General features: G+C 45.9%; 111 protein-coding genes (1 of these 111 running past the window's edge). 105 read left to right on the top strand and 6 right to left on the bottom strand.

Annotated features, from left to right (window positions below):
• The 5 genes from FS818_RS03400 to FS818_RS03420 form a co-directional block, all read left to right on the top strand.
• On the top strand, positions 1-499 hold the 3' portion of the coding sequence (locus FS818_RS03400; protein WP_186331572.1) for an ABC transporter substrate-binding protein. The gene continues 800 nt to the left of window position 1, outside the view; the window shows 499 of its 1,299 coding nt (coding positions 801-1,299); its start codon lies beyond the left edge, outside the window; it ends in the stop codon at positions 497-499.
• Between the two features lie 130 nt (positions 500-629).
• Complete coding sequence (locus FS818_RS03405; RefSeq protein ID WP_090923919.1) at positions 630-1,529, top strand: carbohydrate ABC transporter permease; 900 nt, start codon at positions 630-632, stop codon at positions 1,527-1,529.
• Entirely contained in the window at positions 1,522-2,352 is an 831-nt protein-coding gene (locus tag FS818_RS03410; RefSeq protein WP_145329682.1) for a carbohydrate ABC transporter permease, read from the top strand. Before FS818_RS03405 ends, FS818_RS03410 begins: the two co-directional genes overlap by 8 nt.
• A gap of 177 nt (positions 2,353-2,529) precedes the next feature.
• Entirely contained in the window at positions 2,530-5,580 is a 3,051-nt protein-coding gene (lacZ, locus tag FS818_RS03415) for a beta-galactosidase, LacZ type (RefSeq protein WP_145329684.1), read from the top strand.
• 204 nt (positions 5,581-5,784) lie between these two features.
• Positions 5,785-6,090 carry a hypothetical protein gene (locus FS818_RS03420; RefSeq protein WP_090923916.1) on the top strand — a complete coding sequence of 102 codons (306 nt, stop codon included), beginning with the start codon at positions 5,785-5,787 and terminating at the stop codon, positions 6,088-6,090.
• 593 nt (positions 6,091-6,683) lie between these two features.
• On the opposite strand, the gene FS818_RS03425 is transcribed toward FS818_RS03420, so the two are convergent.
• A complete protein-coding gene (locus FS818_RS03425) occupies positions 6,684-7,502 on the bottom strand; it encodes a hypothetical protein (RefSeq protein ID WP_145329686.1) in 819 nt (272 codons plus the stop codon).
• A 112-nt stretch (positions 7,503-7,614) separates the two neighbouring features.
• On the opposite strand from FS818_RS03425, the gene FS818_RS03430 reads away from it, so the two are divergent.
• The 3 genes from FS818_RS03430 to coaD all read left to right on the top strand — a co-directional run bounded on the left by FS818_RS03430 (position 7,615) and on the right by coaD (position 9,558).
• On the top strand, positions 7,615-7,959 hold the full coding sequence (locus FS818_RS03430) for a hypothetical protein (protein ID WP_145329688.1): 345 nt from the start codon (positions 7,615-7,617) through the stop codon (positions 7,957-7,959).
• Positions 7,960-8,441: 482 nt separating this feature from the next.
• A complete protein-coding gene (rsmD, locus tag FS818_RS03435) occupies positions 8,442-9,050 on the top strand; it encodes a 16S rRNA (guanine(966)-N(2))-methyltransferase RsmD (protein ID WP_145329690.1) in 609 nt (202 codons plus the stop codon).
• A 1-nt stretch (position 9,051) separates the two neighbouring features.
• On the top strand, positions 9,052-9,558 hold the full coding sequence (gene coaD / locus FS818_RS03440; RefSeq protein ID WP_145332739.1) for a pantetheine-phosphate adenylyltransferase: 507 nt from the start codon (positions 9,052-9,054) through the stop codon (positions 9,556-9,558).
• Here coaD and FS818_RS03445 read toward each other — a convergent pair.
• On the bottom strand, positions 9,536-10,870 hold the full coding sequence (locus FS818_RS03445) for a nucleoside recognition domain-containing protein (RefSeq protein ID WP_145329692.1): 1,335 nt from the start codon (positions 10,868-10,870) through the stop codon (positions 9,536-9,538). The two genes, coaD and FS818_RS03445, sit on opposite strands and share 23 nt — an antisense overlap.
• Before the next feature lie 328 nt (positions 10,871-11,198).
• Between FS818_RS03445 and FS818_RS03450 the strand changes: the two genes are divergently transcribed.
• Positions 11,199-12,239, top strand: a complete 1,041-nt coding sequence (locus tag FS818_RS03450) for a SepM family pheromone-processing serine protease (RefSeq protein ID WP_145329694.1) — start codon at positions 11,199-11,201, stop codon at positions 12,237-12,239.
• Between the two features lie 338 nt (positions 12,240-12,577).
• On the opposite strand, the gene FS818_RS03455 is transcribed toward FS818_RS03450, so the two are convergent.
• Complete coding sequence (locus FS818_RS03455; protein ID WP_145329696.1) at positions 12,578-13,822, bottom strand: nucleotidyltransferase; 1,245 nt, start codon at positions 13,820-13,822, stop codon at positions 12,578-12,580.
• A 375-nt stretch (positions 13,823-14,197) separates the two neighbouring features.
• Entirely contained in the window at positions 14,198-15,433 is a 1,236-nt protein-coding gene (gene hmpA, locus FS818_RS03460; RefSeq protein WP_145329699.1) for an NO-inducible flavohemoprotein, read from the bottom strand.
• 512 nt (positions 15,434-15,945) lie between these two features.
• Between hmpA and FS818_RS03465 the strand changes: the two genes are divergently transcribed.
• The 19 genes from FS818_RS03465 to trmD all read left to right on the top strand — a co-directional run bounded on the left by FS818_RS03465 (position 15,946) and on the right by trmD (position 33,994).
• Complete coding sequence (locus tag FS818_RS03465; RefSeq protein WP_090923907.1) at positions 15,946-16,452, top strand: YceD family protein; 507 nt, start codon at positions 15,946-15,948, stop codon at positions 16,450-16,452.
• Positions 16,453-16,517: 65 nt separating this feature from the next.
• On the top strand, positions 16,518-16,691 hold the full coding sequence (gene rpmF, locus FS818_RS03470; RefSeq protein WP_090923906.1) for a 50S ribosomal protein L32: 174 nt from the start codon (positions 16,518-16,520) through the stop codon (positions 16,689-16,691).
• Between the two features lie 398 nt (positions 16,692-17,089).
• Positions 17,090-17,638, top strand: a complete 549-nt coding sequence (fapR, locus tag FS818_RS03475; RefSeq protein WP_240036837.1) for a transcription factor FapR — start codon at positions 17,090-17,092, stop codon at positions 17,636-17,638.
• Positions 17,635-18,630, top strand: a complete 996-nt coding sequence (plsX, locus tag FS818_RS03480) for a phosphate acyltransferase PlsX (RefSeq protein ID WP_145329703.1) — start codon at positions 17,635-17,637, stop codon at positions 18,628-18,630. The genes fapR and plsX overlap by 4 nt, the downstream gene beginning before the upstream one ends.
• 8 nt (positions 18,631-18,638) lie before the next feature.
• The gene (locus FS818_RS03485; RefSeq protein WP_090923953.1) at positions 18,639-19,628 is read left to right on the top strand and encodes a beta-ketoacyl-ACP synthase III; all 990 of its coding nucleotides are present in this window, start codon (positions 18,639-18,641) and stop codon (positions 19,626-19,628) included.
• Positions 19,629-19,653: 25 nt separating this feature from the next.
• Complete coding sequence (fabD, locus tag FS818_RS03490; RefSeq protein ID WP_145329705.1) at positions 19,654-20,595, top strand: ACP S-malonyltransferase; 942 nt, start codon at positions 19,654-19,656, stop codon at positions 20,593-20,595.
• A gap of 258 nt (positions 20,596-20,853) precedes the next feature.
• Positions 20,854-21,603: a 3-oxoacyl-[acyl-carrier-protein] reductase gene (gene fabG, locus FS818_RS03495; protein ID WP_145329707.1), complete on the top strand. Its 750-nt coding sequence runs from the start codon at positions 20,854-20,856 to the stop codon at positions 21,601-21,603.
• 151 nt (positions 21,604-21,754) lie between these two features.
• A complete protein-coding gene (acpP, locus tag FS818_RS03500; RefSeq protein WP_024630176.1) occupies positions 21,755-21,988 on the top strand; it encodes an acyl carrier protein in 234 nt (77 codons plus the stop codon).
• Positions 21,989-22,162: 174 nt separating this feature from the next.
• Positions 22,163-23,401, top strand: a complete 1,239-nt coding sequence (fabF, locus tag FS818_RS03505) for a beta-ketoacyl-ACP synthase II (protein WP_145329709.1) — start codon at positions 22,163-22,165, stop codon at positions 23,399-23,401.
• A 13-nt stretch (positions 23,402-23,414) separates the two neighbouring features.
• Positions 23,415-24,113 (top strand): ribonuclease III, encoded by a 699-nt coding sequence (gene rnc / locus FS818_RS03510; protein ID WP_090923901.1) that lies wholly within the window; start codon positions 23,415-23,417, stop codon positions 24,111-24,113.
• 188 nt (positions 24,114-24,301) lie between these two features.
• A complete protein-coding gene (gene smc / locus FS818_RS03515; RefSeq protein WP_145329711.1) occupies positions 24,302-27,871 on the top strand; it encodes a chromosome segregation protein SMC in 3,570 nt (1,189 codons plus the stop codon).
• Between the two features lie 98 nt (positions 27,872-27,969).
• Positions 27,970-28,983 carry a signal recognition particle-docking protein FtsY gene (gene ftsY, locus FS818_RS03520; RefSeq protein ID WP_145329713.1) on the top strand — a complete coding sequence of 338 codons (1,014 nt, stop codon included), beginning with the start codon at positions 27,970-27,972 and terminating at the stop codon, positions 28,981-28,983.
• Positions 28,984-29,129: 146 nt separating this feature from the next.
• Positions 29,130-29,777 carry a PAQR family membrane homeostasis protein TrhA gene (gene trhA, locus FS818_RS03525; protein WP_145329715.1) on the top strand — a complete coding sequence of 216 codons (648 nt, stop codon included), beginning with the start codon at positions 29,130-29,132 and terminating at the stop codon, positions 29,775-29,777.
• A 273-nt stretch (positions 29,778-30,050) separates the two neighbouring features.
• On the top strand, positions 30,051-30,401 hold the full coding sequence (locus tag FS818_RS03530; protein WP_123064424.1) for a putative DNA-binding protein: 351 nt from the start codon (positions 30,051-30,053) through the stop codon (positions 30,399-30,401).
• Positions 30,402-30,469: 68 nt separating this feature from the next.
• Positions 30,470-31,846, top strand: coding sequence for a signal recognition particle protein (gene ffh, locus FS818_RS03535; protein WP_145329717.1), 1,377 nt, complete (start codon positions 30,470-30,472; stop codon positions 31,844-31,846).
• A gap of 54 nt (positions 31,847-31,900) precedes the next feature.
• Positions 31,901-32,173 (top strand): 30S ribosomal protein S16, encoded by a 273-nt coding sequence (gene rpsP, locus FS818_RS03540; RefSeq protein ID WP_056700527.1) that lies wholly within the window; start codon positions 31,901-31,903, stop codon positions 32,171-32,173.
• A gap of 23 nt (positions 32,174-32,196) precedes the next feature.
• Positions 32,197-32,427 (top strand): KH domain-containing protein, encoded by a 231-nt coding sequence (locus tag FS818_RS03545; protein WP_145329719.1) that lies wholly within the window; start codon positions 32,197-32,199, stop codon positions 32,425-32,427.
• 291 nt (positions 32,428-32,718) lie between these two features.
• Complete coding sequence (rimM, locus tag FS818_RS03550; protein WP_145329721.1) at positions 32,719-33,231, top strand: ribosome maturation factor RimM; 513 nt, start codon at positions 32,719-32,721, stop codon at positions 33,229-33,231.
• A 1-nt stretch (position 33,232) separates the two neighbouring features.
• On the top strand, positions 33,233-33,994 hold the full coding sequence (trmD, locus tag FS818_RS03555; protein WP_145329723.1) for a tRNA (guanosine(37)-N1)-methyltransferase TrmD: 762 nt from the start codon (positions 33,233-33,235) through the stop codon (positions 33,992-33,994).
• A gap of 98 nt (positions 33,995-34,092) precedes the next feature.
• On the opposite strand, the gene FS818_RS03560 is transcribed toward trmD, so the two are convergent.
• Entirely contained in the window at positions 34,093-35,040 is a 948-nt protein-coding gene (locus FS818_RS03560; RefSeq protein WP_186331574.1) for a polysaccharide deacetylase family protein, read from the bottom strand.
• A 402-nt stretch (positions 35,041-35,442) separates the two neighbouring features.
• Here FS818_RS03560 and rplS point away from each other — a divergent pair, with 402 nt between their 5' ends.
• The 8 genes from rplS to FS818_RS03600 all read left to right on the top strand — a co-directional run bounded on the left by rplS (position 35,443) and on the right by FS818_RS03600 (position 42,297).
• Positions 35,443-35,784, top strand: coding sequence for a 50S ribosomal protein L19 (gene rplS / locus FS818_RS03565; RefSeq protein ID WP_024630190.1), 342 nt, complete (start codon positions 35,443-35,445; stop codon positions 35,782-35,784).
• A gap of 304 nt (positions 35,785-36,088) precedes the next feature.
• Positions 36,089-36,709 (top strand): signal peptidase I, encoded by a 621-nt coding sequence (lepB, locus tag FS818_RS03570; protein WP_145329725.1) that lies wholly within the window; start codon positions 36,089-36,091, stop codon positions 36,707-36,709.
• 37 nt (positions 36,710-36,746) lie between these two features.
• Complete coding sequence (gene ylqF / locus FS818_RS03575; protein WP_110893198.1) at positions 36,747-37,610, top strand: ribosome biogenesis GTPase YlqF; 864 nt, start codon at positions 36,747-36,749, stop codon at positions 37,608-37,610.
• A 413-nt stretch (positions 37,611-38,023) separates the two neighbouring features.
• Complete coding sequence (locus FS818_RS03580) at positions 38,024-38,728, top strand: ribonuclease HII (protein WP_260984506.1); 705 nt, start codon at positions 38,024-38,026, stop codon at positions 38,726-38,728.
• Between the two features lie 31 nt (positions 38,729-38,759).
• The gene (locus tag FS818_RS03585; protein ID WP_145329727.1) at positions 38,760-40,868 is read left to right on the top strand and encodes a DNA ligase; all 2,109 of its coding nucleotides are present in this window, start codon (positions 38,760-38,762) and stop codon (positions 40,866-40,868) included.
• Positions 40,865-41,176: an EscU/YscU/HrcU family type III secretion system export apparatus switch protein gene (locus FS818_RS03590; protein ID WP_145329729.1), complete on the top strand. Its 312-nt coding sequence runs from the start codon at positions 40,865-40,867 to the stop codon at positions 41,174-41,176. Before FS818_RS03585 ends, FS818_RS03590 begins: the two co-directional genes overlap by 4 nt.
• On the top strand, positions 41,170-41,568 hold the full coding sequence (locus FS818_RS03595; protein WP_145329731.1) for a YraN family protein: 399 nt from the start codon (positions 41,170-41,172) through the stop codon (positions 41,566-41,568). The genes FS818_RS03590 and FS818_RS03595 overlap by 7 nt, the downstream gene beginning before the upstream one ends.
• 177 nt (positions 41,569-41,745) lie before the next feature.
• Positions 41,746-42,297, top strand: coding sequence for a nitroreductase family protein (locus FS818_RS03600; protein ID WP_145329733.1), 552 nt, complete (start codon positions 41,746-41,748; stop codon positions 42,295-42,297).
• 325 nt (positions 42,298-42,622) lie between these two features.
• Here FS818_RS03600 and FS818_RS03605 read toward each other — a convergent pair whose 3' ends face one another.
• On the bottom strand, positions 42,623-44,233 hold the full coding sequence (locus tag FS818_RS03605; protein WP_145329735.1) for a YifB family Mg chelatase-like AAA ATPase: 1,611 nt from the start codon (positions 44,231-44,233) through the stop codon (positions 42,623-42,625).
• Between the two features lie 427 nt (positions 44,234-44,660).
• On the opposite strand from FS818_RS03605, the gene FS818_RS03610 reads away from it, so the two are divergent.
• The 69 genes from FS818_RS03610 (at position 44,661) to dut (ending at position 115,253) form a co-directional block, all read left to right on the top strand.
• Entirely contained in the window at positions 44,661-45,116 is a 456-nt protein-coding gene (locus FS818_RS03610; RefSeq protein WP_145329737.1) for a MarR family winged helix-turn-helix transcriptional regulator, read from the top strand.
• A 250-nt stretch (positions 45,117-45,366) separates the two neighbouring features.
• The gene (sucC, locus tag FS818_RS03615; RefSeq protein WP_145329739.1) at positions 45,367-46,527 is read left to right on the top strand and encodes an ADP-forming succinate--CoA ligase subunit beta; all 1,161 of its coding nucleotides are present in this window, start codon (positions 45,367-45,369) and stop codon (positions 46,525-46,527) included.
• Positions 46,528-46,590: 63 nt separating this feature from the next.
• Positions 46,591-47,520 (top strand): succinate--CoA ligase subunit alpha, encoded by a 930-nt coding sequence (gene sucD / locus FS818_RS03620; protein ID WP_090923883.1) that lies wholly within the window; start codon positions 46,591-46,593, stop codon positions 47,518-47,520.
• 240 nt (positions 47,521-47,760) lie between these two features.
• A complete protein-coding gene (gene dprA, locus FS818_RS03625; protein WP_145329741.1) occupies positions 47,761-48,891 on the top strand; it encodes a DNA-processing protein DprA in 1,131 nt (376 codons plus the stop codon).
• Between the two features lie 330 nt (positions 48,892-49,221).
• Positions 49,222-51,321 carry a type I DNA topoisomerase gene (gene topA / locus FS818_RS03630; RefSeq protein ID WP_145329743.1) on the top strand — a complete coding sequence of 700 codons (2,100 nt, stop codon included), beginning with the start codon at positions 49,222-49,224 and terminating at the stop codon, positions 51,319-51,321.
• 16 nt (positions 51,322-51,337) lie between these two features.
• The gene (gene trmFO, locus FS818_RS03635; RefSeq protein ID WP_397351708.1) at positions 51,338-52,681 is read left to right on the top strand and encodes an FADH(2)-oxidizing methylenetetrahydrofolate--tRNA-(uracil(54)-C(5))-methyltransferase TrmFO; all 1,344 of its coding nucleotides are present in this window, start codon (positions 51,338-51,340) and stop codon (positions 52,679-52,681) included.
• 24 nt (positions 52,682-52,705) lie between these two features.
• Entirely contained in the window at positions 52,706-53,248 is a 543-nt protein-coding gene (gene hslV / locus FS818_RS03640) for an ATP-dependent protease subunit HslV (RefSeq protein ID WP_090923879.1), read from the top strand.
• A 117-nt stretch (positions 53,249-53,365) separates the two neighbouring features.
• Positions 53,366-54,772, top strand: coding sequence for an ATP-dependent protease ATPase subunit HslU (gene hslU, locus FS818_RS03645; RefSeq protein WP_145329747.1), 1,407 nt, complete (start codon positions 53,366-53,368; stop codon positions 54,770-54,772).
• A gap of 1,005 nt (positions 54,773-55,777) precedes the next feature.
• Positions 55,778-56,185, top strand: a complete 408-nt coding sequence (gene flgB / locus FS818_RS03650; RefSeq protein WP_090923877.1) for a flagellar basal body rod protein FlgB — start codon at positions 55,778-55,780, stop codon at positions 56,183-56,185.
• 5 nt (positions 56,186-56,190) lie between these two features.
• Entirely contained in the window at positions 56,191-56,643 is a 453-nt protein-coding gene (flgC, locus tag FS818_RS03655; RefSeq protein ID WP_090923876.1) for a flagellar basal body rod protein FlgC, read from the top strand.
• Between the two features lie 54 nt (positions 56,644-56,697).
• Positions 56,698-57,012 carry a flagellar hook-basal body complex protein FliE gene (gene fliE, locus FS818_RS03660; RefSeq protein WP_145329749.1) on the top strand — a complete coding sequence of 105 codons (315 nt, stop codon included), beginning with the start codon at positions 56,698-56,700 and terminating at the stop codon, positions 57,010-57,012.
• A 131-nt stretch (positions 57,013-57,143) separates the two neighbouring features.
• Positions 57,144-58,730, top strand: a complete 1,587-nt coding sequence (gene fliF, locus FS818_RS03665) for a flagellar basal-body MS-ring/collar protein FliF (RefSeq protein ID WP_145329751.1) — start codon at positions 57,144-57,146, stop codon at positions 58,728-58,730.
• An 11-nt stretch (positions 58,731-58,741) separates the two neighbouring features.
• Positions 58,742-59,758, top strand: a complete 1,017-nt coding sequence (fliG, locus tag FS818_RS03670) for a flagellar motor switch protein FliG (protein ID WP_090923874.1) — start codon at positions 58,742-58,744, stop codon at positions 59,756-59,758.
• The gene (locus FS818_RS03675; protein WP_145329753.1) at positions 59,751-60,608 is read left to right on the top strand and encodes a FliH/SctL family protein; all 858 of its coding nucleotides are present in this window, start codon (positions 59,751-59,753) and stop codon (positions 60,606-60,608) included. The genes fliG and FS818_RS03675 overlap by 8 nt, the downstream gene beginning before the upstream one ends.
• Positions 60,595-61,914 carry a flagellar protein export ATPase FliI gene (fliI, locus tag FS818_RS03680; RefSeq protein ID WP_145329755.1) on the top strand — a complete coding sequence of 440 codons (1,320 nt, stop codon included), beginning with the start codon at positions 60,595-60,597 and terminating at the stop codon, positions 61,912-61,914. Before FS818_RS03675 ends, fliI begins: the two co-directional genes overlap by 14 nt.
• Before the next feature lie 10 nt (positions 61,915-61,924).
• The gene (fliJ, locus tag FS818_RS03685) at positions 61,925-62,374 is read left to right on the top strand and encodes a flagellar export protein FliJ (RefSeq protein ID WP_123064449.1); all 450 of its coding nucleotides are present in this window, start codon (positions 61,925-61,927) and stop codon (positions 62,372-62,374) included.
• A 43-nt stretch (positions 62,375-62,417) separates the two neighbouring features.
• Positions 62,418-63,356, top strand: coding sequence for a MotE family protein (locus FS818_RS03690; protein WP_145329757.1), 939 nt, complete (start codon positions 62,418-62,420; stop codon positions 63,354-63,356).
• A 37-nt stretch (positions 63,357-63,393) separates the two neighbouring features.
• Complete coding sequence (locus FS818_RS03695; protein WP_145329759.1) at positions 63,394-64,857, top strand: flagellar hook-length control protein FliK; 1,464 nt, start codon at positions 63,394-63,396, stop codon at positions 64,855-64,857.
• A gap of 19 nt (positions 64,858-64,876) precedes the next feature.
• Positions 64,877-65,434, top strand: a complete 558-nt coding sequence (locus FS818_RS03700; protein WP_145329761.1) for a flagellar hook capping FlgD N-terminal domain-containing protein — start codon at positions 64,877-64,879, stop codon at positions 65,432-65,434.
• A 50-nt stretch (positions 65,435-65,484) separates the two neighbouring features.
• A complete protein-coding gene (locus tag FS818_RS03705) occupies positions 65,485-65,814 on the top strand; it encodes a TIGR02530 family flagellar biosynthesis protein (RefSeq protein WP_397351757.1) in 330 nt (109 codons plus the stop codon).
• Between the two features lie 81 nt (positions 65,815-65,895).
• Positions 65,896-66,711, top strand: a complete 816-nt coding sequence (gene flgG, locus FS818_RS03710; protein WP_145329763.1) for a flagellar basal body rod protein FlgG — start codon at positions 65,896-65,898, stop codon at positions 66,709-66,711.
• Positions 66,712-66,777: 66 nt separating this feature from the next.
• Positions 66,778-66,999: a flagellar FlbD family protein gene (locus tag FS818_RS03715; protein ID WP_056700597.1), complete on the top strand. Its 222-nt coding sequence runs from the start codon at positions 66,778-66,780 to the stop codon at positions 66,997-66,999.
• Entirely contained in the window at positions 66,999-67,457 is a 459-nt protein-coding gene (locus FS818_RS03720) for a flagellar basal body-associated FliL family protein (protein WP_145329765.1), read from the top strand. Before FS818_RS03715 ends, FS818_RS03720 begins: the two co-directional genes overlap by 1 nt.
• Before the next feature lie 39 nt (positions 67,458-67,496).
• Entirely contained in the window at positions 67,497-68,495 is a 999-nt protein-coding gene (gene fliM / locus FS818_RS03725; protein ID WP_145329767.1) for a flagellar motor switch protein FliM, read from the top strand.
• On the top strand, positions 68,485-69,786 hold the full coding sequence (gene fliY, locus FS818_RS03730; RefSeq protein WP_145329769.1) for a flagellar motor switch phosphatase FliY: 1,302 nt from the start codon (positions 68,485-68,487) through the stop codon (positions 69,784-69,786). The genes fliM and fliY overlap by 11 nt, the downstream gene beginning before the upstream one ends.
• A 28-nt stretch (positions 69,787-69,814) precedes the next feature.
• Positions 69,815-70,180 (top strand): response regulator, encoded by a 366-nt coding sequence (locus FS818_RS03735; protein WP_090923862.1) that lies wholly within the window; start codon positions 69,815-69,817, stop codon positions 70,178-70,180.
• A gap of 11 nt (positions 70,181-70,191) precedes the next feature.
• Positions 70,192-70,728 (top strand): flagellar biosynthetic protein FliO, encoded by a 537-nt coding sequence (locus FS818_RS03740; RefSeq protein WP_145332742.1) that lies wholly within the window; start codon positions 70,192-70,194, stop codon positions 70,726-70,728.
• Positions 70,725-71,480 (top strand): flagellar type III secretion system pore protein FliP, encoded by a 756-nt coding sequence (fliP, locus tag FS818_RS03745; RefSeq protein WP_145329771.1) that lies wholly within the window; start codon positions 70,725-70,727, stop codon positions 71,478-71,480. Before FS818_RS03740 ends, fliP begins: the two co-directional genes overlap by 4 nt.
• Before the next feature lie 25 nt (positions 71,481-71,505).
• Positions 71,506-71,775 carry a flagellar biosynthesis protein FliQ gene (fliQ, locus tag FS818_RS03750; RefSeq protein ID WP_123064460.1) on the top strand — a complete coding sequence of 90 codons (270 nt, stop codon included), beginning with the start codon at positions 71,506-71,508 and terminating at the stop codon, positions 71,773-71,775.
• 10 nt (positions 71,776-71,785) lie between these two features.
• A complete protein-coding gene (fliR, locus tag FS818_RS03755) occupies positions 71,786-72,574 on the top strand; it encodes a flagellar biosynthetic protein FliR (RefSeq protein WP_145329773.1) in 789 nt (262 codons plus the stop codon).
• A complete protein-coding gene (gene flhB / locus FS818_RS03760; protein ID WP_145329775.1) occupies positions 72,571-73,680 on the top strand; it encodes a flagellar biosynthesis protein FlhB in 1,110 nt (369 codons plus the stop codon). The genes fliR and flhB overlap by 4 nt, the downstream gene beginning before the upstream one ends.
• Before the next feature lie 24 nt (positions 73,681-73,704).
• Complete coding sequence (flhA, locus tag FS818_RS03765; protein ID WP_145329777.1) at positions 73,705-75,738, top strand: flagellar biosynthesis protein FlhA; 2,034 nt, start codon at positions 73,705-73,707, stop codon at positions 75,736-75,738.
• Positions 75,735-77,099, top strand: coding sequence for a flagellar biosynthesis GTPase FlhF (flhF, locus tag FS818_RS03770; protein ID WP_145329779.1), 1,365 nt, complete (start codon positions 75,735-75,737; stop codon positions 77,097-77,099). The genes flhA and flhF overlap by 4 nt, the downstream gene beginning before the upstream one ends.
• Positions 77,096-77,983, top strand: a complete 888-nt coding sequence (locus FS818_RS03775; protein WP_145329781.1) for a MinD/ParA family protein — start codon at positions 77,096-77,098, stop codon at positions 77,981-77,983. The genes flhF and FS818_RS03775 overlap by 4 nt, the downstream gene beginning before the upstream one ends.
• 32 nt (positions 77,984-78,015) lie before the next feature.
• A complete protein-coding gene (locus tag FS818_RS03780; protein ID WP_145329783.1) occupies positions 78,016-79,464 on the top strand; it encodes a protein-glutamate methylesterase/protein-glutamine glutaminase in 1,449 nt (482 codons plus the stop codon).
• A gap of 32 nt (positions 79,465-79,496) precedes the next feature.
• The gene (locus FS818_RS03785) at positions 79,497-81,575 is read left to right on the top strand and encodes a chemotaxis protein CheA (protein ID WP_145329785.1); all 2,079 of its coding nucleotides are present in this window, start codon (positions 79,497-79,499) and stop codon (positions 81,573-81,575) included.
• 42 nt (positions 81,576-81,617) lie between these two features.
• Positions 81,618-82,079: a chemotaxis protein CheW gene (locus FS818_RS03790; RefSeq protein ID WP_123064468.1), complete on the top strand. Its 462-nt coding sequence runs from the start codon at positions 81,618-81,620 to the stop codon at positions 82,077-82,079.
• A 9-nt stretch (positions 82,080-82,088) separates the two neighbouring features.
• Positions 82,089-82,709 carry a chemotaxis protein CheC gene (locus tag FS818_RS03795; RefSeq protein WP_145329787.1) on the top strand — a complete coding sequence of 207 codons (621 nt, stop codon included), beginning with the start codon at positions 82,089-82,091 and terminating at the stop codon, positions 82,707-82,709.
• Positions 82,702-83,199, top strand: a complete 498-nt coding sequence (locus FS818_RS03800; RefSeq protein WP_090923851.1) for a chemotaxis protein CheD — start codon at positions 82,702-82,704, stop codon at positions 83,197-83,199. The genes FS818_RS03795 and FS818_RS03800 overlap by 8 nt, the downstream gene beginning before the upstream one ends.
• A 3-nt stretch (positions 83,200-83,202) precedes the next feature.
• The gene (locus FS818_RS03805) at positions 83,203-83,643 is read left to right on the top strand and encodes a hypothetical protein (RefSeq protein ID WP_145329789.1); all 441 of its coding nucleotides are present in this window, start codon (positions 83,203-83,205) and stop codon (positions 83,641-83,643) included.
• A gap of 15 nt (positions 83,644-83,658) precedes the next feature.
• On the top strand, positions 83,659-84,447 hold the full coding sequence (locus FS818_RS03810; RefSeq protein WP_090923849.1) for a FliA/WhiG family RNA polymerase sigma factor: 789 nt from the start codon (positions 83,659-83,661) through the stop codon (positions 84,445-84,447).
• 59 nt (positions 84,448-84,506) lie between these two features.
• The gene (locus FS818_RS03815) at positions 84,507-85,916 is read left to right on the top strand and encodes a DUF342 domain-containing protein (RefSeq protein WP_145329791.1); all 1,410 of its coding nucleotides are present in this window, start codon (positions 84,507-84,509) and stop codon (positions 85,914-85,916) included.
• A 51-nt stretch (positions 85,917-85,967) separates the two neighbouring features.
• The gene (locus FS818_RS03820; protein WP_145329792.1) at positions 85,968-86,282 is read left to right on the top strand and encodes a hypothetical protein; all 315 of its coding nucleotides are present in this window, start codon (positions 85,968-85,970) and stop codon (positions 86,280-86,282) included.
• Positions 86,283-86,345: 63 nt separating this feature from the next.
• A complete protein-coding gene (locus tag FS818_RS03825) occupies positions 86,346-86,927 on the top strand; it encodes a DUF6115 domain-containing protein (protein ID WP_145329794.1) in 582 nt (193 codons plus the stop codon).
• Between the two features lie 2 nt (positions 86,928-86,929).
• Positions 86,930-87,520 (top strand): endolytic transglycosylase MltG, encoded by a 591-nt coding sequence (locus tag FS818_RS03830; protein ID WP_145329796.1) that lies wholly within the window; start codon positions 86,930-86,932, stop codon positions 87,518-87,520.
• A gap of 243 nt (positions 87,521-87,763) precedes the next feature.
• Positions 87,764-88,462, top strand: a complete 699-nt coding sequence (gene rpsB / locus FS818_RS03835) for a 30S ribosomal protein S2 (protein ID WP_024630243.1) — start codon at positions 87,764-87,766, stop codon at positions 88,460-88,462.
• Positions 88,463-88,585: 123 nt separating this feature from the next.
• Positions 88,586-89,236 carry a translation elongation factor Ts gene (gene tsf / locus FS818_RS03840; RefSeq protein ID WP_056700641.1) on the top strand — a complete coding sequence of 217 codons (651 nt, stop codon included), beginning with the start codon at positions 88,586-88,588 and terminating at the stop codon, positions 89,234-89,236.
• A 230-nt stretch (positions 89,237-89,466) separates the two neighbouring features.
• On the top strand, positions 89,467-90,195 hold the full coding sequence (gene pyrH, locus FS818_RS03845; protein WP_090923844.1) for a UMP kinase: 729 nt from the start codon (positions 89,467-89,469) through the stop codon (positions 90,193-90,195).
• Positions 90,195-90,749 (top strand): ribosome recycling factor, encoded by a 555-nt coding sequence (gene frr, locus FS818_RS03850; RefSeq protein ID WP_090923843.1) that lies wholly within the window; start codon positions 90,195-90,197, stop codon positions 90,747-90,749. The genes pyrH and frr overlap by 1 nt, the downstream gene beginning before the upstream one ends.
• Positions 90,750-90,838: 89 nt before the next feature.
• Complete coding sequence (locus tag FS818_RS03855) at positions 90,839-91,606, top strand: isoprenyl transferase (protein ID WP_145329798.1); 768 nt, start codon at positions 90,839-90,841, stop codon at positions 91,604-91,606.
• Positions 91,607-91,622: 16 nt separating this feature from the next.
• On the top strand, positions 91,623-92,417 hold the full coding sequence (locus tag FS818_RS03860; RefSeq protein ID WP_145329800.1) for a phosphatidate cytidylyltransferase: 795 nt from the start codon (positions 91,623-91,625) through the stop codon (positions 92,415-92,417).
• 72 nt (positions 92,418-92,489) lie between these two features.
• Positions 92,490-93,629: a 1-deoxy-D-xylulose-5-phosphate reductoisomerase gene (locus FS818_RS03865; RefSeq protein ID WP_145329802.1), complete on the top strand. Its 1,140-nt coding sequence runs from the start codon at positions 92,490-92,492 to the stop codon at positions 93,627-93,629.
• Positions 93,630-93,742: 113 nt separating this feature from the next.
• The gene (gene rseP / locus FS818_RS03870) at positions 93,743-95,014 is read left to right on the top strand and encodes an RIP metalloprotease RseP (protein WP_145329804.1); all 1,272 of its coding nucleotides are present in this window, start codon (positions 93,743-93,745) and stop codon (positions 95,012-95,014) included.
• Between the two features lie 62 nt (positions 95,015-95,076).
• Positions 95,077-96,531: a proline--tRNA ligase gene (gene proS, locus FS818_RS03875; RefSeq protein WP_123064482.1), complete on the top strand. Its 1,455-nt coding sequence runs from the start codon at positions 95,077-95,079 to the stop codon at positions 96,529-96,531.
• A gap of 148 nt (positions 96,532-96,679) precedes the next feature.
• Positions 96,680-101,002 (top strand): PolC-type DNA polymerase III, encoded by a 4,323-nt coding sequence (locus FS818_RS03880; protein ID WP_145329806.1) that lies wholly within the window; start codon positions 96,680-96,682, stop codon positions 101,000-101,002.
• 268 nt (positions 101,003-101,270) lie between these two features.
• A complete protein-coding gene (gene rimP, locus FS818_RS03885; RefSeq protein WP_145329808.1) occupies positions 101,271-101,732 on the top strand; it encodes a ribosome maturation factor RimP in 462 nt (153 codons plus the stop codon).
• A gap of 123 nt (positions 101,733-101,855) precedes the next feature.
• Positions 101,856-102,953 carry a transcription termination factor NusA gene (gene nusA, locus FS818_RS03890; RefSeq protein ID WP_090923835.1) on the top strand — a complete coding sequence of 366 codons (1,098 nt, stop codon included), beginning with the start codon at positions 101,856-101,858 and terminating at the stop codon, positions 102,951-102,953.
• Between the two features lie 27 nt (positions 102,954-102,980).
• Entirely contained in the window at positions 102,981-103,289 is a 309-nt protein-coding gene (gene rnpM / locus FS818_RS03895; RefSeq protein ID WP_090923834.1) for an RNase P modulator RnpM, read from the top strand.
• Entirely contained in the window at positions 103,282-103,611 is a 330-nt protein-coding gene (locus FS818_RS03900) for a L7Ae/L30e/S12e/Gadd45 family ribosomal protein (protein WP_123064487.1), read from the top strand. Before rnpM ends, FS818_RS03900 begins: the two co-directional genes overlap by 8 nt.
• Positions 103,604-106,183: a translation initiation factor IF-2 gene (infB, locus tag FS818_RS03905; protein ID WP_145329810.1), complete on the top strand. Its 2,580-nt coding sequence runs from the start codon at positions 103,604-103,606 to the stop codon at positions 106,181-106,183. Before FS818_RS03900 ends, infB begins: the two co-directional genes overlap by 8 nt.
• 25 nt (positions 106,184-106,208) lie before the next feature.
• Positions 106,209-106,574 (top strand): 30S ribosome-binding factor RbfA, encoded by a 366-nt coding sequence (rbfA, locus tag FS818_RS03910; protein WP_090923831.1) that lies wholly within the window; start codon positions 106,209-106,211, stop codon positions 106,572-106,574.
• A 19-nt stretch (positions 106,575-106,593) separates the two neighbouring features.
• Positions 106,594-107,571, top strand: a complete 978-nt coding sequence (locus FS818_RS03915; RefSeq protein WP_145329812.1) for a DHH family phosphoesterase — start codon at positions 106,594-106,596, stop codon at positions 107,569-107,571.
• Positions 107,565-108,488 carry a tRNA pseudouridine(55) synthase TruB gene (gene truB / locus FS818_RS03920; RefSeq protein WP_145329814.1) on the top strand — a complete coding sequence of 308 codons (924 nt, stop codon included), beginning with the start codon at positions 107,565-107,567 and terminating at the stop codon, positions 108,486-108,488. Before FS818_RS03915 ends, truB begins: the two co-directional genes overlap by 7 nt.
• A gap of 69 nt (positions 108,489-108,557) precedes the next feature.
• Complete coding sequence (locus FS818_RS03925) at positions 108,558-109,496, top strand: bifunctional riboflavin kinase/FAD synthetase (protein ID WP_397351709.1); 939 nt, start codon at positions 108,558-108,560, stop codon at positions 109,494-109,496.
• A 158-nt stretch (positions 109,497-109,654) separates the two neighbouring features.
• Positions 109,655-109,924, top strand: coding sequence for a 30S ribosomal protein S15 (rpsO, locus tag FS818_RS03930; protein ID WP_056700672.1), 270 nt, complete (start codon positions 109,655-109,657; stop codon positions 109,922-109,924).
• Positions 109,925-110,183: 259 nt separating this feature from the next.
• Positions 110,184-112,286 (top strand): polyribonucleotide nucleotidyltransferase, encoded by a 2,103-nt coding sequence (gene pnp, locus FS818_RS03935; RefSeq protein WP_145329818.1) that lies wholly within the window; start codon positions 110,184-110,186, stop codon positions 112,284-112,286.
• A 179-nt stretch (positions 112,287-112,465) separates the two neighbouring features.
• Entirely contained in the window at positions 112,466-113,461 is a 996-nt protein-coding gene (locus FS818_RS03940) for a polysaccharide deacetylase family protein (protein WP_145329820.1), read from the top strand.
• A gap of 102 nt (positions 113,462-113,563) precedes the next feature.
• Positions 113,564-114,844, top strand: coding sequence for a M16 family metallopeptidase (locus tag FS818_RS03945; RefSeq protein ID WP_145329822.1), 1,281 nt, complete (start codon positions 113,564-113,566; stop codon positions 114,842-114,844).
• Positions 114,801-115,253 (top strand): dUTP diphosphatase, encoded by a 453-nt coding sequence (gene dut / locus FS818_RS03950; protein ID WP_186331575.1) that lies wholly within the window; start codon positions 114,801-114,803, stop codon positions 115,251-115,253. Before FS818_RS03945 ends, dut begins: the two co-directional genes overlap by 44 nt.
• Positions 115,254-115,343: the final 90 nt, after the last annotated feature.

A 115,343-nucleotide genomic window follows, 5' to 3' on the forward strand; every position in this document is an offset into this window, starting at 1 on the left:
AGCAACAATTCCTACAGGTAACTGGTTCTCACCATCCGTTCGTCAAGAAGCTTCCCAATCCGGTAAATGGGCTGTAGCTCCAATGCCGAAAATGGCTGGTCAAGCAAACTCTGTACACGCATCCAACTTGGGTGGTAGCTCCTGGTACATCATGAACGATGTTCCTGGTGCAGATCAAGCGGCTGACTTCATGGCTAAGACATTCGGTTCTAACAAAGAATTATATCAAGACCTGTTGACTAAAATCGGTGCAATCGGTACGTACACACCGGCTGTTGACGGCGAAGCTTACAACAAACCAGATGAATTCTTCAGCGGTCAAAAAATCTTTGCTGATTTCGCTAACTGGACGAAAGAAATTCCAAAAGTAAACTATGGTAGCAACACTTATGCAATCGAAGACATCCTGGTTGTTGAAATGCAAGCATACCTGAACGGTAAATCAATTGATGACGTTCTGAATGATGCACAAAAACAAGCTGAGGCACAATTAAACTAATATCCCAGGGTAACTTATAGAACCTAGGAAACAACGGAGCCATCTCCCTTGTCTGGCGCAAGTCGAGCTGGACAAGGAGAGAGGCTCTGTAGGTTCTACCCATGTTGCATGGAGAGAGAGGAGCCATACTGTGAAAGCCATAAATACAGGAGACAGTCTCCAAAAGAAAAATAATTTGACTGGATGGGCTTTTGTTTTGCTGGCGGTTGTCGGAATTGTAGCCTTCTACTTCTATCCGATGATTCAAGCGCTGCTCTTATCATTCAAGTCAGGCAAAGGTGCCAACCTTGAGTTTTCGGGCCTCGCGAACTACAAAAGATTGCTCGTGGATACCACGTTCCGTACGGCATTATCGAACACGTTTATTTACTTAATCATTCAAGTACCTCTAATGATCATTCTCGGATTGTTCATTTCCGTATTGCTGAATGACAGCACACTGCGTTTCCGCAGCTTTTTCCGTACTGCAATTTTCTTGCCTTGCGTAACTTCACTTGTTGCTTACTCGGTTGTATTCAAGTATTTGTTTGCACCGGATGGTATGGTGAACCAAGCTTTGCTGGGTTTACACATTATCGGCACACCAATTCAATGGATTACCGACCCTTTCTGGGCTAAAATTACGATCATAATCGCCGTTACTTGGCGTTGGACCGGATATAACATGATTTTCTATCTGTCATCCTTGCAAAACATTGATCAATCGATCTATGAAGCAGCGAAGATTGACGGAGCGAATGCGTTCACTCAATTTTTCAAAATTACTGTACCATTGCTTAAACCGATTATTCTCTTCACGTCCATTACATCAACGATTGGTACACTTCAAATCTTTGATGAAATTATGAATATTACCAAAGGTGGTCCAGGTAACGCGACCATGTCGATTTCTCAATATATCTACAACCTTTCGTTCAAATATTCACCGGACTTCGGGTATGCGGCAACCGTTTCGTATTCCATCGTAATCCTGATCATTATTTTGTCCATTATCCAGTTTAAAGTGGCAGGTGATAATAAAAATGGCTAAATCAAGAGCAAAACGCATTTTCACATATGTTTTCCTGTCCATCGTCGCTTTTATTTCCATTTTCCCATTTTTCTGGATGATCGTCAGCGCTACAAATAAATCGGTAGACGTAACTAGAGGCACTTTGCTACCGGGCTCTGCTTTGATTGAAAACATCAACAAATTGCTCGACACCACGAATCTGATTCAGGCACTGGGCAACTCAGCGATTATCTCCATCGTGTCTACCATTCTTGCTCTCTTGATTGGTTCCATGGCGGGTTACGGGTTTGAAGTATATCGTACAAAATCACGTGATGTCGTGTTTAACATCCTGCTCATGTCGATGATGATCCCGTTTGCAGCGATTATGATTCCGCTCTATCGGATGTTTGCAACTATTTCGAGTGCGGCACCGGCAATCGGTATTAACACGATGGCTTCGGTTATTATTCCGACCATTACAACAGCGTTCCTGATCTTCTTCTTCCGTCAGAACACCAAAATGTTCCCGAAAGATTTGCTGGAAGCTGGACGTATTGACGGTCTGAGCGAACTGGGGATTTTCTTGAAAATCTATATGCCTACGATGAAAACAACATACGCAGCAGCAGCGATCATTACATTCATGAGCAGCTGGAACAACTATCTGTGGCCGCTCATCGTATTGCAAACGCCAGATCAGCAAACCATTCCGCTCCTGATCTCCAACCTCGGCGCAGGTTATGCTCCGGATTACGGCGTTATCATGACCGCAGTTGTTATTGCAACACTTCCAACTGCACTGGTGTTCTTCATCATGCAAAAACACTTCGTTGCAGGTATGGTTGGTTCCGTAAAATAAGCATAAGTGCATATCACGTCCAACTGGACGAATGCAGGAAAGAAGGGAGGACGCCTGTACAGGCGTACCTCTATCTTTTTTGTATAGATGCGGCATATCAGAACTACAATGTAAGCTTCAAAGAACTCACAACGAAAACTCATAACGAAATTCGTACTATAGAGGGAGAGAGAGCCGATGAAAGCAACAAAGGCAGATATCAATTGGTTAGGTGACGTAAGTGTATTTGAGGTAAACCGTCTTCATGCCTATTCCGATCACCGCTATTATCAAACGATGGAAGAAGCTGTGGCTTCCGCTGAGATGGCACTTCGTTACGATCTGAATGGAACATGGAAATTCAACTATTCAATCCGTCCCGATTGCCGTCCTGAACTATTTTATACATCCGAGTACTCCAGCGAAGGCTGGGATGATATTGAAGTACCGGGACATATCCAGCTTCAAGGTTACGGACAGATTCAATATGTGAACACGCAATATCCGTGGGATGGATTGAATGAACTCCGTCCGCCAGCTCTGCCGCAGGATAAAAACGCTGTGGGCAGTTACATTCGCACATTCCATCTGCCAGCAGGCTGGGAAGCGAATCCGGTATACATTTCGTTCCAAGGTGTGGAATCCGCATTTTATGTATGGCTGAACGGACAGTTCGTAGGGTACGGAGAAGACAGTTTCACACCATCTGACTTTGACCTGACACCGTTCCTGCAAGATGGAGAGAACAAACTAGCGGTTGAAGTATATCAACGCAGCACAGGTAGCTGGTTAGAGGATCAGGACTTCTGGCGTTTCTCCGGTATCTTCAGAGATGTGTACCTGTATACTGTTCCGGTTGCACACGTTCGTGACGTTCATGTTCGTACCGATTTGGATGCTTCATATACAAACGGTACATTGGAACTGGATTTGAAACTGGAAGGAAAAGCAGCGGCAGGTGCACGGATTGAAGCTGAGCTTTTGGACAAAGAGGGCAATTCGGTTAAATGCCTTGACGCTAATGTCGTGGACAACGGTCTGGTACAGCTGCGTGAGGAAGTAGGCCAAGTTAATCTCTGGAGTGCAGAGATTCCGTATCTGTATCGTCTCTACATCCGTGTGTATGATGCAGCAGGCAACCTTGTGGAAGTTGTTCCTCAAGCTGTTGGTTTCCGTAAATTCGAAATGATCGACAAAGTGATGCACATTAATGGCAAGCGTATTGTGTTCAAAGGCGTAAACCGTCACGAGTTCAACCCGCGCCGTGGTCGTGCTGTAACGAAGGAAGACATGCTGTGGGACGTGCGTACGATCAAACAAAACAATATGAATGCTGTTCGTACATCACATTATCCGAACCAAAGCTTGTGGTATGAGCTCTGCGATGAGTACGGACTCTACGTGATTGATGAGATGAACCTGGAAACGCACGGTTCCTGGCAAAAGCTTGGCGCTGTTGAGCCTTCTTGGGTAATCCCTGGCGATAAGCCGGAATGGCATGATATTGTTATGGATCGTGCAATTTCGATGGTAGAACGTGACAAAAACCATCCGTCCATTCTGATCTGGTCTTGTGGTAACGAATCCCATGGTGGTGAAGTGATCTACAAAGTATCCCAATACTTCAAATCGGCAGACCCGACACGCATGGTTCATTACGAAGGTGTGTTCCACGACCGCCGTTTCAATGACACAAGTGATATGGAATCCCGTATGTATGCAAAACCGGCTGACATCGAGGAATTCCTGAACGATAACCCAACCAAACCATATATCAGCTGTGAATACATGCACGCGATGGGTAACTCCATCGGTGGTATGCATAAATACACGGAACTGGAAGACAAGTACCCGATGTATCAGGGTGGTTTCATCTGGGATTACATTGACCAATCGATCTACAAAAAAGACCGTTACGGTAAAGAGTACCTGGCGTATGGCGGGGATTTCGGGGATCGTCCATCAGACTATTCGTTCTGCGGCAACGGGATTGTACACGCGGATCGTAAAGTGACAGCTAAAATGCAGGAGGTTAAATTCCTGTATCAAAATATCAAGCTGTTCCCAAGCCGTGACGGCGTTAAAATTGTGAACCAGAATCTGTTCGCAGACACTTCCGCGTTTGAACTGGTGTACAGTTTGGAGCGTGAGGGACATGAAGTATTGCGTGGCACACTGGATGTAAATGTCGCTGCCGAAAGCGAATCCGTAGTAGAACTTCCGTTGAATGCAAAGGCTCTTGAAGGTGGCGAATATGCTGTTAACGTAGCATTTGTACTAAAAGAAGCAACGCTGTGGGCTGACAAAGGTGAAGAAGTAGCATTTGGCCAGTTTATTTTCACGCAAGAAAGTAGCCAAGCGGCTGTTGTAACAGATAAAAACGTTGTGAGCGATATTCAGGTGGTCGAAGGTGACGTAAACATCGGCGTTCGCGTTGGTCAAACGCATGCGTTGTTCTCCAAGCAGTTTGGAACACTGGTATCCCTGAAATTCTCCGGACGTGAAACCATTGCGATCCCGCCTGCACCACTGTTCTGGCGTGCAACGACAGACAATGATAAGGGTACAGCAATGGGCTTCGAGCTTGGTGCATGGTATGCTGCCAGCCTGTTGCCACGTTCTGTAGAATGGAAACATGAACAAAAATCGGATCAATACCGGATTGAGTTCACCTATAAATTAAACATCTCGGCCGATGTAGTGGTGAAAGTGACCTATACAGTGCTGGCTGATGGAAGTGTACATGTGCATAACACGTACAAAGGTACTGAGGGATTGCCAAACCTGCCTATTCACGCACTGTCGTTCAGAACATCTCCGGATTATGAGAACGTGGAATGGCTGGCCATGGGACCGGAGGAAAACTATTCGGATCGCGCATTTGGCGCTCGTCTGGGTATCCATGGCAGCAAGGTTGCAGATACGATGGCTCCATATCTCGTACCGCAAGAGTCGGGTAACCGCACAGGGGTACGCTGGGCTAAGCTGACGGACAATGCAGGACGTGGTTTCAAAATCGAAGCTTCCGGTACACCGGTTGAATTGAATGTGTCACCTTATACAGCGTTTGAACTGGAGAATGCGCAGCATGTGTATGAGTTGCCGCCCGTGCATTACACTGTCGTTACGGTAGCCGGTAAACAAATGGGTGTTGGCGGTGACGATAGCTGGGGCGCTCCGGTACATCCGGAATATCAAATTCCTTCCAATGGTGAGCTGAGCTTTGAATTTGTTATCCGTTCACTGTAAAAAGGGAAGTATACGGCAAGAAGTGGCAAGAACAATAAGTGCTGTTGCCGTTAGTGTCAATGTAGCGGTACTTGACTTGAAACATAATTAGTACAGGCAGAGGTTCCCCTGGATGGGGCCTCTGTTTTTTTGCTTTCCTTTATTGAAACCGTTCTCGTTCCATTCTCGTAGAGTACTGGACAAAGAGACCGAGGAGGGGACAAAATGAGCAGAAAAGCAAAAACAGGGGTATGGGTGACGGTGATCGCCGTTCTGGGCATCATTGTTGGATCATTTATATGGTATTTCAATACGGCTTCCGGTGAACGTGCGCTCAAAACGATGAGATCGAATAATGCGGGCGGGTTGGAACGTGTAGTGAAGGTGTATAGTAATTCGGGTGAACTGATTCAGACGTACGAAGGCAAGATTGATGTACAGGATACGGAGTATGGCAACAAAGTGTTGTTTGACCTGAACGGCAAACGGGTTGTGATCTACAATGCTACGATTGTGACCGAGGAGAAATAAAGTAAAGTAAAGTGACAAGTACTCTGGTGATCCTGATTACATAGACAGATCAGGAGACATAATTCTACTTCTGTAGTAAAATTAAGGAAAAGCATGAGAGTTGAGTGATTCAAAATGATGATAATAATAGTTGCTCTTTCCTTGCTGGGTATGTTAGCGTTCTATAGCTTAATTGCTTACGTCTTGATTCGCTTCATTTCAAAAAAGGCTTTTAAAGTGACGTTAACGAAGTTGGAGATAATTGAAATCATAACGTGGGTTGCACTGATTTTTGTTGCTTTTTATACGATCAGATCAGGATCATCTTCTATGTTCTTACCATCTGTACTACTTTTTATAACATTAATGAATATGCGAATCTCGAATCGAAAACAAAGAGAACGTGTCAAACAAGAATGTACTTGAATTGTCGAGACAAGAAGGTTGTACTTTGATTCTGGAGCAAACATTAAGAACGTCAAAAAAGAAGTAAACGCAGTGCTAAAAAAGACTTGTAATCTTTATGAGAAAGAGTGAGATAAGTTATAAAGATGTATATTAAATAGTAGGGCCAACCAAGATTCAAATCATCTTGGTTGGCTTTTTAGTATTTGTTAAATAGGACTCTGACCTCTAAGCTTTAATTCCCATCCATAATTGAAGAATTTAGCTGTTGACTGATTTATAAAATTTGTATTAACTTTAATTCCAACTTCAGTTCCTAGCCCGCCATCAAGAACATCAATCCAACTTGAAGGTGCTACCGCAAGAAAGGTTTTGCCAAAATCTATAGATCCAGGAATTTGAGAGCAATCAGATATTTGTTTTTTTGCCTTTGTATCAATTCCTGGACCGATTTGAGATAACTGACAAGAGTTTGTGCCATAAGGTAAAGCGTTATTGATGTTCCAATTTGCACCTTTATCGTATCGGTAATATGCTTTATCTATACCATTATATATAAAACGATCTTTAGTTTGTGAATGGTAATATAAAGTAATTGTTAGTTTAACAGTATTTGCATCATTTTTGTTGGTGCCTGTCCAAGTAAAGGGGTCAGCATTCACGACCATATTTGTCTTGAACTGCGTTACTTTTTCGCCTGTTTCAATGTTTTCTAAATCTCTATATTTATATGTTTCATTCGTTAATATTTCATAATTAACTTCCTCCGATGGAATCTTAGATTGGGAGTTGTTCATAGAATTAATATTAATTCCATCGTCAGCTATGAGACTATTTCCTTCTACTTTTGTATCGACTTTATTGTTTTCGTTAGTTACGTCATACTCTTTGAGCACTTTAAATCCTTCTGGAACGTCTAAATCATTTGGGAAGTTCTCATTGTTTGGCGAAGCCGCAACAGGGGACAAGGAACATAATAAAAGGATTGCTGTTAACCATGCACTAAATAAGCCATTTCTAAATCTCATATAATTCCTCCTAAATTATGGATTTTACACTCGGTTTTTTAATTAACCAAGGAACCATATATTGAATCAGAATAGATAATTTAGGTTATTATTAGATTAGGAGGGATGTATCGTGAGAAGGAAAATAATATTATTCATGTGTCTAACTTTTCTTTTAATTTTCATAAGTGCCTGTGGTAATGGTGATATTAAGCACACTAAAAGCGAGAATTGGGATGTTGCATTTCAAAGATCAACAGGAACATTTGGGATGACATATATTGGGGAAGAGAAACAAATAAAAGATTTGGTATATAGTGTGACTGGTACAAACATTGAACAAGAAGGTAGGGCTTACGAGGAACAGGATACGCCATTTAAGATTTCTGGGGTGGTGACCGATTCGGAGAAAACTGAAGGTCCAATTAAATTTGATATCCATTGGAATAATAAAAGCGAAAGTGTGACTTTCGAATGAACTAGATTGTAGAATCTTAAGTAAGTTGCTATCACCTGAATGTTTTATTTTATTGTAAGAATTAGATTGAGCAATTGAAATGGAAGTGATAATGAAACAGGAGACTTTTTAATATGTCAACAACTGGTCAACAATTATTATAAAATTATTTGAACTTGGATATATCTTTTGAATTTGAAACCTCAAATAAAAGTTCAAACAACAAAAAGAAGCCCTCTTTCGAGAGCTTCTTTTTCATGGGAGAGGAGAAACCGGACGAAGAGCTTATGGGGAAACGTAAGTCTTCTCCGCGGTTGTCTACGACACTTGTGATGTCGATAATTATAGAATGGCCCAAGGGTTTCCTTTTTATACATATCTGTCAACAATCCGTCAACAATTTTTTGTATAGGCAGAAGCAGTGTTTTTCAAACGGAACTGGAGTGTGGTACGATAGGTTAAAGAATAAATATATGTACATAGAGAGAAAAGGTGACGTATTCGTGAGAGTGGTATCTGGAAGTGCGAAGGGCAGGCCGCTGAAGGCTGTTCCCGGCACAGGTACGCGTCCAACCACTGATAAGGTGAAGGAAGCGTTGTTTAGCATGATTGGCCCTTATTTTGAGGGCGGCGCAGCATTGGATCTGTTTGCAGGCAGTGGAGGTCTCGGGATCGAGGCGCTGAGCCGCGGCATGGACAAGGCTGTTTTTGTTGATCTGGAAACGAAAAGTATTGAAGTGATCCGCGAAAATCTGAAGGCAACGAAGCTGGAGGGTCAGGCGGCTGTATATCGGAATGATGCAGGTCGTGCGCTCAAAGCGCTGGCTAAACGTAACACAACATTTGATCTGGTGTTTCTCGATCCGCCCTATCGCATGAAGAACGGACACGAGTTCATGTTAACGATGCACGAACTGGAATTGCTTGAAAAGGGTGCAACCATCGTGCTTGAGTATGAGTTCAAACATGAATACCCCGAGCAATTTGGCCCGTTTGAACAAACGCGTAAAGCGGTATACGGGGATACAGCTGTATCCATTTACGATTATGTACCCGGTGCGGCAGAGGATGAAGAAAACAGCATCACAGAAGAGGAGGCTCCTCATGACTGAAATGATTCATCGGCAGGAACGCATTGCTGTATATCCAGGAAGCTTTGATCCCGTAACGATGGGGCATCTTGATATTATTGCGAGAGCGTCGAAACAGTTTGACCGTGTCATCGTCGCTGTGTTGAACAATATGAGTAAAAATCCGATGTTCACCGTAGAAGAGCGTAAGGAATTGATTCGAACGGTAACCAGCGATCTGCCCAACGTTGAGGTGGACAGCTTCCGTGATCTGACGGCCAATTATGTGCGGCAAAAGGAAGCACAGGTCATCGTGCGAGGCATTCGCTCTGTGACTGATTTTGAGTATGAGCTTATGCTTGCATCCACTAACAGCAAGTTGAACCCGGATGCGGAAACGATTTTTATGATGACCAACCCGAAATACTCCTACCTCAGTTCCAGTATCGTTAAAGAAATCGCCCACTATCATGGGGATGTAACGGATCTGGTATCACCTGAAGTTGAAGCTGCGCTTCGCCAGAAGATCAGCGAGAAAAAAGGCGGTTAATCCATAAGGTAAGGCCGGAAAGACCGATCATCACCCCAAGAAGTAAAGCGAGACTTAGGGCTGCTGCAGGAAAGCTGTTCCAGATGAGTTGCCATGTACTTGTGGTGTCTGGAAATTGCAGAAACGGCCAGTAGAACAAAGAATTTGAGCGCTCTACCGCAGTGGTCTGCCACGTGGTCCATACTTCCGTGCTATACCGGCCGAAGGGTTCCCACAACCAGAGGGTAAGGCTAAAGGCGGTTAACCCATGTCCTAATCGAACGATAATAAAAAAGAGCACGGATTGCAGTCCGGGAATGGCTGTTCTTAGCATCGATGAGACTTGCAGATGCGAGCATACGCCTCCCCAGCCAAGCGCACCTGCCAGGAATGCCATCAGTAGGGCGGGTGCTATTGCTGTTTTGCTAATATGATATGTCCCCAGGTGAAGCTCCAGCACAGCAGGCCAAACTGCAGCTGAAATACCGGGAGTCAGGTAGAGGGAGAGCAACCGGATGAATACTGCAAAAACGATGATGTAACCTCCAGTTAACATTAGAACCTGTACGGCATGAGATACAGTGTCACCCAATAATTTTCCAAAACCTCGTGCATCCCGGCTATGTGCTTCTCTAGCGGCGAGCAACATACGCGAACCAATGCGAAGTCTCTGAGATTTCGGAGCTAAGGGATGCGGTTGCTTCTTATCGGTCTCTGCTTGATGTTGGACGGATGAGAGAGAACGGACGGCTTTGTTAGGTGATATGGATTCTGGTACAAGATTTTTTTGGCGGGATGCAGGGCTGAAACGAATGGCAACGGCGGCTGCAATCCAGCCACTGATCCAGTGTATGATGAGTAGAAAATATCCGGCGGCAGGATTTTGAAGAAAAGCACCTCCAACAACAAGCAGAATCATCATGGGGTTGGCAAAATGGGCTGCTGCCGTAATAATAACCGCCTGTCTGGCGGTCATTTGTTGATCCTTGAGTAATCGGGATACGGCATCTATGGCGGCTGGAAAACCTCCACACATGCCCACAGCGAGAGCGAAGCCGGTATGGCCTGGCAACTTGAACAAAAGTCTCATCAGAGGCTCTAGCAGAACCCCCAAGGCGTGGGTAAAGCCAAACGCGGTCAGCATCTGGGATAACATCAGGAACGGTAGCAGGGCGGGAAAGACAATTTTCCACCAGATGTCGAGTCCCTGAATGGAGGCGTCGAAGGCTTCTTTGGGAGATGCAACTATTGCAACAACCAGCATAAATGCACTGGCGCTCAGGAATACGGTTCGTACCAAACCCGGACTTCGAACCTCGCTGGATACGGTCATCGTTTCACCTCATATCAATTAACGCCTCTCGGGCATTGGGATTATAGTGGACGGCCGAATCACGTTCGTAAACGGTTCGGCCTTGACCGGATAGACGGCGAATCATCCTGCGGCCTATCCGGCCTGTACCATTGTATGCAGGAACAGCAAGGTGTTAGACTTGGATTGTAACCATATGGAATAAGGATGGGCTAAAAGTTTACATGAACGCATACCTTGTGGAGTTGATTTAGAGAGCCATTTTCTCATAATGGAATACTGCATAAGCGGCGTTTTAGTGTAGAGCTTGGGTTCAGCTTGAATAGGATAAAGAACGGAGGCTCATGAGATGAATCGGTTCCGGAAAACGGGTGGTTTCAGAGCTTCGATCTACGTGATCGCGGTGGCTCTGATCGTCTATCTTACGGTGTACATGCCAACGCCGTATATTATTTATACGCCTGGCAGTGCGGATGAAGTTAAACCGATGGTTACCGTGAAGGGCGGTGACAAAGATGAAAAAGGCGTATTCATGATGACCACCGTGTCGGCGACGTATGCCAATTTATTTTTGCTAGCTACTTCTTACTTTGATAAAAATGCGCAAGTGGATAAAAAGGAAGATCGTCTGCGTGGCAAAAGCGAGGCGGAATACTCCGCTGAACAGGTCTGGTTCATGAGTGATTCGCAATCCTCCGCCATGGAAGCAGCCTATGAGAAAGCGGGTATTGCATACTCCATTGTGCCTGAGAACATCTTTGTGTTTGGTCTTTCGGAAAATCCCAAACCGGATGGAGATATTGAACCCGGAGACATTATACTGGGTGTGAACGGTACAGCTACACCGGATAATACGGTGCTTGCCAAACAGCTGGAAGGAAAAAAAGCCGGGGATACGGTGGAGATGCAATTGGAGCGCGGCGGTGAGACGATTAGCCGGGATATCACGCTGGTTGAGGTGAAAGACAGCAAGACAGGCAAGATGCGTACTGGACTTGGGGTGATGATCGGTGCGGTGCAGAAGGTGAAGCCGGAAGACCCGAACAAACAAATCACGTTTTCAAGCACGCAGGTGGGAGGTCCTTCTGCCGGATTAATGTTCACGTTGGAAATTTACAATCAGTTGACTCCTGGTGATCTGACCAAGGGACATCGGATTGCTGGTACAGGTACGATTACGAAGGATGGTGTTGTAGGAGCCATTGGCGGTGTGCAACATAAAATAGTCGCTGCCGACCGTAAAAAGGCGGAAATCTTCTTTGTACCTAAAGATAATTATAAAGAAGCTGAGGCCAAAGCAAAAGAGATCAACACTCCAATGAAGCTTGTGCCCGTTAGCACACTCGATGATGCTTTGACCTACCTGAACACCATGTCCGTAAAGTCGTAAGTGGAATGAGATGCGTTTAGAAGAGCCTGGACAGTTGCTTTTTCTAAAAAGTGAAGGGCACGCTCGAAAAAACAGGTATAGGGCGATTCTTACAGAAGAACATAAAGCAGTGAATGGAACGATGTCACAGTAAGTATCAAGGTGAAGTTAAATATTACGATATGTATTCATAGGTATGATAACCATGTAAGACCTTGCTTTTAAAATAATGAAATGAAGAAATCCCTTGTGATGGCGGCCAAAGGCTGGACACAGGGGATTTTTTGCTGTTTTTTTTATAGTTTGAATCGTATTGGTATATATGCATTTTGTGGCTTTGAATCATTGGGCGAGATCAATTAGATTCTCACGGGTGATTCGTAGTAGTCGCTAAACATTATGCGTGATATGCTGCTTGAATCCTGCTGGTCATGGGCAAGAGCATAGGCGGCTTGCGCCTGGATATCCAATTCCAGTTGAGCATGTTCAAACGTTGAGGGTTTCATTACAACAGGCAGGGTGGCTGTTCTTTTCATCTGTTTGAGCAGACTCTGGCCTGTTGAAGTAAAGCCGAGGATTCGCAGATATCCGGGTCCGGTGGCTAACCGCTCTGGTGAGCATTCATCCTTCGTGTGGTTCAGAAGTATGTGGGCAAGCATGCGCTGCAGTTTGGTGCGCGTGTAACGCCGGGTTTTGAGCGCATTCAGGAGAGTTTCGACGGAAGGCTCGGGGAGCTGGGCGAGTGCACGTATAAGCCGATGCTCCAGTCCTTCCGTGACTTCGGCGATACGTTCCAGCTCGGAGGCACGGCGGGTGGCCGCGATGTGCAGCAGCGGCTGGGCAAAGCGCTCCCAGTGCATGGGAGCGCGTCCTTCTTGCCATTCGCGATGCAGAATGGCAAGTGTTGCCGCCGGCACGTATGGTGCCGCGGCATCGGGCCCGTCCGCCAGCAACAGGCGGCGGACAGCTGTGGCACTGGCGATCGCCCCCGGACCGGGCGTCGCCTGGTGATAGGCGGCACCGGTACGTGCCGCCGTCAAGGGCTGGATCGCGCTGCCAAGCCGTTGCAGCGCGATGAGGTAGTGCAGCCCAAGCGAATTGTTGGGCTGCTCCAGCAGTGCGGCGGCGTCGTGAGCATCGACGCCGCCGGGCGCCAGCGCTGCCGCCGCGCCTGCGTACGCGGCGGGGTAGCTGGCGCCCTCCCGCAGGCGGCGCGCGATATCCTCGCGCAGCCCTGCGGGCTCCACAGCCAGCACGCGCGCAATGCGCTGCAGGCTGTCGATGTCGCCGGACTCGCTGCCAAAGCAGAGCGAGTCCACAACCCCGGTGCGGTGAAGCAGCGATACCGCACCAAAGGCAAACCACTCCGCCGGTTGAACCGCATAGGCAACCGGCAATTCCATCACGAGATCGGCGCCAGCATGGAGCGCCATCTCGGTGCGTGCCCTTTTACCAACGATGGCGGGTTCGCCACGCTGGAGAAAAGGGCCGCTCATCACGGCAACAACGGCGTCTGCTCCGCTAAGCCGCCGCGATTCATTCAGATGATGCACATGTCCGTTGTGCAACGGGTTATATTCCACAATAACGCCTACAGCTTTCATGAGCGTTACTCCTTTCGTACTTTAACTATAGCAAACTTATTCTTAAAAATATTCAGGCAGTAACCTGCCTCTGCAGTTGTTCTGTCATCTTCGTATCTGCATACATAAGTAGTCATAAACAATCAGTTCACCGTCAAAGCTCATTTTACCTCTTTCATCATATTTCATCATAGAGTAGAGCCGGCATTAGAGCAAATGATGAAAAAAGGCACAGAACCAGCATCCGCAGATGCTGCCTGTACCTGAAATATAGTCCTGATTATTTTTCGGAAAATCTTTCATAAGAAAATACCTAAGAAGTAACCGCCACTTCCTCGGAATCCATTTTTGTACCTTTAAGATGAATTCTACACATTTTTCGACTATATTTTATGCTCAGACATTCTCCGTAGCAGGAGCAAGACTGGCTTTTGGCCCGAAAAATTCATAATGGATACGATCTTCTGCAACACCAATGGACAGAAGTTCTGCATATAACGAACGCATAAACGTGACAGAGCCGCACAGATAATAGTTCGCATCCGGTTCTTGAATCACTTGACGAAGCCATGCTGCATCCATGTATCCCTGTTTATAAGCCAGCTCATTTTCCAGATCGGAATCGGCAGGCGAAGTGTAACAATAGTGTGCGTTGAGATTAACATGCTCATGAGCCAGTTGACTTACGTGATCGCGGAACGCGTGCGATAATCCGTTCGGGCTAGCATGTAAAAAGGTAATGGAACGCTGATCATCCGACTCCAACATTGTATTCAGCATGCTGACCATAGGGGTTATCCCTGCACCTCCGCTTAACAGCACAACAGGACGCGGATCTTCCATATCCAATATGAAATCACCCGCAGGAGCGGAGAGTTCGACCAGGCTCCCCTCTGTAATATGATGGTGAAGATAATTGGAAATTACACCGTCAGGGCGATCCGATCCACCCGATTCACGTTTCACGGATATACGAAAATAGGGTTTGCCAGGTGCGTCGGAAAGGGAATACTGACGAATCTGGGTGAATTCCTGTCCGGCAGGCTGGATTTTAATGCTGATATATTGTCCTGCCTTGTATGAAGAGATAGACTTGCCATCCTCCGGTATCAAATAAAACGAAGTGATGAGTTCGCTTTCTTGTACTTTTTTCGCAACTTTGAAGGTTCTGAAACCGTCCCATCCACCCGTTTGATTTTCGGCTTCGCTATACATATCCTGCTCGATGCCTATAAAAGCATCTGCAATCATTTGATAAGCATCGTCCCAAGCGGCTAAAATTTCATCGGTTGCGACATCACCGAGTACATCTTTGATGGCTTGAAGCAGATAAGTGCCAACGATAGCGTATTGTTCAGGTACAATGCCGAGGCTACGGTGTTTGTGAGCAACCTGACGAACGGCTGGCAAAATAGCCGCGAGGTTATCGATGTGCATTGCCGCGGTGTAAACCATGTTGGCGAGTGCGGCTTGCTGGCGGCCTTGTTTTTGATTCGCGTGATTGAAAATGTTTAATAGCTCCGGATGAGCCGCAAACATCGTTTGATAAAAGTGGCGTGTAATGGCTTCTCCATGAATTTCAAGTACGGGTACAGTAGATTTGATTACGTTAATCGTTTGTTGGCTTAACATGTATTTTCCCTCCCGATTTTCTTTTGAAATATCAATAATAGATTGTTATAAAAATGGTTGTGAAAGTTACTTTGTGATTGAATCTACGAAAAGTATAGGCATCAGATTTAGCGACCTGTGTGACATAGATCACACCATTTGTTAACGATTGGTGACCGATGTAAGGAGCGGAGAGCAACAGAATATAAGCAGAGGGGATAGAAACATAAGTATAAGTGTAGGGATGACTTGTAGTTAAGATGGAGTAGGTCTATAATAGACCAGATGTGGCGGTTTAATCGAAGTGATCGTTTTCCGCAAAGGGTGTAAAGTTAAAAGTGTTGACAAACCTCTTGGAAAATCGGTATAATGATTTTTGTTTGTTAAGTCAGTTTCATAAATCTTTTGTGAGTGACAGACAGCATACATACAGTCAGGAATGAACGCACATATTAGGATCGTCTTGTACTGTAAACTGCCGCCATTCGTTAGACAACTATTTATGAAATTGGTTTCGTTTGGAGTGATAGAACATGATAATGCCATTTCGCAAAGTGGCAACCAGTGATCGCCCCCTGCGCTTTAACGAACAGTGGGATATCAAACATCTGGTTTCTAACCGACAAGATATCACAGCCGTTACTCCGCTGACTGCAGATTTATCTGCAGAGATCAGAGAGGAGAACGTTGTGGATGTTCATGGCAAGCTGACAGTAGGGGTGGACATGTTGTGCTCCCGTTGCCTCAAGCCGCTAAGTGAACATTTTCATATTGATTTTCATGAGCAATTCAAGCAGGGAAAACAGCCAGAGGAATTATCTGAAGACGACGATACTCTCTATGTGGATGAGGATAGCGTTGATCTGAAAGGTTATGCCGAGGAAGCTTTTCTGCTGGATCTTCCGTTTGTACCGCTCTGTAGCGAGACATGCAAAGGACTTTGTCCTAAGTGTGGCCATGAGCTGAACGAAGGTGACTGCGGTTGCGATAACCAGGTTATTGATCCGCGGCTTGCAGGACTCAAGGATTTTTTTAAATGAGCATGATTGAAAATCGAACGTAACAACTACCTGCAAAGGTTGATTTTGATAAGGAGGTGGGAATAATGGCAGTACCTCAACGGAGAACGTCCAAGACGCGTCGCGACAAACGTCGCACTCACTTTAAATTGGCTGTACCGGGCATGGTGAAATGTGAACAATGCGGCGAATTGAAGCTTGCTCACCACGTGTGCAAAGTGTGCGGAACGTACAAAGCAAGAGAGATCATCTCTCAATAATAGCTACACATCAAGCAACACTTCATTTCGATGAGGTGTTGCTTTTTTGTGTAAAAGAAAAGCGAACGCATAAGCTTGTTCAAGCGGGTATGTATGCTTGCTACACATGTTCATCAGTACTTTGATGAGGTGATGTGAATTTGTTATACTAGCCTTTCTTTTTGACACAGGATGAGATATACTATACTTTAGTACCAGGTTCTAAGATTTGACGTTACATACAGATCATCATACACTTTTATTTAGAAGCTCCCTGAATAAGCAGGGCTACAGCATATAAAGAAGTAAGGTTTGAAAGAACGAACTTGACCTAAAGGCAGGTTCTGGAAACGATACAGCGGGGGGTGTCAGGCATCGAGCGTTTACCGAAGAGACAGAGGCAACAGCAGTTAACCAAAATGATAGACGAGAATCCGTTTGTGACCGATCAGGAGCTTACACGTCAATTGAAGGTAAGTATCCAGACGATCCGTCTTGACAGGCTGGAACTTGGCATACCGGAGCTTCGGGAACGGATGAAACTGATGGCGGAGCGCTCGTATGATCAGGTGCGATCGCTGCCCCTGCATGAGATTATCGGTGATATTGTGGATTTACAGCTGGACAAGAGCGGGATATCCTTATTTGAGATCAAAGAGGAACATGTTTTTTCAAGAACAGGTATTGCCCGCGGGCACTATGTCTTTGCACAAGCGAATTCACTTGCTGTCGCTGTCATTAATGATGAGATTGCGTTAACTGCTTCGGCAGATATACGTTTTGTTCGCTCTGTTCGTTTAGGAGAAAAGTGTATTGCCAAAGCATATGTGAAATCCATTCCCGGTCAGAAGGGGAAAGCCAAAGTTGAAGTGTTCACTTATGTTGGTGAAGAAATGGTGTTCCAAGGAAATTTTGTGATCTATCATTCAGGTGGAGAAGACAGCAAAGAAGGAGGTCATTTGGAATGAAAATCGTCATTGATGCCATGGGAGGAGACCATGCTCCTGCGTCAACCGTAGAAGGGGCTATAGCCGCAGCTACGGAATGGGCGGATACACAGATCGTCCTGGTTGGCGATGAAGCCAAGATTGAACCTCTTTTAAGTCAGTCAGGAACAAGACCGGCCAACTTGAGCGTTCGGCACGCTTCCGAAGTAATTGGTTCAGATGATGAACCGGTAAAGGCAGTAAGGCGCAAAAAGGATTCTTCCATGGTTGTAGCCGGACGTATGGTCAAAGAGAAGGAAGCCGACGCCATGATCTCGGCAGGAAATACAGGGGCGTTAATGACGGCTGGTTTGCTTGTTGTAGGCCGGATGGACGGAATTGAACGCCCTGCACTTGCCCCCATGATTCCCACGATGGATGATGTAGGTGTGCTTGCGCTAGACCTCGGTGCGAATATGGATGCTAAACCGGAGCACTTGGCACAATACGCGCTGATGGGCAGTTTGTACCGACAAAAAGTACAAGGCATTGCATCCCCGAGAGTGGGGTTGCTCAATGTGGGGACAGAGCCTGGCAAAGGCAATGAGTTGACCAAACATGCATATCCGCTCTTAGAACAGCTTCCGATTCGTTTTGTCGGGAATGTAGAGGCACGTGATGTACTGACTGGCGCCTGTGATGTGCTGGTGTGTGACGGATTTGCCGGCAACATCCTGCTGAAATCACTGGAAGGCGCGGCAGGAGCGATTTTTGGCCTGCTCAAAGAAAAGTTTACTTCATCCTTCAAAAATAAATTGGCTGCGGCGGTACTCATGCCAGAATTGCGTGGGTTAAAAAGCAAACTGGATTATACGGAACACGGTGGTGCCCCGTTGCTAGGTTTGAGTGGCCTGGTCGTCAAAAGCCATGGTTCCGCTGACGGCAATGCGATCAAAAATGCCGTGCGTCAGGCACGGATTGCAGTACAAAACCAGTTGGTGGAGAGCATATCAAAGGAAATTAGTGGGAAGTGAGTGACGATATGAATAATTTGCGCCCGGTAGGGATTATTGGTACAGGTAAATATGTGCCGGAGAAAATTTTGACAAACAGTGATTTGGAGAAAATGGTCGATACGAATGACGAGTGGATTGTCAGTCGTACAGGAATTAAGGAGCGGCATATCGCTGCACCGGATCAAGCCACTTCTGATCTAGCCTATGAGGCAGCAATAAAAGCGCTTGAATCTGCTGGCATGACAGGCAGTGATCTGGATCTGATTATCGTTGCTACGATTACGCCGGATTCCTCTTTCCCGTCGACAGCTTGCATTCTGCAGGATAAACTGGGTGCCAAAGGCGCTGCTGCATTTGATTTGTCTGCTGCTTGTTCCGGGTTTGTATACGGCCTTGCAACGGCAACCAGTTTCATTCAAAGCGGCATGTACAACAACGCGCTTGTTATTGGTGCAGATTGTTTGTCGCGTATTACAGACTACACAGACCGCAACACTTGTGTTCTTTTCGGTGATGGAGCAGGAGCTGTTGTTGTTGGTGAAGTTCCAGAAGGCCGTGGTTTCAAAGCTTTTGATCTCGGTGCAGAAGGGGCAGGAGGTAGTCTTCTTAACATTGAAGGCGGTGGTTCACGTCTGCCAGCAAGTGCGGAAACGATTGAGAACAAAAAGCATTATATCTATATGAACGGCCGTGAAGTGTTTAAATTTGCTGTTCGTGTCATGGGTACAGCAACGATTGAAGTCCTTCGCAAAGCTGGCATGGATCGCACGGATGTTGATTTGTTCGTTCCACATCAGGCGAATGTTCGAATTATTCAATCAGCTATGCAACGACTGGAACTTCCAGAGGAGAAAGTGGTTGTCAATGTAGACAAGTATGCGAACACGTCGGCGGCATCCATTCCACTTGCACTGGTTGAAGCTGCAGAAGAAGGCCGTATGAAAGCAGGAGATACTGTTTTGATGGTTGGCTTTGGCGGCGGTTTGACTTGGGGCGCATCCGTACTCGTATGGTAAACTAGACAGCTGGAGGATGAATGAAATGGGTAAAATCGCTTTTGTATTCCCTGGACAGGGATCACAAAAAGTAGGTATGGCCAAAGATGTATATGAGTCTGTACCTGCAGCCACGGAAGTTTTTCGCACAGCAGATGAGGCACTGGGCTTCTCGCTGAGCAACCTGATCTTTGAAGGACCAGACACGGAGCTGAAACAGACATCCAATACCCAGCCGGCACTGCTCACCGCGAGTATTGCACTGCTGGAGGCTTTCAAAGAAAAAGGAATTGAGGCAGACTATGCTGCAGGTCATAGCTTGGGCGAATACAGTGCACTAGTGGCAGCGGGTGTTCTTTCCTTTGAGGATGCTGTGCAAATTGTCCGGGCACGTGGTCAGTATATGGAAGAAGCTATTCCAGGTGGACAGGGAGCAATGGCTGCTGTACTGGGTGCAGATCGGGAAGCGCTGGGGGTGCTTTGCCGTGAAGTGTCAGAAAGCGGAGATACAGTTGAACTTGCCAACATGAACTGTCCTGGACAAATCGTTATTTCGGGTGTAAAAGAGGGCGTTGCTGCCGTGTCAGAACGGGTGAAAGAGGCAGGTGGCAAGCGCGCAATTGCAATTGAAGTAAGTGGTCCGTTCCACTCTTCATTGATGAAAGGCGCTGCAGATAAGCTGGCCGATAAGCTGAGTACAACGACGTTCTCACCTGCGAAGGTTCCTGTGGTAGCTAACGTAACCGCAAGACCTGCTGAAGATGGACAATTTCAGAACTTGCTTACGACTCAGGTCTATTCTCCGGTTTTATGGGAAGACAGTGTGACATGGCTGATTGAACAAGGTGTGGATACGTTTATTGAGATTGGTTCAGGCAATGTATTAACCGGTTTGATTAAAAAAACAGATAAAACCGTAAAATTATACAATGTAAACAGTCTCGAAACATTGGAAGCAACTGCAACCGATCTTAAAAATAATAATTAAATCACACAAGCAAAACTATTTATTTACACTTTAACGGAGAGGACAGAAAAAACCCTAAAAAGCGAAGCTAAAAGTTTTTCGGAAAGAAAGCTGTATCGGAAGCAGATGCTTCGCCTTTATCACCAGATTTTTTCCTTTGGAAAAGGGAATCAAGAAAATCTGGGGATAACAGCGATTGAAAGGTTATTCTGTCATCGGAGTGGCTGTGTAAATAATCGAAGTTCAACTTGTGTAGATTCAGGGAGAGGAGGAATGGTTATGTCTAAACCGTTAGAAGGTAAAAATGCATTAGTAACCGGAGCGTCCCGCGGAATTGGCCGTAGTATTGCACTTGCCCTGGCTGAAGCCGGAGCGAATGTAGCTGTAAACTATGCGGGCAGTCAGGCTGCGGCAGAGGAAGTAGCCGAGGAGATTCGTGCAAAAGGTGTACAGGCGATTACGATTCAGGCGAATGTAGGTCAGATGGTTGAAGCGGAACAGATGGTGAAAACAACGCTTGAAGCATGGGGGAATGTCGATATTCTGGTGAATAATGCGGGGATTACACGGGACAACCTCATTATGCGAATGAAAGAAGAAGAGTTCGATCAAGTTATCGAAACGAATCTTAAAGGGGTGTTTAACTGTCTGAAGGCAGTAACACGTCCAATGATGAAACAACGTTCAGGAAGGATTATTAACATCTCTTCTGTTGTTGGTGTGCTGGGTAATCCGGGTCAAGCCAACTACGTGGCTGCCAAAGCGGGAGTGATCGGTTTAACGAAGGCTTCTGCTCGAGAGCTTGCTTCTCGCGGAATTACGGTGAACTGCATTGCACCAGGCTTCATTGAAACCGATATGACCAAGGAATTGTCTCAAGAGCTGGTCGATGGTATGCTTAGTGGCATTCCGTTGTCCCGTCTGGGACAGCCGGATGAAATTGCTGGTGTGGTTACATTCCTTGCATCAGAAGCTTCATCCTATATGACAGGTCAAACACTGCATGTTGATGGCGGCATGTACATGTAAATTTCCTGGACTTTGAATCAAAGTCGGGGAACAGGCGCTGGACGATCCGAAATGCCGGAAAAAGGCCGGGTTCCCCGGCCGGGAGCCGCATATGTCTTCTATGGCATTTTGCCTGCGATTCTCGTATAATACCAAGGAGGAGGTGAACCGGATGTCCGATGTATTGGAGCGTGTAAAACGCATCGTCGTCGACCGCTTGGGCGCAGACGAAGCTGAAGTTACACTTGAAGCATCTTTCAAAGAAGATTTGGGTGCTGATTCTTTGGATGTAGTGGAATTGGTCATGGAATTGGAAGATGAATTCGATTTGGAAATCTCTGATGAAGATGCAGAAAAAATTACGACCGTAGGTGAAGTTGTAAACTACATACAATCTCATACCTAAAGTCAATTCAGTCCCGCTCCTGTTTTCGAACAGGCGGGACTTCTCATCATTCATTGGTTTTTCACATCCCGCAGACAAGATGCTTGCTGATCTCTGGAGAGGCGTCGTGCATTCGAGTCTGCGGATATTCCCACAAAATACTTGCGTAATGCAGTCGATATAGAGGTGAGTCGGTTGAAACAAAGAGTTGTAATTACCGGAATGGGCGTAATGACATCGCTCGGAAAAGATTTAGAGACGTTCTGGGGCAGTTTAATGGCAGGAAAGTCCGGAATTTCTCAGATTGAGGCATTTGATGTTAGTGAATACACGACACAGATTGCAGCCGAGATCAAAGATTTCAACCCGGAAGAATATATGGATCGAAAAGATGCACGGAAGATGGATCGTTTTGTACAGTTCGCTGTGGCAGCTGGTTTCAAAGCAGTTGAAGATAGCGGCCTGAAAATCAATGAGAACATTGATGCAGAACGTTTTGGTGTATCGATTGGTTCTGGTATTGGTGGATTGGGAACTTGGGAAGATCAGCACAATGCGCTTTTGCAAAAAGGCCCTAAACGTGTGAGCCCGTTCTTTATTCCGATGATGATTTCGAATATGGCATCTGGACAGATGTCCATTTCACTTGGTGCCAAAGGACCGAACATCAACGTTGTTACCGCTTGTGCAACAGGAACACACTCCATTGGAGATTCGTTCAAGTTGATTGCAAATGGTGATGCAGATGCAATGATCTGCGGCGGTGCTGAGGCAACCATTAGGCCAACTGGACTTGCAGGCTTCTGCGCGATGCGTGCGATGTCTACACGTAATGACGATCCTGTGAAGGCAAGTCGTCCTTTTGATACGGGGCGTGACGGATTTGTTATGGGTGAGGGTGCCGGAATTCTGATTCTGGAATCTCTGGAACATGCTCAGGCTCGTGGCGCACGAATCTACGGTGAAGTCATCGGTTACGGTCTGACTGGTGACGCACACCATATGACAGAACCAGATCCAGACGGAGCAGCACGTTGTATGACGATGGCGCTACGCAATGCAGGCATTCAGCCGGAAGAAGTGGATTACATCAATGCACACGGAACTTCAACACCAGTAGGTGACCGTTCCGAAACGCTAGCGATCAAAAAGGCGTTTGGCGATCATGCGTACAAGCTAGCCGTAAGTTCCACCAAGTCCATGACAGGCCATATGCTTGGCGCTGCGGGCGGGGTTGAGGCTGTTATCTGCGGATTGTCCCTGACACATCAGACACTGGCTCCAACGATCAACCTGGAAGATCAGGACCCTGAATGTGATCTGGACTATGTACCTAACGTTCCGCGTCAAACCAAAGTGAACGTAGCAATGTCTAATTCATTTGGATTTGGCGGTCACAACGCCACCATTATTCTCAAAAAATTTGAAGCATAAGGGGCTAGTTCGTTTGAGTGAAGATCTGAAGCAGTTACAACAAAAACTTCAAATCAAATTTGACAACAGGCAGCTTCTAAAACAAGCGTTTACCCATGCTTCTTACGTAAACGAACACCGATTCAGTCAACATCAGGATAACGAACGTCTGGAGTTTCTGGGCGATGCCGTATTGGAGTTGACTGTATCGGAGTACTTGTATCATCTGTACCCTAACCGTCCGGAAGGAGAACTAACAAAGATGCGGGCATCCATTGTCTGTGAACCTTCCCTCGTCAAATTTGCTGAAGCGCTTAGTTTTGGACAATATGTACTTCTTGGAAAAGGTGAGGAATTAACTGGAGGACGTACACGTCCAGCTCTTCTGGCGGATGTGTTCGAGTCATTTATAGGTGCATTATACCTGGATCAGGGTCTTGAACCTGTGCGAGCATTTCTGGATCAGCATGTGTTTCCGTTAATCGTTGTTGGCAGCAAGCTGCAAATGAGTGATTACAAAACAGAATTGCAGGAACTCACACAGCATCACAATATGGGGGCTCTGGAGTACCGGATCGTCGAAGAACGGGGACCAGCCCATGAACGTGAGTTTGTCTCGGAGGTTCATATGGGCCAAGAACGACTTGGCCGAGGTACAGGACGCTCCAAAAAAGAGGCGGAACAACAGGCAGCATCTGCGGCGCTTGAACGATTGAAGCTTCCTGAGGCCTGAATTGTACCAGGCAGCGCTTAGACAAACGAAGAGCAAAGAGCAGCCCGCGGGCCCGCCCCGGCGGAAGTAATCGGCCGGACTGCTTTTTGCTCTTTTTTTTGTAAAGGGACTCGAGAGAGATTTCGGATCTTTAACTAGGTGCTAAAAGCATTATTTGAAATTTGCAAGAGGAGGTGACGAGAAGCCCTATGTTTCTGAAACGAATAGAATTGGGTGGATTCAAGTCATTCGCCGACAAAACGGAAATGGAATTTGTTCGAGGTATTACAGCAGTTGTAGGTCCGAACGGGAGCGGTAAAAGTAATATATCCGATGGTATCCGCTGGGTGCTAGGGGAGCAAAGTGCCAAGTCACTCCGTGGCGGTAAAATGGAAGATATTATTTTCGCAGGCAGTGATGCGCGTAAAGCTGTCAATTACGGAGAGGTTTCCCTTACACTGGACAATGAGGATCATGCACTCGCTCTGGATTTCGGTGAAGTAACCGTGACCCGTCGTGTTCATCGCAGCGGGGACAGTGAATATTTTATCAATAAACAATCCTGTCGCTTGAAAGATATTACAGAACTGTTCATGGATACGGGGATCGGCAAAGAGGCTTACTCGATTATTGGACAAGGACGTATTGAGGAGATCTTGAGCACTCGTTCAGAGGATCGCCGTGGAATCTTTGAAGAGGCTTCAGGAATCGTTAAATATAAATCCCGCAAACGGGATGCAACGCGAAAGCTGGATGAGACAGAGCAAAATCTGCTACGTATTCACGATCTTGTAACCGAGCTGGAGGATCAGATTGGCCCGCTTAAAGAACAATCCGAGAAAGCCATGCATTACAAGCAGCTTCGTACCGAACTCAAATCGAAGGAAATTTCGATGTATGTGTATCAGATTGAACAGATTCATGCGTCCTGGAGCAAAGCGAGCGAACGTCTGGAATCACTTAAACACGAAGAGGTTGGATTAGCGGCGATTGTATCCACACATGATGCGAAGCTGGAGAATGATCGGAATGCGCTACGTCTGCTGGAAACGGAGACGGAAGAACTTCAGGCTGCTTTGCTGCAATTTAGTGAGGCAACAGAGAAAAGCGAAGGGCATGGAGAACTTCTTCGGGAACGCTCGCGTAATCTGCAAGCGAATCAGGAGCAGCTGAGGGAAACACTGGCGGTGAGCGAGGAGAGGCATCGGGAGCGTGAAGCTGAACTGATTGCCTTGCGGGAGAAGTTTGGCAAGCTTGAACTGGAACTGGCTGACGTAAAAAATCGACTGTCGGAAGAAGAAGCCAAGCTAATCGGTGTTACAGGTGGAATAAGTCAGCAGCAGGAAGAGAGCCTCAAAGGCAACTTGCTGGAACTGATGAATCAGATGGCGCAGGCACGAAACGAAATACGGTATGTGGACCAGCAAAAAGAAGCGCTGGAGCGCAGAATGAACCGTGCATCAGAGGAATCCGGCAAGTGGGAAGAACAGAAAGAAACGTTAGAAGGCCGCAAAGCCGAAATTCAGAAAAAAGTGGTTCGGTTAGGTAAGGAAATCAGTGAACTGCGCGGGAGTTATATTTCGGAAAGTGAACGGCTGCAGTCTTTGCAAAAACTGTTGGAAGAGGGCCGTGGCACCGTACGTAAATGGGAACAAAAGCGTGAGGCACAAGTGTCCCGCCGGGATACGATGAAAGAAATGCAGGATGATTTTGACGGTTTCATGCTGGGCGTAAAAGAAGTGCTCAAAGCTTCTCGAAAAGGGACGCTAAACGGAGTACATGGTGCTGTGGCAGAACTCGTTAAAGTTCCCGAAAAGATCGAGCTTGCGGTAGAAACAGCGATGGGGGCTGCGTTACAGCATATCGTCATGGAGAACGAGGCCGTATCGAGACAGGCTATTGCTTTCTTGAAGCAACGTCAATTGGGACGTGCAACCTTTCTTCCGCTGGACGTTATTCGTCCTCGTTCAATTGGTGCAGGTGAGCGCTCGATGGTTGAGGGGATGGACGGTTTTGTTGGCATCGGTGCTGAGCTTGTACAGTATGATTCAAGATATGCCTCGATTATCGGTAGCTTGCTCGGAAATGTCATCATTGCAGAAACGTTGGAGTTCGCGAATAAAATTGCAGCACGTTGTCAGTATCGTTTCCGTGTCGTAACTCTCGAAGGGGATGTCGTCAACGCTGGCGGTTCCATGACTGGCGGCAGTCAGCACAAAAAAAATGGCAGTCTGCTCAGCCGCAAGCGGCAACTGGATCAGCTGGATCAAGATATTCTGGATACCGAGCAGCAGATTGTGAAGTTGCATCGCAGTGTGGAAGATGTCAAGGCTCAGCTGGAGCAGTGTCAGGACAAGCTGGATCAGCTACGTCAGTCTGGTGACGATACCCGAAATGCAGAGCAACAGGCTTCGATGGAGATGAAGCAAGTTGAGCATGAACTGCGCCATGTATTGGAACAGGTCGCTGTGGCAGGTCAGGAAAAGAACGGGTTTACGGAAGAAATTAAGGAACTGGACAAATCCCGGGTTGAAGCGGAGAAAAAACTCGAACAGCTTGAGGAAGAGGAGAAAGCAACCCATCGCGCTATTCATGCAGCAGAGTTTGCCCGGAAAGCCAATGAGTCTGCAAAAGAAGAGTTGCAAACGCAGCTGACCGAACTGAAAGTGCGGGAAGGTAAGCTGGATCAGGAACGCTTCTCAAATGAGGAGCAGTTGCGGAGGCTGGAGCGCGAGGTCGATTCACTTGTTAAAGATCTGCGCCAGAATCGCACACTGCTCGCTTCGATGGAAGCGGATTTCAAGAAAACACAGAGTGAAAGTGTAAAACAGATTGAAGATCTGAACGAGTATAAGCTAAAAAAGGCACAGGCATCTCAAGAATTGGACTTCAAACGTGCCGCGCGCAGTGAACTTTCGAAAAAGCTGGAACTGGCCGAAAGTGAAACGAAGGAGCAGCGTACACAGCTCAAAGCGGTGGAAGAGCAGATGCGTCAGACTGAAATTTCCGTGAACCGTCTGGATGTTGAGCTGGAAAACATTTTGCGTAAGCTGACAGATGAATATGAGTTAGGCTATGAGCTTGCCAAAGAACGTTATCCAGTGCCTGAAGATGTGGAGAGCACACAAGCTGAGGTACAGAAGCTAAAACGTGCAATATCGGCTCTTGGCGATGTGAACCTCGGTGCAATCGAAGAGTTCCAGCGGGTGAATGAGCGGTATGAGTTCCTGAATGAACAGAAAAATGATCTGGTGGAAGCCAAAACGACACTCTATCAGGTCATCAAGGAAATGGAAGATGAAATGGCGAAGCGATTCAAAATTACGTTTGATGCGATTCGCCGCGAATTCGGTACTGTTTTCACCAAGCTGTTTGGCGGTGGACGCGCTGATCTGGTTCTGATGGACCCTGAGCGACTCCTTGAAACAGGCATTGATATCGTAGCTCAGCCGCCAGGTAAGAAATTGCAAAATCTGCAACTGTTGTCTGGTGGAGAACGGGCCTTAACGGCGATGGCGCTGCTCTTTGCCATTCTGCACGTCAAACCTGTACCATTCTGCGTTTTGGACGAAGTTGAGGCTGCCTTGGATGAAGCGAACGTTGTTCGTTTTGCCCAGTATTTGCGTGAGTTTTCTGAACAAACCCAATTTATTGTGGTTACGCACCGGAAAGGCACGATGGAAGAGGCAGATGTCCTATACGGAGTTACGATGGAAGAGGGCGGAGTATCCAAACTCGTTTCGGTTAAACTGGATGATGAGGAAGCGGAAATCGCCTAATTGCATGGAGAGGGCAGTTCGCTTCAAAATAGGATTCATTTAATTTTACAAAATCATGACCATTTACGATTTAATTATCTACACGATGGAGGGGCTTTATGAGTTTCTTTAAAAAGCTACGGGACAGCATTGCAAGTAAAACGGAGTCGGTTACTAAACAGTTCAAGGATGGCCTGGAAAAGACACGCAAAGGGCTTGTGGAAAAAGTAACCGATCTGGTCATTCGCCGCAAAAAAATTGATGAGGAATTTTACGAGGAACTTGAAGAAATTCTGATCGGAGCGGACGTAGGCGTCAATACGGTCATGAATCTGATTGAAGACCTGCGCGCAGAGGTGAAGAAACGCAAAATTGAGGATGCGGCTGAGTTACAGCCTGTATTGTCGGAGAAACTGACAGATTTGCTTCGTGGGGAACAAAACAATGAACTGAAAATGAATCCGGATGGCATTACGGTTATTTTGTTTGTTGGTGTGAACGGTGTTGGTAAAACAACCACGATTGGCAAGCTGGCTCACCGTTTCAAGCAACAAGGGAAAAAAGTAATTATGGCAGCGGGCGATACGTTCCGAGCTGGAGCGATCGAGCAACTTGAAGTATGGGGCCAGCGTGCTGGCGTAGATGTGATTAAACAGCAATCCGGTTCTGATCCGGCTGCTGTTATGTACGATGCAGTGCAGGCAGCAAAACAGCGCGGAGCTGATGTGTTGTTATGCGATACGGCAGGCCGCCTGCAAAATAAAAGCAACCTGATGGACGAGCTGAACAAAATTTATCGTGTCATTCAGCGTGAGATTCCAAGTGCGCCGCATGAAGTGCTGATGGTGTTGGATGCGACGACGGGACAAAATGCGCTGAACCAGGCCAAACTTTTCGGAGAGAAAAGTGGAGTAACGGGTCTTGTGTTGACCAAGCTTGATGGAACAGCTAAAGGCGGTATTGTAGTGGCAATCCGTCAGGAGCTGGACCTGCCTGTGAAGCTCGTTGGTCTTGGGGAGAAGATTGATGATCTGCAGGAATTTGATTCTGAGCAGTTTGTTCACGCGTTGTTCGCGGGGTTAATTCAGGAGCAACCAGTAGAGAGTGCCGAAGACGAGAGTACACAATCCTAATCTTATCCTGATCTTGGGTCGTAAACGAATAATCATGTTCACCGTATTGCCGCTGCATCATGTGAGAGCTCACGTGTAATGTCATCGGCAATACGTGTATAATGAAAGGTAACTGATATTGTGATGGGTTAGAAAGGAAGGTTGATATGGCCAATACCTATACCTATTCCCGCCGTGAAGAGGTCGCTAATGCCGTGACACATGGAATTGGCGCTGCGCTTAGTGTAGCTGCGTTAGTATTGTTAATTGTTTTCTCCAGTATGAAAGGCACGGCCTGGCATGTTGTGAGTTTTACAATCTATGGCATTACCATGTTGATGCTCTACACGAATTCAACGTTGGTGCACGCGCTCAAAGAGGGAAAGGCAAAAGATTTGTTTGAGTTTTTTGACCACTCTTCCATATATCTGTTTATTGCAGGCACATATACGCCGTTTTTATTCGTCGCAGTTCGGGGAACACTTGGCTGGACGCTATTCGGTGTCATCTGGGGCATTGCACTGGCCGGAGTGATCTTCAAAGCCTTTTTCACTAAGAAATTTCTGTTTATGTCTACGATCTTCTATATCGCGATGGGGTGGCTAATCGTTATTGCTTGGCAACCGCTTGTGTCAGCGATTCCCACAGGCGGGATTGCACTATTGGTTGCAGGAGGCCTGATGTATACGCTGGGGACATTGTTCTATGTATGGAGAGGTTTCCCGTTTCATCATGCGATCTGGCATCTGTTTGTACTGGCAGGCAGTATTCTGCATTTCTTTGCGGTCTTAATCTATCTGACACCACTTCGTTAGAAGTACTAAACGAATCGTCTCTTCATAAAGGGGCGTTTCGTTTTTCTTCCTGGTTTTGGCCTGAAGGAGCTACTCGTATGTTATAGAGATATAGTAACAAAAATGAGGCTTCAGAGCGTTTAAAGATGGCATTTTTAAACGGTCCATGCCAAGCTTTACATCTCTTTTTATTGTGACAAGTATTTTTGCTTGACATCCTGATTTGTTTTAGGTATTATTAGGAACGTTGCAAGAGTGTAAAGTGTTTTTCCTTGACGAAGGGAGTGCCCTGATATGAGTCAAGAAAACCGGCTTGAGAAAACAAACCGGATTAACTTGCTGTTTGCCTTTTATGAATCACTGCTGACAGAGAAGCAGCAAACGTTTCTGAAATATTACTTTCATGATGATTTTTCACTTGGTGAAATTGCAGCCGAGTTTGAGATCAGCCGCCAGGCGGTATACGAACATATCAAGCGTGCTGAACAAGTGCTTGAAAACTATGAGAGCAAGCTTGGCTTGCTTGAGAAGTATGAAAGACGCAGCCGCTGCCTTGAAGATTTACAACAAGCACTGGAACGCGCTGGCGTTACCGTGGATAACAACAAACCAATACACGATCTCGTTGCTTTACTGGGAGAATAGCCATTGTCTGCAGTGAAGTGGGACGAATCGGTCTTAAAATGGAATTGAAGCATGAAGGAGGTGGGATCATGGCATTTGAAGGATTAACGACCCGATTGCAGAATGTGTTCAGCAAGTTGCGCGGCAAAGGCAAGGTGTCTGACGAAGACGTAGCCGAAGCGATGCGCGAAGTACGTCTGGCATTGCTTGAAGCGGATGTAAACTTCAAAGTGGTCAAGGAATTCATCGCCAAAGTGAAGGAGAAGGCTGTCGGTAAAGAAGTGATGGACAGCTTTACTCCCGGAATGGTCATCATCGACATTGTTAACAAAGAGTTAACAGAGTTAATGGGTGGAAGCCAAGCTAAACTCGCGAAGTCAAACAAACCACCTACAGTGATCATGATGGTTGGATTACAGGGTGCGGGTAAAACGACGACTTCCGGTAAACTGGCGAAAATGTTGCAAAAGCAAAACAGCAGACCCTTGCTGATTGCGGGTGACATTTATCGTCCGGCTGCGATCAAGCAGCTTCAAGTTCTCGGAGAACAGTTGAAGGCGCCAGTGTTCACCCTCGGTGATCAGACAAGCCCGGTGGAAATTGCTCGCCAAGGTTTGCAACATGCAAAAGATAACGGACATGATTATGTGATCGTGGATACAGCGGGACGTTTGCATGTGGATGAAGAACTGATGGAAGAACTTCGCCAGATTCACAGTGTAGTGAATCCGGATGAAGTACTGCTGGTTGTCGACAGTATGACAGGTCAGGATGCTGTAAATGTGGCGGAACACTTTAATCAGCAACTTGCTCTGACCGGGGTTGTACTGACCAAACTGGATGGCGATACACGTGGTGGCGCTGCACTGTCTGTTAAAGCAGTTACGGGTTGCCCGATCAAGTTTGCCTCTCTGGGGGAGAAGCTTGATGCACTGGAGCCGTTCCATCCGGAACGTATGGCTTCACGTATTCTTGGTATGGGTGACATGTTGTCCCTGATTGAAAAGGCACAGTCCAACATCGATACCGAGAAAGCGAAGGAAATGGAACGGAAGATGCGGAATGCAGAATTTACGTTCGAGGATTTCCTGGAGCAGATGGATCAGGTGAAAAAGCTGGGACCAATTGACCAGATCATGGATATGATTCCGGGTATGGGCAAGATGAAACAAGCGAAGGACCTGAAAGTCGATGATAAACAGATGGGCCGAATCGAAGCGATTGTCTATTCGATGACAACGGAAGAGAAGCGTAACCCGGATATGATTAACCACAGCCGCCGGAAGCGTATTGCTACCGGTAGTGGAACGTCGCTCGCAGAGGTGAATCGTCTGATCAAGCAGTTTGATGAGATGCGTCGCATGATGAAGCAGTTCTCGGATATGATGGGTCCTAAGGGTGGCAAGAACAAAGCAATGAAACAGTTGAAAGGTCTCGGTAAAGGAATGAAGTTTCCTTTCCGTTGATTGAACAGCCGTTCACATGAGAACCAGATTTCATTGAAGGAGGTGAATTTTCAAATGGCAGTTCGTATTCGTCTGAAACGTATGGGTGCTCACAAAGCTCCTTTCTACCGCGTAGTGGTATCGGATTCCCGTTCCCCACGTGACGGTCGTTTTATCGAGGAGATCGGTTACTACAACCCGGTTGAACAACCGGCTGTTGTTAAGATCGATGAAGATAAAGCATTGCAATGGCTTCAAAACGGTGCGCAAGCATCCGACACTGTCCGCAACTTGCTGAGCAAAGCGGGCGTGATGAAGAAATTCCACGAGTCCAAATTATCTAAATAAGGTGCTGATTCGGAGGGTCATCTATGGAAGAATTAGTAAGAATAATTGCTAAGGCTTTGGTCGATCATCCGGATGATGTGGCGGTTCGGACGATTGAGAAAGACCGGCTTGTCGTTTATGAGTTGACGGTGCATCCCGACGATGTCGGAAAGGTGATCGGAAAACAAGGACGAATCGCAAAATCTCTTCGTACGGTCGTCACATCAGCAGCAGTTAAGATGGATAAACGGGTTACCGTTGATATCATATCTTAAAGATATACGAAAGGGGGTTAGGATGCATGTCCTAGCCCCTTTTCGTGCATGCTGAACTTATCATTTAATTGTTTAATGGGAATTTAGGGTTAAAATTAATTTGGAGATTACACTTTAACGGAGCGGGCAGAAAAAATCTGAAGAAACGAAGTGTTCGCCTTTAGCACCGGATATCGACTTTTGATAATATGTTCAAGATATCCGGGGATAACAGCAATCGGAAGATGTTTCTGACCGTCGAGTGTGCGGGTAATCGGTTATCATTTTGATTGAATTTCGTAGGAGGATTGTATGGCAGAGTTTATGAATGTTGGTAAAGTTGTGAATACGCATGGGATTCGCGGCGAATTAAAGATTATGCCTTTGACTGATTTTCCAGAAGTACGTTTCGCCAAGAATGCTGAATTATTTTTGTTTACTCCGGATAATCGTCCGGTGCCGGTTACAGTGGAGTCTGCGCGTTTGCATAAAAATATGTATATCCTTCGTCTGAAAGAATACGGCAACATTAACGAAGTGGAGAAGTTCAAGGGAGGGATAGCCAAAGTATCCAAGGAAAACCTTGCTGAGCTTGAAGAAGGAGAATATTACTTCCACCAAATCGTAGGATGTGCTGTCATTACGGAAGAGGGAGAAACACTCGGAACGATTTCGGAGATTCTGACCCCGGGTGCGAATGATGTATGGGTAGTCAAAACACCAGCGGGAAAAGAAGTGCTGATTCCGGTGATTGACGATGTTGTTCTGGATGTGGACGTAGAGCAGAAGCAGGTCAAGATTCACCTGATGGAAGGATTGCTGTAACATGAAGGTGGATGTATTAACGTTATTCCCGGAAATGTTCGACGGTGTGTTTGGCACAAGCATTCTGGGTAAAGCGCAGGCCAAGGGGCTTGTATCGCTTGGGGCGACCAATTTCCGTAATTACGCAACCAATAAACATAACACTGTGGATGACGCACCATATGGCGGCGGTGGAGGTATGGTGCTCAAACCCGATCCGATTTTTGCTGCCGTAGAGGATGTTTTGCAGCAACGCGGAGAAGCTGCCACCACAATGAAAGCGCCCCGGATTATTCTAATGTGTCCGCAGGGGGAGACGTTTACACAGAAAAAGGCAGAAGAGCTGGTTCAAGAAGATCATCTGATCTTTATCTGCGGTCATTATGAGGGATATGATGAACGTATCCGCGAATTTCTGGTGACGGATGAACTATCGATCGGTGACTATGTTCTGACTGGCGGAGAACTACCTGCTATGGTGGCCATTGATAGCGTTGTAAGGCTGATTCCGGGAGTACTGGGCAACGAGACAAGTGCAGTGACGGATTCATTCAGTACGGGATTGCTTGAGTACCCTCATTATACTCGCCCGCCTGAATTTAGAGGCATGAAGGTGCCGGATATGCTCTTGTCTGGACACCATCTGAATATCGAGGCTTGGCGTAGAGAACAATCGCTAATTCGTACGTTGGAGCGCAGACCTGAACTGTTAGAGTCGGCAGATTTGACGGAGAAGGAACGGAGATGGCTTGAACAGTACCAGGCGGAACGAGATAAGAAATAGGTAAAGATAAAGCCGAGTGGACAGCTTAGACTGTATCCATCGGCTTTTTTGATTTAATCAGGACAGAATTGAATTATTATTTAGGAAGTATTACTAATCTAGAACCGCTCACTGAGTACATTGGAACCCGTTTGTAGCAGGGTAGGGAGATCGGTATCATTTGTAACGGTTAAGCGAGGTAAAACCATAGGTGAATCCCCAGGGTGAACGAATCCGGGTCTAACCGTGAATCCCATGCGATATCCATGCTGATGGAGTTTGTAAATCATTTGTTCACTGAAATATCCATAAGGGTAGGCGATATATGGCGTATCGATGCCGATATGTTTGATCTGTTCAATATCGTGATCCAGCAGGCTGGTATCCAGCGTAACGGGCAGATCGTCTCCACATACCATATATCCTTTGTGATGCAGGTTAAAGGTGTGGCTATTATACTCAAATACATCGCTTCCTGCGGCCATCTCTTGCTTGGAGATATCGCTTTTTTTACTAGGGTTAAAAGCAACTGGTGTGGACTGAATCCGGCTACCTATGACAAAAAGGGAAGCATGGAAATGATATTTTTTGAGTATGGGATAAGCTAGCGTATAATTGTTTTGATATCCGTCATCAAAGGTAATGACAAATGATTTCTCGGGTAGCGAGATTTCACCGTTAACGTATTGTTCAAGCTGAGCCAGAGTAATGGTTCGGTATCCATTTTCGTATAAATATTTCATATTCTGCTCGAACACATCCAGGTCAATGATGGATTTATTCTTTGGCTCGTGATTGTCTACTTTTGGCGTAACGTAATGATACATGAGAACAGGCACTTTTGTAGCGGTGCCTTGTTTGATAACAAAGTTAGAGCGATCCAGCTTGGAATGCAATGAAAAGTCCGAGTGAGTTAATGTGAAGAATTTACGTTGTACGACATTCCAAGACGAGCAGGCCTTGTGGGATAACGCGTTGGTGGGATGATTCACAGCATAAGCGTATAAGGTAACGGTACATGTGAGCAAGGCAAGTGAGGCTAACAATAATTTTCTGATGTGTTTCATGTCTCTCCTGGTTCTCCTTTAGCATTCATCTATTTCTTAAAATTCGCTACGCTGCCCGTTAAATGAGCTTTTAAGTATATGATAGACGATCTTCTATGTCGGAAAGTTACATTATTTTATCCACGAGAGTGGTTGACTTTTTTAAAGGGGATCAAAAATTTTTACCTATCTTTACAAGAAGGGAGGAAGTGGATACGAGAACTTGCGGACTATGGCTGAAAAAAACACTTATGCTTGTAAGGTGATCCATTATAAAGTTGTTTATTTCTGCTTGTGTTTTTATATGCTGCGTGATACAATAAGTCTGTTGTGTGGAATACGGCGGTCCTCTATGGATAATGAAAGAGACAAGGTGATCTCTGGAAGAAGTATGAACGCCTGTACGGAAGGAGGGAGTCATAGATGAATATCGTTCAAGCGATTACACAAGAACAACTTCGCAAAGATATTCCGAGTTTTCGTCCTGGTGACACTTTGAAAGTGCACGTTAAGGTAATCGAGGGAACTCGTGAGCGTATCCAATTGTTCGAAGGTGTTGTGATTAAACGCCGTGGTGGTGGAATCAGTGAGACTTTTACAGTTCGTAAAATTTCTTACGGTGTAGGTGTGGAAAGAGCTTTCCCGCTTCATTCCCCTAAAATCGATAGAATCGAAGTGGCTCGCCGTGGTAAAGTGCGTCGTGCGAAGCTTTATTATCTTCGTGAACTACGCGGTAAAGCAGCGAGAATTAAAGAAATTCGTTAATATAACGGATACCGGGAAGGGCTTGGAGACAAGCCCTTTTCGTTTTTGTCCGGGAAAAGTTGAACCGGAGGTACACTTCCGAGTAAAATGGTATGGCGGATATGCGGCGTAAAGTCCGGGAGGATTGTGACATCAGTTATCCAAGGCATTTGAATTGTGGTTCAATGTACGGTTGTAATGCTTGGCTTCAAGAATTACATAACTGAGTTGAATAATTTGTTTTCTCTAGTCTTATACAGGGAGGAAGCAAAAAGCTGAATGTATACTGCTATAATCATGTACTGTGAAGAGAGGAAGATCTTGAATGGAACAAGAAGTTCAACAGGACCAGAGCTTACCTGCGGAAGAAAAAAATAATCGATCCAAAAAAGCGAAAAATGAAATTGTCGAGTGGCTGAAGGCCATTGTCATTGCACTCGTGCTGGTTATTCTGATCCGCTGGTTACTTTTTAAACCATTTGTGGTGGACGGGCCATCCATGCAACCGAATTTCTCGACAGGAGAACGTGTCATTGTCAATGAGATACTGTATGATATCCGCGAGCCAAAACGTGGCGAAGTGATCGTCTTCCATGTACCTTCCGAAGGACGGGATTTCATTAAACGTGTTATCGCAGTAGCGGGAGATACGGTTCAAGTTCAGGGAGACACCGTAACGGTAAATGGACAAAAGGTGAATGAGACCTACATCCAGGGTGCTATTGATGCGGCTGAAGCGAGTGGTGGAACGTATAACGTGAAGGATTTCCCGAATGAACAATTCCCAGATGGTAAAGTGCCAGCGGGTCATGTGTTTGTTATGGGGGATAATCGACCTAACAGTACAGATAGCCGAATGATCGGTTATGTGTCCCTGAAAGAGATTATTGGCCGTGCTGATGTTATTTTCTGGCCTATTGGAGAAATTAAGTGGATTAACCACTAAAAAACTTAAAGTATGTACTAAATGAGGTGAAGACAAGGTGACGATACAATGGTTTCCAGGTCATATGACCCGAGCCAGACGCCAGATTCAGGACAAGTTGAAGCTCATTGACGTGGTCATCGAACTATTGGATGCCCGTCTGCCTGTCTCCAGCCGTAATCCGATGATTGACGAGATTTTGATGGATAAACCCCGCATGATTTTGCTCAATAAGTCGGATTTGGCGGATGCCAAAGTGACGCAAGAGTGGATTGAGTATTTTAAAAAAGAAGGCATTACAGCGTTCCCTGTGGATGCTTCAACAGGTACAAATGTCAAAGATATTCCTGCTCAGGCAAGACTCCTTCTAAAGGAGAAGATTGATCGTCAACTGGCAAAAGGCATTAATCCCCGAGCTGTTCGAGGCTTGATTGTCGGTATTCCTAACGTAGGTAAATCCACATTGATCAATCGTTTGGCTGGACGGAGCATTGCTGCAACTGGAGATCGTCCAGGTGTAACCAAAGGCCAGCAATGGATAAAAGTAGGCAAGGAAATGGAACTGCTGGACACCCCAGGTATTCTGTGGCCGAAATTTGAAGATCAAAATGTGGGTTACCGACTTGCTGTGACGGGTGCGATCAAAGAAGAAATCCTGAATGCAGAGGATATCGCATTTTTCGGAATCAGTTATCTAATGCGTTATTACTGGGACGCGCTGGAAGAGAGATATGGTCTTCAAGAGTTCTCCAGAGATGCGGACGATTCGGACAGTGTTATTGCCATTATGGAGCAGGTCGGCCGAATCCGCGGTTGTGTCATCAGTGGTGGACGGATTGATCTGGAGAAGGCATCACGAGCGTTTCTGAGGGAATTAAGAGCGGGCAAGATGGGGCGTTTCTCCATGGAAGCTCCTTACTAAACGAAAATATCCTTACAAGAGCCGAAAGAAGCGGCCGTTACCGGATTACCGGGAACGGCCTTTTTGTGTTTTAAGGCTACAGGGGATATAAAACTGGCATGAGTATGGTAAAAAAATGAAGTGAAGTGTGCTTAATGGAATTGTTTGTTCTGTATAGGAGGTGTCCTGAAATCATGCTATGATAAATGATGTTGAAAATTTGCAGAACATCAGTTTGTATGTATTCAATTTAACGTCATGACAACCGATAAATGAAGACATCAGGATATTTTTTTAAATCATACTTTTAACACGAAACATTGTGCAGGAATACGATTAATCAGAACAAATATGCGATAGCCTACGTCTAATTAATTATATACATTACATGGGATTACACAGTTACATGAAACATGGGTGAGGAGATGAACAGAATGACAGCAAACCATGAAATGCCGGAGCTTGCATTGCCAGAACTGCAACGCAAACCGAAGAAAAAGAAAAAAGAAACTAGCGAACCTCGGGATCTGTTGGTGTATGAGCGGGAGTATTGGGGGAGCGGCTTTGAATATATCGCAGGAATTGATGAAGTGGGACGAGGGTGTTTGTTTGGGGATGTGGTTGCGGCGGCCGTGATCTTGCCTCAAGGACTTATTTTGGAAGGGGTCAATGATTCTAAAAAGTTGTCAGAAAAGAAACGTGATACGTTATATGACATCATTATGGAGAACGCGCTGGCTGTAGGTGTAGGATATGCAGATGCGGAAACGATTGATCGTCTGAATATTAAACAAGCCGCCAGACTGGCGATGAAACGTGCGGTAGAGGCACTTGATCTAACACCTCATTACATGCTGGTGGACGCGGAAAAGGTGGATTTGAATATACCGCAGTTGTCTATTATTAAAGGGGATGCAAATAGCCAATCGATCGCAGCGGCTTCTATTGTGGCCAAGGTAACGAGAGATCGGCTGTGCAAGGAAGAATGGGATACGTTATACCCGGAATATGGTCTGCCCGTACATAAAGGCTATGCAACTCAATTTCATCGGGAACAGATTATGGCACTCGGCGCAACACCGATGCATCGGCGGAGCTTTCTCGGGAATTTATTAGGTGAGCAGCATACGTTGTTTTAATTGAAAGGGAACGGAAAGGAGGCAGAACGAGTTGAATATCAGCTCCATGATTCGTGGTTTAATGGGGGACAGTAAGCCCGGAAACGCCAAGCCGCTCGAATTAAAAGAAGGTCAGGTCGTTCGTGGATCTGTCGTCAGTGTATCGGATGATGGTGGAGAGGCTGTGCTCCAGATTCAAGGGGTGCAGGTGCGTGCTAAACTGGAGACACCGCTCCGTCCGGGTGAGACGACGCTTCTGCAGGTTCAACCTCCGGGTGAGAACGGTATAACGGTAATGAAACCTGTTGCTGGCTCGCTTGCAGAGCTACCGCAGGCTTCACTGAATAACTTGTTGCAAGAGGTAGGTTTGGGGGATACCAAAGAAAACCGGGAGTTGTTACTTGCTATGCAACGCAGTGGGTTGCCGCTGACCAAGGATAACGTAGCCATGGTGCAAAACATGATGGTAGCCAAACCTGCACTGGTACCTGTGGAGGAATGGGTACAGGCGGCGGGCATTGCTTTTCAGCGGGGCTTGCCTGTTACGGCAGAAACGGTGAAAGGTTTACATCAGACCGTATTTGGACCTCCTTTGCATCAGTTGTTAAGTGGTCTTGCGGATCAACTGGAGTCATTTTTGTCTCAAACGGTGGCAGGTAAGCCGTTCCCTGGCGGCGAAGTAGCAGGCTTGAAAGCGGTGGCGTCCACAGGACAGGCCGGAGCTTCTGGAGCCTTGACTAATGTTGCTGTTCAGCCAGAAGAGGGAGCACCCGTGGTAAATGTGAGCAGGCCAGGAGTTGGAATACCCGTAGCCTCTCCTGTAGCGTCACAGCCGAATCAGGTTCAGACCACTCCAGCGGTGGGTGCAGGATTGACTACAGATGTTGTTGAAAGTGCGGCATCAGACCAGGGGCAACAGGCTAAAGTTAACGTGCCGTCGAATGCAAGCCAGGCGAATGGTGGACAAACAGGAGCTGAGGCTGTTGCGAAGAGTGTTGCCAGCCAAGCGGAAACGGCTGGCAAAGGTAATGCAGGTATTCCGGCGGGCACCGGAATACCTGGGGAAGGCTCGCCGCGAGCTACGGAAGCGGGCCAAGTTGCGAGCCGCCCGGGTACACCTGGGGCGGCGGAAGCGGCGGCTGGCCGTGCAAGTGCGGGCCAGCCGGAAGTTGCGGCCGTGCGTGCAGACGGCCGCGCAGACACGCCTGCTGCTGCGGCGACACCGTCCGCAGCAGGGCAGGCCGCGCCAACAGCGCCTACGCCAGCACAGCTGGCGCCAAAGCTGCTGGCGCTGCTGGACGCGCTGCGCAACGCGTCCACTGCCGCACCGGCACAGCCGGGTGCGGCAGCACAAGCCGCCCCTGCTGCGCAACAGGGCGGCCAAGCGGCTGCGGCTGCCGCAGGCTCGCCGCAGCCCTTGCCAGCCGGCGCTGATGCGCAGCCGGCTGGCGGTGTTGCCGCCGCTCCCGCAGGTGCGGCGGCAGCGCACGCGCCCGTCACCCACGGGGGAGACCCGTGGGTGGGGCGCGTGCTGAAGCTGCTCGGTGCGGAGCACGAGCAGCAGGCCGTTCACGGCGCGGCGATGCAGCCGCGCGTGGGTGAGGCAGCGAGTCCGGCTAACACGGACTCGCTTAAGGGTCTGCTGCTGCAGTTAGCCAGCAGCGACAGTGCCCCGGCGGCGCTGAAAGATGCCGCCAATCAAGCCATACAATACCTGACGGGTCAGCAGCTATTGCTTACAACCGATCGCGGTGCAGCGTTTGCGCAAATGCACTGGTTTATCCCCATCACGGGTCCGGACGGTGAACAGACGGCCTCTGTGCAGATTCAATCACGCCGCGGTCCGCGCGGGGAATTGGATGCCTCGAATTGCCGTTTGCTGTTTGACTTGGATATGAGAAGTTTGGGGCATACCCTCGTTGATGTACATGTGGTCAATAACATTGTCAGTTTGCGTGTCCTTAATGACCGGGAAGAAATGGGAGCGCTTTTGGAGAGTGGACGTGAAGTGATCCATCAATCGCTGGACAAGCTTGGATATCAGCTGTTGACCTTCCGGGCAGAACCTTGGCCGGCAGGGCAGGAGCCGGGGATGGAGCGTAAGATAACTGCTGCAGATTATAGCCCTGAGCGATACAAAGGGGTGGATTTCAAGGTATGAAAGAGGAATCGGCACAGCCGGACCTGTTATCGAAAAAAGCAGTTGCACTAAAATATGTCCCGGGAGAAAGTGAAGCACCTGTTGTTGTAGCCAAAGGCCGTGGCAAAGTAGCGGAAGCCATTCTGGACAAAGCCAAGGAAAACGGCGTTCCCGTACAGGAGGACGCAGCTTTAGTTGAAGTGCTCTCCAAGCTTGATCTGGATGAACAGATTCCGACAGAATTGTATCAGTTGGTAGCAGAGGTGCTTACCTATGTTTATCGAGCCGATCGGCTTGCCTCGGGCCGAAGTGATAACGAATCATGGTAGAACAGGGATCTGGCCAGCAAGCTAGTGGCAAGTTGACCCGTCAGCAAAAGGGAAAGCTAGGCGAAGAGGAAGCTTGCCGCTGGTTAGTGAAACAGGGTTATTCTATCCTGCAGCGAAACTGGCGTTGTCGTAGCGGAGAAGTCGATATTATTGCAGCACGGGAAGAGTTGTTGATTTTTGTTGAGGTGCGAAGCCGAAGTTTCAATTCAGGATTCGGAACTCCACAAGAGTCTGTCGATCAGCGCAAAATGCAACAGGTTCGTTCGACGGCGGCGGTTTATCTGCAAATGAACGGAGAATATACTCGTCAGATTCGATTTGATGTCATAGCGGTGATGATGAACCATTTTGGGGACATCATGTCCATAAATCATATAGAAAATGCATTTTAAGCTTGAAGTTGGTTGATAAAATGGATGAACTTTTAGACAAGTATGCTGTCTATAGTTCATCTTTTTCTATTTGATCCGGAACTCTCATATCTGCCATCCTTTGAATCTGGCTAACATAGAGGTGTATAATAAAAATTGCAACCTGTTGTGTACCATTAGGAGAGGGGGGCATGACCCATGAGTAAAACGACGAAGACAATCAACGAAGTCCGCCATGCGATCGAGAATCGCCGCACCGTCAAAAAATTCAAGAAAGATCCTGTTCCAACGGAGCAAATCATCGATTTGCTGGATACAGCCGTTTGGGCACCTAACCATAAATTGCGTGAGCCGTGGAGATTTGTGTTGTTCAATGGCAAAGGACGCAAAAAGCTCGCAGAGGCCATTGAAGCCGAGATGGGTGAGGATAACAAGTTTTCGGGGAGTGTGCAACAGGTGCCTGCTATTTTGCTGGTTGTGCTGGAGGAAGACCCGAGACAAGCGATCTGGGATGAGGATTTTGCCGCAGTCAGCACCATGGTTCAGAACTTTATGCTTGCAGCATGGAGCGAAAATATAGGCACATTTTGGGTGACCAAACCATTTTTATATGCACCTAAATTTCGGAAGCCACTAGGTATCAAGGCGGGAGAAAAAATTATTGGAATGATCTATATGGGATACCCCGATGTCATCCCATCAGCGAAAGAGCGTACACCTGCCAAGGAGAAGCTAACGTTATTTGAATAAAAGAACTTCATTCGAGACCACATGCATGTGGTCTTTTTTTGCAATAGAGATCGGGATAACGTCTGAATGCCGGGCAATCAAGCGGATCAGTTATTTCGGAATAGTGTGACAAGTTCGCTTTTTTCATCATTGCTTCAAATCGATTTCCAAACTCTTTAATTGTTAACATTAAATCTACATCCGAGTAAGCGTCCGAGGGTTGTTCAACACGACTCCCGACTCCTTTTGAATGTGCTTATAATGCCAACCAGGCCGTATAGGTACTCTTCATTAACATGTAAGCAGAGTTCAAATACGGCCTTTGCTTAGCATCTGAATATTAGTATTAAAATAAACTCAAGTCTAATTGTCGATATTGTATCGCTTCCGCGACATGGGCTGTCACAATCTCACCTTCATGATCCAAGTCAGCAATAGTTTGTGCCATTTTCATAATTCGGTCATGGGCACGCATACTCAGATTCAGCGTCTGTATCGTTTGATCCAACAACTGCTCTGCTTCACGAGGTAGATGTATGGTCTTCCGTAAAAATGTGCCAGAGAGCTGACTGTTCCAGCGCACTGAACGGTTTAGGTAGCGTTTGGCCTGAATGGAATGGGCGACCATCACTTTTGCTTGCATCTCGACAGATGAAGGGGAAGTGCCAGCCATACGCCAATCTCCTGGTGGGGGAACTTCGACTTGCAGATCGATACGATCCAGCAGTGGGCCCGAAATTTTTGCCCTGTACGCTGCAACGCGAGCCGGACTGCAGATACAACGCTGTTCCTCCGCCTGAGCCGACAGATAACCGCAGGGACAAGGGTTCATTGAACAGGCCAGCATGAATTGTGCAGGAAAAGTGAACGCAGCTCTTGCCCTACTGATCGTAACGGTCTGATCTTCAAGCGGCTGTCTTAGTACTTCAAGAACCTGACGCTGGAACTCCGGTAGTTCATCCAGAAACAAAATTCCGCGATGAGCGAGACTGACCTCGCCTGGCTTTGGAATGCCGCCGCCCCCAATCAAGCCGGAGGTGGATATCGTATGATGAGGTGACCGAAAGGGTCTGTCTGCAATCAGTCCTTGAGGTGCTTCTTTTAGATGTCCTGCCGCACTTAACACCTTAGTTACTTCAAGTGCTTCTTCTTCCGATAAAGGGGGTAAAATCGTCGGTAATCGTTTAATCAGCATCGTTTTGCCTGTACCAGGTGGGCCAACCAGCATGATATTATGCATGCCCGCAGCGGCAATCATTAGTGCACGCTTGACATGATGCTGTCCAAGTACATCACTATAGTCTTCATGTGGGGAAGAGAAAATTTCTCTACCTTGACTGGAACGTGCACTGGAAGGTTCGGAGAAATGAAGGTGACTGTAGTCTTTTAAGATGATTGGCCCCGCACTCGCTGTTCCCCCGGATGTGTTGCCATTTAAACCTTGGGATGTAAAGGTATGATCACGAGCGAGGTCCTTCAGATGTTGAAGCCCATAAATCCCGATTCTACGAATCAAACGTGCCTCCTCCACGTTCTCATAAGGGAGCAGAACCGAAGTAAAGCCTTGTCTTTTGGCTAGATCAACCATCGACAATATCCCGGGTACGGGCCGGATTGAACCATCCAGTGCCAGTTCCCCGAGAACTAAAGTGCGTTCCTGCGGGGGAAGAACAAGCTGACCGCTGGTTGTAAGTAACGCAATGGCAATAGCAAGATCAAAGGAGGAGCCTTCCTTACGAAGATCTGCCGGGGCCAAATTAATCGTAATACGTTGCAAAGGATACTGATATCCACAGTTTTTAATCGCCGCCCGAACGCGTTCCACAGCTTCTCTGACCGCCGAATCCGGTAGTCCGATAATGGAGGTCAGAGGTAAACCATTAGATAAATCCGTTTCAACTTCAATTAATACACCGTCAATTCCATACAGACACGAGCTATATAGCTTTCCATACATAACAAAGAAACACCTCACTCGAATAGTAGGCTCCGCGCAGGGCGAGCCAGTCTCGAATTAAGGTGCTTCCTCAGCTTCTACTAGCATTTTATATAAAAGGAATCAGAGCGTCAACCCGGTGTGAATGGTTATGAGATAAGTTTGTCTGATCCTGAATTGTTCTGGTATTGTGGTTGTTCTGATGATCGCCCTAGCATAAGTGGGTTATTCACCCTTTGATCACCTGTAATTATATTTTATACAACTTAATTTAACATGATTAAATAAGAAAGTAAAATAATTTGTGCTCAATTATTCTTTTTTTAATCTATTTTGTGATAAGATAGTAATGGGGAAACTAAAATTCGCCGCTAATAAAGGCGAAGCAGGATGATTAACCCAATAAGATATGCAATTTAAAGTACATTAGGCAGGTGAGACAGACAACATGCAGACAGACCGTTTAAAGCTGGATAATCAATTATGCTTCGCCATATACGCTTGTTCACGTGAAATTACAAAATTGTACCAGCCCTATTTGGAAGTGCTTGGTGTAACGTACTCTCAATATCTGGTATTAATGGTATTGTGGGAGCGGCAGGAATGTACCGTTAAGGAAATCGGTGAAGCCCTGTACCTCGACTCAGGTACGCTGACGCCTCTTCTCAAACGGTTGCAATCAGCCGGGTTCATCCATCGTGAGCGCTCTGCACAAGACGAGCGTAAAGTGATGATTACACTAACCGATGCGGGACGTGAACTCAAGAATAAGGCATTATCCATACCTGAAGCCATTCAGGGAGATGCTTGCTTGAACAGCACAGAGTTTGAAACACTGCTTGGACAGTTTAAGGGTTTGCTTGAGAAAGTTCATGAAACGAATATCAATGTGGCTAAAAAATAATAATAAAAGTCTCCATGTGATGAAAAACCTTAGCCTACTCGGTTAAGGTTTTTTTCCATATATATCCAAGCATTCACAAAAAGGGATCATATCCATATCAAAATGCTGTCTATTAACCATTACTTTTTTAAGGAAAGCGTTTTAAAAACATGTTACAATGAATTGGGTTTAAGTGAAAATAGTCAACATATGTCTTTTGTTCGTCTACCAGCCCGCCTTGTTGCAGTCATGTTGATAGGAGGATTCGAGAATGAATATCCATGAATATCAAGGAAAAGAAGTACTGAAACAGTATGGAGTTACCGTTCCAAACGGAAAGGTTGCTTATACAGTCGATGAAGCGGTTGCGGCCGCAGAGGCACTGGGCAGTCCGGTGACTGTAGTTAAAGCGCAAATTCACGCAGGGGGTCGGGGTAAAGCCGGCGGCGTGAAAGTAGCAAAAAGCACAGAGGAAGTTCGTGCCTATGCATCCGAAATTTTGGGCAAAGTATTAGTAACCCATCAGACAGGACCAGAAGGTAAAGAAGTAAAACGTCTTTTGATTGAAGAAGGATGCGATATCCGCAAAGAATATTATGTGGGTGTTGTTGTCGATCGTGCTACAGGACGTGTAGTCATGATGGCTTCCGAAGAAGGCGGAACAGAGATCGAAGAAGTAGCTGAAGCTACACCTGAGAAAATTTTCAAAGAGGTTGTTGACCCTGCAATCGGATTGCAAGTGTTCCAGGCTCGCAAGCTGGCTTACAGCATCAAAATTCCGAATGAACTCGTGAATAAAGCTGTGAAGTTCATGCTCGCCTTGTACAAGGCATTTGTTGAAAAAGATTGCTCCATTGCCGAGATCAACCCGCTGGTTGTTACCGGAGATGGAAACGTTATCGCGCTGGATGCAAAGCTGAACTTTGACTCCAACGCTCTCTTCCGTCACAAAGATATTCAAGAACTTCGTGACTTGGATGAGGAAGACGAAAAAGAAATCGAAGCTTCCAAATACGACCTCAGCTACATAGCGCTTGACGGCAACATTGGCTGTATGGTTAACGGTGCGGGACTTGCGATGGCTACGATGGACATCATCAAATATTACGGTGGAGACCCGGCCAACTTCCTTGATGTTGGGGGCGGTGCAACAACAGAGAAAGTTACGGAAGCATTCAAGATCATTCTGTCCGATGCCAAAGTAGCCGGTATCTTTGTTAACATCTTCGGTGGTATTATGCGTTGTGATGTCATTGCCAACGGTGTTGTTGAAGCAGCGAAGCAGCTTGGCCTGACCAAACCGCTGGTTGTTCGTCTTGAAGGAACTAACGTGGAACTGGGCAAACGTATTTTGGGTGAATCCGGCCTGAATATCGTTCCTGCTGATTCCATGGCCGATGGAGCACAGAAAATTGTTGCCCTCGTAAAATAGGTTCATTCCTTCGTACCGGAGCTGTCCGGGAATTGAAAAATAACCGTAAGGATGTGAAGCAACGTGAGTATTTTGATCGATAAAAATACAAAAGTCATTACGCAAGGCATTACGGGTTCAACGGGAATGTTCCACACGAAGGGCGCATTGGACTACGGAACCCAAATGGTAGGCGGTGTTACGCCAGGCAAAGGCGGAACCAATGTTGACATCACGCTGGAAGACGGTTCAGTAGTCAGCTTGCCGGTATTCAACACGGTGCAGGAAGCGAAGGAGGCTACTGGCGCAACAGCGAGCGTCATCTATGTTCCTCCTGCATTTGCAGCGGATTCCATTATGGAAGCTGTTGATGCAGAACTGGATTTGGTCATTTGTATTACAGAAGGTATTCCGGTTCTGGATATGGTCAAAGTAGACCGTTTCATGGACGGAAAAAATACAGTATTGATTGGGCCTAACTGTCCAGGTGTTATTACACCGGGCGAGTGTAAGATCGGCATTATGCCTGGATACATTCATATGCCAGGGCATGTTGGTGTCGTTTCACGTAGTGGAACACTGACGTATGAGGCTGTTCATCAGCTCACAACTCGTGGTATTGGCCAATCTTCTGCGGTAGGTATCGGAGGAGACCCGGTTAAAGGCTCCGAGTTCATCGATATCTTGAAACGTTTCAATGAAGATCCACAGACACATGCTGTGATCATGATTGGTGAGATCGGCGGTACTGCGGAAGAGGATGCAGCAGAATGGGTGGCAGCTAACATGACTAAACCGGTGGTAGGATTCATCGGTGGTGTTACAGCGCCTCCAGGCAAACGTATGGGTCATGCGGGTGCGATTATCTCTGGCGGTAAGGGTACAGCCAAAGAGAAAATTGCGAAGCTGGAATCATGCGGTATTAAAGTTGCTCCGACACCAGCGGAAATGGGCTCCACTTTGGTAAGTGTGCTCGAAGAACGCGGTATTTTGAATTTGTGCACGACACATTAATCCTATTCCGTTATAATAGAAGAAACAGCACGGAAATGACTCATTTTCGGAGCCGTTGATTCAGGAGACGGTAAAGGTAAGCAACCTTTTGTCCTTTAAACAGGGCGAAGGGTTGCTTTTTTGCGTTTTTTTAGAAAAATGCGGGCGAGCTTTAGTGTGCAGAATATGTTAACGTTTGCAATTTATCGTTGTTTATCACACAATTAGAGGGCAATTTGCCCTCTCACAGGAGGCAGAAATATGGAAGAACGCTGGATTTTGCTTGGACTCTACGAAATGGAAGGCATCGGTAAGAAAAGTGTTGCAAAATTGATGACAGGTCAGCACTCGTTGCAGGAGTTGCTTTATTACGAGGAAGGAGACTGGATTGAAGCTGGACTGAGGAAGGATCAGGCGACTCGTTTGGCTAGAGAATTTAATGCCGGCTGGATTGAGAGCAGAAGAGAGCAGGTTTATAATTGCGGGATCGAGGTTATTACTTATCTGGATTCAAATTATCCTATATTAATGAAGGAAACCGCACAGCCTCCCTGGGTGATGTACACTCGAGGAGATACTCGGTTATTACATCAACCTTCGATTGCGATGGTAGGAACAAGGATGCCTACAGTTTACGGGCGTAAGGTTGGGGAAAAGCTTGCAGAGCAATTGTCTCTTGCGGGGTTAACCATTGTCAGTGGACTTGCCAGAGGTATTGATCGTGTGTGCCATGAAGCTGTTTTAAGAGTGGAAGGCAAAACCATTGCCGTTTTTGGTACGGGGGTAGACATGGTCTACCCACCAGAGAATACGAGCTTAGCGGAACAAATTGCTGAAACGGGCCTACTTTTGTCAGAGTACCCTCTGGGAACCAGGGCTCGTCAGGGTCTTTTTCCCGAGCGAAACCGGATTATCGCAGGATTAACATTGGGAACGCTCGTTGTAGAAGCGGATATACGAAGTGGTTCTCTCATCACCGCAGATGCAGCACTCGAGGCAGGCAGAGATGTATTTGCAGTTCCAGGGCCGATTACTTCGCCGAAGAGTCGAGGGGCACATAATTTAATACGGCAGGGGGCCAAATTGGTCACTTGTGCTGCTGATTTATTAGAAGAGTATCGTTTGGACTTGCCAAATGCAGAACAACTTCCTTACAATAGAGGACGTTCGGCAGAAATGTCAGGACATGCGGAACAAGGTTTATTTCCAAAGGCAGAACTTTCTACAGATGAACGACGTATCATCATTTTACTTGAGCAGGAAGAGCAGTCTTTAGATCAATTGATAGAGCGGTTGGGTTGGGATTTTGGACATTTACATTCAGTTCTGTTATCTTTAATCATAAAAAAGCAGATTAGCCAATTACCAGGAACCAAGTATGCGAGGGTATGACGATGCTGCAACCTGTGCAGTATGTGAAGTATATAATACGAAGTATGAAGTGAAGTATTCAACTATATAATTTGAACGCTTAATTTACACAACAACGGAGAGGACAGAAAAAACCTGAAGAAACGAAGTGTTCGCCTAAAAGCTTTCTGGAAGAAAGCTGCATCGGAAGCATACGCTTATCACCGGATTTTAACCTTGAATAAAGGAATAAAAAAATCTGGGGATAACAGCGATCGGAAGGTTATTCTGTCATCGAAGTGTTTAGTGTAAAATCTTAAATTCAACTTATATAGCAAGAAACAGTTTCATGACTGAGAGGAGGATGGGCCTATGGCGGATGCACTCGTAATCGTGGAGTCGCCCTCAAAGGCGAAGACGATCGGCAAATATTTAGGTAGCAAGTTCATCGTGAAAGCTTCGATGGGACATGTGCGCGATTTGCCAAAGAGTCAGATCGGCGTTGAGGTAGAGAATGATTTTAATCCGAAATATATTACGATCCGCGGCAAAGGTTCAGTATTGAAGGAACTTAAGGATGCGCGCAAGAAGGTAAAAAAAGTGTATCTCGCGGCCGACCCGGATCGTGAGGGTGAAGCCATTGCCTGGCATTTGGCACATGCACTTGAACTGGATGACACGGCTGATTGCCGAGTTGTATTTAATGAAATCACCAAACAAGCGGTTAAGGACGCATTCAAAACACCGCGTAAAATAAATATGGATTTGGTCAATGCACAGCAAGCCAGACGGATTCTGGATCGGCTCGTTGGATACAAGATTAGTCCACTATTATGGAAGAAAGTGAAAAAAGGGTTGTCAGCAGGACGAGTTCAGTCCGTTGCCGTCAAAATTATTTTGGATCGCGAGAATGAAATTGACGAATTCGAACCGGAAGAGTACTGGAGCATTACAGCCAAACTGAGTGCAGATGGCAATCCGTTTGAAGCAAAGTTTCATAAGTTGAACGGAACGAAAACAGAGCTTGGCAGTGAAGCGGAAGTACAAGCGATTTTGAAACAGATCGAAGGTGCTGATTTTACAATCAAGGAAGTGAAGGAGAAAGAGAGAACTCGAAATCCTTCGGCGCCATTTACGACAAGTTCACTGCAGCAGGAGGCGGCACGTAAACTTAATTTCAGGGCTTCCAAAACGATGTCGGTTGCACAGCAACTTTATGAAGGCGTGGACCTTGGAAAAGAAGGCACAGTCGGTCTCATTACGTATATGCGTACAGACTCGACTCGTATCGCTGTTTCCGCGCAGGAAGAAGCAAAAGAATACATCATTGGCAAGTATGGTGAGACGTTTGCACCAGAGAGCCCGCGGAATTATTCTAAAAAGGCTTCCAACGCTCAGGATGCGCACGAAGCAATTCGTCCGACTTCCATTTTGCGTGATCCGGATTCGATTAAATCGTTTATGAGCCGTGATCAGTTCCGTTTATACAAGTTGATATGGGAACGTTTTGTAGCAAGTCAGATGTCTTCGGCTATTCTGGATACACTTTCGGTTGACATCGCTGCAGGAGATACAATCTTCCGTGCCGCGGGTTCCAAGGTGCGCTTTCAGGGATTCATGAAAGTGTATGTAGAAGGCAATGACGATGGTACAACCGAGGAAGATCGTTTGTTGCCTCCTCTCAAGAGTGGAGATGTCTTGGAGAAGCAGGAGATTGAGCCTAAACAGCACTTTACGCAGCCGCCGCCACGTTATACCGAAGCACGGTTGGTTAAAACCCTGGAAGAACTCGGCATAGGTAGACCGAGTACATATGCGCCAACACTGGAGACCATTCAGAAACGCGGATATGTTGCGATCGAAGAGAAGAAATTTATGCCGACTGAGCTGGGAGAGCTGGTCATTGAGCAGATGGAAGAGTTTTTCCCGGAAATTCTGAATGTGGAGTTTACCGCGAATATGGAAGGCGATCTCGACCATGTAGAGGAAGGCTCTGAAGATTGGGTTAAAGTGTTGGCTGAATTCTATGAATCTTTCGAGAAACGGCTGGAGTTTGCTGAGGAAGAAATGAAAGAGATTGAGATCGAAGACGAGGTATCGGATGAGATCTGTGAAAAATGTGGCAAGCCGCTCGTGTATAAACTGGGACGTTTCGGAAAGTTCCTCGCATGCTCAGGATTCCCTGACTGCCGCAATACGAAACCGATTATTAAAGACATCGGTGTAACTTGTCCGAAGTGTAAAGAAGGGCATGTCGTGGAACGCCGCAGTAAAAAAGGACGTATATTCTATGGCTGTGACAAATATCCGGAATGTGATTTTGTATCTTGGGATAAACCTTCCGCCAAACCTTGTCCGAGCTGTGGATCGTTAATGATTGAGAAGCGAAACAAAAAGGGAACAAGATTGCAGTGTACTTCATGTGATCATCAGGAGCCGGTGGAAGAATCGGAAGATGAATCAACGGATTAGCATATGATGGGGGTAAATGATTTTGACAAGTGAACAACAAGTAACGGTAATTGGAGCGGGACTGGCTGGATCAGAAGCGGCATGGCAGATTGCCAGTCGCGGTGTACGAGTGAAGTTATATGAGATGAGACCGGTAGTCAAAACGCCGGCCCATCATACGGATAAATTTGCAGAACTCGTATGTAGTAACTCTCTGCGTGCCAATGGACTGGCGAATGCTGTTGGCGTTTTAAAAGAAGAGATGAGAATGTTGAATTCGCTCGTGCTCGGGGCGGCTGATCGACATGCTGTTCCGGCGGGAGGAGCATTGGCTGTTGACCGGGATGGCTTCTCGGGTGAGATTACTTCGACATTGCATCAGCATCCGCTGATTGAAGTGGTGAACGAAGAACTTACTTCTTTGCCAGAGGACGGAATTGTTGTTGTAGCGACTGGACCACTGACTTCGCCGGCATTGTCCGAGCAGATTAAAGCGTTGATGGGTGAGGAATACTTCTATTTTTACGATGCTGCAGCTCCGATTATTGAAAAAGATTCCATTGATATGAACAAGGTTTACCTTGCCTCTCGTTATGATAAAGGAGAAGCGGCTTATCTCAACTGTCCAATGACAGAAGAAGAGTTTGATGTCTTTTATGAGGCTCTTATTACTGCAGAGGTTGCTCAGTTAAAAGAATTCGAAAAAGAAATCTATTTCGAAGGTTGCATGCCGATTGAAGTCATGATGAAACGGGGTAAACAAACAGCATTGTTTGGACCGATGAAGCCGGTAGGTCTGGTTAACCCGCATACGGGTGAATTGCCTCATGCTGTAGTACAGCTTAGACAGGACAATGCAGCGGGAACGTTGTATAACCTGGTAGGTTTCCAAACGCACTTGAAGTGGGGAGAACAGAAACGTGTTTTCTCACTGATTCCGGGTCTTGAGAATGCTGAGTTTGTGCGCTACGGTGTCATGCACCGGAATACATTTATTAACTCACCGAAGCTGCTTCGTCCAACGTACCAATTCAAAGAGCGCCCTAATTTGTTCTTTGCTGGCCAAATGACAGGGGTAGAAGGCTATGTTGAATCTGCCGCATCGGGTCTTATTGCCGGTATGAATGCAGCTAAAGCGGCGTTAGGACAAGAACTTGTTGTACTGCCGGTAGAAACGACACTAGGTAGCATGGCCCAATATATTACAACAGCGGATTTCAAGCACTTCCAGCCAATGAATGCTAACTTCGGTTTGTTACCGAAATTGGAAACTAGAATCCGTAACAAAAAAGAAAAAAATGAAGCACTTGCTAATCGTGCCCTGGATGGTATCGCCAAGTTTATTGCTTCAGAAGGTCTAACCGTTCCGGAACGCGTATAAATTATTCGTGGGGGAGCTGATATCATGGATATGTCATTTCATGCGACAACGATCTGTGCTGTCCGTCATAATGGCAAGGCGGCGATTGCGGGCGATGGTCAGGTAACGATGGGCCAGAGCGTTGTTATGAAGAACACAGCCAAAAAAGTAAGACGCTTATATCGTGGACAAGTTGTTGCTGGCTTTGCCGGTTCTGTAGCTGATGCAATTACACTGTTTGAAAAATTCGAAGGTAAACTGGAAGAGCACCATGGCAATCTGCAACGGGCGGCGGTTGAACTTGCAAAGGATTGGCGGCAGGATCGCATACTGCGGAAGCTCGAAGCCTTGTTGATTGTGATGGACAAAACAGGAATGTTGCTTATTTCGGGTGGCGGGGAGATTATCGAACCGGATGATGATATCATTGCGATCGGTTCAGGTGGTAATTTTGCTTTATCCGCTGCGCGGGCGCTGAAACGTCACGCTGGACAGATGGAAGCGAAAGATATTGCGCGTGAGTCTCTTCAAGTGGCTTCCGAGCTGTGTGTGTACACGAATAGTAATATTATCGTCGAAGAATTGTAGGAACAAAGAAATCTCCCGTACAGGAACAAGATGCTACATCTGCTCCGGTTTACGCTAAGGAGATTCTTTGCTCTTGTGGCTGAATTGACGTCAACATACTTGTAGGAGGGAAGCATTATGAATTCTCAAGCTTTAACGCCAAGACAGATTGTTACCGAACTGGATAAATATATCGTAGGTCAAAAACAGGCGAAGAAATCAGTGGCAGTAGCCCTTCGTAATCGCTATCGACGTAGTCTTTTGCCAGAACATACACAGGATGATATTGTACCTAAAAATATACTGATGATTGGACCTACAGGCGTCGGTAAAACGGAAATTGCGCGTCGTCTTGCAAAACTGGTAGGGGCGCCTTTTGTCAAAGTTGAGGCAACCAAGTTTACCGAAGTGGGATATGTTGGACGTGATGTGGAATCAATGGTTCGTGATCTGATTGAAACATCCCTGCGTATGGTCAAGCTTGAACGAACTGAACAAGTGAAGGATAAAGCGGAAGAAGCTGCTAACGAGCGCATTGTACATATTTTGGCTCCTTCTCAGTCCAAGTCTAAAAATCAGCGTAATCCGTTTGAAATGATCTTTGGGAACAACGGGAATGGAAATGCCTCTCAGGATCAGGACGAACCTGAACCCGATGCAAACGTTGCTGAGCGTCGTCGTAAAATCAAATTCGATCTGTTGTCTGGTAAACTGGAAGATGACATCATTGAGATCGATGTAGAGGACAATACGCCGAACATGATGGATATGTTTGCTGGCCAGGGTAATGATCAGATGGGCATGAACATGCAGGAGATGTTTGGCAGTTTGTTGCCGCGGCGTACGAAGAAACGTAAATTGGCTATTAAGGAAGCACGTAAAGTGCTTATTCAAGAAGAAGCGGGCAAATTAATCGATATGGATGATGTGACTCAGGAGTCCATAAGACGTGCAGAGCAGACAGGCATTATTTTCATCGATGAGATTGATAAAGTAGCCAGTCAAGGTCGTGGAAGCGGACCGGATGTTTCCCGTGAGGGCGTTCAGCGTGACATTCTACCGATTGTTGAAGGATCAACGGTCATGACCAAATATGGGCCTGTCAAAACGGATTATATTCTGTTTATGGCGGCTGGCGCATTCCATGTGGCTAAACCTTCAGATCTGATTCCGGAGCTTCAGGGGCGCTTCCCCATTCGTGTAGAGTTAAACAGTCTTACCTTGGAGGAGTTTGTCTCCATTTTGACGGAACCTCAGAATGCGCTAACGAAGCAATATGTCGATTTATTGCGCACAGAGGATATTGAGATTGAGTTCTCGGAGGATGCAATACGCGAGATTGCCAAGCTCGCGGAATCCGTTAACCAAAACACAGAAAACATTGGGGCTCGCCGTCTGCATACTATATTGGAAAAACTTCTGGAAGACTTGTCCTTCGAGGCTCCCGAGCTTACGTTGGAACGTATGGTGATTACACCAGAGTATGTACGTGAAAAATTACATGATATTGCGACAGATCGAGATTTAAGTCAGTACATCCTTTAAGTAAGTGCAAAGGGTAATGAATATAGCTTGTAGTATCATATGAGATGATGGTTATATGGAGTAAAATCAGGGGTATGTACCATGAACAGTGAACATTTAATCAATATGTTCTGTGCTTTGTATGCAGAGGATACTGTGTTAGATGTCGTGTTTATGGATACGTACCCTTATTTTATATTATGGTCTAACCTTTTCTGATGATTGGACCGATAATAGAGAGGTGGCGATCATCTATGCTAGAAACTAGGACTTGGGCCGCATGGATAACAGTATAAAGGGTAGCGGATTAGTTGGTATTCCTATTTTTATGCAACCATGTATTTCCATTAAAAGAATTTTAATTATTTAAATGTGATCTTTTGTTAAGCGAATCCACTGGAAAAGTTTGCGCAAATGCGCAAAACGTCGTTTTGTGGAAAACCGAGAAGCCATCAATTGTTTCTAAATATAAAATAGTAGTGACTTATACAATTGTTAAGAAAGTGTTGTGTCAAAAATGATGAATCCAATGAATCTATAAATATATAATGAGCAATAAAACAGTGTCGAATTCATAAAAATACAGTATGCTGTAAGCTTAAAACCCTAATACGACGGTAATATATGCTAAACTTAACAAATAAAAATCCTATTGTGGAAATGAACACTTGGCTGTGTTCAGATTGAAATACTGTCTGGGAAATTGAGTTATATTTTAAGAATGTTTAAGGAGAAGCTGTCAGATTGTTAACACAATTTTGATTTGGGACTGAATATTTACGAAAAAAATCATATTTTGCAGAAAATACACAAAAAGCCCTCTCTTTCAGAAAAGATAGGGCTTTTTTCTTATTGTAATATATCCCAAACTCGAAGAAACTTATGTTATACGACAACATCAGAGTTAATTCTACTTAAGTCCTAGAAAACCGTGTAAACACGAATGTTTTTGTCGAAAAAACAACAGCCGTTTCGCGTGAAAAGATTCAATCTTTTTCCATATATACTAATGAGAGGAGGGATATTGTGAATCTTTTAAACGATATTAGCTTTAAAAGATTACAAGGTGCGCTCGATGCGTCGAACATGAGACAACGAACGATAGCTGATAACGTAGCGAACGCCGATACCCCGTATTTCAAGCGATCAGACGTTTCTTTCGAAGAAATGTTACAGGATCAGATGAGCGGTGATTTACCTGTTCTTAAAGGGAAAGTAACGGATCCAAGGCATTTTGTCATAGGTCCTTCCTCTTTAGTACCAACACCAGTAGTTAATATGGACCAGTCCACTTCCATGAATAACAACCAGAATAATGTGGACATTGATCGAGAGATGAGTCTTCTGGCGGATAATCAATTGCGTTACAACGCTTATATCCAGCAAGTGAACGAACAAATTAAAATGATGCGAGTAGGCGTAGAAGGGAGATAACCGCGTTGAACATTAGCAACAGTTTTGGAATCAGTGCTTCGGCTCTTACAGCTCAACGTTTGCGTATGGACGTCATTTCTTCCAATATTGCAAATGCGGAAACCACGCGCGCGAGCATGTCGAATGGGGTCGCAGTTCCCTATAAGCGGAAAATGGTAGTACTTGAACCGAATAAAACATCCTTCAGCACGATGCTACAAAACCAGATGCGTGGTGGAGGTTCAGGTGATGGTGTAAGAGTAACCGAGATTCGGGAAGATCAGTCACCATTCAAACCGGTTTATGACCCGACTCATCCAGATGCAAACGCAGAAGGGTATGTGTTCATGCCTAATGTGGATATTGCAAAAGAAATGGTCGATATGATCTCAGCTTCACGTTCTTATGAAGCTAACGTTACTGCACTGAATTCAACCAAAGCAATGATTTCCAAAGCGTTAGAAATTGGAAAAGGTTAACTGTTGCATTCTTCGACAACAAACTAAAAGAAGAGATAAAAGGGAGGGACATTCATGATTCAGAACAATATGTTTAGCACTCAGGGAGTTCAGCAGTTGCAGATGAAGAGTGCAGCAACTGAAAATAAACCTTCTACACCAGCCGAAAGCATTCAGAGCTTCGGTACATATTTACAAAATGCACTGGGGTCTGTCGCCGCACAGGAAACCCAGGCTCATGAAATGTCAAATCAATTTTTGGTAGGTAAAGCGAATGTAGATCAGGTGTTGATTGCTTCGGAACAAGCCCTGCTTAGTCTGCAACTTACCACTCAGGTACGTAATAAAGTGGTTGAGGCATATCAAGAGGTTATGCGCACACAACTATAAGAGTTCATTTGCGCAAACAGTAGCGCTGATCATTACGACAAGCAGCTGCGATGCTGCTCCTGATCAAAGCTAGGAGAACGCTCAAGCTTTTGTCAGGACAGACTAAGCAAAGTTTCGGATGGGGTGACAGAGTGAATGAGAGAATTGCCCAGTACAGGGACAAGGCATCACAGTACTGGAATAGCTTTAGCAAAAAGCAGAAAACATTATTTATTTCAACCTTCTTATTTCTGATTTTGGCAGCAGTGGTTCTCACGATGCAGTTATCCAAGACAGAATATGAAGTGGCGTTCACAGATTTAAATGCAAGTGATTCAGCTGGTGTCATCAATTATCTGAACTCATCAAATATCCCATATAAACTTAGCGCGGACGGAAAAAGTATTTCTGTACCCAGTACAGATGTAGCGCTGACCAAAGTGAATATCGGATCCCAAGGCATCATACAGAATGGTTCCCTTGGTTATAAAGCGTTTGAAAGCTCATCATCACCAATCGGCATGACAGATAAAGAATTTGATGTGAAATACAACAATGCATTAAACGGAGAAGTTGAAAAGCTACTCCAGCGAATGCAGGGGATTCAGGATGCCAAAGTCCTTGTTAACATGCCAAAAGATAATATCTTTGCAGGTTTGGAGGAACAGGACAAAGCTTCGGCTTCCGTAGCGTTGCAATTTAAACCGGGGTATCACCCGAATCAGGCAGCTGTCGATGGTTACTTTAATTTGGTTAAAACAGCTGTTCCGAACCTGCCGATCGAGAACATCACCATCACGAACACGGATGAGGCTGAACTCGTTCCAACCGCTCGCGGTGGCAGTGGTGGCTTGTCATCTGAAGTTCAGGAGAACATGGCATTACAGAAAAAGTTTGAGAGTGACGTGCGAAACAACGTGAAGCAATTCCTCTCTCAAATTGTAGGTGAGGATAAGGTCAACGTTTTGGTGGCCTCCAAACTGAACTTTGATAAAGTGACAAGCAAGGAAAATCTCGTTACACCTGTTGATCAAGAGAACATGAAAGGGATCGAGATCAGTGTACAGCAAATTCAGAAGAGCTACACTGGTGGGGGAACTCCGACAGGTGGTGTAGCAGGAACCGGCCAACAGGACGTTCCAGGCTATCCTTCTTCTGATTCCAATAGCAATGCGAATTCGGAAGAATCCTCAAGCACGATAAATTATGAAGTGAATCGAATTGCCAAAGATATCATTTCGAGCCCATATACTGTAAAAGATTTAACCATCAACGTGGCGGTCGAACCACCCGCAGGGCAAAACGAATTGCAACAGCCTGTTAAAGATGCGATCGAAAATATTCTGGTTAATATCGTTCGCGCGTCATTGGCAGACTCAGGCACGACAATAACTGACGCAGACCTAACAAAAAAAGTATCAGTCATGTCACAGGGCTTTGCAACAGCTGCAGATGCCAATACGGGCTTCCAGTTGACACCTGCGATGATGTGGGGCGGCGGAGCACTTATTGCGGTCCTGATCGCTGCGGTAGTGATCTTGTTAGTACGTCGTCGTCGTAAACAAAATGAGATTCAAGAAGAGGAAGAAATCCCGCTTCCAGTAGCAACAGAGTTCCCGTCCATAACATTGGACAGTGTGACGAACGAAAGTCAGGTGCGCAAACAATTGGAGAGTTTGGCCAAGAAAAAGCCGGACGAATTCGTCAATCTGCTGCGTACGTGGCTGGCTGACGAATAGAGGTGAACGCATTGGCGAAGGCAGGCAATGCCGGATTGACTGGCAGACAAAAAGCAGCAATATTGTTAATTACATTAGGTCCGGAAGTATCTGCTCAAATCTTTAAACATCTCCGTGATGAGGAGATTGAGCAACTTACGTTGGAAATTGCTAACGTGCGTAAGGTTGACGCATCCGAGAAGGACATGATTATGTCCGAGTTCCATCAAATTTGTTTGGCACAGGAGTATATCTCTCAGGGGGGGATTACCTATGCAAAAGAAATTTTGGAGAAAGCACTCGGCTCCTCCAAAGCGCTTGAAGTTATTAATCGTTTGACAGCTACGCTGCAAGTCAGACCATTTGACTTTGCACGTAAAGCTGATCCGAATCAGATTCTGAACTTTATTCAGAACGAAAGTCCGCAAACGATTGCGCTTGTACTGTCTTATCTGCAATTTGAGCAAGCGGCGGCCATTCTGTCCTCGCTCCCTCAGGAGAAGCAGGCAGATGTTGCTCGTAGAGTAGCTGTGATGGACAGCACTTCACCAGAAGTTATTTCACAGGTGGAACGTGTGCTTGAACAAAAGTTGTCCTCTACTGTTACGCAGGATTACACAAATGCAGGCGGTATCGAATCCATCGTTCAGATTTTGAATGGTGTCGATCGGGGGACGGAACGTACGATTTTGGACTCCCTTGAGATTCAGGATCCGGAACTTGCAGAAGAGATCAAAAAACGGATGTTTGTTTTCGAAGACATTGTCAATGTGGACGATCGCTCCATTCAACGTATTATTCGGGATATCGACAATGCCGACCTGCAACTTGCACTCAAGGTCGCAAGCGAAGAAGTGCGTGAAGCTGTATTCCGTAATATGTCGAAACGGATGTCCGAAACATTCAAGGAAGAGATGGAGTTCATGGGCCCTGTGCGGCTGCGTGATGTGGAGGAAGCTCAGACACGTATCGTAGGTACGATCCGCAGACTGGAAGAAGCTGGCGAGATCATTATCGCACGTGGTGGAGGAGATGATATCATTGTCTAATTTGATTAAATCTTTCCAGTATGTACCGGTAGAAGACCATAAAAGGCTCGAAAATCACCACCATTATGGTGGTGAAGACGAGACTGGATTGGAAGAGGACGGCGTAGCAGTTTCTGAATCAGAAGTGCTTCAGGCACGAGTCGATGAAGAGACGGAACGTCTTACTGCTCAGATGCTGGAAGATGCCAAGGAGTTTGCGGAAAAGCAGGTGCGCGATGCTTCGGAAGAGGCGGAGCGAATGCTTCAGGAAGCCCAGGAACAGATTGAACGCTGGTGGCAGGAGCAACGAGAGCAGGATGAACATCTGACTGAAGCTCTCCGCGCTCAAGGTTTTCAGCAAGGGTTTGAAGAGGGACGAGCACAAGCTGAACTGGATCTCCAGGTGAAGATCGAAGAGATGATGAAAGAAGCACAAGGGGTGCTTCAGGAAGCGTATGTTGCCAAAGAACAGATTATTCAGGAAGCCGAGCCGTTCCTTGTTGAACTTGCATGTGGCATTGCGGAGAAAGTGATAGATAAGCAGCTTACGGTAGAACCTGAACAAACGATTGAGCTGATACGTCAGAGTTTGTCCAGGAAAAGGGAGCAAGGACAGATCGCGCTCTGTGTGGCGCCTGAGCAGTTTTCTTTTGTACAAGCTTCAAGGGAGGAACTGGCTCTTTCCATTGATTCGCAGGCAGAGTTACAGATTTTGCCGGATGCTACGGTTAAAGATAAGGGCTGTGTTATCCGTTCTTCATTTGGAAGTGTTGATGCAAGAATTGATACACAGCTGGCCGAGATCAAAAAAGAACTGATCCGCATAGCACTTGAGGATGAGGAGCGAAGAAATCAACATGAAGGTTCTTAGTTCACAGCGTTATATGGAGCATCTGCGACAGTTTGATCCTGTGCGTATAAATGGAAAAGTAACTCAGGTTATTGGACTTATGGTGGAATCAGAAGGACCGGATGCCAGCATTGGCGACGTATGTTACATCTATCCTGGCAAATCTGCTAAGCCGTTACAGGCTGAAGTTGTGGGGTTTAGGGATAACAAGGTGTTGCTAATGCCGCTTGGAGAACTTCAATCGATTGGTCCGGGCTGCGACGTGGTCGGAACCGGTAAACCTTTAGGAGTACAAGTAGGCTCTGAATTGCTTGGCAAAGTGCTGGATGGACTGGGACAGCCGCTTGACGGTTCATTGTTGCCATCCCGAATGCCGATGTACTCTACTTCCAATACCCCTGTTAACCCTATGGATAGACCGCGTGTGCTTGAAACGATGAGTGTAGGCGTGAGGGCAATTGATGGCTTGCTCACTGTAGGCAAAGGACAGCGTGTGGGCATATTTGCTGGTTCAGGTGTCGGAAAAAGTACATTGATGGGCATGATCGCCAGGAATACCGCTGCGGATGTGAACGTGATTGCATTGGTGGGTGAGCGTGGACGGGAGGTTCGTGATTTTATCGAACGGGATCTTGGTCCAGAAGGTCTGGAACGTTCTGTCGTCATCGTGGCAACATCAGATCAACCGGCTCTGATACGAATCAAGGGGGCTGTCATAGCAACAACGATTGCAGAGTATTTCAGAGATCGGGGCATGAACGTGATGTTAATGATGGATTCGGTGACCCGTTACGCCATGGCGCAAAGGGAAGTCGGTTTGGCGGTAGGAGAACCGCCGGCGATGAGAGGTTATACACCTTCCGTTTTTGCAAGTCTGCCGAAACTGTTGGAACGTGCAGGAACAGGTCCCACAGGCTCGATAACTGCCTTCTATACTGTTCTCGTCGATGGGGATGACATGAATGAACCGATTGCAGACGCAGTCCGGGGGATATTGGATGGTCACATCGTGTTGAACCGTGCGATAGCGAATAAAGGTCATTTTCCAGCAATTGATGTGCTTGCAAGTATCAGCCGTGTCATGAAGGACATCGCTCCTGAAGAGCAGATTGATGCGGTTAACAATATGAAACGTCTGATGGCTGTGTATAAGGAGTCCGAGGATTTAATCAACATCGGGGCTTATCAACGGGGATCAAATGCAGCTATAGATGAAGCAATGGATCAGATTGATCATATCTGGGATTTTACGAAGCAAAAAGTTGATGAAAAGGTAACGTTAAGTGAAGTGCAGGAGCGTTTGATTCTTGAATTCGCAAGGAGATGAAGGGTGAACGATGAAATTTCGATATCATTTCCAGAAGGTTGTTGACCTGAAAAGCAATGAGAAGACACAGGCGGAATGGATGTTATCCACAGCGATCGGTAAACTTCAGACGGAAGAAGAGCATTTGTTGCAATTGATTAATGATCGAAATAATTTGATGAACATTATTCAAGCGGCAACTGAAAATTGTGCTTCCGTATCCAGTTTGCAGGAAATGCAGCGATATGCATACCACCTTGACGAATGTATATCGCGTAAGAACAGTGATGTCGAGCATGCTCAGGTCAATGTGCAACGGAATCAGAGCTTTCTGAATGGTAAAGTAATTGACGAAAAAGTGTGGCTTGGAGCGAGAGATAAGGCTAAAGGCAGATTTCAGCAAGAGATGCTCCTCCGGGAACAGAACGATCTGGACGAGATGGCTACTGTACGCTTCGCCGCCAAAGCCCGTGCGAACTGATGTGAGCCGGATGCGAAGTTGTCTCGTGAAGGAGGAATGAACGGTGGCTGTAGAAGACACTGATATCGAAAAAGAGTCCGGGAGTGGATGGGAAAAGTTTCTCATGATTTCGATCCCGATTGTATTCACGGTTGTGCTCTTAGGTGTACTGCTTACTCTATTTAATGTTGATATTCGGAATAACGCGCTCGAACTTGCCAAAAAGATTCCTGTAGTCAAGAATTGGGTGCCTGATCCGGTGCTTGATCCTGAGAAGGAGAAGTTGGAAAAGAGCGAAAAGCAGGTTGAAAGCGCGGAAGCAACGATTGAAAAGCTAAAATCTCAGGTCACTGCGAAAGAAGCAGAGCTGAAAGCAGCCAAAGACGCGGCTACTGCGGAGACGCAGAAAACAGCTGATTTGCAAAAAAAATTGGATGATGCGAATAAGGCTACTGAAACAGCTAAAGCTTCTGAACCGGAAACCGAAAGTGATTATCAGAAGCAGATTAAAAGTCTGGCTAAAATGTACGCTGATATGAGCCCAAGTAAAGCCGCGCCGATTTTGCAAAATATGACGAATGAAGAAATGGTGCTTATGTTGAGCGCGATGCAGTCGACAGCCCGGACGAAGGTGCTGGAAAAGATGGATCCGAAGACTGCAGCGGATGTGACCATGCTGATGAAGGATGCGAAGCCTTCAGGCGATCTTGCTTTGGATGCCCTGCAGTCCCGATTGAAAAAGGAGACAGCAGCAACGTCCACGACAACAACGACTAATAGTAAAAATTTGGATAAAAATCAATTAAGCCAGACCTTTGCTTCGATGTCTGCCTCAAGCGGAGCAAAACTATTGCTCGAAACCTATAAAATTAGTCCGGATAAAACACTGACCATACTCAATTCAGTTAATGATGCAACACGATCTCAGCTACTTGAGAACATGTCAAAAGAAGATTCGGTTGAGACAGCCAAAGTGTTGAATCGGCTAATGGGCAACAAGTAGCAACTCTATTCTTAATGCATGGAGGGGAGGTGAAAAAATGTCACTCGTATATCAAATGAACGCTGGGGCTTCTTCCAAAGCTGCTGGTTCAACACAGTCATCAACAGCGCAGTCTAAAGGTTCGGTTACAGGAACTGGAGCTGAGTTCTTGCAGACGCTGGCACAGTCATTGGCTGGGGGAAGCGGAACTGGTGAGGGTACTGATGGAACGAATGGTGCAGTAACAACAAATACGTCTGCTCCCCTGATGTTCACTTTTGCCTCAGAAAATGAAGAAAAGAACACATCCGCAACAGACGCGTTAAGTTCACTATTTGTTGATGCAGATTCTTCAGACTTAATGGGGAAGCTTGAAAAATTATTTGGTGATCTGGATACGTTAGACAAAGCTTTGGAAAATGATCCGGCCTTGCTTGCAGGTCTTCAATCGTTGATCCAGCAATTGTACGCATTATTAAGTAGAGATTCCGACGGAAATCAGCAAGCTTCGTTAAGCGAGGTTGGTTCTAATTTAGATCAAGCTCCTACGTCTGCATCTGCTGTTGAACTGTCTCAGCATCCAGCCGCAGTCCGTTTTGTATTACAGGATGTGCTAACACAATTGTCAACGGAAGTTCTTAAACCAGGTCCTAATGTAGTCAAGAGTGCTCCCGAATTCCAACACTTACTTCAGCAGTTGCAAAGTCAGTTGAAGGAAGCTGGAGTCGAAACGGATGGGAAAAAGGGTTGGTCTGAACTCAAATCGATACTGAATACACTCTCGGCAATAAAGGATGCACCTGTTCAATCACCTAACGTTGCTCCGACTGCAGTATCCAAAACAGATGGGATGACACCTCAGACCACTGTATCTGCAACAGTTCAAACAGAAACTAAAGCGACAACAGTAACGGTTAAAAATGACTCAACACCCGTTGCCGATGCGCAACCTGTAATCCATCATTCAAACATTGTAACAGCTGGAGAGTTGTCCTTGCGAAGCTCAGGTACAGTCGTGAGCAAACCTGCTGAGCCTGTCATGCAAGCAACGAATTTTGCTAAAGAAATGACGCAATTTGTGGTGAACAAGCTGGATATCGTGAACCAAAAAGGATTTTCTGAAGCCACAATCTCACTCCGTCCGGAGCATTTGGGGAAATTGGATGTACAGATTACGTTGCAAAACGGACAATTGGTTGCCAGGTTCATGACTGAACATGTCATGGCCAAAGACATGCTTGAACAACAGATGATGCAGTTACGTTCCTCGTTACAGTCCCAGGGCATTCAGGTGGAACGGCTCGAGGTCACTCAGAACAGTTCGCTCGGATCTGAAATGTATCAGGATGGCGGACGTCAACAAGGAAATCAATCTCAGCAACAAAGACGTTCCCGTGAGCGTGGGGAGCATACCGATGAAGCTGTAACGGCCGCGGGGTTGCAGGAAGAGTTACGCAACTGGCGTAGTGAGCAAGTGGAAGGCAACGAAATCCAGAGAGATTCGTTTACTGCAGAGGCTTAAACAGGGATGAGGTGAATATATGGCAAATGAAATTGTTTCTACTAATAATACGTGGCCTAATTACGCGGCTGCGAATAGAGCCACAACAAGTGCTGCAACGAAAGAACTTGGTAAGGATCAATTTCTCAAAATTTTGATTACGCAGTTGCAGAATCAGGACCCGATGCAGCCGATGGAAGATAAAGAGTTTATCGCTCAAATGGCACAATTCAGCTCGGTGGAGCAACTCGTCAACATCTCTACACAGCTTAAAACGTTAAATCAGTCTCTTGGGGCGGTATCGGGTATGATCGGCATGGAGATCAGCTGGCTTTCTTCTGATAAAACAGACAATGGTACGCTTCGTCAGGGAATTGTAGATTCAATCATTGTGCGAGACGGCGTTCAGTATGCGAAGGTAGGCAACGACGAAATTAAACTGGATGAAATCATTCAGGTGAATCGTGCCAAGCAAGCTGAGGAAACGAATCCAGCTGTCCAGAACGTTCAAAGTGATGTTACAGATACTAAAGGTAGTAACCCGTCTGATGTGAATGCCGGGACGAGTGAACCTGAAGATCGAGAGCAGAGCATATGAGTGACCGTATAACCGTTGGACAGTTATATACGGGTCCTGTTACTCCAAATATGCTTCGCAAACCCCAAACGGGAGACACATCTGGAACACCCTCTAAACCTTTTGCTCAAGTGCTGGAAGATAACCTTTTAAAACTCAGCAACCATGCAGCTAAACGATTAGAACAACGTGGTATCGAGTTGAAAACCGAACAAATGAAACAAATTGGTTCTGCACTAGACAAGGCTGCTGCCAAGGGGGCAAAAGAATCACTCATTTTGATGCAGGATATGGCCTTTATCGTTAATGTCAAAAATCGTACTGTCGTTACGGCAATGGACAGTGCAAGTATGAAAGATAATGTATTTACTCAAATCGATAGTGCTGTCATTATTTCATAGCCGGCTGGCCCTTCTCGGGAGCCGGAATGCCGCTGACCGACTGATGCGGCAACCAATTTAAGGCTGGGAGGATTTTGTAAAATGTTGAAATCGATGTACTCAGGCGTTTCCGGGATGAGGGGTTTTCAAACCAAACTCGATGTCATTGGTAACAATATCGCGAACGTAAACACGGTTGGATTTAAAGGAAGCCGAGTGATGTTCAAAGATATTATGAGCCAAACAACAGCAGGTGTGACAGCGCCAGGTGATGCTAATGGCGGTGTCAATGCAAAACAAATTGGTCTTGGTGTTTCGGTAGGATCGATTGACACTTTGCACTTGGCAGGAAGTCCAATGACTACGAATAATCCAACTGACCTTCGAATCAATGGAGATGGATTTTTTCTGGTACGTTTAAGTGATGCGCAAGAGGTACCTTACTTGACTCGTGCGGGTGATTTCCATGTTGATGCTGCTCGTAACCTGGTAACCTCTGATGGATTATTTGTATTGGATAATGGCGGCGCCAACATTACTCTTGAGGATGATGTGGTTTCATTCACAATCGGTCAGGATGGTTTTATCAATCAGACGATGGCTGATGGAACGACTCAGGCGGGTGCGCAACTGGGAATTGGTAAGGTTGTTAATCCTGCAGGTCTTGAGAAAATTGGCGGCAACTTGTATCGCATGACGGCGAATGCCAATCCGGAAGGTGCGCTTGACCCGGTAACAGCAAATAGTGCAGAAGATGGTACAGGGGCGATCATTGCCGGTCAGCTTGAAATGTCGAATGTCGATCTGACTGGTGAATTCACAGAGATGATCGTCGCACAGCGTGGTTTCCAAGCGAACTCCCGGATCGTTACAACATCAGACGAGGTGCTTCAAGAGGTCGTTAACCTGAAACGATAATAACTGATTAGTGATTTTGAAATGGTGGGGGAGCTTGCTCCTCCACTATGATTGAGGGGGCTTGACATGATTTCAGTTACGCGGTTAAATGGTTCTCCCATGTGGTTAAATGCGCTGATGGTCGAAATCGTGGAAGAGACGCCGGACACGTATATTACTCTGGTAACGGGAAAAAGATTAATCGTGCTTGAAAAGGCCGATGAAGTGATTTCCAAAATCAAAGAATACAACCGTGAAATTGGAGTTCAGGCAGCCACGATTAAAGTGCAGCAAACGGAGGAGTCCTGATGAAAAAGATGATGCCCTGGATTGCAACAACGTTGCTTGCAATCACACTCATTGTGGTCGTAGTTTTTGTATTTATGCAAAGTCAAAACAAGAACGACAATACACATACAGCGGCAGCTGCTGAAGAAAAAAAGCTGACAGCAGATGAAATTGTAGAGGTTTCATCCGAGCTTGGACAGATTAAGACCAATTTGGCTGATGCAGATCGTATTATTATGGTTAGTTTTTCTTTCAAGTTATCGGATAAGAAAGCCAAAGAAGACTTTGAGAAAATTAAAAGTATTACGGTTAAGCCCATTATTATTGAGGCACTTGCAGACACCAAGGCAGAGGAACTGAGTTCGGCAAAAGGTATGAAACAATTCAATGAGAAACTAACGGGGCTAATTAATGAGGCATTGCCTGAGCCTAACTTGAAAAGCACAAGTGTTTCAGACATTGTTATAGCACCAATGTAATGAATAGAACAAGCTGTAGACCTGTAAGGGGGTGAGAACATGGTGGATGTATTATCACAAAACGAGATTGACGCCCTATTAGCAGCCCTTTCTTCAGGCGAAATGGACGCCGAGGAATTGAAAAAGGAAGAAACTCAGAAGAAAATCAGGTCTTACGATTTTAAACGGGCAGTGCGTTTCTCCAAGGATCACATTCGGAGCCTGACGCGTATTCACGAAAACTTTGCTCGTTTTCTCACCACTTATTTTTCGGCCCAGCTGCGGACGTTCGTTCAGATCAATGTTGTGCAGGTAGAACAGTTGCCTTATGACGAGTTTATCCGTTCTATTCCCAAGATGACGATTTTGAACATTTTCGAAGCAGAACCATTACAGGGACGAATGGTCATGGAGGTTCACCCGAACGTGGGATATGCGATGCTGGATCGTCTGCTTGGAGGTACAGGCAGTGCTCCGACCAAAATTGCAAGCATGACTGAAATTGAAACGACAATAATGGAACGGATATTCAGCCGAGCCTTCGAAAGTTTGCAGGAAGCCTGGAAGACGGTACTGGATATCTCGCCTAGAATGGAAGCGCTGGAGACGAATCCTCAGTTTATGCAGATTGTATCTCCCAATGAGACCATTGCCTTGATCTCGCTAAGTACCAAAATCGGCGATACCACAGGCATGATCAATTTGTGTATACCGCATGTCGTTCTTGAGCCTATTATGTCCCGGTTATCAACACATCAGTGGTTTGTTTCAGAGAAGAAAACGAGAGCTCCGGAAGAATACGAAGCACTGAGAGCACGTGTAAACAAAGCCAAATTACCTGTTGTAGCCGAACTTGGTGAATCCAGAATTTCAATAGCCGAATTTTTAGGATTATCGGTTGGAGATGTCATTACGCTGAATAAACCGGTGGAAGAGGGACTTTCCATTAAAGTTGGTGACAGACTGAAGTATATTGGCAGTCCGGGAACGATTAAGGACCGTGTGGCTGTACAAATAGATCAAATTGTCACCGAAGGAGTTGAAGAATTTGACGAGTAAGGATTATTTATCCCAGGAAGAGATCGACGCTTTGCTTCGGCAATCGGAATCTATCTCGAGTTCTGAACCCGCTGAGAAAACGGTTGACGATTTTCTGACGGAGCTGGAACAGGATGCCTTGGGGGAGATTGGTAACATCACTTTTGGCAGTGCTGCGACTGCGTTGTCCACACTTTTAGGCCTTAAAGTGGATATTACAACACCTAAAGTATCAATTATTAGCCGAACACAGTTCGAAGAAGCGTTCCCTAAACCACATGTTGCTGTTCATGTGAACTATGTGGATGGATTCGAGGGTATTAACTCACTGGTTATCAAAAAGAGAGATGCGCAAATTATCGCTGATTTAATGCTGGGCGGTGAAGGAAATCCGGCCGACGAAGAGTTGAACGAAATTCACATTAGTGCGGTACAGGAAGCGATGAACCAAATGATGGGGTCTTCTGCCACATCTATGTCGACCATCTTCAACCGGTTTGTTAATATTTCTCCTCCAGGGATTGATATTCTCAACTTGGAAAGCGGCGAGGGTGTGACCAATCTACCACCAGATGAAACACTCATTCAAGTTTCGTTCCGTCTGTTAGTAGGGGATCTGATTGACTCCAATTTGATGCAGTTGCTTCCTGTACATTTTGCGAAAAACATGGTGGATATGTTAATTGGAGGTGCTCAAGAGTCGACCTCCAGTGCTCCTGTTGCTTCAACACCCGAGCCTGCTCCGGCGCCAGTGGCACCACCAACGCCGCCACCAGTTATGGAACAGCCGCCGGTTCAGCAACAGATGCCTCCACATGTTCCACAGCAGCCTGCTCAGGACTATAGTGGATATGGGCAAGCTCCGATGGGAATGCCTCAAGGTATGCCTCCACAGCAACCATACGGTATGCCACCGCAGCAACCATATCATATGCCACCACAGCCAGCTTATGGTGAGCCTCAACACTATGGTGCTGCACCAAATAGGAATGTAAATGTACAGCCTGTTCAATTCGCCAATCTGCAAAATGGAGCTTTTGCTAATGTAGATGAGAACAATTTGAATTTATTGATGGACATTCCCCTTAAAGTCACCGTAGAATTAGGAAGGACCCAAAAGCAAATTAAAGATATATTGGAATTATCACAAGGTTCGATTGTCGAACTGGATAAGTTGGCTGGTGAACCTGTCGATATTTTGGTCAATAACAAACTGATCGCCAAGGGAGAAGTTGTCGTCATTGACGAAAACTTCGGTGTTCGTGTTATAGATATTCTAAGCCAATGGGACCGTATTCAGAAATTACAATAAGCACAATTCAGGGAGGATTTGAACCAACATGGCAAACCGAATTTTAGTCGTAGACGACGCTGCATTTATGAGAATGATGATCCGGGACATTTTGTCCAAAAATGGGTACGAAGTCGTAGGAGAAGCACCAGATGGTGCACAAGCCGTTGAGAAGTTCAAGGAACTTCGTCCGGATCTGATTACAATGGACATTACAATGCCTGAGATGGATGGTATTGCTGCTCTGAAAGAAATTAAAAAAATTGATGCAAATGCGAAAGTAATTATGTGTTCTGCAATGGGCCAACAAGCGATGGTTATTGATGCCATTCAAGCTGGAGCCAAAGATTTTATCGTTAAACCTTTCCAATCTGATCGGGTTATCGAAGCAATCAGCAAAACACTGGGAGCTTAAGAAGCATGTTGATGGCTCAGGGGAGTACTCCAGAACCAGCTGGCGCAGGAATCAATTATTATCTACAGCTAGTATGGGTGATTGTTGTCCTGGCCGTCATCCTGGTTCTTATTGTCTACCTGATCCGATTCTTGAACAAACGAAATCAGCAATGGTTTCGAAGTGGAACTATTCGCATTTTGGGCGGGGTCGGACTAGGACAAAACAAGTCACTGCAAATTTTAGAGATTGGCGGCAACGTTTATTTGATTGGTGTTGGCGAGAATATACAGCTGCTGGATAAGGTTTCGGATTTGGAAGAAGCACAGAGAATTGTGGATTCCTTTGAACGGGATGCTGTTTCACAGCAAGGAAGCCTCCCACCCATCATAGCCAAGCTCGCTAAACGTCTTCGTAAAGAAGATCCGCCTCGGGAAATGGAAATTGAGGACACTGCTTCTTTTCATGAGATGTTTGAATCCAAACTTCGGCAGATGCCAAACCGTAAAGAGAAGATGGAGAAGCTCCTGGATCAAGACAATACTACAGATCGGTCGAGGGATTCATGAATAAAAAGATTTGGTTAGCGTGTTGTTTCGTAGGACTTATCAGCCTGGCATCCGTTACGGTGGCTTTTGCCGAGCCGATTCCTAATATTGATATACAGATTGGGAATGGTGATGGCAACACGCCAAGTACTAGTTCATTATCTATTATTCTATTAATTACGGTGCTTAGCATAGCCCCGGCATTGCTGGTACTGATGACCAGTTTTACTCGGATTGTGATCGTGCTTGGGTTTGTCCGAACTTCACTCGGAACCCAGCAGATGCCTCCGAATCAGGTATTGGTCGGTCTGGCCCTTTTTCTTACACTTTTCATCATGTCTCCTACGTTGTCTTCTATTAATCAGGTTGCATTACAGCCCTATCTTAAAGGAGATTTGACCCAAACGGAGGCGCTGGAAAAGGCAGCAGATCCGATTAAGAAATTTATGTTTACTCATACGCGTGAGAAGGATATCTTGCTGTTCATGAAATACAATCAGGCGGAACAGCCTAAATCGTATCAGGATATTCCAATCACGGTAATGGTACCGGCATACGCAATCAGTGAGCTCAAAACAGCTTTCCAGATGGGATTCATGATATTTATTCCTTTCCTGGTGATCGACATCGTTGTGGCGAGTACGCTCATGGCCATGGGTATGATGATGCTCCCACCGGTCATGATCTCATTACCTTTTAAAATACTGCTCTTTGTTCTGGTGGACGGGTGGTATCTGGTAGTCAAGTCACTGTTGCTGAGTTTTAATACTTGAACCGGAGAGTTAAAGGAGGACGGTCATGACTTCGGAGTTTATTATCGGTCTGGCCGGAAAAGCAGTATACACGTCATTGCTGGCCAGTGCACCTATGCTCATACTAGCTCTGGTTGTAGGACTTATGATTAGTATTTTCCAAGCAACGACTCAGATTCAAGAGCAGACGCTCGCTTTTGTACCTAAAATTGTCGCAGTACTGCTGGCGGTACTTTTATTTGGGCCCTGGATCTTGAATATATTAATCGATTTTACGTTTAACATACTCGATAATTTGTACAGATACATAGGGTAGGCTTTAGCCGATGGAGACATTGCTGCAAAGTTTCCCTGTTGCTCTGCTTATGTTTTGTCGAATAGCCTCATTTTTTGTAACTGCACCGGTCTTTTCAGCTCGAAATGTACCTACATCGTTTAAAATAGGGATCTCTGCTTTTGTTACGTTGACAGTATATATGGCCTTTGGCATTCATCAGACTGTTCCAACGGACTTGAGTTACATCCTGCTGATCATCAGAGAAGTTCTCATCGGCTTACTTTTGGGATTTGTGGCTTATCTCTTGATGACTGCTGTACAGACTGCAGGGGCGTTTATTGATATCCAGATAGGCTTCGGTATAGCTAATGTGTATGACCCGATGACAGGTGCATCTGCACCACTTACAGGTAACTTTAAATATGCTTTTGCTGTACTTCTATTTTTAACTATGAATGGACATCATTATCTGCTGGATGGCATCGTATACAGTTATCGGTGGATACCACTATCCAATATATTCTTTTTGAAGATGGCTGATGGCAGCGTTGCGGAATTTCTCGTACGTACGTTAGGAGAAGCTTTCATGCTTGCTTTCCAGATGGCTGCTCCGATTGTGGTCGCTCTGTTTCTGACGGATGTAGGGTTAGGCTTTTTAGCCAAAACGGCTCCGCAGTTTAATGTATTTGCTGTAGGTATGCCGCTCAAGGTACTCGTTGGAATTGCTATTTTGCTCCTGCTGGTTCCCAGCTTCGCCTTTGTGTTTGGTCAATTGTTCGAGGTCATGTTCCGAACTATGGAAAAACTGCTTGGAACGATCGGACAAAGGCCGGGATGAGTGAAACGGAGGACAGGATTCAGATGAAACTTCAACTTGACCTCCAGTTGTTTTCTGGAGAGAAGACAGAGAAAGCCACCCCTAAAAAGCGGCAGGATACACGGAAAAAGGGCCAAGTTGTAAAAAGCATGGAATTATCCGGTGCCTCGATTCTCCTGTTTACATTTCTGACCATGATGATGTTCAGCTCGTTCTATAAAGAGCGCATGGTAAAGCTGTTTACGGATATTTTTATTAACCGACTCAGCATGAATGTTACAGAAGACAACGTGATGGCATTAATGATGCGTTACGGGATTGAAGTGATGTTGTTGCTGGCTCCCGTTTTGCTTGGCGCGGCACTAATTGCGTTAATCGTTAACTACATGCAGGTGGGTTTTCTTCTTATAGGTGAGGGGTTAAAGCCAAAGCTCGAGAAATTAAATCCAATCAAAGGTTTTAAAAATATTTTTTCACTTCGCTCGTTAGTTGAATTTGCAAAGTCCATTTTGAAAATGTCTATTATCGGCTACCTTGTGTACAGCACAATTATTAGTTACCAGTCTGATATTGCTTCATTATCACATTTTTCAATGGATGCGATTTTACAGTTTGCTGCTTCAATTACTTTGAATCTTGGTGTCAAGATTGCAGTTGCACTCTTGGTACTTGCCGTATTCGACTACATGTACCAGAAGTACGATTATGAAAAGAATATACGCATGTCAAAGCAAGATATCAAAGACGAGTATAAGAAAATGGAAGGCGATCCGCTGATTAAGGGCAAAATCCGGGAGCGTCAGCGTCGTATGGCTATGCAGCGTATGATGCAGGAAGTACCGAACGCAGATGTAATCATTACGAACCCGACACACTTTGCAGTAGCGCTGAAGTATGAGGGGTCTGAGATGGAGGCTCCGCAAATTATTGCTAAAGGGCAGGATTATGTCGCTCTGCGCATTAAAGAAATTGCCAAAGAGCATGGTGTGATTACGATGGAAAACAAACCACTGGCACGGGCATTGTTCCAGAGAGCTGAGATTGGTGACGCTATACCGGCCGATTTGTTTCAAGCTGTAGCCGAAGTGCTGGCTTATGTATATAAACTTAAGGGCAGAACGAAATAACAGGGATCGGAGGCCGTACATTCATTGAAAACAAAAGATTTAGCTATCCTTGCGGGTATTATCGGCATTGTGTTGATGATGATTCTCCCGATCCCCATCTGGCTGCTCGATATGTTGCTCGTTATCAACATCTCTATTGCTTTGATGATCTTGCTTGTTGCCATGAACAGCAAAGAAGCATTACAGTTTTCCATATTTCCAGCTTTATTGCTCATTACTACGTTGTTCCGACTGGCACTCAACATCTCAACTACGAAGCTGATCCTTGGTAAGGGGGATGCGGGAGCTGTTGTGGCTACCTTTGGTAGCTGGATAGCTGGCGGGCAGATAGCCATTGGATTTATCGTGTTTTTGATCCTGGTGGTCGTACAGTTTATCGTTATTACCAAAGGTTCCGAACGTGTAGCTGAAGTGGCAGCAAGGTTCACCCTCGATGCCATGCCTGGTAAACAAATGAGTATTGATGCGGACTTGAATGCTGGTTTAATTAATGAACAGCAGGCGCGTGAGCGCCGTTCCAAAATCGAACGTGAAGCCGACTTTTATGGGGCTATGGATGGCGCCAGTAAATTCGTAAAAGGGGATGCCATTGCAAGTATTATCATTCTCCTGATTAACCTGATCGGTGGATTTATTATCGGTATGACGGTGCATGGTTATGATTTTGCAACTTCACTTTCTACGTACTCGGTGCTGACTATAGGGGACGGATTGGTTAGCCAGATTCCAGCACTTCTTATTTCAACTGCAGCGGGATTGATTGTTACCAGAGCTTCATCGGAAGGAAACTTGGCAGATGACATTACTGGCCAGTTGTTTACATATCCGATACTCATCTATATCGTAGCTTTTGTCATCGCGATGCTGGGATTCTTTACGCCAATTCATGTAATTACAACGTTGCCACTCGCAGGTGTTCTTGCTTTTGCCGCCTGGCGGATGCAGAATAATCTGAATTTGAAACAGGAAGCAGAGGAGCAATTGGAAGAAGAGCAACAGATTGAAGAAGTCAGAAGTCCTGAAAGTGTTATTAACTTGCTTCAGGTTGACCCGATCGAATTCGAGTTTGGTTACGGTTTGATTCCTCTGGCCGACAATCAACAAGGTGGAGACTTGCTGGATCGGATTATTATGATTCGAAGACAATGTGCTCTTGAACTCGGTTTGGTGGTCCCAGTCATCCGTATTCGAGACAATATTCAACTAAGACCCAATGAGTATGTAATCAAAATTAAGGGTAATGCGGTTGGTGGCGGAGAACTGCTTCTGAACCATTATCTTGCGATGAGTCCTGGATATGATGAAGAATCCGTAACAGGAATCGAAACAACAGAGCCGGCTTTTGGTTTGCCTGCGCTATGGATTGATGAAGTGACTAAAGATCGGGCAGAGCTCGCTGGATATACGGTAGTCGACCCGCCTTCTGTCGTTGCGACTCATCTGACAGAACTCATCAAGAAACATGCGCACGAATTGCTTGGAAGACAAGAGACGAAGGCACTTGTGGACAACCTTAGAGAAAATTATGCTGCACTGGTGGATGAGTTGATTCCTTCCGTTCTTTCGATCGGTGATGTACAAAAGGTATTAGCCAAGCTACTACGTGAAAAAGTATCGATTCGAGATATGGTTACCATCTTTGAAACGCTCGCAGACTATGGAACCTATACGAAGGATCCAGATGTGTTAACGGAGTACGTTAGACAATCGTTATCTCGTCAGATTACACAACAATTCTCGCAAAAAGGCGAAACCCTTCAAGTGATCACGGTTGGACCAGGGCTTGAGAAGAAAATTGCTGAAAGTGTGCAACAATCAGAGCAAGGTAGCTATCTTGCACTGGATCCAGTCTCTACTCAAAGTGTATACCAAAAGTTAAGTGAACAAGTAAATCGATTAATTCAATCGGGTCAACAGCCCATCGTGTTAACTTCTCCAACCATTCGAATGTATCTGCGTCAGGTGATTGAAAGAACGATGCAGGATATTCCGGTGCTCTCCTACAGCGAGTTGGAGCCGAATGTTGAAATTCAAAGTATCGGGGTGGTGAACTTATGAGAGTAAAACAATACGTTGTTGAGACCATGCCCGAAGCTATGCTTCAAATTCGCAAAGACCTGGGAAGTGACGCCGTCATTCTGTCCACCAAAGAAATCAAGGTGGGCGGAGTGCTGGGGATGTTCCGCAAAAAACGTATCGAAGTGGTTGCAGCAGTAGATAAAGAGCAGCCTAATCAGGCGAATGGTTCTACTGTTAAGAAGGCGCAAAATTCATTTACGCCTGTGCCTCGATCGTTTGTACCTGAAGCTTATGCTCAAACCGCTCGTTCGTTTGTAGGGGGTTCCGATGTGAGGGAAACTCTAGCGGCGGTGGATCAAAAAGGGCAGGAGAAAACGGCGGCTGTTCCATCTGTATCCAAATCAAGTGGTATAGATGAAAAAACGGATTACGGCTCAGATTTTCTGAGCAGTGAGCATAAACCGCGACCGCAAGGGGCGGATTTTTCGGGTTCAACGCCTAGTATTCAAGATCGTGGTTTGGATCAGCAGCAGGACAAGCTGTTGAACGAGTTACAGGACTTGAAACAGATGATGACCAAGCTTTCCAAGCAAGGAACAGTAGCGACAACAATTCCTGAAAAATTAATGAAGAGCCAGGAGCGGCTTGCGGAACAAGAAATTTGGCCAGAAGTATGGGAATCCTGGTTTGAACCTATTGAGCAGGGCTTAGCTGAGGGGAAATTGCAAGAATCGGATGTTGAAGAGGCGCTTCGGTTGGAGATAGCGACTTTTCTGAAAGATCGTATTCAAGAGGGCATCATGCCTAGCACTCGAATTGTGTACGTGGCTGGACCTACAGGAGTAGGGAAAACAACAACGATTGCCAAATTGGCTGCGGAGCAGATGTTTAAGAAACAGCGTAAAGTTGGTTTTATTACGTCAGATACGTACCGTATCTCTGCGGTTGAACAGCTAAGAACGTATGCATCGATTCTGAATGTGCCGCTTGAAGTTGTACAGTCGCCGGGAGATACGCAACGTGCCATTTCACGGCTAGAAAACTGCGATCTGATCTTTATGGATACGGCAGGCAGAAACTATAGGAATGAATTGCTTGTCTCCGAACTGCAGAGTTTACTTGCTCCTGTTGAGAACAGTGAAACCTTTCTGGTGATGAGCATGACTGCGAAAAGCATGGATATGGTACAGATTACGGAGCATTTCAGTAAATATGGATTGGATAAAGTGATCTTTACCAAAATGGATGAAACAGGAACTTGCGGTCCGCTCTTTAACCTTCTACATCGTTTTCCGCTCAAACTTGCTTATGTGGCAAACGGCCAGAATGTTCCTGATGATCTGCTGAAGCCCGATGTGGAATGGTTGTCCCATGCGTTATTGGGAGACGGGACACAATGAAGGATCAGGCAGCATCACTCCGAAGTTTGGTATCCGCGCCACTCGAGAACGATGAGAGCAAAGTTAGGAACCGTTCCTCCAAAATTATTACGGTAGCTAGTGGTAAAGGTGGGGTAGGCAAGTCCAATTTCACACTAAACTTTGCACTGACTCTTCATTCTATGGGTAAAAAAGTGCTGGTGTTTGATGCAGATATCGGTATGGCAAATATCGATGTTTTAATGGGAACTTCTTCTTCCTATAATCTGTATCATCTTTTATACCGACATAAAACTATAAGGGAAATCATACAACTTGGTGCTGATGGCCTGCCATATATTGCAGGGGGGTCGGGAATGAAGGAATTATTCTCCTTGTCTGATCGGGATCTGGAGTTTTTTGCCAGTGAGGTGGAGGACATTGCGCAAGAGATGGATTACGTCATTTTCGACACCGGGGCTGGCCTTTCCAAGGAAAATATGAGATTCATCGGCGCTGCTGATGAATGCCTGATTGTAACTACTCCTGAACCGACTTCAATAACAGACGCCTATGCCTTAGTTAAAGTCATGCATGGCGAGGAGCATGCAACTCCTTTTCGAATGATCGTAAATCGGGTTGAAGATGAAAGGGAGGCGGAGCGTGTAGCAGATAAAATAGCTGGAGTGGCGAGAAGGTTTTTGCAAACAGATATCCCTCTTTTAGGGTATATTTCAGAGGATGCTCAGGTTGTGACAGCAGTAAAGAAACAGATGCCTTATCGATTAGCCTATCCTCATTGCAAGGCTTCTAAAGATATACAAAAACTTGCCCTTCGATATCTGGCTGTACCTGCAGCTCCGGAATCCGGAACCTTGTCAGGAATCAGGGGATTTATGAAAAAGTGGCTTAAACGAACAACATGATTTCTGAAAAAAGGAAACAGAGGTGACACAATATGGCGGTCTATCAAGTATTGGTTGTCGATGATTCCGCTTTTATGCGCAAAATTGTGACCGATTTAATTGAAGCGGACTCAGAGTTCAAGGTTACAGCCACTGCGTCAAACGGCAAAGAAGCCATCCAAAAAGCATTAGAGTTGAAGCCTGATATCATCACGATGGATGTTGAAATGCCGGAGATGAATGGACTGGATGCACTTAAATCCATAATGGAGGATTCCTTCATTCCTGTGATTATGCTCTCTGGTATTAATGAACAAGGTATGAAAGAGACCATTATGGCTCTCGAAGCTGGCGCATTTGACTTTATTCGCAAGCCGTCTGTTGTGCATGATCAGGATATTGCTCAGGTTGGTAAAGCGCTGGTTGAACGAATGCGTGCTGCCATGCATGAAGTGAAGCGAAAAGCTGAGCGTAAAGAATCGATCAAAAAAATGGAGGCTTCCCGCAATACTGTAATTCCTCCAGCACAATCGGTAAAGAAGGAAGAAATGACGAAGGAAATTGTTGAACCGCTTCATAAGACAGTTCCGCCGATACTTCCAAAAAGAGAGACATTTCAAGAGCGTACTGGAGTTTTACAGGCTAAAAAACAACCGAGTGTCCCGCTTTCTCCTCCGAAATCGGAGCGTACGATCACAAAAAAGGATGGCTTAGGTAAGCCTGATCAATCTGCTCGTACGAAAACGGACATACCGAGTAAGCCGCCTGTGAGTCCACTGCAGGCTCGCAAAGAGGTCAGAACACCAGAGGTGCCCCGGCCCCAGACGAAGCAGCCAGCAACCAGTTCTACGGCTGTGCCTGTTCCTGCGAAGGAGCCAACTAAACTTAATACGGCTTTTAAAACTTCAGCGGGATCGGAAGGATCGTTCAACAAACTTGTTGCGATCGGCTCTTCAACCGGTGGACCAAGAGCTCTCAAGACTTTACTGGAACAGTTGCCAGCGGATTTGCCGGCGCCAGTCATTATTGTGCAGCATATGCCGCCTAATTTCACCCGTTCACTTGCACAACGGTTGAATACATTTAGTCCGCTCCATGTAGTCGAGGCAGAAGACGGTATGGTACTAAAAAAAGGAACGGCTTATATCGCACCTGGTGGTTTCCATTTGAGAGTTCACAAAGCAGCAGATGGAAGATTTATTTTGAAGCTGAGTGAGGATCAACAGGTGAATGGTCACAGACCTTCAGTGGATACGATGTTTGAGTCGCTTCTGCCGTTTACATCTTTACAACGACATCTTGTTCTTCTGACAGGTATGGGGAGTGACGGGGCGCGTATGATGAAAAAATTATACGAGACCGGAGTCACATCAACTTTTGCCGAAAATGAAGAAACTTGTGTTGTCTATGGTATGCCGCGTTCAGCTGTAGAGCTGCAATGCGTGCGTCATCTTCTGCCCCTGCAGGAGATTGCGCCAAGACTTGTTCAAGCAGTGAAATAACGGAGTGTAACTTACGGAGGAGGTGCCTCACAATGGACATGAACCAATATTTATCCATGTTTATTGATGAGTCTAATGATCATCTACAATCTCTTAACGAAAACATGCTACAACTTGAAGCAAATCCGGAAGATCTGGGTATAGTGCAGGTCATCTTCCGCTCGGCTCATACTCTCAAAGGTATGGCGGCAACCATGGGATTCGAGGATTTGGCTTCACTGACACACAAAATGGAAAATGTACTGGATATGGTTCGTAATGAAAAGCTGAAAATGCAGGACTACATTTTTGATACCATGTTCAAGAGTTTGGATGCTTTGGAGACTATGGTTCAGGACATTACCGGTGGCGGTGAAGGTAAAGCGGATGTCTCCTCCATTGTTGCTTCGCTTCAGGCTATTGAAAGTGGCGAATGGACAGGAGGTAGTGCTCCTGTTGCAAAGGTAGACAAGCAAACGAACTCCTCGATCTCCAATGCTGTAGAACTGGACGAATTCCAATATTCAGTACTTGATCAGTCTATCGCAGAAGGTCACCGTGTATTCTATGTTGACGTCCTTGTGAGTGAGCATAGTCAGTTAAAAGGTGTTCGGGCATACATGGTGTTTGACATGCTTGAGCGTTCAGGTGAAGTCGTTAAAGCCTATCCTTCTGTTCAGGATATCGAGCAAGAGAAGTTTGAGCGCAGTTTCTCGTTGTATTACATAACGACCAAAGAGGCGCATGAACTGGAAAAGGGCATTATGAGCATCTCGGAGATCGAGAGTGCCAAATTGATTCAGCTGGATCAAGAAACGTTGCAACAGATGACCAATCAGGCGGCAGCCGCGGTTGCGGTAGAAGCAGCACCAGCCCCAGCCCCTGTGGTTGGTTCGGATTCGCCTGTTTTAGATTCTAAACCTCAAGAAGAAGGTAAAGCAGCTTCCACGAAGGCAGCAACGCCCAAACAGGCAGCCGCACCTTCACGCACAATTCGTGTTGACATTGAGCGTCTTGATGTGCTGATGAACTTGTTCAGCGAACTATTGATCGACCGTTCGCGCCTTGAACAATTAGCAAGTGAGACCGGCAATAACGATCTGTCGGATACTGTAGCCCACTTGAGCCGTGTGAGTACGGACTTGCAGAACATCGTACTGAAATTGCGGATGGTTCCTGTGGATACCGTCTTTAACCGCTTCCCACGGATGATTCGTGACTTGGCTAAAACATTGGATAAAAAGATCGATCTCGTCATTACAGGTGCTGAAACAGAGCTGGACAGAACGGTGATTGATGAAATCGGAGATCCGCTTGTGCATCTGTTGCGTAATGCGGTTGACCATGGTGTTGAATCGATCTCGGAGCGAGTTGCGGCTGGAAAACCGGAAATGGGCACAGTTAATCTGCGAGCTTTCCACAGTGGTAATCACGTGTTTATTGAGATTGAAGATGATGGTAAAGGAATTTATCGTGAAAAACTCCTGCAAACAGCCATCAAACGAGGCGTTGTAACGGAGGAACAAGGTGCGAAAATGAGCGATGATGAAGTCAATCAATTGTTGTTCGCCCCTGGATTTAGTACAGCAGATAAGATCTCTGATATTTCAGGCCGCGGAGTAGGTCTCGACGTTGTAAAATCAAAAATCACTTCGCTTGGCGGTAATGTAACGATTACGTCAACTCCAGGCAAAGGTACTAACTTCTCCGTACAGCTTCCATTGACTCTCTCTATCATTGCTGCGATGCTTGTACGACTCGGTTCAGAGAAGTATGCAGTTCCATTGTCTTCGATCGTAGAGACCGCGATTGTACAGCGTGAGCAAGTTCGTAATATTCATGGTAATAAAATGATTACGTTCCGTGAGTCTTTGATTCCTTATCTCTCATTAAGCGAAGTTTTCGGAGTGCCGGATTTCAACGATGCGGATGAGAAAGAAACCGAGATTGTTGTAATTCGAAAAGGAGAGCGTTTGGCAGCTGTTGCTGTTGAAGAGTTCATTGGTCAGAGCGAAATTGTTCTGAAGTCTATGGGCACGTATCTTCCTGCGATTGAAGGAATCTCCGGTGCGACGATACTTGGAGATGGACAAGTGGCTTTGATTCTTGATCCAAACGCATTTATTAAATAAGCATAATGATAGAGTTTTAAATCGAATAGGGAGGTTTTTTACATGGAAGAAGAGTTGAAGGTCATCGTCTTTAAATTGGGAACCGAAGAGTACGGAATTGAGGTAGACAAGGTTCAGACTATTGAGCGTATGATGCCTATTACCCGCGTTCCCAAAACACTTTCATTTGTAAAAGGTGTTATCAACCTGCGCGGTGTTGTTATTCCGGTTATTGATCTCCGCGGACGCTTCTCCCTTGCGGAAACGGAATATACAGATCAAACACGGATCGTCATTGTTGGTGTTGACGATATGCAGGTTGGTTTTATCGTTGACTCTGCCAATGATGTTATCGACATTAAAAGCAGTTCGATCGATACTCCGCCCGAAGTGGTTGGTGGCGTGAAAGCAAGATATCTTCGTGGTGTTGCAAAATTGGAAGATGGCCGCTTGTTGATTATGCTCAACCTCAACGAAGTATTAAATAAAAGCGAGATTGTGCAGCTGGAAAGTGTTGAGGGCTAGAACGTGGAGATGTTTAACCGATTTGAGGGTTTCCAAATGGATGTGCTCAAAGAGGTCGGTAATATTGGAGCAGGCAACGCCGCTACGGCGTTGTCTCAACTCCTTAACAGACCGATTGATATGGGCGTACCCACTGTTCAGATGCTCCCATTTGAGGAGATTGCTGAAAAAGTGGGTGGTGACGAGCGCATTGTAGTCACAATATTTCTTCGTGTAGAAGGTGAAGCGCCTGGTAATCTCTTCTTTATGATGACACCAGAGGCTGCTAAAATGTTATTGAACCGTCTCGCTGGTTTTGAGCTAAAAGAAGGCTTGGCATTCACTGATATGGAACAATCCGCTCTATCTGAGATTGGAAACATTCTGGCTGGATCTTACCTGTCTTCTCTTGCGGATTTCACAAAGTTATCAATGTACCCAACGGTTCCGGGACTTGCGATTGATATGGCGGGAGCAATCCTGAGTTATGGGCTATTGCAATTTGGAGAGATGGGCGATGCGGCATTGTTAATTGACACTTCTTTCTTTGAAGGTAGAGATCAAGTAGAAGGGCAATTTTTCCTGATTCCTGATCCGCCGTCATTTGCAAAGATTTTTGAATCGCTAGGGGTGCCACTGGACAATGATTGAGGACAAAAGCATCGTTAAAGTCGGTATGGCGGATCTGAATATCGCTCAACTTCCTGGCGTAATCCGTACAACTGGCTTAGGGTCGTGTGTGGGGCTAACGATGTATGACCCACAGTTGAAACTCGCTGGAATGGCACATGTCATGCTTCCGAGTTCAGAGATTGCCCGGGAGGGTAATTTGAACACGGCTAAATACGCGGATACAGCATTGCCAGAATTGCTTGAGAAGATGCTGAAAATGGGCGCGTCTCAATCGCGAATCGTATCTAAGATGGCCGGAGGTTCGCAGATGTTTGCTTTCTCGGGTGCAGGAGATACCATGCGAATTGGGCCACGAAATGCAGACTCCTGTCGAGAAATGTTGGAACAGCTCAAAATTCCGCTTTTGGGCGAAGATACAGGAGGAAATTACGGTCGAACTATCGAAATGAATTGTGAGACAGGACTTTTAACTATTCGCAGCGTACAAATGGGTGTAAAGGAATTATAATACATGATAGGAAACTACCGCATTAATCTTGGAGCAGGCATAGTCGGATTCGTTCTGACTTTTTTTGTAGCATTCAGCAGCAATGTGTTGATGACCAGTTTAATACGCGGATTAATTGGATTCGCAGCCTGGTATGTTCTTGCATATGGTCTGCGTTGGGGATTGGGGATATTGTTTAGCCCTCATGTAGAAAATGGATCTGTTTATGCTTCAGAGGGTACTCAAGATCTAAGAGGTTCACAGGTGGACATCAAACTCGAAGACGATGGACAAGAGCTGAATGACTTGCTCAAAAACGGACAGAGCGACTCCGCCGGGGCTAATCATCCACCATCTGAGACGAAAGCTCCAACGGGATTTGCTCCCTTGGATCCGCCTAAACTTGTCCGGACCAAGGACCCGGAGGAGTTGGCGCAGGCCGTTCGTCACCTGACAGACAAATAAGGAGGGTGAAAGCAATTGAACGAGCGTAAAGCTTCACATTTGAACCATTCAGATCTATGGGAAAAGTGGAAAGAATACGGAGATCTTGAAGCAAAGAAATTGTTGATCGAAAAATATCTTCATATTGTTAACTATGTGTCAGGCCGTCTGGCCGTTGGTTTACCCAAAAATGTTCCGAAAGATGACTTGGAGAGCAACGGCGTTATGGGTCTAATTGATGCACTGGAAAAATTCGATTATGAACGAGGCTTGCAATTCGAGACGTACGCTTCATGGAGGGTTCGCGGAGCCATACTCGACGGATTGCGTCAAGGAGACTGGGTTCCCAGATCTGTACGTGAGAAAGCAAAGCGGATTGAAGATGCCTACCAGCAATTGGAGCAGACCTACTTGCGTTCTGTCAGTGATGAAGAAATGAGTCAGTATCTGGACGTGTCAACAAAGGATTTTCAACATATGCTTCAGGAGGTGGCAGTTATGTCGCTCTGCTCGCTGGAAGATCCGATCCGGGAAGAAGAGTCAGAGACACGTCTGTCTTTAATGGTAGATGAAAAAGCCAAAAATCCGGATTATAAAGTCAATGAGTTTTATTTAAAAGAAGCGCTGGTTCAAGGGCTTGAGAAGCTGACAGTGAAAGAACGAACGGTGGTCTCCCTTTTATATTACGAAGACCTGTCTTTAAGTGAAATTGCAGAGGTTATGTCTCTTTCGCCGTCTCGTATCTCCCAGTTACATTCCAAAGCCATATTGCGGCTTCGCGGCACACTGGATAAACAAAAAGATCTACTGATGCGTAAAGACTAGAGAGCAGAAGTTAAGATATGTATAGGGAGTGGACAGGCTAATAAGGAGGAAGATCTGCGTTGACACAACGGACTGCTATGGATAAATCACTAAATGTTGTTTTATCCGATGATAAATGTATCGCTTATCTTGAATATTACAACGAAGAAGAAGGCTTTTCCTGTACCACGGAAGAGCTTGAACAATTTGTGGAGAGCAAGGGCATTAAACATGGTCTATTGCGAGAAGCATTACTAGTATTTGTGAATAACCCGTCTGCCTACCTGAAAGATAAATGCAAGATAGCCGAAGGCGTTTCTCCTGTACAAGGGATTGATGGATATATTCAAGTCTTGATTGGTAAAGAAGATGACAGCGAGCAGCGGCCACTGGAAGCAGAAGACGGAAAAGTGGATTACAAAGAGCTAATACGGTTAGACAATGTGCGCAGTGGTCAGATCATTGCAAAGCGTATCGATCCTGTAGATGGCATACCAGGTAAAGCAGTGACTGGTGAAGAAATCCCTTTTCGTTCCGGAAAGGAAGCCCGATTCAAAATCGGAAAAAACGTTGTTGTCAGTCCTGACGGTTCTGCGATGTATGCTGCAATTGACGGCTTGGTGAGTAGGACAGATGGAAACAAACTTAACGTATTTCCAGTGTACGAAGTCAATGGTGATGTCGATTATAAACATGGAAATATTGATTTTGTAGGTAATGTCGTGATCCGAGGCAATATACTTACTGGCTTTAAAGTAAAAGCGGCAGGTGACATTCGTGTCGTCGGTGGTGTCGAAGGAGCAGAACTGGAGGCAGGTGGCTCTATCGAAATTACCGGTGGGATCATCGGTTACAACAAAGGTTTAATTCATGCCGGACATCATGTGAAATGCACGTTCATTCAAGAAGGCAATGTTGATGCAGGTGAAGATGTACTTGTATCCCAAAGTATTATGCACTCCAATGTCCGTGCGGGTCATGCTGTAATCTGTGCAGGAACAAAAGGACTTATCGTTGGCGGCTCAACACAGGCCGGAGAGCATGTATCTGCGCGTGTTGTAGGTAACACGATGTCTACAGTCACCTCGATTGAGGTTGGCGTGCTACCAAGACTCCGAAACGAAATGAATGAATTGCGTAAAGAAATGAGAGAACAGATGGACTCCTTGGATAAAACCAAGAAAGCATTGACTCTTCTTGATCAGCTGGCTGCAGCAGGACAACTAACGCCAGACAAGATGGCGATGAGAATCAAATTAAACTCAACTCAAAAATCGGCTCTTCATCAGAGTGAAGAAATGAAAATGCGTATCTTGGAAATTGAAAAGGTACTTGAAGATACAAGCAGAGCTCGTGTTGATATTTTGAAGATGATCTATGGGGGCTCTAAAATAGTTATCGGCAGATATACGAAATTTATTAAAGATCCCGTTAGCCGAATGTCATTTTATTATCAGGACGGAGATATTACCATGGTGCCGTACGTTTAAAACTGGCAACAGCCTTTTGAGGAAATCCATTCGAAACCGTGAGGTGAGCGTATGAGTTTCAAAGCAGTGGAGTTGCAGATTGCGGTGCCGCGAACGAGTGAAGCGGGACGATATCAAAGTGAAGCCCAGCAGAGACCGGTTACTGACCAGAATCTGCTCGCCGAACAGACGAATAAAGAAGCCAATGAGGCACGGCAACGCAGTGAAGCCATGGCTGAGACATCGCATACTTCGGTACGAGATGGTCATGCGGATGAGCGAGACCAGCATAGTGGGACTGATGGACGGGAGACGATGGACGAGCAGGAGCACTTGAAACCTGCTGAACATCCCTACAAAGGTAAACATATTGATCTGTCTATGTAAAAGACTACAAACATGCTGTAAGCTTGCGCCCGAGGGTGGTCGTAATAAAAGGAGAGAAGCAATTTGTCACCATGGATCATTATTGTCATATTAGGAGCTTGCGCAATTGCTTATGCATTCATTATGCCTCGTAAGGACAAAGTACAGCAACCATCGCATCAGTTGGTGCAGGAGATGGAGTCAACGCTTGAACATTATATGACAGAGATTGAACAAGATAACGATGCTCTTATTCAACGTGTGGCTGAACTTAAAGGGGAAGCCACCGCAGCAGATCATCGGATGCAGTCACAACTCAAGGAATTACAACAACGGCTTGACCAGCTGGAGCAACAAAAGGGTAAGACGAATGAACTCACCACTGCAGAGAACATAACGGTCCAGCGATCAGAGGGTTTACAAGCACGAAGCCTCATGGACAGTGTCAGGGCTGAAACGAATCAAGAAGTTGTATCAGCATCAGAGCTACAAGATAACCCGGCGCAAGAAGAAGAGCAGAAGCGTGAATCGATTAAAGATCGTTACACAGAGCTTTTTAGGTTGCATGATGAAGGAAAGTCTATGGATGCTATTTCTAGACAAACAGGCATACAGCTTGGTGAGGTGCAATTAATACTGCAGCTTGCAGAGCGGGAGGAGAGCTGACCATGGACAAGCGATCTTTGTGGATTGGTATAGGAAGTGGCATGATTACTGGAGCAATCTTGCTTCAGCTAGCTACGGTGGGGCAAAAGGCCCTATCTGACAGTAATTTGGAACCGGTACAACGTGACAATTGGACGAAAGAACAATTGGAAACAGCAGCAAAGAGTCTGGATATGAAACTGGTTGGTACCCAGGACGAGTTATATACAGAAGCTGAATGGGTGTCAAAGAAAAAGCAGGAAAGCAGCCAGATGCAAGGGAAGTCGGCTGAAAAACCAGAGCAAACTACCTCTGCTGCACAACCGACGGAACCAAAGCAGCCACAGACAGATCAACCCAAGACGAATACACCTGTGACGCCAACTAAACCTAATGGACCTGCTGTAACATTTAAGGTTCGTTCTGGAAATAGTTTGGTTATGGTTGCCGAAAATCTGAAAGAAGCCGGTATTGTGGACGATGCACAAGCCTTTATCAAGGCAGGGAAGTCTCAAGGTATTAATAAAAAAATTCAAGTGGGCACGTACTCTCTTGAAAAGGGTGAGAGTTTTAAGTCGATTATCGCCAAAATTACCAAAGAACCGTCAAGCTGAGCGCACATGCTCGGACTGGACGGTTCTTTTTGATGATAGGTGGATTATTTTTGATATAATAAAGCTATAAAATTTAGATTCAGATATTGTTGCAACATACTGACACTTATGATATATTAGATAACGGTGTTAAAACACACGCTGTGCTAATTTTGTTGAGGGTGCTTTCCTGATGGAGAGTCTTAGCGAAAAATGATGCTGGCGGAGGACACAATAAAAAACCATATTAGGAGGTGTGTGAAGATGGCAGTAATCTCCATGAAGCAGCTTCTCGAAGCTGGGGTACACTTCGGTCACCAGACTCGTCGTTGGAACCCAAAAATGGATCGTTATATCTTCACTGAAAGAAACGGAATTTACATCATCGATTTGCAAAAAACGGTGAAAAAAGTCGAAGAGGCTTACAACTTCGTTAAAGGAATCGCAGGCGAGAATGGTACTATTCTTTTCGTAGGTACTAAGAAACAAGCTCAAGATTCCGTTAAAGAAGAAGCTGAACGCGCTGGTCAATTCTACATTAACCAACGTTGGCTCGGCGGTACCCTGACTAACTTCTCTACTATTCAAAAACGTATTGATCGTTTGAAACAGTTGGAAGCTTGGGAAGAAGACGGTACTTTCGCTGTTCTGCCTAAAAAAGAAGTTATCTTGCTTCGCAAAGAAAAAGATCGTCTCGAGAAATTCTTGGGCGGTATTAAAAATATGAAAGGCCTGCCTAGCGCCCTGTTCATCATCGATCCACGCAAAGAGCGTATCGCTGTTGCTGAAGCTCGCAAATTGGGTATCCCAATCGTTGGTATCGTTGATACTAACTGCGATCCAGACGAGATCGATTATGTTATCCCAGGTAATGACGACGCGATCCGCGCTGTTAAATTGCTGACAGGTAAAATGGCTGATGCCGTTATCGAAGCTAACCAAGGCGAAGAAACTTCCGCTTAATAGTTTTCGAACATAACATTCATGAATTAAATGAAAAGGGTGGTTGGTAGGTGGATAACCTCTCACTGCCCTTTTTTTAGAGTGTACGTGTACGTACAATACTTAATCTGGAGGGAATTTATAATGGCAGTTAATGCGAGTGCAGTAAAAGAACTTCGCGAAAGAACGGGCGCTGGAATGCTCGATTGTAAAAAAGCACTGGAAGAAGCAAACGGTGATGTAACGAAAGCGGCTGAATTGTTGCGCGAAAAAGGTCTTTCTGCAGCAGCGAGCAAAGCGGGTCGTGCAGCTACTGAAGGCGCTGTAGAATCTTACATCCACGCTGGCGGACGTATCGGTGTCTTGGTTGAAGTTAACTGCGAAACTGACTTCGTTGGTAAAACAGATCAATTTAAGGATTTCGTTAGAGACGTAGCTATGCAAATCGCTGCAGCTAATCCTAAATATGTTACACGCGAAGAAGTTCCTACGGATGAGTTGGAAAAAGAAAAAGAAATCTTGAAAGCTCAAGCGCTTAACGAAGGTAAACCAGAAAAAATCATTGAAAAAATGGTTGAAGGCCGTATCGGTAAATACTACGAAGAATATTGCCTGATGGAACAAACTTTTGTTAAAGATCCAGACAAAACAATTTCCCAATTGCTGAATGAAAAAATCAGCCAAATTGGTGAAAACATCTCTATCCGTCGTTTCGTTCGTTACGAACTGGGTGAAGGTTTGGAGAAAAAAGTGGATAACTTCGTAGAAGAAGTTATGTCCCAAGTTAACAAATAAGACGTTATCAAGCCGACAAAGCAGGATTGATTTTCGAAGATATAAGAATGATGAAACTTCGAAGCGTAAACTCCCTTATATCTCAGGAAAACAATGCTGAACGGTAATTTGTTATTCCTAAAAGAGCGGAACACTTCTGTGTTCCTTTCTTTTTAAGCAGGAGTCCATGCGCGAGAAGTTTTGTTGGTTGAACACCGGAAGGTGTTCAATTCAAAGTGGAGGGTGAACAATTGGAACAGCCAGTATTTAAACGTGTTGTCTTAAAGGTGAGCGGGGAGTCTCTTTCCGGTCAAAACGGCTATGGCATTGATGCAGTAACGATCTCATCCATTGCCCAGCAGGTAAAAGATGTGGTTGCGCTTGGCGTACAGGTTGCGATTGTATGCGGCGGAGGGAACATCTGGCGTGGTATTGCTGGCAGTGAGAACGGGATTGATCGTGCAACTGCGGACTATATGGGTATGCTCGCGACGGTGATGAACTCTCTGGCGCTGCAAGACGCACTTGAACAGATTGAAGTGCCAACTCGTGTGCAGACATCAATTGCTATGCAACAGATTGCTGAGCCGTACATTCGTCGTAAAGCCATTCGTCATCTGGAGAAAGGCCGTGTCGTTATTTTTGCAGCAGGTACAGGTAATCCGTTCTTCTCCACGGATACAACAGCAGCACTGCGCGCAGCGGAGATTGAAGCAGAAGTGATCTTGATGGCCAAAAATAAAGTGGATGGTGTCTATTCGGCAGATCCATTCAAAGACAGCACAGCTGAAAAGTTTGAGCAGTTGACATACCTGGATGTACTTAACAAAAACCTTGGTGTAATGGATTCAACGGCGTCCTCGCTTTGCATGGATAACAATATTCCGTTGATTGTATTCAACATTACTGAACAAGGTAACATCAAACGTGTTGTTCTGGGCGAGCGTATCGGAACAATCGTTAAAGGGAGTGTAGATTAATGCCACAAGCAGTTAAACAACATGCTGAAGAGCGCATGGAAAAAGCGATTCAGGCATTGCGCCGTGACTTGGCTACGTTGCGTGCAGGCCGTGCAACACCTGCTCTTCTGGATCGTGTGCAAGTTGAGTATTATGGTGCAATGACACCTTTGAACCAATTGGCAAATATCAGTACACCGGATTCCCGGACACTGATGATTCAGCCTTGGGACAAATCAGCGATGAGTGATATCGAACGTGCGATTATGAAATCAGACCTTGGTCTGACCCCGGCTAACGACGGTAGCATGATTCGTCTGGCTATTCCGCCGCTGACGGAAGAGCGTAGAGCTGAGCTTGTCAAACTAACCAAAAAGTTTGGCGAAGAAGGTAAAGTTGCGATTCGTAACATTCGCCGTGATGCGAATGATGATATTAAGAAAATGGAAAAGTCCGAGATTTCCGAAGATGAATCCCGGAGACATCAGGACGACATCCAAAAGTCGACTGATAAATTTATCGCTGAAGTCGATAAGGTACTTGCTGCCAAAGAAAAAGAAATCATGGAAGTGTAAGACAAGCGCAGCCCCTCCAATATGGTGGGGTTTTGTCTCTTTTTCCAAGCTTCAGATGAAGAAACTTCAGGGATTTTGGAGGAACAGGAATGATCAAACGGGTTCGGTCGTGGTGGAATGGGGCTGACAAGCAGGAAACGCTGACTATATCCGAGGATAATATCCCGCAGCACGTCGCCATCATCATGGACGGCAATGGACGATGGGCCAAACGTCTGGGTCTCCCGCGTATAGCTGGACACCAGAACGGCATGAAGGCAGTCAAACGTGCAACCATCGCGGCGGATGAACTGGGCATCAAATATCTGACGATGTACGCTTTTTCGACAGAAAACTGGACGCGTCCAAAAGAAGAAGTGGATTTTCTGATGAGACTTCCGCAAGAGTTTTTGGCTATTGAGTTAGATGAACTGATCGAAAAAAATGTACGTATCCGTATGATGGGACATGAGGAACATCTGCCTTCACATACGGTTAATGCTTTGCGGGAAGCCATTCGTCTTACGGAACATAACACTGGTCTGGTGTTGAACTTTGCGATGAACTATGGAAGCCGCCGGGAGATGACGGAATGTGTGAGAGACATTGCTCTGCAGGTAAAGTCAGGGGAACTGGATGCAGAAGATATCACACCTGAACTTATTGACAAACATATGCTGACCGCAGATATGCCGGATCCGGATCTGTTGATTCGAACGAGTGGCGAACTGCGACTGAGCAATTTTATGTTATGGCAACTTGCATATAGCGAATTATGGTTTACGGATATATACTGGCCCGAATTTGGCAAACAGCATCTGCTTGAAGCAGTAGCCGAATATCAGCGCAGAACAAGGCGTTACGGCGGTTTGAAATAGATGGAGGATGAAGCCGTTGAAACAGCGATTAACGACTGGAATTATTGCAGGTGTGTTGTTTTTGGGTTTTTGTATGCTTGGCGGGCCTTGGTATCACGGTTTGGTCTTGCTTATGGCACTCATCGGTTATTATGAATTTGTGAAAATGACCGGAGTGAAGCCATTTTCAGGTGTAGCCCTAATCGGATATGCTGGAATTGTTTCTATGGTATTTCCATGGGAAATGGTATGGGATGTAAGACCGTTATCCTTGTTTCAAATTTCGTGGATCATCATGCTAATTTTGATGACCGCTTCGGTTGTCACGAAGAACAGATTACCAGTCAATACAATCGCTATGCTTTTCATCGGTGTGTTGTATATTGGAACAGGATTTTATTACATCGCAGAGTCTAGACATTTACATCATGGTTTATTCTGGACATTCCTTCTGTTAGGTTCAATCTGGGCAAGTGATGCCGGAGCATATTTTGTAGGTAAGTGGATTGGGAAAAACAAACTTTGGCCTTCGATCAGTCCAAACAAAACCGTGGAAGGTGCACTCGGCGGCATTGTTATTGCGATTGCCACCGCGGTGGTGTTTGCCTTGGTATCAGACGGCTTACTCTCCTGGCAGAGAGCCATTTTAATCGGGATTGCTTGTGCAGTAGTTGGTCAGATGGGTGACTTGATCCAGTCAGCCTACAAACGCGTTTACAACATTAAGGATTCAGGCAATCTTCTTCCTGGGCATGGTGGCATTCTGGATCGGTGCGACAGTTGGATTGTGGTGTTTCCATTTGTACATATACTGATGCTACTGCCTTATTAGAAGAAGACAGCTTAAAAATGATTAAGGTGGCTCGCCCACAAGCATTGGATTCGGTAGAGGTGAGGTGCAGTAATGAAAAAAATAGCGATTCTTGGTTCGACAGGGTCGATTGGGACACAGACATTGGATGTTGTTGATATGCATCCAGAACACTTTCAAGTGGAAGCACTAGCTGCCGGGGGCAATATAGATTTGCTGATCGAACAGGCTAGACGTTATCAGCCTAAAAAGATTTCGGTAGGATCAAAAGAGTTGGCTGATAAGATCGCTCCACATGTGCCAGCAGGCACGAAAGTGTATTACGGTTCAGAGGGTCTCATCGAGGTTGCTGCAGGAACAGATGCAGACACGGTTGTTACTGCTGTTGTAGGAAGTGTTGGGCTGGAGTCTACGCTTGCAGCGATCGAGTCCGGGAAACAGATTGGACTTGCCAACAAGGAGACTCTGGTTACAGCGGGACACATCGTTATGGATAGAGCAGTAGCCAAAGGAGTTTCTATTTTACCTGTTGACAGTGAACACTCGGCAATTTTCCAGTGTTTAAATGGAGAGAATCGATCCAGTGTGGCTGGAATTACATTGACTGCATCAGGTGGTTCGTTTCGACATCTTACACGTGAGCAACTAGAACATGTGACTGTAGAGGATGCACTCAAGCATCCAAACTGGTCCATGGGATCGAAAATCACGATTGATTCTGCAACGATGGTTAACAAAGGCCTTGAAGTCATTGAGGCACATTGGTTGTTTGGTCTTGACTATGAGCAGATCGATGTACTACTTCATCCAGAGAGCATCATCCATTCTTATGTGGAATTCGAAGACACTAGTATCATTGCCCAGCTGGGTACTCCGGATATGCGTGTCCCCATTCAATATGCTTTGACCTATCCTGACCGCATGCCTTCTCCGGCAAAACGGTTGTCTCTTGCCCAAGTTGGACAACTTCATTTTAGGGAGATGGATATGGATCGTTTCCCGTGTTTAAGAATGGCATATGAATGTGGTAAAATGGGAGGGACTGCAACGACGGCTTTTAATGCAGCCAATGAGGTTGCTGTAGCACGTTTCTTGCGGAAAGAGATTTCATTCCTTAAAATAGAAGATATCATTGCTTCAGTGCTAGAAGCGCACCAAAATGTGGACAAACCTAATCTGGAGCAAATTGCTACCTGTGATCAGGATAGCCGCAAGCTTGCGTCCGTGCTGTAAACTCTTTTTTTGAGACAAACGGAACGAAGCGATTCTCTTGTGCAGCATTAGAGAATAATGATAGTCTAGAGGGACAGACTGCGGTACGTGCCGTGAAGGAGGATGGATAGGGATTGGAAACCATACAAGTGGTATTTCTAACGGTGCTCATGTTCTTTGTCATCGTAACGGTGCATGAATGGGGGCATTATTATTTTGCCAAGCGCGCCGGCATTCTTGTACGGGAATTTGCGATCGGTTTTGGTCCCAAATTATTCTCATATAAAAGAAATGAGACGCAGTTCACGCTGCGCTTGCTGCCTTTTGGCGGATATGCACGGATGGCAGGAGAAGACCCGGAACTGATTGAGATTCAAGAAGGACAGACCATAGCGGTACGGACTGTGGACGATCAGGTCAAAATGATCTATCTCGACCAATTGGATAACCGTAAAAATGTGATTCGCGGAGAAGTGATCTCTATTGATATGGAGAACACGCTTAAGTTACAACTGGATGTGGATGGCGAAGTGCAGCATTATCAAATACATCCACAAGCGATGTTGGTTAGCCGAGGCAAGCAGACACAAATAGCGCCTAAAGATCGACAGTTTGGTAGTAAAACGGTTGCTCAACGCGCTATGGCGATTTTTGCAGGTCCACTCATGAACTTTATACTTGCTTTTGTTCTGTTCGCTGTGTATGCACAGATGGCAGGCGTTCCGGTAGAGAATCCAAAAAATCTGCAGATCGGTGAAGTGTTTAAAGGCGGAGCGGCAGATCAAGCGAATCTGCAAAAGGGCGATATCATTGAAACCATTAACGGTACAGTTATCGGTACGGATTCTAAGAAGATGGTATCCATGATTGCTGAATCCAAAGACAAGCCGATGGAATGGACTCTGCGCCGGGGGAACGAGACATTTAATGTCACGATTACACCTCGTGCGGTAGAAGGTCAGGAAGGCGGAAAGGTAGGTATTGCGCCTGTCTTGCCTACTCGTTCTGTTGGATTCGTGGAAATGTTCAAGTTCTCGGGAGTAGCTATGGTGGATACGACCAGGGTTATTTTTGAAGGGTTCAGACATTTAATTAATCAGTTTAGCATGGATGATATTGGTGGACCTGTGCGTACGTTTGAGGTAACTGGCCAGATTGCCAAGCAAGGTATCGAGCAATTAACAAGATGGGCGGCGATTCTAAGCCTTTATTTGGGAATCTTCAATTTGCTTCCGATTCCTGCGCTTGATGGCAGCCGTCTCGTTTTCCTCGGAATCGAAGCGTTGCGTGGACGTCCGGTTGACCCTAATCGGGAAGGTATGGTGCATTTTGTCGGGTTCGCGATGCTCTTTGTACTAATGCTGGCTGTAACATATAATGATATACTACGTTTAATTAACGGATAATTACGGTTTGACTATGTGCTGAGTATTCAGTACTAGTCGTTATGGGAGGACGCTGGAGTCTTATGTCAAAGGAAAACGATAAACAGTTCGTGACAGAAATTACACCGCAGGGTGAGGATTTCTCTCGCTGGTACATTGATGTTATTAAAAAAGCAGATCTGATGGACTACTCACCAGTTCGTGGTTGCATTGTATTTAAACCGGACGGCTTCGAAATTTGGGAGCACATTAAGGATGAGATGGATCGCCGTTTCCGCGAAACGGGCCATCGCAACGCGTACTTCCCAATGTTCATTCCCGAAAGCTTTTTCCAAAAGGAAAAAGAGCACGTGGAAGGGTTTAACCCTGAGTTGCCTTGGGTAACTGAAGCAGGCGGAGAAAAGCTCGAAGAACGTTTGGCGATCCGCCCAACTTCCGAGACGATTATTGGACATATGTACTCCAAATGGATTCAGTCCTATCGTGATCTGCCAGTATTGATTAACCAATGGGCTAACGTTGTTCGCTGGGAAAAAAGAACGTTGCCGTTCCTTCGCACGAGTGAGTTCTTGTGGCAAGAGGGCCATACAGCTCACGAAACAGAAGAAGAAGCTCGCGAGGAAACGATGAAAATGCTTGAAATCTATCGTGAAGTAGTCGAAGAATACCTTGCCATTCCCGTTATTACAGGACAGAAGACCAAATCCGAGAAGTTCGCCGGGGCAGTGGATACGTTCTCGATTGAAGCCATGATGAAGGATGGACGTGCCGTACAGGCAGGTACTTCTCACTACATGGGGACTAACTTTGCAAAAGCCTTTGAAATTCAATATTTGAGCCGTAATAACGTTCTGGAACTTGCGCATACCACTTCGTGGGGAACAAGTACACGTTTGATCGGAGCTTTGATTATGGTCCACGGAGATGACCGTGGTCTTGTACTGCCGCCAAAAGTTGCACCAACGCAAGTGGTGATGATTCCGATTGGACCGCCAAAAACACGTGATGCCGTTGTAGGTCGTGCGGATGAATTGTTTGCTGAACTGAAAAAAGCAGGTATTCGTGTGAAAATGGATGATCGCAGTGATGTTCGTCCAGGCTGGAAGTTCAACGAGTATGAGATGCGTGGTGTACCGATCCGTTTGGAGATTGGCCCTCGTGATATGGAGAACGGCGTATGTGTGCTTGTCTCCCGTATTACTGGAGAGAAGAAAGTGGTTGAACAAGCAAACCTCGTTGAAGAGATTCAAACGATGCTGACACAAGTTCAGGCAGACATGCTTGATCGTGCTCGTACATTTATGTCAGACAACTTCTACTCCGTAGACACACTGGATGAGATGAAAGAACTGATGGAAAACAAACGCGGATTTACACTGGCTGGCTGGTGTGGATCAGAAGCATGTGAAGATAAAGTAAGAGAAGTCACGGGTGCAACCAGCCGGAACATTCCGTTCCAGCCAGCGGAAGAAAAACATACATGTCTGGCTTGTGGTGAAAAAGCGCAACACACGGTTGTGTTTGCAAGAGCATACTAGTTAACGGTTTGATGAAGAGAGCTTATTCACCGGTTTAGCAATGAATGAAGAGCTTCTGTCGGATAAAATGGATCGGTGCGGGTTCGGATCGGGGACATTTTTGAATACAGAAGCTTTTCATGTTTTAAGGGGGCACAGGAGGAACACGATGAGTGGATTTGAGGAGAAGAGAAAACGGTTTGAGTTGTTGATGAAACAGGCAGAACTTCCGGCAGGTTTGACTGACCCTTATTTCCTGGATGGGTGGATTGAACAGGTCGAGACCAATCGTACGAATCGCGAATGGCATATCCAGATTGGTAAGGACACACTGGTGCCTGCGCCGATCTATCGAACGTTCAGTCTGCATATTCAGGAGAAGTTGAATCATATTGCCAAAATTACATTTGCTTTTAAATATACAGACAAGGTGCTGCCTAACGATATCGTAAATGAGTATTGGAACCTGTTTCTGGAATGGGTTACTCGTGAAATTCCGTCTGTAAATGGCTGGATGAATCGTGCGACAGTGGAATGTGAAGCCGATCTGTTGCAACTGACGATGAGTGATTCCACATCTATGGAGCTCGCTCGCAAAAAGCAGATTGACCAAGCCATTACCCGATTCTACGAAAAGTATTTTCACTTGCCACTGCGTATTAAAATGCAGGTGGGCGAAGCGGGAAGCAACAAAGAGGCAATGGAGCAATTCCAGGCTCAGAAGAAAGTAGAAGAACGACAGGTTATCGAAAAAATGATGAGTGAAGTCATCGATACCGAACTGCCGGAAGAAGAAGATCAAGGTGATGTGCGGTTGCAGATGGGGTATGAGATCAAAGAGCCGGCTGTTCCGATGCAGGAAGTTCAGGATGAGGAAAAGAAAATTACTCTCCAGGGAACGATCTTTGGGCTGGACCGCAAGGAACTGCGGAATGGAAATACGCTATTCACCTTCTATCTGACAGACTTTACGGATTCAATGCAAATGAAGATGTTTGCCAAAACCAAAGAAGATGTCAAAATTCTCAGCTTGCTGGCGAACGGAAAATGGGTAAAAGTTCGCGGACGTGTAGAGTACGACCGGTTTATGCAAATTCCTGAGCTTGCTATGATTCCTTCCGATTTGACTGAAATCAAAGCACCGCCATCTCGTAAGGATACAGCGGAGGAGAAACGTGTAGAATTCCACTTACACTCCACGATGAGTACGATGGATGCCGTAACGTCCATTGATAAATATGTAAAAACAGCTGCTGATTGGGGACACAAGGCGATTGCCGTCACTGACCATGGTGGTGTTCAGGTCTATCCGGAAGCAGCCAAGGCAGCGAAGAAAAACGGAATTAAAATGATCTATGGCCTGGAAGCCAATGTGGTGAATGACTCTGTAGCGGTTGTCCTGAATCCACAATCAATGGATCTGAAAACGGCCACGTATATCGTATTTGATATCGAGACCACGGGACTGTCGGTAACACAGAACAAAATTATTGAGATTGCCGCTGTCAAAGTCCAAGAGGGGAAAGAGGTGGATCGTTTTGCTACCTTTGTCAATCCGCATGAACGAATCCCATACAACATTCAGCAATTAACCAACATTACAGATGAAATGGTAAAGGATGCACCAGAGCTTGAACCGGTTATTCGTGATTTCGTTGCCTTTGCTGGTGATGGTGTACTGGTCGCGCACAATGCACGGTTTGATATGGGCTTTATTCAGGCATCCCTCAAAAATCTGAACATGCCTGAGTTGCCAAACCCGGTGCTTGATACCTTAGAACTGGCGCGTCTTTTATATCCAAAAATGAAAAATCACCGCCTGAATACACTCGCTGATAAATATAAAGTTGCGCTGGAAAGCCATCACCGGGCGATCGATGATACGATTGCTTTGGCAGGGGTTCTGAATGGACTCATCAATGATGCAGCCCAACTAAAAGGTCTGACGATGCTGGATCGTTTGAATGATTTCGTTGGGGTAGATTTGTCGAATACACGTCCTTTCCACTGCGGAATTTACGCGTTGAATGATGTAGGCAAGAAAAATCTCTATAAACTGGTTTCCCTCTCACATACCGAGTACTTCAAACGTGTTGCATGTATACCTAAGTCCAAGCTTGTAAGCTTACGCGAAGGATTGGTCGTCATATCCGGTTGTGAAAAAGGTGAGTTCTTCGAGGCTGTCCTGAACAAATCAGTGGAAGAAGCCGAGGAAATTGCCGAGTTTTACGACATTCTGGAGATTCAGCCACTGACCATGTACATGCATCTGGTGGACAAAGGACTCGTTGCCACACCCGAAGAGTTGAAACTTGCGGTTCGTAAAGTTGTAGATATCGGCGCAAAATTAAATAAACCGGTCATTGCTACAGGAAACGTTCATTATTTGGAGCCGAGAGATAAAATTTACCGGGATATTACGATTCATGGAATTACCGGATTCAGCCCACTTAAAGATCAGCGCAAACCGGATGCTCACTTTAGAACAACAGCCGAAATGCTGGAGGAATTCCAGTTCCTTGGACAGGATAAGGCATATGAAGTCGTGGTTACCAATACCATTGAGTTATCCGATCGTTTTGAGGAAATCAAGCTATTTCCAGACAAGCTTTTTACTCCGATTCTGGAGGGGGCGGATGAGGAAATCCGTAATACCTGTTACAACACGGCGAAGTCGATCTATGGTGAAGACCTGCCGGAAGTTATTATTGCTCGTTTGGAAAAAGAATTGCAGCCAATCATCAAATATGGATTTTCTGCCAACTATCTGATCTCGGAACGTCTGGTGAAAAAATCGAATCAGGATGGTTATCTTGTAGGTTCGCGGGGATCGGTGGGGTCATCCGTCGTAGCAACGTTTCTGGGCATCTCGGAGGTTAATCCGCTTCCTGCACATTATATCTGTGTGAACCCTGAATGTAAGCATAGCGAATGGTTCCTGGACGGTAGCGTACCGAGTGGATTTGACTTGCCAGAGAAACCGTGTCCTGATTGCGGGGGAAAACTCAAAGGGGAAGGACAGGATATTCCGTTTGAAACCTTCCTTGGGTTTAAAGGGGATAAAGTTCCCGATATCGACTTGAACTTCTCGGGGGATTACCAGCCCCATGCCCATAATTACACGAAAGTACTGTTTAGTGAGAAGAGTGTATTCCGTGCGGGTACGATCGGAACGGTGGCCGAGAAAACGGCGTTTGGTTTTGCGAAGAAATATGAAGAAGAACATCATAAGAAGTGGCGCGGCGCCGAGCTGAATCGTCTGGCATCTGGCTGTACTGGTGTAAAACGAAGCACGGGACAGCACCCCGGCGGTATCGTTGTTGTACCGGATTATATTGAAGTGGAAGATGTTACACCTGTTCAGTATCCAGCAGATGATGTTACAGCAGAGTGGAAAACAACCCACTTTGACTATCACGCGTTTGAAGAAAACTTGCTGAAGCTTGATATTCTGGGACACGATGATCCGACGATGATGCGTATGCTGCAGGATCTTACGGGCGTTGATCCAACAACGATTCCGATGAATGATCCCAAAGTAATGAGCATGTTCAACTCCACGGATGCCCTTGGCGTAACCCCGGAGCAGATTCGATCCCCTGTTGCCACATTCGGTGTGCCAGAGATGGGGACGAAATTCGTACGTCAGATGCTTGTCGAATCGCAGCCGTCATCTTTTGCCGATTTGTTGCAGATCTCGGGACTTTCTCATGGTACGGGCGTATGGCTTGGTAATGCGCAGGATTTGATCAAGAACGGCACATGTAACATCAAAACGGTAATTGGTTGTCGGGATGATATCATGTTGTTCCTGATCTATAAGGCGGGAATGGATGCGAGTCTGGCCTTTAAGATTACAGAGAGTGTTCGTAAAGGACGTGGACTGCCGCAGGAATGGATTGACGAGATGAAAAACTGCAAGGTACCCCAATGGTACATTGACTCCTGTCTCAAAATCCAGTACATGTTCCCGAAAGCCCACGCGGCTGCTTACGTTATTTCAGCTGTGCGTACAGCGTTTTTCAAGCTGTATCATCCGATCGAATATTATGCAACATACTTTACCGTGCGTGCAGACGAGTTGGACATTGAGCTGGTGTGTCAGGGTTATGATGCCATCTATCGCAAAATCGTAGAGATTGAACAACTCGGGTTCCAGGCGCCGCCAAAAGAGAAAAACATGCTTCCTGTTCTCGAAATGGCACTGGAAATGACCGCGCGTGGTTTCTCGCTTAAACCGATTGATCTGTACCGCTCGGAAGCGACGAAATTCATCGTGGACGAGAAGTCTTTGATTCCTCCATTCTCTGCACTGGCAGGTATTGGGGATAATGCGGCTCGTAACATTGCTGCGGCCCGCGAGCATGGTGAGTTTCTGTCGATTGAGGATTTTCAGCAGAAGTCCAAAGCAACCAAAACGATTGTGGAGTTGCTGACCAACATGGGATGTTTCCGTGGTTTGCCTGAAAGCAATCAGCTATCCTTGTTCTAATGGACAGGCAATTAGCAGGATAACTCCATTCGTTATGTCCTGAAGCCATACGCTTCGATTTTTCCTTCATTAGTGTAGTAGCTATGCAAAGGTGGGTTACTTGTCACTATTACCAGACTATGTTATAATTTTTGAAGTGAACGAGATAGTACGAATTTCTGAAGAGTGGGGAAACCCACTCTTTAGTCTTTGGTATACAAGAATCTTGGGTATTTAATTATCTGCCAACGATTATAGTTGGTGTGACCTAAGTTGGAGGTTATCGGTTTTGAGCACAACGAATATTAAATCTACCGTGGAAGAAATGATCCAACCCTACTTGAACGAACAAGGCTTCGAGCTGGTTGACATCGAATACGTCAAAGAAGGCAGCAACTGGTTTTTACGGGTGTATGTCGACAAAGAGGGTGGAATCGACATCGACGATTGTGTCTTGATCAGCGAAAAGCTGAGCGCCAAGCTGGATGAAAACGATCCGATCCCATCTGTCTATTTCCTTGAAGTGTCTTCTCCCGGTGCGGAGCGTCCACTGAAAAAAGCGGGGGATGTTGCCAAAGCCGTAGGCAAAAACGTATTTGTTACAACCTACGAGCCGGTGAATAAATTAAAGGAATTCGAAGGCAAGCTGCTTTCCTTTGACAACGGGGAGCTTGTGATTGAAACAGGCAAGAAGCAGCATACCATTTCTTATGAAAAGGTTGCCAGTGCGCGCTTGGCCATTTTGTTTTAAAGTGCCTTGTTCACTTGATTAATGAAAAAGACACATCTCACGATAACGGCAAGGTGCTCACAAGTTTCGAGCCTTCGCCGTTTTACGTATGGGATGCCATGTTTGAAAGGGGGATCAACATTCATGAGTATGGATTTTATTGAAGCAATGAATGAATTGGAACGGGAAAAAGGGATCAGCAAGGATGTGCTGTTTGAAGCGATCGAGGCTGCACTTATCTCCAGTTACAAGCGTAATTTTAACACGGCGCAGAACGTACGTGTTGACATGAACCGTAATACGGGGGTTATTCGCGTATATGCCCGCAAACTGATCGTGGAAGAAGTCCTGGATTCACGGACTGAGATTTCATTGCCTGCTGCACGGGAAATCAATCCACACTTCCAGCTGGAAGATATTGCGGAGATTGAAGTTACACCGCGCGACTTTGGACGTATCGCCGCACAAACGGCTAAACAGGTTGTAACTCAGCGGATTCGTGAAGCCGAACGTGGCCTGATCTACAATGCTTTCGTGGATAAGGAAGAAGATATCGTTACGGGAGTAGTGCAGCGTCAGGATTTGCGCAATATCTACATCGACCTGGGCAAAATCGAAGCGGCACTGCCACTCACCGAGTTAATGCCGAACGAGAAGTTTGTTCACGGTGACCGCATCAAGGCTTACATCACTAAAGTAGAGAATACGACTAAAGGGCCACAAATCATCTTGTCCCGTACTCATCCGGGCCTCTTAAAACGCCTTTTCGAACTGGAAGTACCCGAGATTTTTGACGGTGTAGTTGAGATTCGTTCGGTTGCCCGCGAAGCAGGATTCCGTTCCAAAATTGCAGTTCATTCTCGCAATGAGGAAGTTGATCCGGTTGGATCTTGTGTAGGTCCAAAAGGGATGCGCGTGCAGACCATTGTGGGTGAGCTGCGCGGTGAGAAAATCGACATCGTTCGTTATTCCGAACAAGTGGACGAATATGTGGCGAATGCACTGAGTCCTTCTAAAGTTTTGGAAGTTCACGTGTTCGAGGAGGAAAAGATGGCTCGGGTGATCGTTCCTGACTATCAACTGTCCCTTGCCATCGGCATCAAAGGTCAAAATGCTAGATTGGCAGCCAAATTAACGGGCTGGAAGATCGACATTAAGAGCGAGAGCCAGGCGGAGCAGGAATTCGGCAGAGAAAAAGATTCTTCTTCGGAAATGCATCAGGATTCCGTCTCCGTCGACTAAAGGAAAGCACGGAGGGGGCGCTGACGTATGAAACCTAAAAAAGTGCCGCTACGCAAATGTGTGGCATGTCAAGAAATGATGCCCAAAAAACAACTGATTCGCATCGTTAAAACGCCTGAGGACGAAGTGCTAATTGATCTGACCGGTAAAAAGTCCGGACGAGGCGCATATCTGTGTGGCAAAGAGTCTTGTTTCAAGCTTGCACTTAAAAATCGTGCGCTTGATCGTGCGCTGAAGAGTAAAGTTTCACCAGAAATCTATGAACAGCTCGCTGCTGATTTCGTTGCAGTTGAGGATGAATTCATTGCTGCACAGGAGCGTGAAGAGGATGAGTGATACGAAAGTGTTGTCTTACCTCGGTCTATCCATGCGCGCTGGTAAACTGCTCACAGGTGATGAGATTGTGCACAAGGCGATCCGTTCGGGTGAAGCCAAGATGGTTATAGTTGCAGGCGACGCCTCGGCGAATACACAAAAGAAATTTCGCGACAAATGTGCTACTTACAAGGTTCCGCTTCTTATCGGATTGGATCGTGACCGTATTGGGTCAAGCATCGGTAAAGACACGCGGGTGGTTCTTGCAGTAACAGACCTTGGGTTTGCAAAAATGATCTCCAAGCAAGTCGGTATAATGTCGGAGGTGGAGTATATTGAGTAAACAGGAAAACAAGGAAAAATTGCGAGTTTATGAATATGCGAAGTCCCTTAACATGAGCAGTAAAGAAATTATAACCATTCTTAAAAAGCTGGATATTCCCGTTAACAATCATATGAGTGTGATGGAGAATGGTTCAGTCGGTAAAGTGGAACAATTTTTTAAAGATATAAAATCCACTGCCGCTTCGAAACAAGGTGGCGAAGCCAAGTCTGTTGCGACTTCGGCTGTACGCAGTGACAAACCAGTGGACAGCAACAAGCCGGGCGGCGGAGTGAACACGCCGAATAGCAATACAACAGCCGGTAGTCCCGTACAAACAAAAATACAACAGGAAAAGCAGGTAGGTATGAACAATAGACCAAATTCCAACAATAACAATGGCGCTCAAAGACCAAGCGGCCAAGACAGCCGTAACAGAACAAATTCTTCTTCCCAAGGCTCAAGCCAGGGAGGACAAACAGGAAATCGTCCAAGACCAGCTTCGAGCGGTCAAGGAAACACGGGTTCCCGCCCGCAAGGGTCCGGTCAACGTCCGAACAATAGCGGCGGTCCAGGCAGATCGGCAGGACCGAACACCGGCAGTAACTCTGGCAACAATGCTAACCGTACTGGTGGCCAAGGTCAGGGACAAGGTGGCCAGCGTAGAGGCGGTCAAGGCAATTCCGGTAATAACAGCGGCAACCGTTCCAATAGTGGTGGCGGTGGCGGACGTCGTTTCGACGATAACCGTGGTGGCGGTAACTTCCGTAATAACCGTGGTGGCAAAAACAACCGTAACAGAAATCAGCAACAGTATGTGCAACGTGAGAAAATCGATAACACACCGAAGAAAATCATCGTTCGTGGCGACATGACTGTGGGTGAAACGGCGAAACTTCTTCACAAGGATGCTTCTGAAGTTATTAAAAAGCTGATTGGTATGGGTGTTATGGCAACCATTAACCAAGAGCTTGATATCGATACCATTCTCCTGCTTGCAGGTGAATTCGGTGTTGAAGTTGAAGTGAAGATTGTGCTTGAAGACGACCGTTTCGAAACCGTTGAAGAGAATGATGATCCAGCAGATCTTCAATCCCGTCCTCCGGTTGTAACGATCATGGGTCACGTTGACCATGGTAAAACAACATTGCTGGATGCCATTCGTTCTACGAATGTAACTGGCGGCGAAGCTGGCGGAATCACGCAACATATCGGTGCCTATCAAGTTGAGATCAACCACAAAAAAATCACGTTCCTGGATACTCCGGGTCACGAAGCATTTACAGCTATGCGTGCGCGTGGAGCACAAGTTACGGATATGACGATTATTGTAGTTGCAGCCGATGACGGTGTTATGCCACAAACGGTTGAAGCGATTAACCATGCCAAAGCGGCAGGTTTGCCAATCATCGTAGCGGTTAACAAAATCGATAAGCCCGGCGCTGATCCGGACAAAGTGAAGCAGGAACTGACAAACTATGAACTCGTTCCGGAAGAGTGGGGCGGAGATACGATCTTTGTAAACGTATCTGCGAAACAAAGAATGGGTCTGGAAGGTTTGCTTGAAATGATTCTGCTCGTTGCAGAAGTAAATGAATACAAAGCAAATCCGGATAAACGTGCCCGGGGTACGGTCATTGAAGCTGAGCTCGATAAAGGGCGTGGACCAGTTGCGCGTATCCTTGTACAACACGGTACACTGAAAGTCGGAGATGCGTTCGTAGCGGGTAACTGTTTCGGTCGTGTACGTGCAATGGTCAATGATAAAGGCCGTCGTCTGAAAGAAGCCGGACCATCTACACCGGTAGAAATTACAGGCTTGACTGAAGTACCAGGGGCAGGAGATCCGTTCATGGTGTTTGAAGATGAGCGTAAAGCTCGTTCCATCGCTGACAAACGTGCGATTACGCAACGTGAGTCCGATCTGGGCACGAACACACGTGTTACTCTGGATGATCTGTTCCAGCACATCAAAGATGGCGAGATCAAAGATTTGAACGTGATCATTAAAGGTGACGTGCAAGGTTCGGTTGAAGCATTGAAAGGTTCCCTTGCAAAGATCGAGGTTGAGGGTGTACGCGTGAAGATCATTCACAGCGGTGCTGGTGCGATCACGGAATCCGACATCATTTTGGCTGCGGCTTCCAATGCCATCGTGATCGGTTTCAATGTTCGTCCTGAAAACCAAGCCAAAATTACTGCGGATCAAGAGCAAGTAGACATTCGTCTGCACCGCGTCATCTACAGTGTTATCGAAGAGATTGAACAAGCAATGAAAGGTATGCTTGATCCGATCTACAAAGAAAAAGTGATTGGCCATGCTGAAGTACGTAATACCTTCTCCATCAGTAAAGTGGGTACCATTGCGGGTTGTATGGTTACCTCTGGCAAAATCACTCGTTCTGCGGAAGCTCGCCTGATTCGTGATGGTATCGTCCTTTACGAAGGTAAGCTGGATTCCCTGAAACGCTTTAAAGATGATGCCAAAGAAGTGGCTCAAGGTTACGAGTGTGGTATCACATTGGATAAATACAACGATCTCAAGGAAGGCGATGTAATCGAAGCCTTCATCATGGAGACCGTACAACGATAAGCAAGGAAGTTTGAGGTGAACAACAATGGCTAAGATTCGTACAGGTAGAGTGGGCGAGCAGATCAAGAAAGAACTGAGTCTGCTCATCCAGTCAGAACTGAAAGATCCACGCATCGGTTTTATTACCGTGACAGGAGTTGAAGTAACTGGCGACTTGTCGCAAGCCAAAGTTTATCTGAGTGTCTTCGGTGAACAGGAGCAAAAGGATAACTCGCTTAAAGCACTTGCGAAAGCAAACGGCTTTTTGCGCACGGAGTTGGGCAAACGTATCCGTTTTCGTCATGTTCCCGAGTTGATATTCAAGATCGACGAATCAATTGCATATGGTAGCCGAATTGAAAAGCTACTTGGCGATATTGGTTCTGACAACGACAAAAACGAATCCCAGTAACAGAATAGAGGAGACGGCAATGCACACTTATGAACAGGCGCTTCAGGCAGGAAAACAATTCTTGCTGGAGCATGACGATTACCTGGTCGTGTCGCATGTACAGCCGGACGGTGACGCAGTCAGCTCGACGGTAACGATGGGCTGGCTGCTGTCATGTCTGGGAAAAACATTCACAATGATTAATGAGGGTGAAATTCCATCACGCATGCGTTTTCTGTATCATGCGGATGCCATTGTGAACATGACCGAACAACCCCCGGAGCGTAAGTATAAAGCGATCATTTGTGTTGATTGCGCTGACTTTGCTAGAGTGGGGCTTACCCGTCAATATTTTGAAGAAGACGCCATTATTTTGAATATCGATCATCATCCTACGAATAACGGATATGGTTCAGTGAATATTATAAAATCCGATGCAGCAGCAACAGCCGAAATTTTGTTTGAATTGCTACAACTCTTCGACATTACATGGGATAAGGATATAGCTACGGCAGTATACACAGGTCTGCTAACAGATACGGGCGGATTCCGTTATGCGAATACAAGTCCCAATGTGATGAATGTTGCTTCCCGCTTACTGGAGCATGGTGTAGATGGACCTTATTTGGCGCAAACGCTGCTCGAAGAGGTGACTCTCCCGCAGATCCGCATCTTGAACAAGGCACTGTCATCTTTGCAAATGTCAGAAGACGGCAGAGTTGCCTGGGTTGTTATTACACCGGAAGATATGCAGGAGTGTGGAGCAGCCAACGAAGATCTGGAAGGGATCGTCAACTATACCCGTAACATTCGTGGAGTAGAAGTGGGTATCTTTTTCAAAGTGATCAACGATAATGCTGTTAAAGCTTCCTTGCGTTCTGCCGGTAAAATAGATGTTGCAGCACTGGCACAAACTTTTGGCGGCGGCGGACATGTTCTCGCAGCTGGATGCCGACTGGAAGGAAAGATCGAAGAAAGCGTGGAAAAAGTGTTGAAGCAGGTGAATACACAATGGTAAAACCGTTTGAAGGTATTCTCCCGGTATACAAACCAGCGGGATTTACTTCCCATGATGTTGTAGCCAAAATGCGTCGGATTTTGAAAATGAAGCGCATCGGTCATACGGGCACACTCGATCCCCAAGTAACCGGAGTTCTTCCGTTATGCCTTGGACGAGCGACGCGGGTGGTAGAGTATATGCAGGAACTTCCGAAGGAGTACCTTGCGACACTAAGGCTGGGCCTTGCTACAGACACCGAGGATCTGACGGGTGAAATTATTGAACGTTCGGAATCCCCTGTAGAAGTAACTCAGGATCAGGTGCAACAGGTATTTCAGAAGTTTTTGGGTACCATTTCGCAGGTTCCGCCGATGTATTCAGCAGTAAAGGTGGATGGAAAACGGCTATATGAGCTTGCCCGCAAGGGTAAGACCGTAGAACGCAAGAGTCGTGAAGTCACCATCTACGAGCTTGAGCTTATCGGAATCGAAACCCATGATGGAACAACGGATATTTCGTTCCGCGCCTTGTGCTCAAAAGGGACGTATATTCGCACATTATGTGTAGACATCGGTCGTGAACTTGGTTTCCCGTCCACCATGGTCAAGTTGGAACGCACGATATCTGCTGGTATCTCGGCAGATCATTGTCTTCGTATCGAAGATGTGGAACAACGTATGAACGAAGGGACTCTCTCTGAAGCATTGATTCCCGTAGATGAAGCGATCTCTTCCATTCCAGCCCATAAAGTTGGAGAAGAACAGACGAAGGGCGCTCTACAGGGCCAAAAGCTGTCAGCACGTTTACTGGAGCCGCCTGTGGAGAAGCCAGGGCTACTGCGTCTATATGCTCAAGATGGAACGTTTCTGGGTATTTTTGAGCGGGATGAATTGAAACCAACCGTGAGGGCTGTTAAAGTCTTTTTACCGGAATAAAGAGGCAATGGCTTGGCGTGATGACGAGGTTCAAGCTTGGCCTATCAAGTGAAATGCAGGTGAATGATTGTGAAAACCGTAATGCTAACCTATCCGCAAACATTGCAATCCGCGGAACTGAGTACACATCCCCAAGTGCTGGCTATCGGTCAATTTGACGGGTTGCATCTCGGACATGCAAGCGTCATTCTATCCGCCGTTCGCATCGCTAGGGAATCGGATATGAAGGCGGCCGTCATGACCTTCCACCCACACCCGAAGGAAGTTATGCGCAAAGGGGATTACGAGGGTTATCTGACGCCTCTCAGAGACAAAGAAGAAATTTTGGCTGGCATGGGCGTAGACATACTCTATGTTGTCGAGTTCAATGAATCATTTTCACAGCTCTCGCCAGAGCAATTCGTTCATGAACTGTTGCTTCCTCTCCAAACGCGTACAGCTGTTGTTGGATTTGATTTCCGGTTCGGGCACAAAGGTGCTGGGGATGAACAAATGCTTCGTACGCTTGGAAATGGAGAAATGACAGTAGAGACCGTGCCTCCGTTCTTGCTGGGCGGGGAGAAAGTAAGTAGCTCGCTGATCCGTGCTCTGTTGAAGCGTGGTGAGATGGATGAGGCAAGCCAGTGGCTTGGACGTCCTTATAGTGTCAGAGGTACTGTGATTCACGGAGAGAAAAGGGGACGGACCATCGGTTTTCCTACCGCCAATCTCGAACTTACCGATCACTATGTTACACCAGCCAAAGGTGTATATGCTGTACGAGTAAACGTTGGCGATCAAGAATTGACAGGTGTGATGAACCTGGGTGTCAAACCTACCTTTCACGAGAATGGAATGAGACCGACGTACGAAGTGCATCTGCTTGATTTTGACGGCCAAATCTATGATCAGGAACTGAAAGTAGAACTGGTGCATTACATTCGAAATGAACGAAAATTCGATTCCATCGATGCTCTGATTGCTCAGATCCGTGAAGATGCACTCGCGGCTGCTCGCTTACTTTCCTAAAAACTTTAAAAAAATGGATGTTTACATTTACTTTGTCCGGGCAAGTATGGTATAATGTACTACGTTGTCGAATGAGGCAACATTAACCTTAGCTTGGTTACACGCTCTCACCGGCGGTGACGAGGCTAATGGCGATTATAATGAAGGAGGTGAATAGGATGGCATTGACTCAAGAACGTAAACAACAACTGATCGACGAGCACAAAACTCATGAGTCCGATACTGGATCACCTGAGGTGCAAGTTGCTATCCTTACGGAAAACATCAGAAGTTTGACAGACCACTTGCGTACGCATAAGAAAGACCACCACTCACGTCGTGGACTTTTGAAAATGGTAGGTCAACGTCGTAAGCTTTTGGCTTACGTGAAAAACAAAGATGTTAAACGTTACAGCGCACTGATCGAAAAACTCGGATTGCGTCGTTAATTATCGTACATGTTTTCAAAATCAACCTGGCTGTTATCCGCTTTTCTTTTGTCTAAAAGGACAAGCGGAGCTTACAGCCGGGTTGTTTTGTAGATGAACATGTTGCCATATATTTGTAGCTGAGGGCTCCGCAAGGAGCTTTTGTTTTGCAAGTCAGTCTCCGGCCTGTCCAACCGTAGTTAATGAATGCTGGACAAGCAGGAAATACTGTTAATATGCAGAATCCATTGTGATAGGAACGAATTAAAGGAGGGATTTCATGGAACAGCGTGTTGAAATGCAGCTTGGTGGAAGAAAGCTTACGCTTGAAACCGGGCGTTTGGCCAAGCAGGCAAATGCTGCCGTAAAGGTAACGTACGGAGATACCGTCGTATTGTGTACCGTGACAGCATCCAGTGAGCCGAAAGATTTGGACTTTTTCCCACTAACGGTGAACTATGAGGAAAGATTGTACGCTGTTGGTAAAATCCCAGGTGGATTTATCAAGCGTGAAGGTAGACCATCCGAGAAAGCAATTCTGGCAAGTCGTCTGACAGACCGTCCGATTCGTCCATTGTTCCCGGAAGGTTTCCGTAATGATGTACAAGTTCTGAATATTGTTATGAGCGTGGATCAGGATTGTGAACCACAAATCGCAGCAATGATTGGTACTTCAGCAGCACTCAGCATTTCCGATGTACCTTTCAGCGGGCCGATTGGTGGCGTAAAGGTTGGTCGTATTGATGGTGAATTTATTATCAACCCTACGATTGCACAGTTGGAAATTAGCGAACTTGAACTCGTGGTTGCAGGAACTAGAGATGCAATCATGATGGTTGAAGCGGAAGCGAATGAATTGCCAGAAGAAGTAATGCTTGAAGCAATCATGTTCGGACATGACGAGATCAAAAACATCGTGACGGTCATCGAAGAGCTTGTACAAGTTGCCGGTAAAGAAAAAATGGAAGTCAAACTGCATGCGGTTAATGCGGAAGTAAACAGTAGCGTTCGTGAGTATGCAAGCGCACGTCTGGTGGAAGCCGTTAAAATTGCCGAGAAACATGCACGTCAGGATGCCATCGATGCAGTGAATGACGAAACCGTTGCTCACTTCGAAGAGAAGTATCTTGAGACGCCTGAATTGCTCAAAGACGTGAAAGAAGTGCTGCACGATATCGTCAAAGAAGAAGTGCGCCGTCTGATCACTCACGATAAAGTTCGTCCGGATGGACGCGGCCTGGCCGAAATTCGTCCAATTGAATGTGATACTTCCCTGCTTCCGCGTACACATGGTTCAGGTTTGTTCACACGTGGACAAACACAAGCACTGAGCATCTGTACTTTGGGTGCACTGGGTGACGTTCAAATTCTGGATGGCATCAGTCTGGAAGAAACGAAACGTTTCATGCATCATTACAACTTCCCGCCGTTTAGCGTAGGTGAAGCTCGTCCGCTTCGTGCGCCAGGACGTCGTGAAATCGGACATGGTGCGCTTGGTGAGCGTGCGTTGTCCAAAGTCATTCCTTCTGAAACGGACTTCCCATACACGATTCGTTTGGTATCTGAAGTATTGGAATCCAACGGGTCTACGTCCCAAGCAAGTATCTGTGCGAGTACACTTGCCATGATGGACGCAGGTGTACCAATCAAAGCTCCGGTAGCTGGTGTAGCGATGGGTCTGATTAAAGACGGAGACCATGTATCTATCCTGAGTGATATTCAAGGTATGGAAGATCATCTGGGTGACATGGATTTCAAAGTAGCAGGAACACCTGAAGGCGTAACGGCGATTCAAATGGACATCAAAATTGATGGAATCGATCGTCAAATCTTGTCCGAAGCGCTGGCTCAAGCCAAAGAGGGACGTATGCACATTTTGGGTAAAATGACCGAAGTGATGAAAACACCTCGTGAGCAATTGTCCCAATATGCGCCTAAAATTACGACTATGCATATCAATCCGGACAAAATCCGTGATGTTATCGGCGCTGGTGGTAAAATCATCAATAAAATCATCGAAGAAACCGGTGTTAAAATTGATATCGAGCAGGATGGACGTGTCTTTATCGCTTCTTCCAATCAGGAGATGAATGATAAAGCCAAAGCGATTATCGAAGGTATTGTACGCGAAGTACTTGTTGGCGAAATCTATGTCGGCAAAGTAAAACGTGTTGAGAAATTCGGTGCATTCGTTGAAGTGTTGCCAAATAAAGAAGGTCTGGTTCACATCTCTCAATTGTCTACTGAGCGTGTAGCGAAAGTAGAAGATGTTGTGGCGATCGGTGATTCTATTACTGTAAAAGTAACCGAGATTGACCCGCAAGGTCGAATCAACTTGTCCCGTAAAGCAGTACTAACAGCAGAAGCTCCTGCGCAATCCTAGGTTGCTGACGTTTGTTTGAATAACATAAGCATGGTTGAATGAAGAGACAGAATGTGAATTTCTGGCTCTTTTTTTAACGTTTAAACAAGAATATGTCTATTCATCAGATTGCCGTTTTTATTCATATTCCTGTCCTTGTCCTCATATGATGGGGACAAAGACGGCAGGAGGATGGAGCTGTGAGAAACCAATCCAAAAAACTGGCGGTTGTTCTTGCGGGTGTGGCGGCGGTCATGCTAATCGGACAAGTGGACAGTGTACGTACATACATTACGGAGATCCGTGATGGTCCGGGAACTCAGAATGCTTTTGATATGTTCAAGGAAGCGACCGGAGAAGAATCATTGTTATCTGCGATCAGGGATAAGGCAGCAGAAACTCGAATTGCACCGGTGAATGCGAGAGTTGATCGGGTATGGAAAGCGATCCCGGGTTATAACGGCCTGGAGATTGACGTAGAAGCTACGTATCGCAAGGCGCTGGGCGGCACGCTGAATACCAAAATTCCATACGTCTATCGCCAAGTTGAGCCGGAAATTCAGTTAAAAGACCTGGGGGCACATCCGATCTATCGAGGCAATGCGAGTAAACCAATGGTTTCTTTTATGATTAATGTGGCTTGGGGGAATGAATTCCTCGTTCCAATGCTGGACACGCTTGACGCGGAGAAGGTGAAGGCTACATTTTTTCTGGATGGAAGCTGGCTGAGCAAAAATGCAGAACTCGCCAAGGAAATTCAGAAGCGTGGACATGAGCTTTCCAACCATGCATATTCACATCCCGACATGAGTCGTTTAAGTGCTGAGCGGGCGCGATTAGAAATTAGCAAAACCGAGGAGTTATTACAACAAACGCTCGGTGTGAAAAATCGTTGGTTTGCCCCGCCTTCGGGTGATTTTAATCAAAAAACGGTGGATATCGCCGCATCGATGGGGCTAAAAACCGTCCTCTGGACGGTAGATACAGTGGACTGGCGTAAACCGAGCCCGGACTCTGTGATTGCCAAAATTGCAAAGAAAACTGAAGCAGGATCGTTAATTCTCATGCATCCTACTGCTTCCTCGGCAGGAGCACTGAAAGGCATGATTGATTCGATCCACGCCAAAGGGCTTTCGCTAGGAACTGTAAGTGAGACGTTGTCTTCTGAACGGGTGCAGGGCCATACGGTTGAGTGAACGCCGTTTTTTTGTTAATATCAAAAAGTTGGAACCAAATGTCGATTTCAATTTGTTCATTATTGAGATCAGGGCAATTATAGAGATGTAGGAGGGCCAACCGTGAAAAAAATTCAGCTGGGCAATGGCCTCAGAGTTGTGATGGAACAAATCCCGACCTGTCGTTCCGTGTCATTTGGAATCTGGGTGAAAACAGGTTCGCGTAATGAGCGTACCGAAAATAACGGGGTATCCCATTTTATTGAACATATGCTGTTTAAGGGAACAGATCGTTTCGATGCCAAAGCGATTGCGGAGCAATTTGACGCCATTGGCGGTAATGTGAATGCATTTACATCCAAAGAGTATACCTGCTATTATGCGAAAGTGCTGGATGAGCATCTGCCAATTGCGGTTGATGTGTTGTCCGATATGTTTTTCCGTTCCAAAATGGACGACGGTGAACTGGTCAAAGAGAAAAACGTAATTTTGGAAGAAATCTCAATGTACGAGGATACGCCTGACGACATGGTTCACGATTTGATGGCGCTCGCTGCATATGGAGAGCATCCGCTGGCATATCCGATCCTGGGAACCGAAGAACGACTTAAAGCGATGGATTCCAGTCATTTACGTGCATATATGAAGGAACACTACACCATCGAGAATACCGTGATCAGTATTGCGGGTAACATTGACGATAGTGTGATTGATCTGATGGAGAAACACTTTGGTGCTTTTGATGTTAACGGTGTAACCGAGGAAGTAAACATTCCGACCTTTCAAAGCGGTCAGCTCTTCCACAAAAAGAAAACGGAGCAGAATCATATCTGTATCTCGTTTCCGGGCTGCAAAATCGGAGACCCGCTGCAATTTGCCATGGTTGTTCTTAACAATGCAATTGGCGGTGGCATGAGCTCCAGATTGTTCCAGGAAATCCGTGAAAAGCGTGGTCTCGCTTACTCCGTTTATTCCTATCATAGCTCTCATGCGGACAGTGGACTATTCACGATCTATGCGGGGACAGCGCCGAAACAGACCAAAGAAGTGCTGGATCTGACCAAAGAAGTTCTACGTGATCTGGCTGTAAATGGATTATCCGAGGATGAACTGCGTAAAGGCAAGGAGCAGCTGAAAGGCAGTCTGATCCTGAGTCTGGAGAGCACGGGCAGTCGTATGAACCGACTGGGGAAAAATGAATTGATGCTTGGCAGACATCATACGCTTGACGAGATGATTGCCAAAATTGAGCAAGTCACGATGAATGACATCGACGCTGTGCTTGATCTGATGTTTGCAGAGCCGTTTGCGCTCGCGATGGTAGGAGCTTCAGACAAGACGATTGCTGGACTGAGAAGGGATGATTTGGTTGCATTACGTTCAAATAAAGAAATTACCGGGTAACGAAGATATTAAACTGCCGCAAAAGATGTCCGAGCTGGCTGCCGGCTTTGATGTGGTGGCCGCATTGGACGAAGAGGTTGTACTAGAGCCGGGGCAGCGTACGTTGATCCCTACTGGTCTTGCGATGGCGATGCCAGCTGGGCTGGAAGCTCAAATTCGTCCGCGTAGCGGACTTGCGTTCAAACACGGGATTACCTGTCTCAACACTCCTGGAACCATTGATGCGGACTATCGCGGTGAGGTGAAGGTGTTACTCATTAATTTGGGTCAGGAGCCGTTTACGATTGTGCGAGGGGAACGAATTGCTCAAATCGTGTTTCAGACGGTGCCTGCCATCGAATTGACGGAAGTGGCCGAACTTTCGGAAACCGTGCGGGGCGAAGGCGGATTCGGACACACAGGTAAATAACCATACCGTACGTGATTTCTTTTTTACAAACATATTGTTGGCTAACGATAATAATTGTTGGCTAACGATAATAATAGCGTGTATCCCGGC

The sequence above is a fragment of the Paenibacillus xylanexedens genome (assembly GCF_007680605.1).
Classification (GTDB): Bacteria; Bacillota; Bacilli; order Paenibacillales; family Paenibacillaceae; genus Paenibacillus; species Paenibacillus xylanexedens_B.

Coding starts and splice junctions, on each gene's coding strand:
- FS818_RS03410 (WP_145329682.1), top strand. CDS start 1,522: ATGGCTAAATCAAGAGCAAAACGCATTTTCACATATGTTTTCCTGTCC.
- lacZ (WP_145329684.1), top strand. CDS start 2,530: ATGAAAGCAACAAAGGCAGATATCAATTGGTTAGGTGACGTAAGTGTA.
- FS818_RS03420 (WP_090923916.1), top strand. CDS start 5,785: ATGAGCAGAAAAGCAAAAACAGGGGTATGGGTGACGGTGATCGCCGTT.
- FS818_RS03425 (WP_145329686.1), bottom strand. CDS start 7,502: ATGAGATTTAGAAATGGCTTATTTAGTGCATGGTTAACAGCAATCCTT.
- coaD (WP_145332739.1), top strand. CDS start 9,052: ATGATTCATCGGCAGGAACGCATTGCTGTATATCCAGGAAGCTTTGAT.
- FS818_RS03445 (WP_145329692.1), bottom strand. CDS start 10,870: ATGACCGTATCCAGCGAGGTTCGAAGTCCGGGTTTGGTACGAACCGTA.
- FS818_RS03450 (WP_145329694.1), top strand. CDS start 11,199: ATGAATCGGTTCCGGAAAACGGGTGGTTTCAGAGCTTCGATCTACGTG.
- FS818_RS03455 (WP_145329696.1), bottom strand. CDS start 13,822: ATGAAAGCTGTAGGCGTTATTGTGGAATATAACCCGTTGCACAACGGA.
- hmpA (WP_145329699.1), bottom strand. CDS start 15,433: ATGTTAAGCCAACAAACGATTAACGTAATCAAATCTACTGTACCCGTA.
- FS818_RS03465 (WP_090923907.1), top strand. CDS start 15,946: ATGATAATGCCATTTCGCAAAGTGGCAACCAGTGATCGCCCCCTGCGC.
- rpmF (WP_090923906.1), top strand. CDS start 16,518: ATGGCAGTACCTCAACGGAGAACGTCCAAGACGCGTCGCGACAAACGT.
- fapR (WP_240036837.1), top strand. CDS start 17,090: ATGATAGACGAGAATCCGTTTGTGACCGATCAGGAGCTTACACGTCAA.
- plsX (WP_145329703.1), top strand. CDS start 17,635: ATGAAAATCGTCATTGATGCCATGGGAGGAGACCATGCTCCTGCGTCA.
- FS818_RS03485 (WP_090923953.1), top strand. CDS start 18,639: ATGAATAATTTGCGCCCGGTAGGGATTATTGGTACAGGTAAATATGTG.
- fabD (WP_145329705.1), top strand. CDS start 19,654: ATGGGTAAAATCGCTTTTGTATTCCCTGGACAGGGATCACAAAAAGTA.
- fabG (WP_145329707.1), top strand. CDS start 20,854: ATGTCTAAACCGTTAGAAGGTAAAAATGCATTAGTAACCGGAGCGTCC.
- acpP (WP_024630176.1), top strand. CDS start 21,755: ATGTCCGATGTATTGGAGCGTGTAAAACGCATCGTCGTCGACCGCTTG.
- smc (WP_145329711.1), top strand. CDS start 24,302: ATGTTTCTGAAACGAATAGAATTGGGTGGATTCAAGTCATTCGCCGAC.
- ftsY (WP_145329713.1), top strand. CDS start 27,970: ATGAGTTTCTTTAAAAAGCTACGGGACAGCATTGCAAGTAAAACGGAG.
- trhA (WP_145329715.1), top strand. CDS start 29,130: ATGGCCAATACCTATACCTATTCCCGCCGTGAAGAGGTCGCTAATGCC.
- FS818_RS03530 (WP_123064424.1), top strand. CDS start 30,051: ATGAGTCAAGAAAACCGGCTTGAGAAAACAAACCGGATTAACTTGCTG.
- ffh (WP_145329717.1), top strand. CDS start 30,470: ATGGCATTTGAAGGATTAACGACCCGATTGCAGAATGTGTTCAGCAAG.
- rpsP (WP_056700527.1), top strand. CDS start 31,901: ATGGCAGTTCGTATTCGTCTGAAACGTATGGGTGCTCACAAAGCTCCT.
- FS818_RS03545 (WP_145329719.1), top strand. CDS start 32,197: ATGGAAGAATTAGTAAGAATAATTGCTAAGGCTTTGGTCGATCATCCG.
- rimM (WP_145329721.1), top strand. CDS start 32,719: ATGGCAGAGTTTATGAATGTTGGTAAAGTTGTGAATACGCATGGGATT.
- trmD (WP_145329723.1), top strand. CDS start 33,233: ATGAAGGTGGATGTATTAACGTTATTCCCGGAAATGTTCGACGGTGTG.
- FS818_RS03560 (WP_186331574.1), bottom strand. CDS start 35,040: ATGAAACACATCAGAAAATTATTGTTAGCCTCACTTGCCTTGCTCACA.
- rplS (WP_024630190.1), top strand. CDS start 35,443: ATGAATATCGTTCAAGCGATTACACAAGAACAACTTCGCAAAGATATT.
- lepB (WP_145329725.1), top strand. CDS start 36,089: ATGGAACAAGAAGTTCAACAGGACCAGAGCTTACCTGCGGAAGAAAAA.
- FS818_RS03580 (WP_260984506.1), top strand. CDS start 38,024: ATGACAGCAAACCATGAAATGCCGGAGCTTGCATTGCCAGAACTGCAA.
- FS818_RS03590 (WP_145329729.1), top strand. CDS start 40,865: ATGAAAGAGGAATCGGCACAGCCGGACCTGTTATCGAAAAAAGCAGTT.
- FS818_RS03595 (WP_145329731.1), top strand. CDS start 41,170: ATGGTAGAACAGGGATCTGGCCAGCAAGCTAGTGGCAAGTTGACCCGT.
- FS818_RS03600 (WP_145329733.1), top strand. CDS start 41,746: ATGAGTAAAACGACGAAGACAATCAACGAAGTCCGCCATGCGATCGAG.
- FS818_RS03605 (WP_145329735.1), bottom strand. CDS start 44,233: ATGTATGGAAAGCTATATAGCTCGTGTCTGTATGGAATTGACGGTGTA.
- FS818_RS03610 (WP_145329737.1), top strand. CDS start 44,661: ATGCAGACAGACCGTTTAAAGCTGGATAATCAATTATGCTTCGCCATA.
- sucC (WP_145329739.1), top strand. CDS start 45,367: ATGAATATCCATGAATATCAAGGAAAAGAAGTACTGAAACAGTATGGA.
- dprA (WP_145329741.1), top strand. CDS start 47,761: ATGGAAGAACGCTGGATTTTGCTTGGACTCTACGAAATGGAAGGCATC.
- topA (WP_145329743.1), top strand. CDS start 49,222: ATGGCGGATGCACTCGTAATCGTGGAGTCGCCCTCAAAGGCGAAGACG.
- trmFO (WP_397351708.1), top strand. CDS start 51,338: ATGATTTTGACAAGTGAACAACAAGTAACGGTAATTGGAGCGGGACTG.
- hslV (WP_090923879.1), top strand. CDS start 52,706: ATGGATATGTCATTTCATGCGACAACGATCTGTGCTGTCCGTCATAAT.
- hslU (WP_145329747.1), top strand. CDS start 53,366: ATGAATTCTCAAGCTTTAACGCCAAGACAGATTGTTACCGAACTGGAT.
- fliE (WP_145329749.1), top strand. CDS start 56,698: ATGATTCAGAACAATATGTTTAGCACTCAGGGAGTTCAGCAGTTGCAG.
- fliI (WP_145329755.1), top strand. CDS start 60,595: ATGAAGGTTCTTAGTTCACAGCGTTATATGGAGCATCTGCGACAGTTT.
- fliJ (WP_123064449.1), top strand. CDS start 61,925: ATGAAATTTCGATATCATTTCCAGAAGGTTGTTGACCTGAAAAGCAAT.
- FS818_RS03695 (WP_145329759.1), top strand. CDS start 63,394: ATGTCACTCGTATATCAAATGAACGCTGGGGCTTCTTCCAAAGCTGCT.
- FS818_RS03700 (WP_145329761.1), top strand. CDS start 64,877: ATGGCAAATGAAATTGTTTCTACTAATAATACGTGGCCTAATTACGCG.
- FS818_RS03705 (WP_397351757.1), top strand. CDS start 65,485: ATGCTTCGCAAACCCCAAACGGGAGACACATCTGGAACACCCTCTAAA.
- flgG (WP_145329763.1), top strand. CDS start 65,896: ATGTTGAAATCGATGTACTCAGGCGTTTCCGGGATGAGGGGTTTTCAA.
- FS818_RS03715 (WP_056700597.1), top strand. CDS start 66,778: ATGATTTCAGTTACGCGGTTAAATGGTTCTCCCATGTGGTTAAATGCG.
- FS818_RS03720 (WP_145329765.1), top strand. CDS start 66,999: ATGAAAAAGATGATGCCCTGGATTGCAACAACGTTGCTTGCAATCACA.
- fliM (WP_145329767.1), top strand. CDS start 67,497: ATGGTGGATGTATTATCACAAAACGAGATTGACGCCCTATTAGCAGCC.
- FS818_RS03735 (WP_090923862.1), top strand. CDS start 69,815: ATGGCAAACCGAATTTTAGTCGTAGACGACGCTGCATTTATGAGAATG.
- FS818_RS03740 (WP_145332742.1), top strand. CDS start 70,192: ATGGCTCAGGGGAGTACTCCAGAACCAGCTGGCGCAGGAATCAATTAT.
- fliP (WP_145329771.1), top strand. CDS start 70,725: ATGAATAAAAAGATTTGGTTAGCGTGTTGTTTCGTAGGACTTATCAGC.
- fliQ (WP_123064460.1), top strand. CDS start 71,506: ATGACTTCGGAGTTTATTATCGGTCTGGCCGGAAAAGCAGTATACACG.
- fliR (WP_145329773.1), top strand. CDS start 71,786: ATGGAGACATTGCTGCAAAGTTTCCCTGTTGCTCTGCTTATGTTTTGT.
- flhB (WP_145329775.1), top strand. CDS start 72,571: ATGAGTGAAACGGAGGACAGGATTCAGATGAAACTTCAACTTGACCTC.
- flhF (WP_145329779.1), top strand. CDS start 75,735: ATGAGAGTAAAACAATACGTTGTTGAGACCATGCCCGAAGCTATGCTT.
- FS818_RS03775 (WP_145329781.1), top strand. CDS start 77,096: ATGAAGGATCAGGCAGCATCACTCCGAAGTTTGGTATCCGCGCCACTC.
- FS818_RS03780 (WP_145329783.1), top strand. CDS start 78,016: ATGGCGGTCTATCAAGTATTGGTTGTCGATGATTCCGCTTTTATGCGC.
- FS818_RS03785 (WP_145329785.1), top strand. CDS start 79,497: ATGGACATGAACCAATATTTATCCATGTTTATTGATGAGTCTAATGAT.
- FS818_RS03790 (WP_123064468.1), top strand. CDS start 81,618: ATGGAAGAAGAGTTGAAGGTCATCGTCTTTAAATTGGGAACCGAAGAG.
- FS818_RS03795 (WP_145329787.1), top strand. CDS start 82,089: ATGTTTAACCGATTTGAGGGTTTCCAAATGGATGTGCTCAAAGAGGTC.
- FS818_RS03800 (WP_090923851.1), top strand. CDS start 82,702: ATGATTGAGGACAAAAGCATCGTTAAAGTCGGTATGGCGGATCTGAAT.
- FS818_RS03805 (WP_145329789.1), top strand. CDS start 83,203: ATGATAGGAAACTACCGCATTAATCTTGGAGCAGGCATAGTCGGATTC.
- FS818_RS03820 (WP_145329792.1), top strand. CDS start 85,968: ATGAGTTTCAAAGCAGTGGAGTTGCAGATTGCGGTGCCGCGAACGAGT.
- FS818_RS03830 (WP_145329796.1), top strand. CDS start 86,930: ATGGACAAGCGATCTTTGTGGATTGGTATAGGAAGTGGCATGATTACT.
- rpsB (WP_024630243.1), top strand. CDS start 87,764: ATGGCAGTAATCTCCATGAAGCAGCTTCTCGAAGCTGGGGTACACTTC.
- tsf (WP_056700641.1), top strand. CDS start 88,586: ATGGCAGTTAATGCGAGTGCAGTAAAAGAACTTCGCGAAAGAACGGGC.
- frr (WP_090923843.1), top strand. CDS start 90,195: ATGCCACAAGCAGTTAAACAACATGCTGAAGAGCGCATGGAAAAAGCG.
- FS818_RS03855 (WP_145329798.1), top strand. CDS start 90,839: ATGATCAAACGGGTTCGGTCGTGGTGGAATGGGGCTGACAAGCAGGAA.
- FS818_RS03865 (WP_145329802.1), top strand. CDS start 92,490: ATGAAAAAAATAGCGATTCTTGGTTCGACAGGGTCGATTGGGACACAG.
- proS (WP_123064482.1), top strand. CDS start 95,077: ATGTCAAAGGAAAACGATAAACAGTTCGTGACAGAAATTACACCGCAG.
- FS818_RS03880 (WP_145329806.1), top strand. CDS start 96,680: ATGAGTGGATTTGAGGAGAAGAGAAAACGGTTTGAGTTGTTGATGAAA.
- nusA (WP_090923835.1), top strand. CDS start 101,856: ATGAGTATGGATTTTATTGAAGCAATGAATGAATTGGAACGGGAAAAA.
- rnpM (WP_090923834.1), top strand. CDS start 102,981: ATGAAACCTAAAAAAGTGCCGCTACGCAAATGTGTGGCATGTCAAGAA.
- FS818_RS03900 (WP_123064487.1), top strand. CDS start 103,282: ATGAGTGATACGAAAGTGTTGTCTTACCTCGGTCTATCCATGCGCGCT.
- rbfA (WP_090923831.1), top strand. CDS start 106,209: ATGGCTAAGATTCGTACAGGTAGAGTGGGCGAGCAGATCAAGAAAGAA.
- FS818_RS03915 (WP_145329812.1), top strand. CDS start 106,594: ATGCACACTTATGAACAGGCGCTTCAGGCAGGAAAACAATTCTTGCTG.
- truB (WP_145329814.1), top strand. CDS start 107,565: ATGGTAAAACCGTTTGAAGGTATTCTCCCGGTATACAAACCAGCGGGA.
- rpsO (WP_056700672.1), top strand. CDS start 109,655: ATGGCATTGACTCAAGAACGTAAACAACAACTGATCGACGAGCACAAA.
- pnp (WP_145329818.1), top strand. CDS start 110,184: ATGGAACAGCGTGTTGAAATGCAGCTTGGTGGAAGAAAGCTTACGCTT.
- dut (WP_186331575.1), top strand. CDS start 114,801: ATGATTTGGTTGCATTACGTTCAAATAAAGAAATTACCGGGTAACGAA.